Here is a 115,343-nt window from a genome sequence, read left to right as displayed (position 1 = left end):
GCTTTGCCATGATCACCTTTTCCGCCCGGCCATGAAACGGTCTGCTTCCATAACTGCTGACCACCGTCATCACTGCGGGAGGAAACCTGATACAACCCATTGTGTGACGAAACCAGAGTCAGCTGGTTGCCGGCATGGGCCAGATAAAGAACGACCTGAGGGTCCATCGGATCCAGCGGCTTAACCCAATTCAACGATCCGGATTCGGCATCGATTGCGACCAGCCGAAGGCTCTTCCACAGCCGCGAATCACCAATACGGCGTTCCCCCGATGCAATCACATCTGGATCACGCGATTCGACAAGATACACCACTCCGTTGCTGATCGTGATGGTGGAATTCAGGATCACCCCGCCGCGGTATTCCCATTGAACATCGGAGGTTTCAGTATCGCGGCAAGTCAATAAATCGCTGCAGACAGGAAATGTCACTTCCCCGGATCGTGCATCGTACCAGCCTGCGTCTGCATCTCCCCAGAACGTTGTCCACGCAGTGCCCGGTTTTACAGAAGTGCCGAATAACTGGTCATCGGCAGTCGCAATGTACCCCCATTCCATTGCATTTTCTCCGACCGCCGGCGCGGGAATGTGTCGTACGATTTCTCCGGTCGCTGCATCGATCTGCCAGCACTCGCCCTGCACAGCCAGGAACAAGTACTTATCGCTTGCGCACCAGTTGCTGCAGTCACGCGGCATGTTGAACCGTTCGAGTCCCGGAATTTCCAGCGACCAGATGACCGTACCGTTGAAAACATCCAGCGCCAGCACTCGATGAAGCCCCTGCAGGAACAGTCTCCCCCCAGCGGACAATGGTGAAGGCTTTCGGCCACTGCGATCTGCCTGATATCGTGGCCCTGGCCGCCCAATCCACTGAACACCCAGATCCTGTGTACTCCTGGCATTGCCCAACTGTTCTCCGGCGAATCCAGAATTATCGGGGGTGCCGTAGAGATGGGACCAGTCGGCAGATCCGGTCAGCGGCGGACGGAGATACCTTTTCCATCCGACGCCGACATCCTCCAGAGCCATCTCAGCCGCGGCCCGGGAACGGACATCAGCCTGAGAACGAACATCAGACCGGGCCCCTTCCCCTGTCTTTGTCAGGATCAGGACGCCCCCGTTCGGTCTCACCAGCCGCTGGCATTCCCGCAACAGGGACTCGTCGGCTGGCTGATCAACCAGCACGATATTCGCCCAGCCGTCTACGAATGGCAGCCTGGAAAGGTCTTCCACCTGATGGATTGTGACCTGAGAACCGTACAGCCCCACTCGCCGGAGTTTCGCAACATCCCGCCTGGTGCGGTCGCTGTCTGTTTCAGCAATCACGAACCGGAACCGGGTCGCACGGCACAACTCGATCAACCGGTCCGTTTCACAACGCCCCACGATCAGGCATAAACCTGTCCTGGTTGTGGCAAGTGACTGGATCCTTTCCACAAATTCTTTCGTTTTGTCATCCGAGGAAAGTGGGAGGCTTCTGCCCGGGGACTGCAGTGTGTAGTTGAAGAAATTGTCACATTCAAACGGCGCGCTGAACAGGACATCGCCTGCCTGTGGCTGCCCGATTCGATATTGATAGAAGCCCTTGTGTCTCAAACCAGTCAATGTCACCTCGTGGTTGCACACAAGTTCCTCATCGTGCCAAGTCGTATTGAACTGATCCATCCCCCATTCGACGATGGTTGGTTCCGGCTCCTGTGTCCGCCATTGAACAATCGCTGTCGAGGGATCGATGAACTTCAAACAGGGACTCGTCGCCAGTTCAAGCATTTTCTTATGGGCAGGGATTCGTATCGAACACTCGTCGTACAGGACGGCAACTTCTTCCGCGGTCAATGCGCGATCATAAATCCGCATTTCGTGAAGCGCTCCCACCATGCGAAAATACTCGTCCTTATCATGGTAGGCACCAATCTCGAACCATGCTCGATCCGGGTAATGAATGTCCCCGGCCTGCTGAGTCCCTTCTGCCTTCAATTGACCGTCAACATACAGGCGCATCGTCTGGCCGTCGTAGCTGCCGACCACGTAATACCACCGTTCTCTCTCAAACGGCTGAATGTCAGAAAGATAGGTCAGTCGCTGCGGACCATCCTGAGCGCAGAGTCCAACGCAAAATCGATCCTTTCGATAGCCAAGCAACCATCCGCGTTCCAGATCGCCATCATCCTGAATCACTCCAACAATTCCGCCCCATTCCTGATACTGATCCAGCCGCACCATGGCTGCCGCTGTGAAAGATCGCTGTGGAACGGTTGCGTTGCGGAAGTCAGCATTGACCATCAACGTCTGCTCACGACCATCCAGTTCGATTGACTGGTGATCACCCAGCCTGGAAATCCACGGCGTTTTCGCGAATACGATGTCCGCTCCTTTCAACGCGTCAATTGTCTGGTTCTTCACCGACGATGACTGAAATGCCCAATGATGAATCAGCCCCGGTTCATCAATCATTTTCAGGTCACTTGTGTCGCCAACGGGCGATAAGACGTTCTGCTGTCGTTCTGACAGAGACGGATCGGTCTGATCGGGTTTCTTCTGACCAGCAGCGAAACACTGAACGGTCCCGGAATCACTGCTGCAGAACAACCGCCCATTGGCCGCTGCCAGACCAAAGATGCGACCTTCAGTTGCGGATCGCCAAAGCAATCTGCCGTCCGTGGCCGACCAGCCACTGACTCGTTGGTCGCCTCCCGTGAACAGAACATCGCCCGCTTTGATCATGGCGAATGGGCAGTCACAAGAGGCACGCCAGAGTACTTTCTGGTCGGTCAGTCGAGAACAGACGATTTCGTCGTCGGTCAGCATCCACGATGTCGAACCATCCACAACGATGGCATTTCCACGACCCAACCCCGCAACCATTTCGCGAGTCTGCTCACTGGATTGGCGAAATCCACCTTTGCGAGAATCCGTACCCGGACCGTGAAACACCGTTTCATCCAGTGATACGACAACAATGGAGCCTCCTCCACTTTTCTGCATCTCACCAAGGTCCTCACCGGTTTCTTTTGAAAAGACTCGCGGCGCGACTCGTCCCTGCGGTAGAATTAATGCCGAAGAAGAAACCGCAGGAGCGCCTTCGATAGTGAGACCGGGCAATTCGCGAACGTAGTGATCCTCCGAACTCTGCTGCCCGGATTCCGCATCAACAGCGCACAGGAATGATGCTTCCCAGGGAAGCATGGAACAGCCAAACCAGGCAGTGCCTCCTTCGACGACAACACCAGTGCGACACGGATGCAATGGAATGAATCGACCGTTGTTCAGAATGAGATCGCTGCTCGGTGATGGTTTCAGTTTCCACAACAATTCGCCTGTCGCAGCATCGACACATCGAGCGTGTCCATCGTCTGATCCGAAGTACACGCGACCGTTCGACCAGGTTGCCGCAAGACGCACTGGGCCACCGGTCGTCACAGCCCAGTGTTCAGTTCCATCGTCTGCATTCAGACAATACAACGTATCGTCCACCGACGAACCGAACCAGACCCGATCTCCCACTGAAATCACCTGAAAGACCGAATCATAATTCCGCATCGACGGGAGGTTTCGGTGGTATGCATATGCGTCATACTTCGCCGGGCCATGCCACGCGGTTTGAGGTGGAGATGCCGAACGCCAGGACCAGCGAAGCTGGAGCGTCTCCAGGTCCGGCTGATCTCTGGTTGCCCCTGTCCGGCGAATGTCGTGCTGCCAGACAGGCCAGTCTTCTGCCGATGACGGCAATTGATCTGAGCCGACCAGCAGAATCGCATCAAGTGTGCACAACAAGACCCGGAGAGACGTGTTCATTTGCGATTCCAGCAGGAGAAGCATCATCAGATGCCTGAAGCATACTGAAACTCTGTTTCACTTCGTAGTACAACGCCTTCAACGGGCCCTGCGAAACCTGCAAACCCAATTCTGCAAACTGGCAGACGCGGCATCAATGAGGACATTGGGACATTGGCACTTCGGGGACCAACCTGAGAGCTCTCTGGCTGTCCGTTGAAAAATCGGGACAGGCACACGCAGGATGGCTGTAAACCATCGTGTTTTGGTATCTCCTGCTCGAGCCAGTCCCATTTTTCAACAGGCTGCCAGGCTAGAGGTCGGCCGTTTCCCAGAAATCACAGGGTGGCTGCGTCTGGAATTCCATCCACTGATGCAGGATCGGGTGCAGAAAAGCGAGCTTGGCAGCATGCAGTGAGTGACGCTGCTCTGCAGGTTCATCGCCATCGAATCGTGGAGCTTTTTTTATGGCACCAAACGCGGCGTAGTATTCGTCTCCGCAAATCGGATGACCAATCTCACTCAGATGAACACGAATCTGATGATTGCGGCCTGTGTATAAAACACATTCCACGAGGGCATGCGCAGAATACCGTTGGAGGACTGTCACCTTTGTTCGAGCGGGCCGTGCAGCCCGGGCTCCTGGACGAGCGGACATCAGCACGCTGTTTGAGCCCGGTCTCTGCCCGATTGGAAGATCAACCAATCGAGATTCGAAACTCGGATTCCCTTCAACGATCGCGAGATAAGATTTGGACATCCGGCCCTGCTGGAAATCGATCGATAACAGCCTGTGAGACAGATGCTCCTTCGCAGTCACAATCAGGCCGCTTGTCATTCGGTCCAGCCGATGAACAACTCCCGGACGCAGGAGTCCCGGCAGAGGAGTTTGGCGATCGAGGTACAACTGCAGCGCATTCGACAACGTCCCTTCCTGAAAATCGCCAACCGGATGAGCGACTAATCCGGCTTGTTTATCGATAACGACAATCCAGGGATCCTCATACACAACCTTCAATTCACAGGAATACGGTGAAAGCAGCTTATCCGGGGGTTCCACCAGCCGAATTCCAATCACCTGGTCAGCAAAAACCCGGGCAATGGGCTCAGCGGGCAATTCATTGATCGTCGCCAGGCCGGCAGCAACCATCTGATGCAATCGCCAGGTGGTGTAATTGCGAAGATGCTTACTGAGAAACGAGTCGATTCGTACCCCGGAAAGATACGGCTCCACCGTAAAAGAAACAGTCAACGGGTACGCGTTCTGCGTCATGATCCGGTCGGTCGCTGAAGCTTAACCCGGCAATTCTTCATTCGAACCACTATCGAACAGCTTCTTCTGGCGGTCGTCTCTTGCGGTCAGTTCCCGATAAAGCAAACTGGGCTGGATATCAGAGTTGTTCTGATACTTGCCACTCTTGTATTCGGTCACGTCGCCTTCGAGAGTGTGATAGAACACCTGACAAACCTGAACGCCGGGATAGATCCGGACCGGCTGAATCGCGAACATTTCCAGTGTCCAGTATCCGCAAAACCCAACGTCTCCAAAACCTGCAGTCACATGCACAAACAGACCGAGACGACCAATTGACGATCGTCCCTCCAGCATGGGCACCAGATTGCGGGTCTCGGTGTACTCGATGGTTCGACCCAGATACAGCTGATTTGGCTGCAGAATCAATCCTTCGGGGGGAATATGAATTCGCCGGAAGCGATTCGGCCGCTTCATGTCGAGCACAATTTCCTCGTACACCAGCAATTCATCGTGCAGACGCAGGTTGTAACTGTTGGGATTCAGCTGATCGTCGCTGAAGGGCTCAATGCTGATATTTCTGCCCAGCTGCGCTCTGATTTCACTGCCACTGAGGATCATTGATAACCTGCTGACGAACGACCGAGGGGAAAAACGGGCGAAGACTGCGATTCAAACGGCCATCCGTGAATTCTGGGCAGCGTAGGCTGGAATCGATGCAGAATCAACCAGTGCCGCAGGCTAAGCAAGTTGGTCACCAACAATTCTGGACTGTCAGATACGGTTCCACGCTATGGCTGGAGCACTTCAAGAACTGTGATTGGCGTTTCCGGCAGAATTTCAACCGACGCACAGGAGGCGGGCAACAACACTGTCTGCCCCGGGTTCAGCAGTAATTCCGTTCTGGTCGTCTGCAAAACCCCCTTCCCCTCCAGCACCATGACCACCCGAAAGCGGTTGTCGCACCGAACCGCAAACGGATTCGCCGACTGATGCCGCCGGATAACGAAATAGGGGCATCGGACGAGTTCTTCAAAAACATGAGTCGTCCCTGCAAGCTGAACAGGCTTGACCGGGTCAACCGGCCCCCGATTAAAGTCTGTGCACGCCAGTGATTCGTCCAGATGAAGGGGCCGTGGTTTTCCATCCGCCCCCACCCGTCCCCAATCGTGCAAGCGAAACGTCAGGTTGCTTTGTTGCTGAATTTCCGCCAGCACGATGCCCGGCCCGAGCGCGTGGACAGTGCCGGCTGGTACGTAAATACAATCGCCGGGCTTGACCGGGTAAATATGAAGGCAGGATTCCACATGGCCTGATTCCACAGCCCGACGGAGCTGCCTGGCATCAACCCCCGGCTTTAATCCCGCACAAATTCTGCTGTCCTGCGCTGCGTCGATGATAACCCAGGCCTCTGTTTTTCCGTTTTCCCGCGCATTGAATTGCCTGGCAAGTACGTCATCGGGATGAACCTGCAACGACAGCCAGTCGTTCGCATCCAGAAATTTCATCAGCAGTGGAAACTGACTCACCCCGGCATGTCGGCCAAAAAGTTCCTCTGGCTGTTGTGAGATTAATTCGGTGAGTGCCATGCCGGAATAATCGCCGCTGCAGACGTAACTCTGCCCATCCGCATGATCCGCAATCTCCCAGCTTTCGGCGTAATCGGATTCTGTCCCCACCGGCTTCTTCAGCAGTGTGCCAAGGCGAGACCCTCCCCAGCGGATGCGTTTCAGGATGGGAGTAAAAGTCAGTGGCTCCATGGGATGGATCACTCCTGTGAATTCTTCCGCCGCGGCTGTTGAGGAATTGGCGCCTGTCCGAACAATCGTCATTCTGTATTGCGTTCCCTTCAGAATACTGCTTATTCCGGCATATTCGTCAGGGAACATGTCGATGTTTGTCACACTTTCTAGTGTGCGCGGGTTACTTCTGAGCCTGCCAAAAGGGCCTCGTCAAAGTCATTGTAGATCATCCGTCAATTGAAAGACCAAGGCAGATGCGGTTACTGATTACTGGTGGTGCTGGATTTATCGGAAGTAACATTGCGGATCGCGCGCTGGAAAAGGGATGGGAAGTCGCTGTTCTCGATAACCTTGTGTCCGGACGACGCGAGAACATTCCTGCTGCTGCCACATTCTTCGAAACAGACATCTGCGATCCTTCAGGCGTTCAGAATGCGTTTGACCAGTTCAAACCCACCATCGTGACACATCAGGCAGCACAGGCAAGCGTAGCCATTAGTGTGCGCGAACCACAGATGGACGCCCAGGTGAATATCATTGGTTCAATCAACATCATGCAGGCATGCGTGAACCACAAAGTGGAACGGCTGGTCTTTGCCAGCACAGGTGGCGCGATTTACGGTGAGGTCCCCGATGGCACTTCCGCGGGGGTTGACACCATTCCAATGCCCGTCAGCCCCTACGCTTGCAGTAAATTCGCAGTCGAAAAATACCTCGCCTGTTTCAAGTTCGAACACGGCCTGAACTACACTGTTCTTCGTTACGCCAATGTCTACGGACCACGACAAGACCCACATGGCGAAGCAGGAGTGGTCGCCATATTCTGCAATCGCATGCTGGCCAACGAATCGATCCGAATCAATGCTCGAAAAACCACGGGCGACGATGGCTGCGTACGTGACTATGTTTACGTAGACGATGTTGTGAACGCCAACATCGCTGCGTTCGAAGGGCGGATCCCTGACGCAATTCTGAATGTCGGCACCGGACAGGAAACCACCACGCGTCAGCTGGCTGAACGTCTTCAAAGTGTCATCGGCTCGGACATCGAAATGGCGCCGGCAGATCGGCGTCCGGGTGACGTGGAACGAAGTCTGCTGAACGCTGATCGACTGGTCGAATTACTCGGCCCTGCCGTACCTGTGGCCGATGGACTCACAAAGACCGCGCTCTGGTTCAAGGATCGCAGGCTTCAAGCAAACTGATGCCGGAACAAACTATCTGTGAGGGGTGCAATGCCTGACAACACATGGTCAGGCATTTCCCGTCTTCGCTGCTATTGGACGTGCCAATTGCCGCCCTCTGCATTCAATCCGGGTGAGATTCATTTGCCAACGGCAGTCAGGTACCGGTCGCCCCGAAAGAAAATCTGCCCATCGGAAATGGCCGGGGAAGCATAGGTAAACTCTCCCAGTGGATTACGATGCAGCACATCAAGTTTGTCTCCCGGCTTCACGACTGCAGTGGTGCCGTCATCGGCGGTGAAATACACGAGTCCGCCGGCCGTCACCAGTGACGCGCTGTAGTGGTTGCCCAGTCGATCCTGCCAGATTCGATCGCCGGATTCCTTATCGAAACAATTGACTGTACCACGATCATCTGCCACAAACAGGTAACGTCCCTGCAGCACTGGTGAGGGCACATAGCATTTGGCCGCTTCACTATGCCATGCCACATGCGAAGATGTGACGTCGCCCTGCCCTGATGGACGCACCGCCATCACATGATGAGTCGGAAACCCAGCCGTCAGATAGAACTTCTCTCCATCGTAGACCATCGATGAAACGAACTGCTCCGTTGGCCCTTCTATCAGCCAGTTCAGTGCGCCTGACCGTGGATCCATACTGACAACACGTTTACTACCCGTCAGAACCATCTGGTCGCGACCTTCGATCGTGCGAATGATCGGCGTACAGTAACTACGCGTTTTGTGCTCACGCGGAGTCTTCCAAACAACTTCTCCGTTCGAACGATCCAGAGCGGCAACATACGAATCGCCATCGTGATCGCCATTGATGATCAAAAGATTGCCATAGATTACCGGCGAACTACAGAACCCATGGACGCTTGTAAAACCGCCGGGGGACACACTCCAGAGGGCCTTACCCTCGAAATCAAAGGCTGCGACCAGAATTTCACCGGGTGTTACCGGACGTGGCGAACCAACATTAGGAGCTGGGACCTCACGACCATCGGTCACGAGAAATGTGGCGTAAACATGTTTGCCATCTGTCGCGGGTGTCCCCGAAGCATAGCTGTTGAGCTTGTGTCGCTTTTCCAGTGTGGAAGTCGTGACGACACTCTGCCACAGTAGCTTGCCGTCTGAACGCTGAAAACACATCAACACACGCTGCTGAGTTTCTTCAATGCAGCCTGTGACGAAGACAAATTGCCCAAAAACAATTGGGGACGAATGTCCGTGAGCCGGCAATTCTGTTTTCCAGGCAATATTGTGGCCAGTCTGACCGTTCCATTCGACAGGAACGTCTGTTTCAATTGATGTGCCATCTCCACGCGGACCGCGCCAACATGGCCACTCCTCCGATGGAGCGGCCGACATGCATGCTCCGAAGATGGACAGGACGAACAAACAGCCGATCGATTGATGCATACAGGGCCTGCGAATTCCTGGGTGATCGTGAAATGAGCAAACCAGATCTCAGACAGGTGAATTCAGGTCGGTGATCTTCCCTGAATTCACCCTGAGAAGGATCGCTACATGTTGATCTCGTATCCTTTTCGATTCTCTCTCGCAAGGAATGAATTTGCCTGATCGTCACCAATGACTTCGCGATGAACGGGGTCCCAGGCGAGAGAACGATTCAATCGCATGGCGATGTTGCTCAGGTGACAAATCTCCAGCATCCGGTTGTGAGACCACACATCAGAAATCGGCTGTTTCCGGGACCGCATACCTTCGATGAAATTCGCGGTGTGATTTGCACTCACCGGGCCACCGTAAACTTCTTCAATCGCTCCGGCAGGCAATGGATTCGACTTGAGCGCCTCAACCGGCGCACCAACAATCTTGCCACGATTGACAAAGAAGCGGCCTTCTGTGCCTTCGAAGAGGATGCCGTTATCGCCTTCACTCGTGATGATCATTTCGACATCGTCAGGCATGTCGACTTTGATTCGAAAGCTTGTGGCGGCATTATACTGATCATCAACTACCGGAAAACCATCCTTGTATTCAACAGGCAGGTTGAACTCCAGCGGTGTGATGCGGCTTGGCCCGGTCTCAGTCGCACCTAATGCCCAGCAGGCAATATCGACGTGGTGAGCACCCCAATCAGTCAACTTACCGCCACTGTACTCGTGCCAATTACGAAATGCGTAGTGACAATTGCTGAACAGGGGCACGCCACCCCCATATCCTTCGCGAAGCTGCGGTAAGGCTCGATAATCAACTTTGGGAGCCGGACCAAGCCAGGATTCCCAGTCGAGCCCTTCCGGTACAGCTGTCACCGGAATCACCGGCGAAGACTCCATTCCGTTAATACCGCAGGTGACGCGTTTTACTTTGCCAATGCGTCCTGCCTTAACCAGCGCCACGGCCTGCAGAAATCGCTGTTCCGATTCTGTTCTCTGCATCGTTCCGACCTGAAACACTCGCCCGGTCTGTTTCACCATCTTTTCAATGAGTTTGCCTTCAGCGATTGTCAGCGTAAGCGGCTTTTCACAATAAACATCCTTGCCGGCCAGCATCGCTTCCACAGCGATCTTGGTGTGCCAGTGATCGGGCGTCGCAATCATAACGGCATCGATATCCTGACGATCCAGAACCTTTCGATAGTCGCTGTAGGCGTCCGGTTTCTTTGTTTGCCTTTTCTCCGTCTTTTCAACATTGGCTCCCAACACATTCGCATCGACATCCGCCAACGCGGCAAAGTCTGCAAACTGAAAAGATTTGCTCGTAATTGCCCAACCCTGATTTCGAAGTCCAATGGTGGCAAATACGGGCCGGTCATTCGGCGACAGATAACCGGTGGCACGACTGGAATTCGGGCATAAAACGGCCGCAGCTCCCAGAGCAGCAACATTCTGCAGGAAGCGACGACGTGATGGGGTATTCGATACAGTCATGGGATCACAACTTTCAAGGATGGGCAGATATTTGACTCGGTCAATGAACGTCAGTTTCAGCGCTCCTGCCTGAACACTGCAGAAACGAATGTGCTGGTCTTTATAGGCTATTCAAAAGACTGCTGGAAATGTACGCAAACAGCAGCAAAGTTCCCTCAGCAAACAGAATTCAGGTCCATGAACTCTAAACTGTCCGTTGAAAACGGGACTGGCTCGAACAAGGGACCTTAAGATACGACGGTTTACCGCCGTCCAGCGTGCCTGTCCCAATTTTCAACGGACAGCTAAGCTAAGATCGCCATAAACAAACAAAACGGTTCAAGGCTGAAGACATCGTTGTGAGACCACCGGGCCGGGTTCACACCATTCTCATGGCTCGTCCACAGGTACAATCTCGATCCAGTTCAGACAGGTGTTCGTTGTCGAGCCCGCTAATCCAATCTCCAGTGTGAGCATGCCGTCGCTCACAGACACGATCATGGAACGTTCGAGCCATTCTCCGGCGGCTGTTGTCTCATTCCGGACCAGAGGCTGACCTTCCACCGTCACATTCTGACCTGATTGTTCATGGCCGGAATCGCCGACGCAAACCGTAACCCTCCATCGGGTATTTCTGGCAGCGAAGTCCCAGGTATCATGACTACGTGTAAACAGAAATGTATCACGATAATCGCCGCTGATCTGCTCACGCTTTCGGTGATTTGAAGAAATGTCTCGCCGCCATCCAAAACCAGATTCCGTTTCAAATTTGCGACCGCTTTCCTTCCGGAAGCCATCAATATCAGTCACACCCGGCCCGGCAAAATTGAACCGAATGACTCCGTCAACCGGCTTACCAGCCAACGAATCCGGCACACCATCCCGATCCGCAGGGACCGAAATATGGGACCAGCTGTTTGGAGCGGGATCGAACGGAAGAGCATCTTCAATGTCATCAATACCGTCTCCATCTGAGTCGGCAGGAGACGTGACTTTACCTGACCTGCTGTGAAAAGATTTCATCGACAAAGATTCAATGGCCTTCCACCATTTGATGAGAAACTCGCCACGTGTCATACCTTCAATCAACGGGATATCGATGTCCCCCACGGTATTGCGCTGAGCCAGGGAGATTTGCTTTACTTCATTGCACCAGTCGATCGTGGCTGGCACATCAGGATTCAGCTCCGGCCGACGCGGGTCAAGCGGAAGACTGCCCGTTACAGCCAGTAGATTGGCGGCAACAAAGGCAGCGTGATCAGGCTTTAAATCAGGAAATGGCCACAGGATATGCCGACAAGATTCATCACACTCTTCAACCAGTGAACGCTGAAGCGCCACGAGTCGCTCACGATTCACCGGAATGGCCCGGGCATCCATCTGATGTCTGATGCAGAATGCGGCAGTTGCCCCAGCCGCAGTACCGATCGCCATGCTCTGGTCATGCAGACGCAGCGCCGAACTGACGATGCTGCTGTATCCCAGGTTCTTCTGACATCCCAGAAGCCCATCCAGCTTCGCCGGGATCAAGCTGCGCAGCGGAAAAGTACTAAGCCCACTGTAGGGCGGTCCCCATGTTCGGCCGGGACGAAAATCGCATTTCCAGGGACCGGTCGGGTTATCGTCGTCCAGAAACACTCGCCGTGTCGGATGGAAGTCATATTCGAACTGCCATGCCCCCAACGCGTCATGATACATCACCTGCGAATACCTTCTGGCATTCCCCCGATACCCCATTGTGTCCTGCTGTCGCATCATGTACATGGCTCGCAGTCGCAGTGATTCGCGGATATATGGCTTTGGTGGCAGTCGATCTGAGGTCTTGAATTCGTCTGTAAGTTCAAACCGACGAAAACTGTGTTCCTGATCCGGCATCGCGGAGTGAACTTCTGTCTGCAGGTAGTGCAGGAATCCCAGCGAGTATAGTTTTGCATCACGAAATATAATCTCCCGCTGGGTGCGACTGAGCTGAACAATATTCTTTGCGGAAGCCCCCTGCTCTGTTGCCTCCAAAGCAGCGGCCACACCAGCAGGCAGAACGTCCAGCGGGTAGTCGATCGCCGGAAAACACAGCAGGAGAACATCCGGGTGCGTGACATCCGGGAGATTGTAGTGATCGATGATCCGTCGGCTTTCATACAACCACAATGGATCCCGCGGCCAGTTGTGATGTCGGTAGTTTTCCGGATTATAGTTTTCAGGAGCAGGAATGGGCTCGTATCGATCTGTTTCATGGATCACTAAATTGTATGTCACTGGATTCATATCCGTGACGGGGTACGAGCTGCGATCGATCGGAGCGAGCGGTTCTCCATACTTGTCATGCAAATCGGGCCCGAATTCATAATCCGCGCCAGCCAGTTTGATCGCGTCGCCCCAGTCAGAGGCATCAATGGTAATTGCAGCTCGAACAATAAGCTTGCTCTTCACCTGATCTCCGTTGTCATTATCAGTAACCATGGCCGGTTCAAACATCATTCCATTCAACCGATCCCCTGTTCTGAATGCAGCAATCGGAAACTGGTTGTCGACGATTTTAAGCTGACCAGACGCTACATAGGGCTGCAGCCATTCCTGAAAAACTTCGGCGGCATCCGCGGGTCGACAGGTCGTAATCACGCGTGTATTCCCCGGGCGAGATGCTCCGTACTTGCGGTTATTCAGCTGCTCGATGAGGTCAATGATCTCCAGAAACGAACCGTTCCGCGGAAAGGGAACCGTGTGATCGTAGCCGGCCGGTCCCCGGTTCTCGTCGATTGCAACCAGGGCCTCCGACGAAAACTGTCCGCCAAGCCAGGACGTATCATTGACCAGTACAATAGACTTTACTCCCATTCTGGCTGCCTGCACCGCCGCCGCACATCCAGATTCGGTTCCGCCAACAATCAGAACATCAGCAGATACCTCGGTAACATCAATTTGATGATCTTCGCCAGGGCACACAGACTCCCCCAGGCAGTAAAGCAAGACAATCAGGCAACGCACGAACATATAACAGCCCTAACAAGAACACGATCTGAGCGCGAAACAGGGTACGCAAAAAAACGCTTCGACGAAACATCGAAGCGTTTCAAGATTCAATGGACGGCCCGAGCCACATTCCTGAACACTGATCACAGTTGATTAACGGAACCTCACGTGGTAACGAATTCTCTTCCCGGAGCCACAGCGCTCAGGTAAAGCGGTTGTGGGCGAGCAGCAGCAGGCTGTGGAACAGGAAAGAATCTCTGCACGGCCCTCAGCAGATCGCTTCGACTGATTTGTCCCAGCAGGGATCCATCGTCCACAACCGGCAATTGCCGGACTGACGATTCGATAAAGTTCTGCGCGATGGACAAGACGTTCAACGCTGGCGAAACAACCGGAACTTCATGCTGCATCCAGAAGGATACGGTTGCCTTGTATGCAAGGCCATTCATGTCCGCCCTGTCCTGTGATTCGACTAGCGGAGTTCTGATGGCCGTGACTGCGGCAGACAGCGCATCTCGCCTCGTAATTTCGCCTATCAAACGTCCCTGGCGAGTCACAAGCAGACGCCGAAAAGAGGTCTGATGAAAACGTTCGAGAATCTCGGGCAATGTCGTTTGCTCATTGATCATTCGTCCGGGCTCGTCATCCATCCATGCAGTCACCGCTGCGCATGGCGATTGTTCCCAGCACAGTCGAATAAACACCTGCATTGCGGATTTTTCGGAGAAGACGCCCAGTACAGTACCATCAGAAGCCAGTACCGGAGCGCCCGATACTCCCTTGCGTATCAACTGGTCGGTACACGACATCACGTCGGAATGGCTGTGGAGTACCAGAGACGGGGGTTTCATGACGTCCGCAGCAATCAACAGGTTCAGGCAACTTCGACTATTCAAAGAAGACGGTTTGTCGCTGAGTCCCGCTAAATCCAGAGCGGCAATTGCAGATTGTTCCGTGAAACGTCCTATCAGAACATGAGTCTCGGTCACAACAGGCAAACCGGAAACACGTTGAGCGATCAGCTTGTCCACGGCATTCAGCACGTGAACATTGGGGGTGGTTGTTGCCAGATTGCGGGTCATGATCTGGAGCGCAGAAACGGGAGACAAATCCATGGCACACCCTTTCTTGAAGAGAATACTGCATGCGTGCGAAATCATCAGTCCTGAATGACTGATGCGGCGATTCAGAAATCGCAGAAACACCCACGCGACGGGAGAGGGAATCAGCGTCGTCTATGTTGTCTGTGCAATCGCTGGCAGACAATGCGAATTCGGGGTCGAAACGGGCAGTTGGAAATCTTGCCGGATTTCGGTGAATTTCATCTTGCGGAAGAAATCGGGCACAAGGCTAAACAGCCTGTTGAAAATCGGGACTGGCTCGAGCAGGAGAGCTGAATACACGACGTTTCCATTCTTCTGGCGTGCCTGTCCCGGTTTTTCAACGGACAGCTAAACAGCAACCTTCCGCCGAACACGGACTCCATCCAGATGTCCGTAGGTTAATAACAACGCACCGGCAGAAGCATAGGCTTCGAACAGATCTGCGATCAGATCCTCTTCTCCTGGCCATGGAAATGCGTAAACAACGTCGAAGTCTCGAATGGTCAAGCCCATTTCTGCATAAGCATCATCAGCGTCCGTGTACAACCACATCACGTCACTCTGATTTGCGCCTTCGACCATTGATTGCGCGCCCTCAGGGACGAAACTCCCATGGATGAACTCTGCAGGCAAATCAAAGTCTTTCGACATTTCCATGGCCGCATCGACCAGGCTCGCCTCAATCTCCAGCCCCCACGACTCAAATCCGAAATGTGCGGCCAGCAACGTCACAATCCCGAAGCCGCTGCCCCATTCGCAAAACATATCACCGTTTGCCAGATCGCTATCGACCATCGTATTCAGGGCGTGGTACACGGCTACGAAATCGCTGGGGACAAAGCCGCTGATCCGAACCCTGCGTTCAGAAATGAACTCTTCGATGCGTTCATCCGCTTCACGCAGGAAATCAGAGATCCTTCGAGGAATTCGCTCTTCAATTATCGACAGCCGAACATCTTTGAGCGGCATCCGGAACAGCTCCGACGCAACATGGAAACAGGACAATCAGTGGCCCCGTGGATTGAAAAAAATGCACAACAGATTTGTTTCGCGCGAAGTATGGCGAGCCTCAATGGATTCCGCCACCTCGGCTATAAATATTTGCCACCACCCGGGTTTCCTCATCCCGCAGCGGGACTCACCGTACCGGAATGACTTAACAAAGCCGCTGTAAATCCAGATGTTGTCAGCTCAATCCATTGGAGTAATCAAGAGCTTTTTCAGACGCTCTGTTCCTGGAAGCTCTTCGACGGGTCGCGGCGGCAATAGTGGAAAGACAGGAGGAATTCTGATGGAAATGGACAGACGACGTCATGCGATCTCTGATTCCTGGAGGCGACATTCAGGCAGCGCGTCAGAAGGCCGTCAGTCCGCATCAGGAATCGCATGAATGGTCATCCAGATCGTTTCGGCATAGCGACGTCCGCCAGCCGATTTCAGGTTCATCTTCAGCTGCATTTGATCACAGACCTGCAGGCCGGGCATGGTTATTTCGACCGTTCGAGAATCCAGAACCCTGGCATCCGTCACTTCAACTTGATCATGATGTCGTTCTTCCGGTCGACGCACCGAAAATTGATCGCTTCCGTAGCGCTTTGACCACAGATAGTTCCACATCTCAGCCTGCCATGAATCGGCATTCTTCAGCGACTGTTCGTCCAGATCAAAACTGAACGTGATACGAAGTCCGTTCTTTGTCACCTCGGTCTGTTCAACCATCAGGACTGGATCTGCCGTATAGCGAAGACGCTGAAAACACCCATCCTTACCATCACGAGGCCCCTGCCAGCCTGAAAGACCAACACCGTAGAGTTGTCCATCGGCGGGATGAACTCGCAAACGCATCACGCCGGCATCCCACTGATGCGGAAGCGGGACGACGCTCGCCTGAGTCATTCCGTCGACGTCCTGCAAGGCCAGGTAATACAGCCACCCCTTCCCGTATGATGAATGAATAAGCCGATTTGCAAGGGGGCCAAAACGTCCGTCGTCCACCCAGATCTGCCCGCCACAGGAATTGTCGACATCCTGCGGAAGCCAGATCATCGGTTCATCGAAGGCATCGGGCAAACTCCCGCCATGCTGAGCCTTGAGCCACTGCTCCTGTTCGTCGTTAATTGGCATATTGCCGTAGAATCCACGATCTTTGATCAAAGAGATCTTCCCTGCCGGCATCCACGGCCCCTGATTATCAGACACAGTGAAACGATCGTCGGACAGTTTTCCCATGCCATTGGGTGTGCGAAGTCCCCAGGCCACAACTTCTGCGGTACCTCCCTGCGGTGGAATCTTCATGATGCTGCCCGGGCGATGGTGATTCGTGTATTGCCCTGCCTTCGCAAACCAGAAATTTCCCCGCGAATCTGTCTGCAGATCAAAGTTGTATGCATGGAACTGGCATGAAACGTCATCGTCATTCCAGAATGCTTCCACAAAATCCGCTTCGCCATTGTCATCAAAATCGTGCAGCCGCTTGAGCCCGTCACGGCAGGTCACGTAAATCGTGTCATTGACAACGCGCACTCCAAACGGTTCAAAAAGGCCGGCAGCAAAGCGTTTCCACCGGACCTGCCGCAGAGAGGCATCGATCCCCGAAATGATGAACACATCACCGCCGTGAGTCGTTACGACGGCACGCCCATCAGAAAAGAAATCCAGAGCGCTGGTTCGGAGCCAGGAATTCCAGGGATTCTCAAATGGGACAGGGATCGAATCCAGCGCGTAGCCGTTGATGGATTCGCCCAACTGTCCCCTGACCGTCAGCAACTGCGGCCAGCGCGTGGGACCACCCTGCAGGAGTTGCCCCAGATCTTCGACGGAGCCCTGGGGTTCCTCTTTCGCCGACCACAGCGGCAACGAAATCTCCCCGCCTCTCCAGGCCTCAATGTTCTGTTCCGTCGTCTCAAACGATGCTCGACTGATCTGAATCAGTTGCACTTTGTCGCTGGCAGGAATGCCCAGGACGATGCGATCCTCAAAGCTCGAAATCCATTGAAGTCCTTCAACATCGCCCGCCACCTGAGCCGCGTTGACAACCCGCGGAGTGCCCGCTGTGGTCCCGGAACCTGACTGTGCTGGATGGTTGTGTGGTGGAACCCAGACAAATAATGCCTTTCGCGGTGGCCGTTCGGCGACATTGCCCTGAGAGGCCAGAGCTTCGTCGCTCATCGCCGAATCAATCACGGTCACCCATTCCAGTTCGCCTGAGAAATCGCCTCCAAAATTGGTAGCGGTGGCCCCAATTTTCAGCACATGCCCCGCCACGGGATCTCGACGAAAACCCTTCCGAACCCCATCAAGCTTCCCATCCACATAAAGCCGGGTTTCATCAGCTGTCACGACCAGCGCGGCGGTGTGCCATTTCCCGTCACTGACCGGAATCCTGCCAACCAGGGCGCCCACCCAGCCAATGTCGAACACTAGACGGCCGCCTCGCACAAACAAGGTTTTCCCATCCGGCTTCCATTCGCCTCGATCCGGAGTCGAGGCAACCAAAGTTCCGTCATTCTCAGTTCGAAAGCGGACAATCACGGTGCGATCGGTAGTGCCCAGATCCAGTTTGCGAGCCTCTTCTGCTCGCACAACATGCATGGCTTCATTCGACATACGTGGTCCGCGACTGCTCCTGTCCGGGGGCGCGGTCAGCATGGCCGTCCGATCAGAAACAGGAACCGGCGTCCCAACTCGAGATGGTTCGGGATGGCCAACGAGGGATTGCCCAATCCGTGATTCTGAAACCAAATCTGTCGGAACGACAACGGCAGATCCATCCAGACTATTCGGCAACTCTGCGACCGTCAGCATTAGCGGCTCTGTCCCGGGTTCGATACGGAGCGTATGACGAAGTGTCACCACTGAACCGGAAAAGATGCGTTCATTTACGTTTGGCTCATCTGACGACGCCTGCACTGTTTCAAGAATGCGCCGCCCCTGAATCGCATAGCTCATCACGGCACGGTCACCATGGAGGTAATGACCAAAATACTGCATGCGTTCCGGGTTCACGGGGCCCCGCGGTGGTTTGGCATCGGCAGGGATATCAAACGAACCCCTGAACGCCCACTGCCAGGTATTCAATCCCGGAATCCGATCTCCATCAACACGAGGCATTCTCTCACCCCGCTGGCGGTAGTGCTGAGTCTCTGAGAGATTCAGAAAACCGCCCGCCCAGGCATCAGCAATCTGCATCCGGTGCAGGTCGTAGCTGACAGTAATGTCATCAGGAAGACGATAAGTCAGAGCGTTGTTCACGGCGTTTCCGAGCTGAGAACCAAGGACAGGACCAAAGTCACGTTCACCGGTCTGCTGTTCATCGCCTGTGCCTGTTCCTTTCGGAAGACTCTGCAGGTATTCCTCGTCGATCGCCACATAAGAGGGATTCGCCGGCTTCATTAATTCTTCACGAATGAAGTGAATCACCTGATACCGTTCTCGCGGTGAGAGATGCTGCATCGGCGACATCAAACCATTGCCCCGAGTCAAAGTCAGCAACATCTGGTAGGGATCTGCTCCGAACTTCAGCGGCTGTTTCCCAAAGGCTCGGGCAGAAGGAAGGGTGGGTGTGTCGCCGGCGGTGCCATGACAATTTCTGCAGTGCCCCTGGAAGATCTCGCGCCCACGCTGAAGATCGCGACTTCCGAGCGATAGAAGAATACCTGCATGATTAAGCCCAACGGAGTCGTCCTTCACGATCAATTCATCGTCGGATGGCTGCAGCAGACGTTGTCGATCAATACCACCCTCTATGACTTCCGACAGATATTTCACAAGACAGTAAAATTCGCCTTCGTCAAACAAAGCACCGGCAAGTCCCTCCGGCATCATGGATGTTCTGGAAACTGTCATCTCGTCAATGTTTGACCGTGCGATGGTGATTTCCTTCTGGAGATCAGCAGCGTCACGCAAAACAATTTCGCCGTCAGCCTGGCGAGCAACCACGCCACTTTGAGTTTGGCCATCCAGTGTCAGCACAGTGACAGTTTCAAAACCTTTGCGAATCGAGTGCGACGGTCGCAAAACGGAATCCACGATATGCTCCGTCACCGGGCGACCGTCAATCATTCCATCTTTGACATTCGCAGACAACGTTGCAAAGTCCGGGCCCAAAGGCGAAGAGTTCCTTCCAACGCCGTGGCAACGAACACACCCCGCTGCGGATTTAAAGAACACCACAGCGCCGCGCTTTGGATCACCTCGCAAATGCACCTTCGCCGCAAGAACTTCGGGCGACTGCTGCATTAACGACTGAAGAAGTTGTTCGTCGGCATAACCCCGCAGGGGTAATGCAGTGCAGACGACCATCAGGAGGACAACAGGCGACAGAGATATTCGACGATCAGAAACAGGTGTAGAACTTTTTGACACGATGGATTCCTGTGCACTGTTCTGAAGAAGACGAGGTTTGAAGATTCACACAAGGTCTCAGAATGTCGAATCAGAACAATCTCAGCTGCCCGGATCTGTCTGCAGGAGGTCTGAACAAATCGCAATTCAATGGTGGCAGTCGAGCTTCAAGCAAGTTCCGTTGTCGAAAAAGATGAAACATGTTTCTGATTTGCTCGGCAATGATTCCGGTACCGCGCATTCTTTCACCAAATGCAGCGCTGTTCATCTGACCGTCACGTGTTTCACGAATTCGACCAAGAATCATATCTGCTTTCGCCGGAAGGACCCGTTGCAGCCATTCGATAAAGACAGGTTCCACGGTCAGCGGGAGCCGCAGCAGGATGTAACTGGCAGAGATCGCCCCGGCTTCCTTTGCCGCCGACAGAAGTCCGGGAATTTCAGAATCATTGAGTCCGGGGATAACAGGGGCCGTCATCACGCCGACAGGCACCCCCGACTCTGACAGCATTCGTACGGCCCGCAGGCGAGCTGCCGGGATACTTGTTCGGGGTTCCATGTCACGGGCAAGCTCTGGATTGAGGCTGGTGATGGAAAGAAAAACGTGAACAAGGTTCCTGGCTGCGAGTTGCTTGAGTATCTCCAGATCTCGGAGAACCAGGGCGTTCTTTGTGATGATGTTCACCGGTTGGCGACACTCCAAAGCGACTTCAAGACATTGCCGTGTGATACGTAATTCTCGTTCCACCGGTTGGTAGCAGTCTGTAACTCCCGAAAAAGTGATCGGTTCGGGTTTCCACTTCCTGTTGGACAAGAAGTCACGGAACAACTGAGCAGCGTTATGCTTGACGACAATCCTCGTTTCGAAGTCGAGCCCGGCATCGAGCCCCAGGTATTCATGGCTCGGACGAGCATAGCAATAGGAACAGGCGTGGGCACATCCACGGTACGGGTTAATGCTGTATCGGAAGGGAATATCAGGGGAAGTATTCTCCGAAATGATGCTCCTGGACGCATCGTCGATGTACTCAACCCTGCGATGGGAAAGTTCACGCAAATATTCCTGGTCCCATTCAAAATGCTCCAGGTCTGCTTCCCGATGAATCGACTCAAATCGATTCGGCGGGTTGAGATTGGAACCGTGACGCATTCTTGTGTCGCTTTCATATTGGGTGTGAGGCAGGAACAGCCTGATCTTGTGTGATTGTACGGGAGACCGTCCGCGAAATCGAAGAAGCCTGCACTTTGCCATCTGCCTGACCAGTGCCTGGCGTCGCCACCAGGCAGAGGCGATGTCGTCATTGATCGCTCGTTCGCGTCAGGACCCCCACTCATGCCGTTGATCCGCCCTGCCCCAGCCGATACCGAAGTTCGACCAACCCGCTGGGAAAGGACTGGATTCCCTCAAACTTGAGATTCGTTCGTTCAGAGTGACAAAGAAACAGTGGGATGCCCTCTCCCAGGATGATCGGATGCACGAACAGACGGAATTCATCAATCAAGCGACGCGAGATAAACTGGCGAATCAGATCGCCTCCGCCAACCAGCCAAATGTCTTGTTGAAGATTCTGCCGTATCGCAGCCACGACGCTCCCGACTTCCCCATGAACATGGTGAACACGTTTGTCGCTCGAAGCTGGAAGCGTCCGCGAAAAGACAAACACCTGTTTTCGGACAAACGGAACTTCCTCGAAAGTCTTCGCTTGTTCCCACGTCGTCCGTCCCATCACCACGGCATCCAACGCCCCCATGAACTCGGTATAACCATAGTCAGCATCGTGAAACAGCCAGTCCACGGTTCCATCAGATCTGGCGATGTAGCCATCGAGGCTCGTGGCGATGAACAAGACAACTTTAGGCATGATCTATTTCCACAATTCTGAACTCTTTCAACAAAATACCGGCTTTTGGTTTTGCGAAACACTGCAACTGCAGGGGGCGAACCAGATCCCATCCGCTTGATGAATTCGGGGTCGACACCTGCCAATTTACAGACCGCCTATCGGTTCTGCATCAGAGACCTTGTCATTGAGCAACGCAGGATGATTCCGGAGACCAACTTCTCCAATACCATTCGCGAGTTCCTGATGTTGTTTCTCCCCGGACAATGGAATGAGCTTGCAGGCGGGGGTGATGCCTTTCGTTTCTTCGCCATGTGCGATTTCAATCAGCGACTGACAGGAGCTTTGGTTGTCAGGTTGGCTCAATAATCTGCCGGTATGTCAGGTTAATTCGTTCTCCAACATTCTTCCTGGTCTTTGGGATCTCGTGCTTCCAAAACTGTTGCATAGTTCCGGCCATGATCAGAAGCGAACCGTGAGCCAGTGAGAATGTCATCGTCTCTTTGGACTTGTTATGTTTGATACGAAATTTCCGAGTCGCCCCCAACGACACGGAGCCAATCACATTTCCCATTTCAGGCTCATTATCGGCGTGCATCCCCATACTATCCTGGCCAGAACGATAGCGGTTCAGCAGACAGTAATTGTACTGTCCATGAATGGCCTCAATCTTCTCTTTGATCTCCAGCAATGTCCTGGTCCAGGGAAGAGCAATGTTGGTTGTTCCTGAATATCGATAGGTAACGCCTTCATCACCGAAGGAAGCAATCAGCCGTGGCTGCATATGTCCGAAGATCCCAGGCTTCTGCTCCCAGAGGCACTCACCCCTGACCGTGACGAAGTAGCGATCAGCCAGTTCAGCAGGCAGAAACATCTCGTCGTACAGCAGGACGCCACCGTCCCTGAGTTCAATTGTTTGCACCTGCGCCACCATGTCCGTGCTGCAGTCTCCGAATACCATCCCCGAAATAACGCCGAATACATCCGCTCCGGAAATGTACCAGAAGCTTTTGCAACGGATCACCGAACAAGATCGCTATTGTTCGGGGAGATCTGTTCAATCAGCGAGTAGAAGTAATCATCACCGTCTGGAAACACAACATCACTCTGGGTTGGCTGCTGCCGCAAGGCGTGCCAGATGTATTCAGGAAGCATGTCAGAGCGGCTCCATCAAGGAGATCCGCAGGTATGGGTTGGCTCTGGTGGCTTCAATCACGAAGATACGAACACACTGATGGTCGAAGAACTCAGTACGCTCAATGTTTCCGTCCAAGTGAAAATCGTGGTTTTCAGTAAGGCATACAAGTGAATCGTGTCTGGATCATCACCACCGTTGTCGGCCTCTTCTCGTGCATAGACATGGCCGCTGACGAACCCAAAGTCCCCACTACAGTCAAGGAACTCTTTGCCGACTTCGATCCCCGAACAGACCCGCTCGATACCAGAGTTGTGCGGGAATGGGAAAAGGACGCTGTCGTCTACCGCTACATCACGTTCCACATCGGGAGTTTCAAGGGCCAACCGGCTCGTATGGCAGCGTTCTTCGCTTTTCCAGAAGGCGCAGAGAAGCGGCCGGGGTTGTTACACCTGCATGGCGGTGGTCAGCGAGCTTTTCTGCACGAAGTTGAGTTCTATGCGAAGCGTGGTTACGCCTGCCTGTCGATCAACTGGGGCGGTCGAGAGATGGAAGAGGCGAAGGAAGGCGACCCGAACACAGACTGGGGGGCCGTTGATCCGACCCAGCAGAACGTCCCCGGCTATTTCAACCTGAAAACCGGTAAGAACTATCTTGATCCGGTCGATTCTCCTCGCAACAACAACTGGTACCTGCTGACGCTGGGCGCCAGACGAGGACTGACGTTCCTGGAGCAGCAAACCGAAGTTGATCCCGACAAGCTTGGGGTTTACGGCCATTCGATGGGCGGCAATCTGACCATCTATGTCGCTGGAACAGATGATCGCGTAAAAGCCGCGGTCCCGTCCGTCGGCGGATCAGGCTTTCGCACTCAGCCGTGGCCACTTCTGCCCAAACAGCGAAAGCAAACGCCCAACGGAGATGTGGGCCTGTACAATGCAACCATCGGCTTCGAATCGTATGCATCGCTGATCAGGGCTCCGCTGCTCTGGCTGGGGGCGACGAACGACTTCCATGGCATCATGGACGACACGTATCGCACGGGGGAGCTCATTCCGCACGAGAATGTCCGCTACGCCTTCACACCGCACATGAATCATCGGTTCACACCAGAGTTCGCAGTGGCGAGGCCGCTCTGGATCGATCAGTTCCTCAAAGAGACTTTCAAGTTTCCGAAGACGCCGGAATCGAATCTGATGCTGACGACCGATGATGGTATTCCAGTCCTCCGGATCTCACCCGACACCTCCCTGCCGATTGACCGAGTTCAACTCTTGTATTCCCTTGATCCTGATCCGCAGGCACGGTTCTGGCGAACGGCTGAAGCGACGAATGACGAAAGCGTATGGACCGCAAAGTTGCCCATCCTGAGCGTCAAACAACCACTTTTTGCCTATGCGAATATCTACTACAGGATTCCGGTGAGTCCGGCTGCTCCTCAATCAGAGCCGACCGACAGATTGGCGATCAGCTCAATGCTGCATACGGCGACTCCAGACGATCTGCGCCGGGCTGAAACGAAAGCCACGGACACCAGAAGTTCCCTGATTGACGACTTCTCACATGGTTGGCAGGACTGGTACAAGCTCTCCGCGAACAATAGGCATCACTGGGAATACTCGACACGCAAGCTCAGCGATCCCAGGTGGCAGGGTCAGTCCAATCAAAAGCTTGTTCTTGAAGCGCAGGCAGAGTACGAAAACGAGCTGGTCATTGTCCTGACGGAGAACTTCTTCCGCTCGTATCGAGGTAACTCACAGGAGTTCGTGGCAGTCATAAGACTCCGAGGCGGCAAGCCGGAAACTCTCTCCCTTCTGCCGGATGCTTTCACCGCGACAACCGGCCAGAAGCTGTCGTCGTGGAAGAATATCGATCTGCTGAGCCTGCGGGCCTACTTCGAAAAAGATGGCAAGTTGTTTGGGAGTAAAAGCTGGAAAGGGCAGCAGCCAAAGGTACAAAGGTTGTACTTGCAGGAAAGTGAAAACAGATGATGAACGACACCTTCTTACCGGGCTGCTTAGTGAAATCCTTGCTGTGGCTAACCGTTGCGTTTTGTGCCGTCTCATCGTCAGTAGCGATAGAGCCAGATAAGTCGTTTCTTAAGAACGGCGTAACGGCGCACCGAGGTAATTCGGGTGAATTCCCCGAGAATACCCTGCCGGCCTTCGAAAGTGGTGTCGAAGTCGGAGCCGACTGGATCGAACTGGACATTTTTCGCACGGTCGATCGCAAACTGGTCGTCATACATGACAACACGACCGTGCGTGTGGGCGACAGGAACCTCGACGTCGCCGCTTCCACTTATGCCGAATTACTTGGCGTCGATGTTGGCACCGACTTCCGCCGTCGTACCGGCAAATCGTTCGAGGAATGCCCCGTTCAAAAGATTCCGCTGCTGGAAGATGTATTGCGGCTGGTCATGAAGCAGGAACGCACTCGGGTTTCCATCCAGCCCAAGATGGACTGCGTTTCTGACGCTATCGCTCTCGTCAAAGCAATGAATGCCGAACGATGGGTGGGCTTCAATGACGGAAATCTGAACTACATGAAAGAGGTGAAGAGGCTGGCAATTGACATCCCCGTATTCTGGGACCGGGGGGCCGATACAGATATCGACGAAGATATACGGATAGCCAAACAATATGGATTCGAGTCTCTAGTGCTTCACCACAGCGGCGTCACACCTGAAAAAGTCCGGAAGATCCAAGCTGCAGGGATAGAAACTGGAGCATGGACGGTTAATGACCGGGCATTGGTGGTCAAGCTGCTCGGCATGGGAGTTGAACGACTCTACACCGATCATCCCGGAATGCTTCTCAGAACATCTGTAAGAGACTGAACAGACCGCGACGTTTGTACTTGTGTTTCAGGCCGGTAACGAGAAGGAAGCAGGAGAAAGCCGTCCAGGGTGCAGTAGAGATTGGTTTTCCGAAAGAACAAGTTATCGTCCCGGGAGAGTTTGCTGATGGAATTCAGCAGAACGACATTCACGAGTACGGTGGTCAATTCAAGTTCGGAGGTTAGCACGCTACCATAAGCGGACACTCGCGTTCGGGAATGCAGACTGCAACTTTGTCAACGACTGCTGTCGGTTCGGCTGCTATCGTGATCCAAAGGTTCTTCTCATCACCGACGCCGAATTTCAAATGATTGGCCGCAACCAGATCGATTGTCCTCAGGGGGCGGACGTTTGCGAACGCTCAGTCACTTTGAACCAGCGGCCTTGCGAGAAAGAGAAGGTCTGCACTGGAAAAACTTGTCAGGTCGTGCCAGACGATAAGTCGAGTTAGCAGCCTGTTGAAAACGGAACTGGCTCGAGCGGGAGACCTGACAACACGATGGTTTCCAGTCGTCCTGCCTGCCCCGGTTTTTGAGCGGACAGTGAAATGAAGACTCCTTCATCAGCCTTGACATTGGATAGACAACGATGAGCCGACTAATACTTCTGCTCGCCTTACTTCTTCAAAGTCAGATGCTCGCTGCCGAGCGTCCAAACGTTCTGTTCATCGCCGTCGATGATCTGCGTCCGGAGTTAGGTTGCTATGGCAAGCAGCACATCCAGTCCCCGAATATCGACAGGCTGGCGGCATCAGGTGTCCTGTTCGAGCGGGCCTACTGCATGGTGCCGACGTGTGGAGCGTCACGTGCGAGTTTGATGACCGGCATCCGGCCCACACCCAGCCGCTTCGTAAGTTACCTGACATCGGCCGAAAAGGATGCGCCGGGGGTGACGACATTCAATACCCAGTTCAGGCAAAACGGATACTACACCGTTTCGCTCGGCAAAGTGTTTCATCACCCGGACGACAACTCCGAAGGCTGGTCGGAACCGGCATGGCGACCGAAAGGAATCCCGTGGTATCGGCGGCCTGAGAACCGTGAATACGAGAAACAACAAAAGCAGGGAAACAGCAAACGAGGCCCGGCATGGGAGTCAGCAGATGTGCCGGATAATGCTTATGCCGATGGTGTTCTCGCCGAGCGAGCCGTTGCCGATCTCCGCAGGCTGAAAGAGAAGGATCAGCCATTCTTTCTTGCCGTCGGCTTCTTCAAGCCACACCTCCCATTCATCGCCCCCGAAAAATACTGGGAAATGTATGATCACGAGAAGATTCTTCTCCCCGACAACTACTACGCCCCCAAAGATGCACCGCAAGCATCGATTCACTCGTCAGGCGAACTCCGGGCTTATGCCGGAATTCCGGAAACAGGTCCGGTTTCGGATGAAACAGCCCGCAATCTGATCCACGGCTACTATGCCTGCGTCAGTTACACCGATGCTCAGATCGGAAAACTGCTGGATGAACTAGACCGGCTCGAACTGGCCAGCAATACGATTGTCGTCCTGTGGGGCGATCATGGCTGGAACCTTGGTGAACATACACTGTGGTGCAAACACAGTTGCTATGAAACCTCAATGCAAATTCCGGTGATCGTGCGGGCTCCGAAAATTCAGGGCGGTCAAAGGAGGGCGGGGCTGGTCGAGTCTATCGACCTGTACCCGACACTTTGCGAACTAACGGACATCCCTTTGCCGGATCACCTGCAAGGCCGCAGCCTCGCTCCGCTGATGAAAGACCCCGAGGCTGAATGGAAGTCAGCCGCCGTAGGACGGTTTCAGAACGGTGACTCTATCCGCACTGAGAAATTCCGCTTTACGGAATACACCGACAAGACAGGCAAGCAGACTTCGCAGATGTTGTATGACCACCAGGCTGATCCCGGAGAAAACGTCAATGTCGTTGAGAGTCACCAGAAGGCTGTCCAGGATTTGACGGACGCACTTCACCAACTGAAGGGATATGATAGAGAATGAGAAGAAATGAAGCCCCAACGACGGTGACGCTGGACCGACGTACATTCCTGAAGAACGGCATGCTGATCCTGACCGCCGTCAACACGGATGCGTCATCAGTCTTTGCGGATGAACACAAACCAGCATTGAAGATCGGGCTTATTACAGACCTGCACTATGCCGACAAAGCACCGGTCGGCTCTCGCTTCTATCGTGAGACACTCGACAAGCTCGCCGAGGCTGCCGAACAGTTTGAGAAACACGAACCGACATTTATCGTCGAACTGGGCGACTTTATCGACGCAGCCGACAGTGTGGATACGGAGCTTGGCTACCTGAAACGGATCAACCGGGACTTTTCCGCCATCTGCAAACAGCGGCACTATGTACTCGGCAACCACTGCGTCCACACACTCACCAAAGACGAGTTTCTTAGTGGCGTTGAACAACCGAAATCGTACTATTCATTTGATTCCGGTGACTTCCATTTTATCGTTCTTGACTCATGCTTTCGCAGCGATAGCCGACCGTATGGTCGAAAGAACTTTGAGTGGACTGACCCAAACATTCCCGCCGCCGAAGTCGAATGGCTCAAAGCCGACCTGAAAAACACAGACAGAAAAACGGTCGTGTTTGCCCATCAGCGACTGGATGTCAGTAATCACTATGGCGTCAAGAACTGTGCTGAAGTACGAGAAGTATTCGAGGAATCGGGCAAGGTACTGGCCGTGTTTCAGGGCCATAGCCACAAGAACGATCTCACCAGTATTGGCGGAATCCGCTACTGCACGATGGTCGCTATGGTCGAAGGATCAGGAGCTGAAAATAACGGGTATTCTGTCATGAGTCTTGACGTTGACGGCACGATCTGTGTCACTGGATTTCGGATGCAGACGAGCCACCGATGGGAGTCGCAGGCGTGACGATACAGACCGGCCGTTACCGGCACTACAAAGGCAATGAGTACATCGTCATCGGCCTCGCTCACCATAGTGAAACCGGCGAGGAACTGGTCGTGTATCAACCGGATTACGGTGAACGTGGACTCTGGGTCCGCCCGAAGGCGATGTTTGAGGAAACCGTCAAAGTGAATGGCAGGACCCAGCCACGCTTCGAATTCATCGGGTCAGATGATGAAGGAACGTGACAGAAAACCGACTCCGCATGTCGTTCGCATCCCACTTTGCTGCTGACAATTCAGCGACAGCAGGATGGCCGTGCATGAAGGGACATTCGGAACCATAGAACACACGGCTCAATTTATCAGTTGCGGTAGTCAGGGGCTCTGGAAGCTGGTAATCGTCCCTCTTCTTTCTGGACTGGATTCCGGTCAGACTGGTGTTGAGAAAGTCTGCCTGAATTCCTTCATTCGAGTTGTATCTGTGACATTTCATACAAATGGGATATACGACCTCGTGATTTGCGACATCGACGGTTGCCTGTCGCCCGAGTCACACGCCCCGATCAATGTGCGTGCGCTATCGCAGATTGCCGAGTACAATCGTCATGCCATCGCGAAGCATGACCGCCCCGTCGTGACTCTTTGCAGCGGCAGACCCATTGGCTTTGTCGAGTGCCTGTGTCGTCTGCTGCACAATACACTGATCCCGTGCATCGGCGAAAACGGTGTCTGGCTGTGGCGTCCGACAAACAACACATTTGAATGCGAGCCAGCTATTACGGACGAACATCTGGAGGTCGTCCATGAAGCCCGAAGACTTCTGAGATCGCGGTATCATTCGCATGGCGTCATCCAGCAACCGGGAAAGACGGCATCGGTGGCTCTGTATCATCCCGATACGAGCTATCTGCGGTCTATTGCTCCAGAGATTGCTGACGAGTTTCGGAAACGGGACTGGCCGATTCGAGTTTCTATGACATGGCTCTACATCAACTGCGATCTCCAGCACGTCAATAAAGGCACGGCCATAGATCGATTGCTGGCCGAGATCGGTATTGATCCCGCACGAACAGTTGGAATTGGTGATACGATGGGCGACCGGTTCATCGCTGAACGAGTCGCATGGTTCGGCTGTCCCGCCAATGCTGAACCACAGATTAGTGAAAAGGCCGACTACGTTTCTCCACATAACGAGATCGAAGGCGTTCTGGACATTCTTAATCAGCTCCACTGATAAAGGCAGGGGTTCACGATCTAAACTGACCGGACAAACAGCGGCGCCCCTTGAATCGAACCCGATGCTGAAATCCTGAATCGCTGGATTGCTCATCAAAAAAGCGAAGTTCACAGATGCTGGGCATCCGCAAACTTCGCTTCTGAGGAGGGGAATCCTGAGTATATTCGGGTCTACAGATTCAGCTGCAATGGAGCGCTGATATCGTAGATAGCCTGAGTCACTTCACGAGCCAGTTGAGCCAGATGTGTGCGGTCTTCTGTCCGACATTGGCTGAGATAACGATAAATCACAAGCCAATCCTGATAGACACCATCTGCTTCCTTCTGCAGTGTCGACATTTTTTCCTGAGCTTCCACCATCAGGTGAAGCCGACGACATCGAGAAGCAAAATTCTGTGACGCCCGAAGAGCCTCGGCACGGAAACTTTGGCGGTCTTTGTTCAGCCAGTCTTTTACGTCATAGTCCATATGATCCGCCAGATTCTCAAGTGATGCTGCCAGCTGAATCAGTGAACGATAGTCAATCTGAGTGACTGTTCCGCTTAGATTCAACTCTGTGCGAAGTGTGTGGATACCATCTTCGATCTCTCGCAACACAATTCGAGCGGCCTGACTATTCAATCCGTCGAAGCGTTTAATGAAGGTATAGCCATATTCTTCCACGTATTGATAGGCATCAACAATGTTGGCATCGCTTTCGTTTCGATCAATCAGGTCCTTGATATTTTCAACTGTTCCATAGAAGTCATTGGCAGTCTGCAGGGCCGCCGCAGGTTCACGAACATTCAGCAGCAACTTTAATGCAGTCCGGTTATAGAACTCATCAACGTCGCGCATCAGTGCGACTGCGGTCTGCTTTAACTGAGCGCGGTTTGATTTGTTCTCCATCCACAGAAGCTGCTGAATCTTATTCTCAGAGTCGACGAGGTATCGCACCTGACGCTCAATATATCGGTTGCTTCCCAGTGGACGTAGACGCTCCAGAGTGGTGCTCCACATCAAACTGAATCGAGTGTATTCATCCACCAGCATCTTGTGGGAAATATTGTCCCAAACCATCGATTCAATACGACTCGTCTGCTGCTGCAGTTTTCGCACGTCCACGATCAGTTGCTGGGTAGTGCGATCTGTGTTCGGATCGTATTCAAGTTCATCGACCAGTACACGAAGTGCGTTGTTCATGGTCGAAAGCTCGGACAACAACGCACCGCGATCCAGCGTGGGCTCCACGCTGAACAGTTTTCCAACTTCCTGGTCAATTCGGTTGATTCGATCCACGCTCTCGCGGGTCTGCGCACTCAAACCAGCTGTCTGCGAAAGCTGGTGTGACAGGTTTCGCCAGTCACTGTCCAGCATTCGAAAGTTAACGAGTACATCCTGAAGCGGAACGCGGTTTGCAAGATCCTGATTCAGTCGTTTCGCCTGAGACTGCAGTTTGAACAAATCCTGAAACAGAGGGCGAAGCGAAGGGTTTCGTCGATAATCGGCATCCAGCGCTGTGTAAAGCCGATCAGATTCGACAACAGCTTCCTTCAAAAGATTCGCGACGACACGCTGATCCACCTTTGAAAGATCGACCTGCGGAGGTGAATTCAGGTAGCCAGGTCCCCGAATGCTTTGCCCCGGAGTGGTCATACCCGGGTCCGTCAACATGCGACCCAGACTGTCGAAATTGGTATCCGCTCGTCCAATGCGAGGGTCCGTCTGTCCCAAAGCGGCCGATCCAATAGTTACGGTAAGCATTGCAGCCAGAACAACGCGGCCAAGTTCTGCCGCGGCCGCCGGTCTGAGTTGAGTTGTGCGAGGCATTGCGGGTTCCTTTCCCTCCTGAAAACTGCCCTTGCCGAAGACAGTACTCCGTCCAATCCATAATTGTGCGGTAACTCACAGTCACCACACAGGTCGAAACAACGCAGGAAAACCACCTGTCCCGACCAGGTTTCCTGCAGTTTACGACAAGACCCGGAAATCATGGAACAGCAATTTCTGCCTGACGTTCATGATCACAGCCACTGATGCCGACATTTCCATCAATAAGCGGAGAAATCAATGCCGGCCCGGGCAGCAGTTCTGGCGTCAGACCTCTGCGTAGCCTTTCGAGGTTTTCTCATCAATCAGCTTCGTCTGGTGCTTCCGGGCAGCTTCGGCGTCGGCAAAATCCTTGCGGTTCGTGGTTCCCTTGCTTCCGATCCGACCATACCTGACCGTCACAGCATTGCCGTCCACTGAAATCTCCCAGAACTTATGCGATTTGCCGTCGCTGAATTCAAAGTAGCGGCGATTTGCATCATCGGAAGAAGCAGCGGCACCTGCGGTCGGAACATCTGCCGCCGGAGCCATTTTCTTTTTCGAGGACGTTTTCGTCGCCCGACCTGCTTTCGAACCAGACGACGGCTTCCATTCTGCCCGCCGCGCAGCAGGATCTGCATTGGAGGACGAATTCACGGCAGCGTCTTCCCGCACAAAGGAAGGAAATCGGGGTACGCCAGCGTCTGTGAATTCCTGGTATCGGAACGTGACAACAGAACCTACCGCAGGAGGCTGCTCGCGTTGTTTGTCGGTGAAGCCAGTGCCCACCGAAAATTCGGTCCCGTCAGCCAGTCTGACGACGAGTGCTCCCAAACGACCTTTGTGCTTGCCCCTTCCATTCTGATGGCCGATCACGGTTGCCTCAGCATCGTGGAACGTCTTGACTTTCAACAGCGATGCCGACCGACCAATCTCGTATCTCGAACCTGGCTGGCGAAGCATTAGTCCTTCGCCTCCAAGCGATTCCACCCGCTGCAACTCCCGCCGCAAATGGCTGACGTTCCGACAAAGTGTATGATCCAGCAGTCTTGTGTAAGGTTGCTGTCGTGTTGCAAAATGATCTTTCAGAAACTCAATCCGTTCTTCGAATACGGATTTTTCCGCAGGCGCATCGAAGACAATGTAGCGTATTTGTTTCCAGTGCTCGCTCCGATCCTGCCGACGAACAATGCTTATTGTTTTCTGAAACGCCTTTCGATCCAGCCACAATTCGCCATCCAGTGGCGTTAAGGGCAGCCCGTCCACAAACCAGTTCGGAGCCATGAATTCATTGCCTTGCCGGGACAGAAATCTGCTTCCATCCCAATAGGCTCTTACACCATCCAGTTTCTCGCTGATCCACCAACCCGAAAGATCCTGAGTGTTGTCCCATGCATGAGCCAACAGCATGGGCGGGCCTTTCACATCAGAACTGGACTTCACGGCTCTTGTTGGCAACTCTCCGCCCAGACGTTCTTCTTCCTCTTTCTCACCCCGATATTTCCGCAAATGCTTACAGGTTCGCTTTTCGATTGCGGTCGACTGGTTTCGCCACGCCGGACAGGAGCAGGAATACACACCACCGACATTCGTCAGCACATAGGGCTTTGCAGCCGATCCCTGAACCTCAACAGTTTCACCGTCCGGAATATCGGGCATCGTTTTCTCCCGTTAACAAGTCGTTATGAATCCGCAATCACAGGACCAGAGATAAAAACGTTCAGCTAAGGGTCATTCAGGAACTCTGCGCACAACGGTGAGACTTCCGGACAACCCGGGATGACGGCAAATTCAGCAACGGGTGGCACAACCAAATCAGGTTTCAAGTCACCTTTGCCGTACTGCCCTGCCGTGCAAAAAGAACTTCGAAGGTTTCGGGCATCAGGCAATGATGTCTTCAACAACCACGCCTGCAACGTCGGTGAGCCGCATATCGCGGCCACTGAATCGATACGTGAGTTTCAGGTGGTCCATGCCAAGAAGGTGAAGCATCGTCGCGTGTAAATCATGGATTTCAACCTTGTTTTCCACGGCCTTGTACCCAAACTCATCGGTTGCACCATAGGTCACGCCACCGCGAATTCCCCCACCCGCCATCCAGATTGAAAATCCGTACTGATTGTGGTCACGTCCGTCTTTTCCCTGCGCGAATGGAGTCCGGCCAAATTCACCAGCCCACACAACGAGCGTTTTTTCGAGCAGACCACGTTGCTTGAGATCCGTCAACAGGGCACTAATCGGCTGATCCACCGATCGAGCATTCTTGGTGTGCCCATCGAACAGGTTGTTGTGCTGATCCCAGCGGTCTCCGTTTCCACCCGGGCAGGTCAGTTCGATGAAACGAACACCTCGTTCCACAAGCCGACGAGCGACCAGACACTGACGACCGAATGTTGTGGTATTCCTGAACTCATCAAACATGCCGTACATTTCCTGAGTCGCGCGAGTCTCCTGACTCAGATCCGTCAACTCAGGTACGGCCAGCTGCATACGTGCTGCCAATTCGTAGTTGGCGATCGCCGATTCGACCTGATCGTCGCGGCCATATCTGTCCAGCGATGCAAGATCCATCCGACGAATTACATCCAGCTTCTTCCGCTGCAGCTCGGCGGATGATTCCCGCGGCTTGATATCCGAAACCGGTGGATCGCCGTTCGCGAAGACTGATGCCTGATAGCTGGCGGGCAGGAACCCGCTTCCAAAATTGTCAATGCCACCCGGCGGAATCAAACCGCCGTTCAACACGACAAAATGGGGCAAATCCTGACACTCAGTCCCCAGTCCGTACCCAAACCAGGCCCCCATTGACGGACGCCCCTGCTGACCATTGCCGGTATGCAGAAAGTAATTGGCATTCGTGTGCTCCGGAAAATTTGAAACCATCGAACGAACCACAGCCATTTCATCGACGTGCTTCGCGGTTTGCCGGAACAAGTCGCTGACCGGAATTCCACTTTCGCCGTATTGCCTGAATTGCCATGGGCTTGGAAGCGTGTTGCCAATATTGTTGAACTGCGTCGGCTCCATCTTTGACGGAAATGGCCGACCCTCAAAATCTTTGAGTCTGGGTTTGGGATCGAACGAGTCCACTTGTGACACGCCACCATCCATGTAAAGAAAAATCACACTTGTCGCACGAGGATCGTGGTGGGTCGGCTTTGGAGCCAGCCCGCTACCGGAACGATTCTCATTTTGGCCATACACCAAGCCGTCGGAATGACCGAACAGGTGGCTCAACGCCACCGCACCAAACCCGCAGGCGGCGTTGTTCAGGAACGCCCTGCGATTATCCGGCTGAAAGAACTGACGACAATGGCCCCGCGAACGATTCATTGGACATCTCAACAGTCAAACAATACGAATTAGCCAGTCCCGTGATTTCATCGTTGCCGACGCGCCTGCAGAAATTCGGCTAACGCAAGCTCCAGCGGCTGGTCTGTTGTCAACTGCACGAATGAAGCGCCAACCGACTCGCACGCCAACCGAACCTGACGGTTGTGTTCCTGAATCTTATCAACAAACTCCGAGCGAACGAGAGCCGGATCTGCAAATACCTGTTGCCCGGTTTCGAGATCTTCAAACAAGTGAGGATTCGGAATGTCCAGAGTCAGCTCTGCCGGATCCAGTACCTGAAACACAATGAGGTCGTGACGACAACCCCGCAAAAGCTTCAGACCTTCTTCAATCTGACTTATGTCGGCAAGCAGATCCGAAACCAGCACCACCAACCCCTGCTTGTTCAAACGACGGGCGGCTGTCTCTAAAGCCAGTTCCGGATTCGTTTCTTTCCCCGAAGTCGGTTCTTCCAACGCTACCAGCAATCGCCGCAGCTGCCCCGGTCGATATCGAGCCGGCACCAGCAGCCGAACAGCTTCATCGAATAATGTCAGCCCGACCGCGTCCCCCTGGCGATTCAACATCCAGGCAATACTCGCCGCAATCGTCCGGCCATAGTCGAACTTGGTGTACCCCGGTGTCCCGAAGTCCATCGATCGACTCGCGTCCATGACAACGTAACACCGCAGATTCGTTTCATCTTCAAACAATCGGATGTAGCTGCGATCTGTCCGCGCAAACAGTTTCCAGTCCAGAAATCTGGGGTCGTCTCCCTGTGTGTATTGTCTGTATTCGGAAAACTCGACCGAAAATCCATGTCGAGGGCTTCGATTCTGACCCGTTCGGAAACCGTCCATCACAATCTTTGCTCGAAGTTCAAGCGATTTGATCGCCATCACGACTTGCGGATCCATGGGAGACTGATACCGGGACGTGTTCAGGTGGACCGCCGACGATGGCTCTGAAAGATCCTCTCCCGGCTCCCCAGGTCGTTCTTTCTGATTCGCTTTCACAGCCATACGCATTCACTCGCCGGAGAGAGGTCCATGGAAGAATACCGCGAAACAGGCACCGCGCTGAATTCAGCCTGCCTCCAGTCATTGTGATGGTTCACGCTCCACAGCACAAATGCACACCCGATTTCCATTGTCTCCAACTACCTCCAACCGCCTGGAGTCGCTTCTCATTTGCGACTCCGCGAAGGAATCGGCGTACTTTTGCTTGTTGAGAAGCGAAACAATAATCACGATCCTTCCAATGCGACAATTGTTGACCATCCTCCTGGCGTTGAATTACGCCATCACGTCGATCGGCCTGCCACAGGACTTGAGTGGACGGTCGCCCGGCTGTCGCTGCGCGAACGACGCATCATCCTCCGGCACCTGCTGCTGTTCGAAAAATCCCGGCCTCACATCCGACAAGAACACCACCGCACCGGCTACCCCGGCCAGACGGACCTGCTGCTCAGCCGCGAAAACGTCAACCCCTGAACAAAAGTCATTGCCCGCCTGCTGCGCAAAACGCCTTGCCAGCAAATCCGGAATGGAGTGCCGCAGTAGCTGTTCTTCCTGCAAGTCAAAGCCATGCGGGGAACCCTCATCAGCTGCAATCCTCACTGGAAGATGCTCTTGTGGAGCGGATCCAGCGGCTGGAATTCTGACCATCACGGAACCACGGCTAAAGCCGGACGTGTGCCACATTCAAAGCGGGTACTCTGCATTCGAGGTGATCGAATCTTCGAATGACTGCCTGCCCCTCATCTGCTCGCGCGTGGAAACGCCGCCGCCGAAGACCTGCTGCTGAGATCCCGACTGTCGTCGACCTCATATCGACGTTCATCTGATGATTTCTGTACAGGAGCTTTCCATGCCTAAACACACTTCCTGCGTGCGCGCATCGCGCGGATTCACTTTGATCGAACTGTTAGTCGTCATTGCTATTATTGCTATTCTGATCGCACTGTTACTTCCGGCCGTTCAGCAGGCGCGCGAAGCAGCGCGAAGAACACAATGCAAAAACAATCTCAAACAAATTGGTCTGGCGCTACATAACTACCACGACATCTTCAACACTTTTCCACCGGGATACACGTCCAGAAACGTGACTGCTTCACAACCTGCTTCTGCAGACGCTGGTCCAAGCTATGCGTGGTCTTTCGCCATCATGCCGCAAATTGAACAATCCAATCTCTCAAACAGCGTGAACACGCTGCTTGATGCGTCCAACCCGGCAAATATGTCCATCGTCAGCCGGCAGGTTCTGACCTCCTTCCTTTGCCCGACAGACCCGGCCCCGGAAACCTTCGACGTCGTCGATGGAAATGGCACGACACAGTCGCTGCCCAGCTCGAATTACGTTGGAATTGTTGGCTACGCAAATATCACGAGTCAGCCGGGAATGGGAACAGGCATCTTCTTCCGCAACAGCCGTGTACGGTTTCGTGATATTACGGATGGTACTGCAAACACAATTTGCGTTGGTGAACGAAAGGCAGAACATAAATTTATGGGAGTCTCAACACCCGTGAAAGCAAACAGTACCTGGTACGCCGCTATTCCCGGTGTCATGCGCCCGGCCGGCATGATGACCATGCCCATGATGCAGGAAGGCCCTGGCTCCATGATCCTCGGTCACGTTGGTCAACCGCCGATGATGGGAATGCCCGCCATGCAGAGAACTCCCAACACGACCAACCACATCGTTCACTTCAGCAGTTCACACGTCGGTGGTGTCCAGTTCCTGCTCTGCGATGGCTCGACACACTTCATCAGCGAAAATATCGACTACGGCACATTCCGAAGTCTCGGTGAGCGTGCCGACGGTAATGTCCTGGGTGAATGGTAGCCCGCTGGAACCCGCTGGGAAGAAGTGCTAGCATTTCGCTATCACTTCTTCCCAGGGACCTGATGATGCCCAATTTGCTCATTCGCGACGTACCAACGGCAGTCAATGAACACATTCGCAGAGAATCGAAACGTCGTCTGATGAGCCAGAACTCCTACATCGTTTCGATTCTGTCTGAGACGATGGAAAAACACCTGCCGCCAACCCTGTTCGATTCTTTGGAAGAAGATCCAGCCGACTCACTGCCAGACGACTCAAATTCTTCAGGTTACCAGCCGCCGTCCGTACCATTTACGTTTGTCGATCTGTTCTCCGGCGTTGGAGGAATGCGAATCGGACTGGAAGCAGTCGGCGGTCAGTGCCTGCGTTCCTGTGAACGCGACAAACACGCACAGAAAACATACCTTGCCTGGTTCGGTGAGAACCCTGCGGGAGATGTTGTGGATCTGGCAGCAGCCAAAGACCTGCCACCGCACGACGTACTGGCAGCCGGATTTCCCTGTCAGCCATTTTCTCTCGCAGGAGTCTCCAAGAAGAACAGCCTCGGACGCGCGCACGGTTTTAAGGATCAAACTCAGGGGACGCTCTTCTTCCATCTGGCAACAATTATTGAGCACCATCGCCCGCCTGTGCTGCTGCTTGAGAATGTCAAGAACCTCCGTTCACACGACAAAGGAAACACCTGGAAGACAATTGAGGGAACGCTGCATGACTTGAACTACACCGTCTTCAACAAAATCATCGACGCGGCATCATGGGTTCCCCAGCATCGCGAACGGGTCATCATTGTGTGCTTTGACAGGGATGTGTTTGGTGACAATCCCCCGTTCCAGTATCCCGAGCCCCCGGATCAGCCCCCCCCGCGTCTCAAAGATATTCTCGAACCAAAAGCAGACGGCAAGTTCACTCTTTCCGACAAACTCTGGCAATATCTTCAGGACTACGCGGAACGCCATCGGGCCAAAGGTAACGGATTTGGCTGCAGCGTTGCAGATCCGAATGGAATCACAAGAACTCTCAGCGCACGTTACCACAAAGATGGTTCTGAGATTCTGGTCCCGCAGGGTCGCGGCAGGAATCCCAGACGCCTCACACCTCGAGAAGCCGGGCGTCTCATGGGATTTCCGGAGCACCTTCTCCAGCAACAAGTTGTCTCGGACACGCAGTCATATCGGCAATTTGGAAACGCTGTTGTCCCCGCAGTGATCGAAGCTGTGGCTGGGCAGATTGTCAGGGTGATGCAGTGGCAACTGCTGCGAAACAATGGATGCCTGCTGAAGCGATAGATCAGCCGAATACGGGAACCGGCTGGAACCTGCCGCGCAGGACTTCCTGACTGCTGCATTGCAACCAGTCCTCAAGCACTGCAGCATAGACCTGACGAAAATCGGTGTGATGCTTCAAATCGCCTTCCTGCAGATCCTGCAGCGAAGGCAGATCACCGATTAGTCCGGCTTTCACTTTCGTCCCGGCAATAAACATCGGGCCTGCGGTTCCGTGATCCGTACCCTCACTCGCATTCTCAGCCACTCGTCGGCCAAATTCACTAAAGCACATAATGGCAACCTCGTCGCCATGACCCTGCGCAACCATGTCGCTCACGAATGAATGAACGGCATCCCCTACCTGTCGCAAAAGGCCTGCATGAGCGTTCGGCTGCTGCGAATGTGTGTCAAAACCGTCAATCTGCACGTAGAACACTTTCGTGGAAAGTCCCGATGCGATCAGCCCTGCCACTGTTTTCAGTTTTTCACCAAGTCCCGTCGCGGGATAGGACTTTGCTGGTGTGTAGCCTTGACCCGTGGTCTCGATCCGTTTGCTGGCCGCAATTGCCGAACTGGTACTCGACTGCACGAATCCCAGCAGATCATTCGTACCGCTGCTCCTTGCATCTGTCAGCTCCTGCACTGCAATCCGAAACTGCTCACGGTCAATGCCGTTGAGCCGAAACTGCTCAAGTGATCGAATCGAAGGGACGCGCACTTCGCGCGACATCAATGCAAAAGGCTGCTTGTCAGCGCCCAGATGAAGAGCCAGAGGATCGACGTTCTCTGACGGGGCAGCCGACTCCAGAAACCGTCCCAGCCACCCATCGTTACGAGTCTCATTTTTTCGCAGGCACGTGTGCCAGATGTCCATCGATTCGAAATGGGATCGATTCGGATTGTCGTAACCGACACCCTGAACGACCGCTAACTGATTTTGCTCCAGTAAGTCGGCGAATCCGCGCAACGAAGGGTGAAACCCGAGCTGATCATTCACCCTGATCACCTCCATTTCCGTCAGTGCCAGCTTGGGACGCAGCTTTTGATATTCATCGTCCGCGAATGGAACAACTGAATTCAATCCATCATTACCACCGGCCATCTCCACAACGACAAGAATGCGTTCATTCTTCGATCTCGCAGCCGCGGACTGAAGAAAATCCGGGGCAAATCCCCCCAGCGTAAGAACCGCAGCGCCAGCACCAGCCTGATTCAGAAATCGACGACGTGAAACAGAATGCATAAGGAAACTCCTTCAGGCCAGTTGAAATTCAGGCAACGTGCACAATGCGTGAATCCCTTCGATGAGATTCCTCCGACGATCACCCGCCGCGTCAATCAAATTGATAACCCGCTGGCGAGCCCCGTCAGGCAAAGGTACAGCAAACAGAAGAATCTCGAGATGTTCCAGAAGCTGTCCGCTCGTCCCCGCACCTATCGAAAGCAGGTACTCATTGACAGGCCGGCGATCAAAACGAGTCTTTTCATCTTCCAGCAGGTCGCGAATCAGATTGGACCGTCCAAGCAATGTAGAAGAGTTAATCCAGGTTCGGCCACCATCCCATCCTTTGACGCTTGGCGGGTAAAGCAAGCCCTGCCCCAATATCTCAATCTGATCCGCCAGTTCAAAAGTATTAACAGATGCCTGCATTGATCGCAGAAATCCGATGGCCAGCTCGACCGGCGACCGAATCTTTCTGGCACGGGAATGTGAAGAGAAAAACAGCTGACTGCAGAGCATCGTCCTGACGACGGGAGCAATCTGCATGTCCGAATCGCGCATCAGTCTTGCAAGTGGAGCAATCAGTTCAGGCGAAGCAGCCGGCTCATCAAACAGGAAGAACCGAATCAACTTCGACACGATGAATTCTGCCGCACCGGGTTGCGAGACCACAATGCGAACCCCATCTTCTCCGGAAAAATCACCGGTCTCACCAAGGACTGTCTTAGAACCATTGTCATGCTGATATTGATTGACTCGAAATTTGCCGCGACGAACTTCCCAGCCGGTAAAGCATCGAGCCAGTTCACGAATATCGTTTTCTGTATAGTTGCCTTCGCCAAGACAAAACAGCTCCATGATCTCGCGGGCAAAGTTTTCGTTGGGATGCGCCTTTCGATTTGTGGCGGAATCCAGGTACAACAACATTGCGGGATCGCGCGCTATCTCCTGAACTATGAAAGAAAAACTGCCCGTCGCAGATTCCCGCAACAGCTGATTCTGGTGCAGCATGAGCTCCCCATCCTGCACTTTTTCTGCACTTGTCGCAAAGTGCCCGTGCCAGAACAGAGTCAGCTTCTCAATCAGTTGCACCGGAGTCGAAAGCATGCGGTAAGCCCACCATGCCGATAACTGTCTGACATTTCCCGTCGCCAGTGCAGCACTGGCCAGTGACTGCATCTGCTGAACAAACACAGCAGGCTCAGCAGTGGACAACATCTGCTGGACAACATCTGCAGGCGAAAGTCGCACTGCTTCAGTCAGCTCATTGAAAGTGGCCCCGAAACCGGCACGTCGAAACAGGTGAGCCGCAGCTCGCAAATCCCATGGATTCTGCGACGATGGAGTAAATGGTTCCCAGGCCCGCTGTGGGTCGATTTCAATCATCATCTGCTGTGTCATTGCTGGCTTCTCACAGAGAGATTCAGTTTCAGCTTCAACGTGTCGTTGTCTCGAACCAATTCCAGACCAGCCCCCTGAAAATACCCAAGGACTTTCAGGAGAAGATCAATGTGTACTTCGGCTTCCTCACGCGTACGACCTTCCTCAAGCATATTCTGAGAGATCAAGTGATCCCGATTGTCTGCCAGGATTTGTCGCAAAATCGGAGCGGACATCGCGATGGACGTATTAGGACGAGCGACCGCTGGTGCTGAAGGAACCGGGGCTGTCACAAGCTTTTGGGCCAGCTGCTGCGTGCTGGAGAGAACAAAACGACTTCCGACAAATCCCACGCTGGGAGAAAAGTTAAAGATGATCGGCGCAAACATGGAATCTCGATCGTCGTCTTCCGGAATGTATTCCGATACGACCAGCTCGCCACTTTCCAGTTTTCGCATGTCCATCTCAAGCTGAGGTCGACCTTCCATGGCTCCCACAACGTTGAAGAATCCGATCATGCTCTGAAACGTCCGACGCAATTCCCGCGTCATCCGCTCAGGCTCCCGCATTTCCAGCACCAAAGCGAACGACGGGAGCTTGATTGCGGGCTGCGGCCTCGCATCGCCAAATTGCTGGCGAACCACAACAAGGCCCATCTGTGGCTGAAATGAACCAAGGATTTCTTCGGCAAAATCGCGGCCTGCAAAAAGGGTCGTCAGTGTGCTCTCTGCATTTGCAATCTGATCATTCATATTCTCGTCGAACAAATCACCGGCCCGCAACCACATATCCGACACGTCGCGCCACGTACCTATACTCAACACCTGCTCCGGTATCTCGGGCAGCAGAGGAGCGTGCCCTTCCGGTTCCGTTCCAAAGAAGTGATGACGCTCCTCGGGTATCCATTCATCAGAGAAAGGTGCTGAGAAGGACAAGCTCAGTCCATCACCTGTTTTTCCATCTCCTGACTCCTTCGGTCCGGAAATCGATAAGTGTGCCGATACCCACGGCGATTTTTGAAGAGTACTCTGAATCCCTCCGGCGAGCATTTCGACCAGCGGGTTTTCTGCCTGCCCATTCAGCGCTTTCTGAACCCCGGAATCGCTGCGAATCACCTCCAGATCCAGAAATGCCACGACGGAAGAATCCACCGGACCCTGGCTTAAGGCATCGCTCAATCGAACATTCTCCGCCAGCGTCGCTCCGTCAGACACGATGCCAGCCCGATGATCCAGCAGCCGATCCAGCACAAACTTACCTGGTTCGCCTTTGTTGACAACGACAAGCCACTCACCGACGGCAGCAACTCCACCTTTCTCAATCTTGTAGATGGAGACACCACGATACTCATCGGTCGCCTCACCGGGCCCCTTGCCTGCGCGAATCAGCTCAAGTATCCCGTCTTTGAATCGAGTCACGGTGGACTCATCCTTCGCTCGCACCAACAGCACGGCCCCCTGAGACCGAGCGTCGAATGCAGCATAGATGCCACCCATCGTCAGAGACTCAACGGCCTGCCGCCATTCCATGCCCATCTGGATTTCGAAGAACTTACGCCCCGTCAGAAAATTACGATAGGGCTGACTCTGGGTGACATTCTTCCAGACATCCAGTGACTGGATCTCAGCACATAATGGGTGATCAAGAATAGCAGACATGACCTGCGAAGGTTGCGTTGCTTCCGCGTAGACGACACACGAAGGTGGCAATAGCTGGGTTGCCGGCAAGTCCTGAGCTCGGCAAGCGTCCGAAGACACCAGAACTGCAAACACCTGCACCAGCAGGATCAGACGTACCACAATACTCCGGGCTCTGTTCGCTAACACGCTGATGTCTTTCAATGAAAATCGTCCGGAACTCAAACCGTCATTCGATTCTGTTTTCCAGGTGCACAGCCACAACCTGACCGTGTTGACCTGATTCATCGCACAAGCGAAAGGTCGCCTGGCAATGCATGGCAATTCGCTGGCCGGACACAAGAATTCGCCCACAATGCCGGAAAACACCACTTTCTAACACGCGAAACTCTACCTTGTACCGGGTTTCCAGCCAAATACACCTCTTTGTTCGAACCTTTTGAGGTCGACTTCCTGTCCGAGCCACCAGGAATCGAACAAAGCACATCCCATCTGAGTGGAGCAAAGATGGAGTTGCAGCTAAACTAGGGATCGTCTTGATGAGACCACTGGCCGAGTGGCGGAATAGGCAGACGCACGGGACTTAAAATCCCGGGTCCCGTTAAGGGGCGTGCGGGTTCAAGTCCCGCCTCGGCTACTAAAAATACTGGATTCTCATTCAGTTTCGCTGACGGCTGGAAGCCCCGATTTGCCAAGTGTCACCTCAAGTGTCACCTTTTGCCCTTCTGATTGGGTTTCGGGACTACCGTTTGATGCCCGTCCTTCCATCGCTCGGTTGAATGCCTGGTCAATGTGTGAGGCTGCATCGAGTGCATCCCGGGAAGCGTAGTACCGCAAGGTGGTTGAGATAGCCGAATGTCTCATCATTTTCTGCAGGAATGGCGCTTCGACTCGTTTTGCCCACCGTTCGCCGAATGATCGTCTCAGGTCGTGGGCACTGGCAAAAGACTTCTCGCCTGACTTTGGATCCACCTTTGTGACGATCCCGGCTTTCCGCCCCAGTGTGGCAATGATCTTTCCAATCCGATGCCGACTTCGACTGTAAGGGGTGGCGCTCTTTGAGACGACTGTGAAGAATGCCCCGTGGCGCTCCTTCTCAGGGACCGCCAGAATCATCTCAGCAAACTCGGTAGCCACTGGGTAGAGTCGATCTCGGTTTCCCTTCTCCATCTCCGCAGGTATCCGCAGAAGTGGCCGTCCAGAAGACAGGTCAATTGAAATGCGATCCAGACGATCCCAGTACAGATTCAGCGATTCCTCAAGCCTCAGGCCAGACCACCACAGCCCGGTCAGCAGCTGCTTCCATCCGGCGTGCTGACAAGGCTTCATGTACGGCTCTTTGACCTGCTCAATCAGTCTGTCGAATTCCTCGGATGTGATTGGGCGTCCCTTCATTGCCTCGCTTGTGCTTGCTCGTTTCGGCTTCTTAATGACAGGCGACTTCTGCAGCAGTGCCTGCTGAACCGCCCAGTTGAATGCGGCTTTCAGGTGGCCTGTGTAACTGGCAATGGTGTGTTCGCTCTTGCCCTCTGTTCTCAGAGTCGCTTGCCACTTAACGATGTGTTGACTCGTGACGGACGCCAGACGATGTGCACCGATGATGCCTTCAAAGCTATTGAATACAACATCAATGCGAGTCTGAGTCTCTGAACTAAGGCTTTGACCATGAAGAGCTTGGTATGATTCCCGAAACTCTTCCCAGGTCAACCGGCTCCGATCCGTGGCAGTGCCTGTCTCAATTTCCTTCTGCCATTCGCCCGCCAGTTTCTGCGCCTGCCTCTTGTTCGAGGTTCCGGCCGACTTCTCGATTCGCTTGTTGGTCAGCGGGTCGGTGTATCGCAGGTAAAGAAACTTGCGTCCGCGATCCACCACAATGACGTTGATTTCGTCTGCCATGGTTTCACCTTTCTCTGCTGGGTGAATGCTCTGAAAGAAAAGAGCGGGAAGCCGGTCAGAGTGCCCGGCGTTCGGTCCGTCGACCTATCCCGCTTTGATTGGTTGGGCCCGCAGAACGAGCCCCTTTGGATCACCGGTGGGAAATTAATTTCCCGGTCCAAATCAGCGAACAATCGCGGCCCACAATGCCCGCTTCGTCAACTGGATGCCTTCCTGGCAACGTTCGCAGATTCCACGTTCAACGAGTCCGTTCAGCGCCTCAGAGATGCGGGCTCCGCAGACAACGGTTCTGTGATACCGAAGCAGAACCCGACGGATCAGATTGATTGCAACCGGCCTGCCCATCTTAAATCTCTTGTTGAGTGTCTGGGCTGCATCCAGAAAGAGCCCTTCAACTTCAGACAGCTCTTCCCCGGAATCTCTCAGGACGTTGCTCAAGATGAAGGATGATTCCGGCTGACTGGGTGCATTGAAGAGTTCGCTGATGCTCGCCAGCGTGCCTTCATCGTGACACGATTCAGCGGAGAGATACAAGGCACCGCTTGCGGATCGTCGACCAAAATAAACGTTCCGAGTTCTACGCCCGTAAATCCGTGAACTCATTGATTGCTCAAGATGCCAGCGAACGTCATCGTCGCAAAGCCCTTTAGCTCTGGTAGCCTTGAGCAGATCAGGCAGCATTACAGCCGAATCGATCGAGACTTCCGAGAAACACTCAGCGATGATGTCATCAAACGCATCTGTTCCGGGACTGGGAGACGTTTCCACATCTTCGGGGGGCGTTGTGTCGCTCTGTTCTGTGGCCTGCAGTTCATTGAATAGTTCACTGGCAGACGCCAGAGATTCAATCGTTCGGCTCGAGTCTCGGCTGAGGAACCCGACCCCTGTACCATTCCGCAGACAACGAATCTCTTCGCCGTTCGCCGTGTTGTAGGAATAGCTGAGTTCATCCTCCTGGAGAACCAGCAAGACTTCATCGTCCGGAATGCCCTGTCTTCTGGTCTCAGCGATCAGATCGGCAAAGACACAAACGGACCCGAGACCAACTGCCTTGAATGCCTCATACACTCGTTCTCGGATTGCTGTTTCAGCCTGCGGAATTGATCCTGTTTCAGACGAAGAAGATTCCGTAACGGTCTCGCATTGTGAGGGTGCAAATTTCATCGAAGGGATTCCTTCGGACCATGTGCCATCGTTCCGACGAAACAGCCGGACACGATTGACCAGTCAACCGCGCAGCATCTTCCGCAGATGCGTGCGTTTTGAATCATCACTCGCTGTCGATTGCGTCCGACTTTGCATGATAACTTGCGAGTGGCATCAGGCAGTGATTTCAATACACTACCCGGCAGCCATCGCCTTTCTGTCTTAAAGGTTGATGGTCAGTAACGCCGCGGAGGGTCCAATCTCCCGGCGTTACGCTTTTCAGTCTGACAGAATTCCATCTCTGTCGTCAAGTGAATCATTCGATTTCAGTTTCCAACCTGGGTCGGTTCTCTTGGTAGCCCCCTGTGATGAAGTCCGGTTGTGGAAAATTTTCCACCACCGGAAACCCCTGCCATGTCTTGGAGACATATCAGGGACTGCCTTCACCCTGCTTCATCTGAGCGCCAATCACTGCGATTTGCTTCTGTGGGCTTGGCCTGTTGCCTTCACGAATGGTTTGGTTCATCTCAATTGTTGCCCGCTGTAGATCCTTTAGGACTTCAAGCTGGGCTTGAATGAGTTTTCGATCCTCAGTTGAAAGTCCGATTTCACTGGCAACGTATCCCAGGGCACCACGACCAGCCTGAGTTGGATCTACTCCGGCAATAACGCTTGCATCATAGAAGGCGCGAATTGCAGCGTTCCTAGGCGAGTCCCAACCAACCTGATCGATGTTTCCAAGTGTGTCGTCAATGATCGCTCGAACCTGACCGCCGGTAGAACGCCTGCTGACAACGGCCGCAGTCTCAACGTTTGCTTTCGATTGGTTCTCGGCTCTGAGCGTCACGGTCTGTGATGCCACTGCATTCATGTTTGCTTTGTATTCGGCCACAGCGGAATCAATTGATGTGATGGCACTTTCTGCCTGCTTCATCACAGCAACAGCACGCTCAGACCCCGTGATGATTTCCTTAATTGCGATCGATGAATCAGAACTGCCGATGAATTTAATGAACTCCGCTTGGAGTCCTTTGTCTGCCGGAGAATCTCAATTCGCTTGTCGATTGTGTTTGCCTGCTTGAACTGATCACTCAACAGGCTGGAGTCATTTGCGAAACTGTCAATCTTCAGAACCAAATCCCGCAAGGCTGTTGCGGTTGTGGCTCCAGTCTGATCCTTCAACACCTGGCTGATGACGGACGCGAACTCAAACCCGCGTTCAGTCGTGAGTGCCTTCACGTTCGTCTGCTGTGCAGTGACGGCCGCTATTCCTTTGCCGATGTTCCTTGCAAATTCGTCTGGGTTGTCCGCACGTACCTGACTGATGACGAATGAAGAAGATTGCGAACGTCGAGAACTTAGCCCCCCTTGTCGGGTCATACTTGAGACTGGCTTTCCAGACGGCAATGAGGCCGATCTGTTCCAGTTCTTCGAGGTCATCTAGTTCTTCAACATGGCGGAAAATCCACCAGAGAACCAATCGACGGTGTGAGGTAACGAGGGCTTCTTCCAAGGCAACAGTCATCACGTAACTCCTGTGATGCTGCGAACCCCGGCTCTGTCGAGACTCTGCCTGGCTGTGAGCGCAAGCAAAATCCCGACTTCCAAGCATGAAGGCTTTCCAGGCTGCTACAAACAGCCCGCGCGATGGTTTCCTGGACGCGCTGCCATATACCCGGAAGCCGGGATTCTGGTTTTGTAGATTGGTTTGGATTGTAGTGCCCGAAGGCTTTGGGACCAACATCATGGCGAACCGGAAGCCTTCTGTCAAAACCAATTTCAACGACGCCCAATTCTGGGCGGATCATGAAGTCCGAATTCGGACCTCTTGAGAGGTACCAGTTCAATTGGTATCCCCAGTGTCCAGGAAGGATGTCGGTCAAACCGACACCCTTTAAGATCGCCAAGGGTATGTACACGAAACACACCCTTTTCATTTCCTGAGGTCCGCCAAAGGCCGTCACTAATGTGGACTCCCTTTGATCGTGAAGGCGGTTATGGAAAATTTTCCATCACCGGAAACCCCTGCCATGTCTCGAAGACATATCAGGGACTGCCTTCACCCTGTCGCATTTGAGCGCCGACCACTGTGATTTGTTTCTGTGGGTTTTGCCCGGTTCGTCTGCCTTTGAAACCAGTTCGATTTGGATCTGTGCCATTGGTTCAGTTCTTTAACTTCTGCAATGAGGCCAGAACCTCATCGAATGACTTAATGCCATCAATCAAATTAAAATCCATCGCTTCCTTCGCTGTGTAAGCCAAACCTGTATTAACCCTTCTGGTTGCAATCAGGCTGAGCTTGCGCCCACTTCGCAAGGCTGCGTTGAATTCATCCTGCGTAGCGTCAACGATCTTCTGCCACTCTTTCACCTGACTGTCAGTAACCTTCATGCCAGGGAACCCGCCGCCCTTGAACTCGCCGGCCTTTACCACGACCGTCTTGACACCTTCGTTTTCAAGGGCCTTAGAAACGTCGTAGACAGCCATGAACGTACCAATGGAACCAACCATTGCGATTGCGTTGTTCGCATAGACTTTGTCGCATTGTGATGCCGCCCAGTAGGCTGCCGAACAGCAAAGATCCTCGACGAACCCGACTGTTGGCTTTGTTGTTGATCGGATCTCATTGGCTAAGTCCCCAATTCCTGCAACGGTTCCTCCTGGACTGTCAAACACCAGAAGAATGGATTTCACGCGATGGTCTGATTCAGCCTGACGAACAGACCGGCGGACTTCGACGGTGCTACCACCGCCAAGACACGATCCGGCTTTCGTCAGTGTGCCGTAGACCTCAATGACAGCCACTGAATTGACTGTCGAGTATGCCTTAGAAACAACCGGACGCCGCCCAGCGAGCGAGCGAACGTCCAGAGTCTTCAGCAGTGTTAGCGAATCATTGAAGCGGGGCGGATAGATACACCAAACCCCGCTGTAATTTCCAAGGTTCACGGCTGTTACCTCACGTAGAAGTTTCGGATCTTGTCAACCTCGGCCAGGTCGCCATCACGTTGCGGTGCCTGCTCTTTGATTATTGTCTGCAGTTCTGCGGCTCGTGCTTTTGCGTCCGCACGCCACTTAGTGATCACTTCACGGTTGACTCGACGATCCGTGTCCGTTGTGTCGATCATCTGCAGTTCTTCGGCCAATGAGTACGCTGCTCGCAATGGATCCTCAGAATGGACCCTTCTCGGTACCGCTCGATTCAGAACTTCGTCTGTCAGTACTGCCAGAACCTCCATTCGACTCTGAATCGTCTTGATGTCCGCTTCAGCCTGCACCAGCGTGTCATAGCTGTTCTTCGTCATCGACTTTCGAACGTTGAACGCATCTCGCAGGAAACGCGGTAGCATCGTTGTGGCTCGCATGGCCTCAACTGCCTTCAGTCGTTCGTCCAGTTCTTTCTGTGGAACTGCCACCGCGGCTTCCAGTGCGTCAATCTTTGCCTGAAGCTTGCGAACCGTTTCTTCGAGTTCTGCCCGGAGTGTCGGCAACTGTTCGTCGCGTTTCTTTGTGGCTGCTTCTACCTTCGTCTGAAGGGCCTCTCGTTCCAGTTCTGTTCCAGCCCGCTCCTGAAATCGCTGAACTCCCTGCAGCCGTCCAATCTCTCGCTTGATCTCAGGCTGTTCTGTGAACCCAACGGCCTGGAGTAGTGTGATTTCACTCGTTGTGAAGGGTCTGGGATTCCTGGCGACTTCGTACAGAATCGCGTCCGCCACTTCATGCTGCCGACGCAGCTTGTCTGTCTCATTTTCAATGTCCACAATCGAAATCATCTCTCTTCTCCAAAATTGGTTGTCCGTGTTGACTCGCTCATTGTCAGGGAGCGGAGCACATTTCGGACAGATTCATTGCTTGCCATTCCAAGTGAATTCAGAAGCTCACCGATAGACGCAGCCAATTGACCGCTAGATATAGCGCCGGGCGACTCTGTCGCTTCCCCTACAATCCGTTCACGTGTGGTGAAACGACGGCCACAGAGTCGGCACTCGCGCCGCCGAATTACTTCGTGCGATTCCGTTGTGGTTCGAAGCACTTTGAGTTCTGTTTTGCAGTCCAGGCAACGCATAACGGCTACTCTCGCTTGTTTGACACTGGTGTCACCGGTTTTCAAAACCCGTCGTGACAAAAAAATCCGCGATGCAAAGCCTCGCTGGCTGATCTATGGCCCCAGAAGGACCCGACTCGTCCAGCCTGGCCACCTCGTTCGCCTCTCTGATCTCCCTCGACCATCGCGCAATCTGTTCTGGTGAAGGCTGCCAACCCTCGAACGGCTTCGGATCGTCCATCTCGCATTCGGCGAAGTGTTCTGTCGGTATCCGTTCGCTCATTGGTTTCTGAACTCCATTTTGACGGTCTGCATTTCCGCCCTATTCAGTTGTTCTGAAAGGTTATGGAGGTACGGCCCCTTATAGGGCCGTATCCGTCCTATCGCCCTTTCTTTTAGGACGGTTCGATTTCGCCCTATCGCCCTATCATTCCGCCCTATCATTCCGCCCTATCCTTTGACCCGTCAGGATCGACTGCACGACTTGCCACAGTGAATGTTTCGACCTCCTCACCTTTGCGTGATTGACGCGTGCCAACCTTCACAATCCGGCCGGACTCAAGTCCCAACCGAACGAGCCTATTGACTCGATCTTTACTTCCGCCGAACTCTTTCTGTAGTTCGTATCTGGTCGCAGGGGTTCGCAGTTCGTGGAGGATCTTCGTCAGCATTGAAACGCCCTGTTCGTCGTTTTGTGCCTGCCTGCTGTCGCCGCGGCTTCTCTCCACCTTTAGAACTGGCTCAACGCTCTGAGCTAGATGCCAGACCGGGAAATCAAAGGCCAGGGTTTCAGGTTCACTCGGAGCGAAAGAACGAACGCGATTTTCAAGAACCGCATAACCCGGCTCGGCGTGTTCCCTCAACACCATGTGAAGGTCAACCGCTCGAGCTTGGGCCCCGCCGCCTGCCCCAATGTCGGTAACTGATTTCGACGCCTGCGAACCCTTCGTGGAGTGATGCACAAGGAGGATTCCGCAATCCAACTGCATAGCCAGTGCATCAATTGCATTGTGGAAACGGGTCTGCGCCGCGTTGTCATTCTCGTCATCATCACCGAAGAAGCGGTATTTCGCATCAAGTATCAAGAGCGACAATTCACCAGGCCTATACACATCAACGAGAGAGAACAGATGCTCTATCGTGATTCCTTGCCCTCGCCCAGAGTGGAATTCGAAATCTGAAATGTCATGAGCCTTTTGGTCTAATTCCCTTGCTACGATGTGTATTCGATTCTCGATGGTATCTTCGTGCAGTTCGTTATCAATGAGCCGGACTTTCCCCTTCTGGACTGTACGACCCAACCATCTCTGGCCAGATGAGACACACATCGCAAGTAGCAGAATGAACCAGCTCTTTCCTACTTTCGGCGAAGCGACGATGGTTCCTACTTCACCCCGCCGCAAGAGATTCTCGATGATTGCTGGCCGCATTGGTTTTGGTGATTCGGCTGCACTCTTGGCCGATTGAAATAACCACCGCATCGGCTTGGCTTCAATCCCATGTGTTGCAACCTCAGGCTTCGTGTCAGCCTCTGGAATGTTGTATTTGCTGATTCGGTCGGGTAATGCTCTCAGCCGTTCCTGCAGCGTCTCAGCGTCCGCTGAATCATTCTGCTCTGACCAGTCGTAGACGTCGCCCTTCTCGGGTATCTCTGGCCAGTCATCCTTCAACAGTTTGATTTCAATTGTGGCCTCTGGTGCCTGCTTTCGAATGAGTGCAACAACGTTTGCCGCGAACGTATCGCCCGGTTCGTCATTGTCCGGCAGAATGAAGACTCGCTTTCCATTCAGGACGGACCAGTCAGTCTTCTGTGGGCTCTTGCTGCCTTGCGTTGGACTGGTGGCGATGATTCCAATCAATGTCGCCGCGTCCGCTGCCTTCTCGCCCTCACAGATCCAGACTTCATCAGTTGCGATAACGGACGGCAGACGGTAGAGCGGTCGAGGTTCCGGCATTGCTGAACACATCCAACCGCCGGGCGTCCAACCGTTGTCCGGTTTGAACATTACCTGACGGATTTCCTTGCGACCATCGGGCAGATTCCAGCGAAAGACCGCCCCAGCGTCAGAACCGTCTGCGTTGTGATAGTGCCAGACTGAATCAGGCTTTCGCTGTTGGGTCAGAATCCCGTTCTAAGAAACTTCAGGTAGTTCTCGTCAATCCTGTTGGGTGTCACGGGCGGCTTCTGTGAAGTCCTGGAACCATTGACCTGATTGGATCCAGTGAACTCTGCAACCCGTTTCAATGCATCAGGAAACGAGCATTCACACAACCACTGGATTGCTGCCAGCCCATCACCTGACTTTGGTGATGAATCGCCGTTGTGACACTGATTGCAGAACAACCCACCGGTTTCCGCGACGTCATCAAGTGCCCGGAAGCGATCTGTCCCGCCGCATTTGGGGCACGGACCGTGAACCGATGGATTCAGTTGAAGGGAAGTGAGTCCTCCCATTGCCTCGAGGATTTGCACCCATCGACCAGAAGCAAGCCGTTTCACATCATGAGCAGTTGTCTTCATCCGCGCGGCCCTCGCTGTTCAAGCACCGTACGGACGAAGTCGCGAATCTCTTTCGAATCCCGACGATTCATCACGACAGAACTGTGACTGCATCGCAGCACCGGTTCATCGCTTTCGATGTCGACTACACACAAACCTCTCGGTGGTGTTCCGTCGATGTGAACCGTGACGACTCCATCAACCAGATTCCACTGCCCCTGAATCCTGTTCAGAATCAAAGGGCGTTCACTGATCTTCTGGCCCGGGGTGTTCCAGTCCATCGCAATCAGTCTGGCCACTGGAAAGGTAAAGGCGCTGGGCCTGACAAGGATCTTTGTTTCCGAATGCCACTCAACCTGAGGGGAATTCGTATTGAGTTTTTGAAGCTTGCTCGCAATCATTGCATCAACTTTCTCGCACTGAACGCCTACACAACTCAGCCTGTGTGGGCGTTCTCTATTTGGTGTTCAGAGAATGCCGTCCAGCCGATCGGCCGCCCACAGATCCAGTTCCAGTTGCTTCTCCTGGCTATCAGGAATCTTCCATTCCGGCAGTCCGAGAGCTCGCTGAAGTTCGCTGACTTCAACTCCAACCCGTCCGGCGATCTGCTCAACGGGGACGCCAAATCCCAGGGCGTTGCGTGCGTCTGCAAGCGTGTCTGCGTCGAGATAGGTGGAACCGCTCATTGCGCCACCTCGCCTTCTGTGCGCTCCAGTTGTCCGAGAAATGCATTGAAGTCACTGCCTCGAACATAGGCCCGATTTCCAAGCCGAATCACCTTGAGGCCCTTAGCACGTGCCTCTCTCATAGCGTGCCGGCCAAGTCCAGCACGACGCGTGAATTCGTCCAGTGGATACGTCACACCATCTTCGATTGGTGCCAGTTCTCTTGTGCTTGCCATTTCCGTTCCCTTGCTGTTTGAGTGGCTGTCAAACGACACTCGATTGACGCATGGGAGGATATGGGCGAAATTCGCATCCAGAGGCAGAAATCGGAAACCCGGAAACCCGATTGTTTGAAATACGTAAACACGGAAACCCGGAAACCCGATTGTTTTGCGGCTGCTCAAATTGCGTTCAGCAATGGATTAACTGAAGTGTCACCTGAAGTGTCACCTCAACCGGAAACGAGGTGACACTTCGCGACTGAAAGCCCCTGAATTTGAATAGGCAAAAACCGACAATCAGACTCTGTTCAGACTATGACTGAACACACCCGTACGACTTAAAATCCCGGGTCCCGTTAAGGGGCGTGCGGGTTCAAGTCCCGCCTCGGCTACTTGAAGTTGGTGAGTATCTCCGCAAACGTGCAGTTTCCCGAGCATCAAGATTGGTCAGGAACCAGACGCCGATTCTGCGACGATCCGAAGGAAATCTCGTCTTATCGGTCCATCAAAAAGTAATCCGACGCGTCAGAGAGTGACCGATGGTCCATGAAAACGGACCTCATAACCGGGTCGGATGATCATCAACGGGTTATCAGGTTAGCGGCCGCCGACCATCAATTTGCTTTGTTGTAGAAAATTATTTGCGGCGCAACACCTGGCTGCTGCCTCCTTTACGCGGTGTGACACAAGTTTGACAGCACAGTTGTCAGATAGACCTCGTGCTACAACCGATGATAGAGTACACTAATGTCAGTTGACGTGAAGAAGTAGTACAGAAACAAGAAGACGCATTTGTTCGACACCCCTTCAGACTTCAAACCGGATCTGAAGCGCGCTTGTCGGTTCGGCCATGTGGCCGGCAGTTTTTTTGTGTTCGATATCGAACACCTCTCACCCGGTGGACAACGTCCACATTCGCGACATTCAATCCTGAATGGTCCGACGACGCCTCCGATGGCTCGTTGTTTACCCCCGTCGCGAGCGAGTGCTTTCTTTAACGCTGACAGCGTTTGCCGCCGATTTTTTATCGCCTGTGGCTTGTTGTAAGTGACTCAATGATCCATCGCTTCCGCTGGTCGGCTGCGCCGGGTCTAAGCGTCACTGGATGGCCACAAGTAAACGCGAGCTTGCGAATAATGCCTGAGTCTGACGTTCTTTGTTTGACTCCGTGATGAAACTCTCAGCTGCAGCCAATCGAATCTCGACACCAATGTGATCACTTCGAAGTGCTGCCCTGAGCGTTCTTATAGGAAATGTGTAACTGCTCTGATGAACTGCGGTCGCAACAAAGCCGGAAGAAATTCCCGCATGATTGGGTCTGTTTGCAGTCGCCAGGGTTTTCTTTGTTGACCTTGATGTTTAGGAGAATTGGATGACGAGTATTTACGTTGGAAATCTTTCTTACGAAACAACCTCAAATGATCTGCAGGATGCATTCGCAGAGTTTGGAGATGTCTCCAAGGCCAATGTGATCTCCGATCGCGAAACCGGCCGTTCGAAGGGTTTTGCCTTTGTGGAAATGCCCAGCGACAGCGACGCGAAAAAAGCGATTGACGCACTGAACGACCGAGACCTGCATGGGCGGGCTCTGAAGGTAAATATTGCCAAGCCTCGTGAAGAACGCGCTCGCAGCTGGTAATCATCGCTTGGTTGGTGGCATCACCAATCAGATCTGCTGGAATTGTTCGATGGGCGGACCTCGTCCGCCCTGAGCTCTCCCGCTTTTCGTGACTCCCGTTGAGAGCTCTCAGCGAGCATCGGGATGATTCGCGCGGCGCAAGAGCTGTCGGAACGACTCGAAGAATTTCGAAATCGCTTTCGCCATCCCGATACAACTGTTCGTGCTTCGAGTCACAACCGTTTGTGCATTGATGGTGAGAACCGGACGACGGCAGGAGTTCTCGTCAAACGCAATCATCTGCGTGCGTCACGGGAAGTCATGCGTCAGACCGCTCAAGGGTGCCCTGCCCCCACAGGATCACCCATTCGACCGCTTAACATCTGGAAAGTAAAGCATGCTCACAGTAACCGACTCGGCTTGGAATCGCCTTGCAACCATTCAAACAAAACACCCACAAATCTCAGACTTTCGTCTGACCTATGCCGATGGGAAGGTGAAATGCCGGAAGGGCGTTCGCCGGGACAAGGACAAAGTCATCGAGGCGCCAGGTCGTCCAAGCTTGTTCCTTTCCTCCACCGTTGCCAATGAACTTAATCAGCGAACGCTGGATGCCGTAAAAGTCAAACACGGCCCGCGTCTGCGTCTCAAATAGAAACCAGAACATGCCCCAAATCTTTGTCGGTAACCTACCGTTCGATGCCTCAGAGGCAGAACTCAGACGCCGATTCGAATGCTATGGCCGAGTGTCGTCGGTCCGCATGGTGGCCGATGCCGCGACAAGTCGACCGCGCGGCTTTGCCTTCGTCAACATGCCGTCCATGGATGACGCAGATGAAGCCGTCACTCGACTGGCGGGAAGCTCAATGGGGGGCCGACTGCTCACGATTAACGAATCGCGCAGCAGTCCGTCTCCTTCGACGGCCTCATCAGACGGTGATCGTAAATCTAGAGCCTGTTATTGACTTAACTTGAAACATATGTTGAAGTTAAGTGATGAGTAAGACACGGAAGTCGTATCCCAGCGACGTCAAGGATGACGAATGGGAATTTGTTGTGCCGTATCTGACGTTGATGACGGAAGACGCACCGCAGCGGGAATATCCTCTGCGAGCCGTATTCAATGCATTGCGGTATGTTGTTAAGACTGGCTGTCCGTGGCGATACCTGCCCAATGATTTTCCGCCATGGACTGTGGTGTACCAGCAAGCTCGACGCTGGGTTGATGCGAAAGTCTTCCAATCCATTGTTCATGATCTTCGAATGGTGGCTCGACTGAATACGGAGCGTGCTGAAGATCCTTCAGCAGTGATTTTGGATGCGCGGACATTACAGTCGACCCCGGAGAGTGGATCCCGGGCCGGTTACGATGGAGCAAAGAGACGCAAAGGATCGAAGGTTCATGCGGCGGTAGACACACTTGGGCATTTACTTGCCACTGTTGTAACACCAGCAAACGAACAGGACCGTGCGCAGGTCGGTGAGCTGGCGAAACAAGTTCAGGAAGTGACGGATCAGTCGGTAGAGTTGGCGTATGTCGATCAGGGTTACACCGGAGAATCTGCTGTTGAACAGGCGAACGCTGAGTCGATTCGTTTGGAAGTAGTTAAGCACACGGAAGCGAAGCGTGGATTTGTACTATTACCTCGCCGGTGGGTTGTGGAACGAACCTTTGCCTGGCTGGCGAGATTCCGAAGACTGGCCAGAGACTACGAACGGCTGAGTGTGACGCTTGACGGCTGGCACTGGCTCGCATTCGTCACCATTATGCTCGCAAGACTCCACCCTCAAAGTTCATAACAGGCTCTACGCGGGACAGCATCCTCCAGATGTTCGAAACTCTTCGCGGCGAATAGCGGTCGAATTGACTGAGCCAACGCCGGGAACCGGATCAGAGCCTCATTCGTTCCAGGAGTCCGGCAACTGAAGAGACCAGACTTCATTGCTGAGCGGCTGTGCATGACCCGCCCCGAGAAATAGTCGATCCCCATGCACCCAGACAGAATGCTCATGTCGCTCCTTCCATCGGTTCGATGATTCGAGCTGCTTCCAGGTGAGGCCGTCCTTCGAAAACCAAACATCGTTTCTGTTCACCGATGGATGGTTTGACCACCCGCCGATCACCCACAGGTGACCTTTCCAGGAAACAGCAGAAAACCATAACCGCGGCTCCCACGGAGCGTTCGCGGTTACCTGCTGCCAGTGCCTGCCGTCGGACGAACACCAGACATCATTGGTCGCGTGATACTCCGGAACGTAGTTTCCGCCACCGATCACCCAGAGTTTCCCGTCATGGCTGACCAACTGGTGATATGCGCGAGCCGACCAGGGCGCACTGTCGGTTTCCAGTTGCCATGTCGCACCGTCACTGGTGGACCAGACGTCATTTTTCAAACTGGAGGCATCGCCAAAGTAGTAGTTCTCTGTTCCACCAGCGATCCACATGCGTCCGTTGTGAGATGCAATTCCAGCCGCCAATCGAGGTGACCATCCGGCTGATGAGGTTTCCAACCTCCAGTCGGCACCATCTTGCGACGACCAGACCTCACTTGTCGCCCCATGCCCTTCCAGCCGTCCGTTTCGCCAGCCTCCCATCAACCACATTCGTTCACTGAAGACAGTTGTCATTGGGAGATCACTGAACGTCCATGGGGCTTCATCGGTGACTTTATGCCACTTCCTGCCATCCGATGATCGCCAGACATCGCGTGGTGGAGCGGAATATGAATCGAACCATCCCCCCATCAGCCAGAGCTGATCGCGATAGACAACTTCGCCGCTGGAATCTCTTGGTTTCCAGTCGGCCTGATCAGTTTCCAACACCCACTCGGCGCGTTCCGCATGCGGCCGGGCTGTTTGGTCCGGATCGTTCACACTGGCGACCATTGCATGCACTTCATCTGCTATTCGATCTTCGATCTCACCCGACCATCGAAATGCAGGGCGGCCGTATTCAAACAAATTGGAACCGCCTTCATAGCCTCCTTCTTCCCACACCCGACGAGATGGAATGTAGGCGATCATGTCGTCCACATAACCAAGCACCCACGTGCTGCCTTCGAATTCGGCCTTGAAACGCAGGGCATAGTCGACAACGGTCTCAGCCCCCATTCCGATGAGCAATGTGCTTTCCCCAAGCCGCCAGACATGCAGCGGATAAGGATAAGATTCCCCAAAAACCTCTCCCGCGTCCATGCGTCGTTTCAACCTCGACGCCCATCGGGATTTGATTCGATTCGAATCCTGTTCTGCGACTTCGAGGTCATTCCTGTCGACAGTTTTCAGATACGGCAGATCGAGGTATCGAAATCGCGTTCGCAACCGCGGCTCAATCACAGACATTCTTCCGGCGATTGCGGCGTTCACTGATTCCGCAAGCATCGTGCCATAGCGTTCACAGAGTTCAACGGATCGCCTGGGAAGAGGGTTCTGATCGCCTCCACATGTGTTCACAAACATTGCGACCGCGCCCGGATACTGGTGCTCGATCTGCAGCTGAGCAAACCCCGGAAAGTCCCCACACCATTGAGTGAAACTCAGGGTTGTCGGATGACACGCATAACCAAACAGGATCGCTTTAACCAGCCCGTCGTCTCCGGTCACTGACAGCACCGGAACGGAATGATCAACCGGACCAGCGAGTGGAACACCTTTGGCGATCAGCCCAGGAATGTCGGCCTCCCGGTTGTTGCGTCGGTTCACAGCAAACGATGTCGAAGCCCTTCCCTCTCTCACCACAACGGGCTTACGGTCTGCCAGCGATGCACGAATTGTCTGGACGGTCAGTTCAACCATTTCCGATGTGTACTGATCGATCAACACTTCCTGAGCGGATTCAACGGGATAGTAATCCTGCAGGTCATCCCCAAGACGAGGTCCGCAATGATTGTGGGAGAAAGTCAACATGACCTGTGATCGGTCCAGTTTCAGCTCCGACCTCAGGCGGTTGAAAACTCGATCGCTGAATGATTTGGGAATCCCCTGAAAGTCGCTCGTCACCAACACGACCAGTCCGCCATCGGCATCCTCCAACGCGAGCGACTTTAGCCAGAGATCATGGATCTTTCCCTCTGGAACTCGGCGGGTCCCGTAGCCAGCCAACCAAACTTCCGTTTTCGGAGTAATGATGGCTCGAGCGACTCCTGCCTTCCAGCCAGGTTCGTGAGACGCAGGCTGAGTCCCCGCAACAGCGATTGCAGGTATCGCGAAGAGGACAAGGCAGAATTTGACAAGCAACTGTCGAAACTCAGTCTGAAGGCAGCGTCCCGTCAGGGCACTCGAACCAGTAGCAATCTTCATCTTCGTTAATCCCCGATGATCTGCAGCAACCCGCGCAGAGTGCAAAGACCTGCCTCGGCTCAATCCAGAACGAGACCGCGTTCTTCCGGCTTCGGCAGTCGGCAGGTCTCATGCTTCCCAAAGACCCGATACCGAATCCGAGACACCAGACGATAACAGGCGTCCCGAATGGGTAAAGGAATAAGCCAGAGCAGGATTCCAGCCACCCGCCAAACACCACCAATCACACACAGAATCCGTACGACCGCAGCCGACCGCACATAGAGTCGCCCCTCCGTCAAGAACACCAGTGTGTCCAGATTCTGTTGCAGCTCGGCCGGCAGACACTGCGAAGCTGTGCTTCCCTGGAGTGGGGCAAATCGAAGGCGATTGTGACGGTCGATCCCCATCAGAAAATTCACCGAGCGATTGCAGAATCCACAGATTCCATCGAAAAACACGACATGCGAGAGTTTTGAGTCTGAGTTCGCCGACATCGCTGCAATCCTTTTGGGGCTTCCTGGCAACTCGATCATTGTGATGTGTTCTTATTCGTTCTGCGAAGCGTAAACTGTTCCGGGGTCAACGCAAATCTGCATGGTCTTGCGGCAATAACTGCCAGACCACATCCACATGTCACGTCATTCCTCATCCAGCATGGCTTTGGGAGGAGCAGTTCTGTTTGTATTCCCGAAGGCACACACGATGATCAGACCGCAAATACAACAGAGTCGTCACTAATGAAATCGTCCGGATACCTACTTTCGATTTTTCGCAGCCGAACACTCGGCCAGGTTGCACTGATGGCTGCGGCCGTAGGAGTCTATTCCATTCTGCCAGTCTGGAAAGAAGAATCGCAATACCATGGAATCGCCGATGCGCCGTCACAGATTCATGCTGCCCTGACGCTGGTCCTTGGCTGGCTGCTGGTATTCCGAACCAATACCGCCTATGCCCGATGGTGGGAAGCACGAACACTCTGGGGAGCACTGGTCAACGCAAGTCGTAATCTCGCAGCCAAGTTTTCAATGCTCGTGAAACTGCCGGATCACCATCTCGCCGCAGCCAGACGCGACATCATTTCGTTTCCGTATGTCCTTCGCGATCACCTGCGTGAGGGCGCCGAACTTGGCACGCTCGAAGGCTATGAAGATTCAGAGCAAACCAGTGGACACGTGCCAGGGTTCCTGGTTGCGCAGCGATATCGGGCGATGAGAATCTGGAAGTCCAATCACTGGATTGACGGAGACGAAATGCGCGTCATTGATCACGATCTTTCGCGACTCCTTGACATCTGTGGCGGTTGTGAACGAATCCGGAATACTCGGATCGTTGGATCCTACCGGATGTTCGCCCGACAGTGTGTTCTGCTTTTTCTGCTGACACTCCCATGGGGCATCGTGAACGATTTCGGATGGTGGACCATACCTCTGACGACCATCACGGCCTACTTTATGCTGGGCCTTGAGGTGGTTGCAGAACACGTAGAAGAACCGTTCGGATGCGATGAAGATGACCTTGACCTCGACGGACTCTGCGACACAATCGCACGAACAGTTCAGGAGATCATGGACGTCAAACCCGGAATGACGGAACCACCAACCGCGGGCCACGAAACGCCGCCTGCGTTTCGATCCTGAAATGCTGCAACCTGACAGGTAAGACCGCAGGTGACAGGTGAGACGCACCGTGAAACGCCTTTTTCCGTAAGTTGACTGCCGTGTCACGGGGTGGTGATGACTGCCGGGGCTGTCGGTCGGCAGCGGTTTTCGAAAACTGGCTTCCTGGTTCCTCGGCAAAGGCCGTCGAAGTATGCATTCGGCAGCAGAGCGCCTAGAATGCTCAGCCACGCGGCTCGGCGACAGCGAATCCAATCACGGGCGTCCGACTTCTCGCGTACCAGCTTTGATTCCGGTCCCCGGAACCTGGACTCCGAAACTTAAACTCCGAAATCCTGTTCTCCCCCATGTTTCAACCCGTACCTGACAGCAATTTCGTACCCGGTGAACACTCCGTCCTGAAGTTTTGGGCGGATCAGCAGATTTTCAGCCAGCTGCGGCGTAAAAACGCCGGGCGTCGGCGATGGAGCTTTCTGGACGGGCCCATCACAGCGAATAACCCCATGGGCGTTCATCACGCATGGGGGCGAACCTATAAAGACACGTACCAACGTTTCTTTGCTATGACGGGGCACGATCAGCGGTACCAAAACGGTTTTGACTGCCAGGGACTCTGGGTGGAAGTCGAAGTCGAAAAGCAACTGGGGCTGGGCACCAAAACCGCCGTGCACGAATACGGCATCGACAACTTCGTTAACGAATGCAAACGGCGAGTGCTCCGCTTTGCAGCAAGGCAAACCGAACAATCTCAACGTCTTGGTTACTGGATGGACTGGGACGATCCTGGTCAGCTGCGCGAACTCGCCGAACACCTGGGAACCGACACACCTGTGACAATCACCGCACCCAGCGGAAAAACAGAAACGGCAAAGGCTCACCAGCTGGTCGAAAAGCTGGGCAATCCGGAATGGGGCGGCAGCTATTTCACGTTCAGCACAGAGAATAACGAAACGATCTGGACCTTCCTGAAAAAATGCTTTAACCGTGGCAAGATCTATCAGGGCCACGACGTGATGCCATGGTCAGGGCGCGGGGGCAGTGCCTACAGCCAGATGGAAATCGCCGAAGGCCGAAAGCTGACGACTCACAAAAGCGTGTTTGTGCGATTCCCTTTGCGCGACCGAAACAACGAATATCTTCTTGTCTGGACGACAACACCCTGGACGCTGACCAGCAACGTTGCCTGCGCTGTGAATCCGGATCTGGACTACATCAGGATCCAAACCAAACGAGACAACGCTGTTTACTATTTCGCAAAAGAGAACCTGAACTTCCAGCGTCTGGCCACTGAATTCAAAGACGGCTTTGGACGCCCCGAATGGAAGTGGCCCGAAGGTGTCCCAAAGCTCAAAACACTGGCGCAGATTTTCAAGGAACAGGGCGGCTTTGAAGAATCAGGCACAATCAAGGGTGCTGAGATGGTCGGCTGGGCCTACGAAGGTCCTTTCGACGAATTGCCTGCACAGCAAATGGATGGTGGATGCCCGACTGATGAAAAGAACGCCGGCAAGTCCGGGGCGTCCTGGCACAAGGTCATCGACGGTGGACGCGACTCGCGTGGCAACGCAAACGTTGTGGCGGGAGAAGGAACCGGCATCGTTCACATGGCACCTGGCTGCGGTGATATCGACCACAGGATCGGCGTATCCGTGGGTATGCCGGTGATCGCGCCTTTGAAGGATGACGGCACCTACAGCGAAGGCTTCGGAGATTTCACCGGTCTGGAAGCCATCGCCCCGGAAACCGCCGAACTTGTCTTCGAAAAACTCAAAAGCAAAGGAATGCTGGTCGCCGTCGAAACATATCCCCACATCTATCCTCACTGCTGGCGAACGGGTGATGAGCTGGTCTTTCGGCTGGTTGATGAATGGTTCATCAACATGGACTGGCGCGATGAAATCAAGGATGTCACCAAAGCCATTCGCTGGCTGCCGGACAGCATCGACGGGCAGGAACGCGAAATCGAATGGTTGTCCAACATGAGCGACTGGATGATCAGCAAGAAGCGTTTCTGGGGACTCGCCCTGCCCATCTGGGTTGACGAAGAAACCGGAGACTTCGAAGTCATGGGCTCGCTCGCAGAACTCAAAGAAAGGGCCGTCGAAGGATGGGACGGTTTTGAAGGCAACACGCCGCATCGTCCGTGGATCGACAAAGTCAGAATCCGCAATCCAAAGAATGGTAACCTGATGAGCCGCATTCCGGACGTGGGCAACCCATGGCTGGACGCAGGCATCGTTCCGTTCAGCACCATGGGTTACAACCACAACCACGAAGAATGGCAAAAGTGGTATCCGGCAGATCTGGTCACCGAATGCTTCCCTGGTCAATTCCGCAACTGGTTCTATTCCATGTTGTCCCTGTCGACCATGATGCGCTACGACGAGGCCGATAACGCGGAAGAAAAGAAACCATTCCGCACACTGCTTGGACATCGACTTGTCCAGAACGAACAAGGCAAGCCAATGCACAAATCAGACGGCACCGCCATCTGGTTTGAGGAAGCGGCCGAACAACTGGGTGTGGACACGATGCGATGGATGTACCTGGCGCAGAATCCGGCTCAGGATTTGCGGTTCGGAACGCGCCATCCCGACGAGCCCGTCACACTGCAAACCCCCGAAGGACCGATCTCCACAACAAAAGAAGGAATCCCCACTGCGAAAGTCACCAGCGGCCCCGCGGATGAGACGCGTCGCCAGATCCTGATCCCATTGTGGAACTGCTACAAGTTCTTTGTGGACTACGCAATCGCCGACGGCTTTGTGCCGAGCGATGAACTTCGCCAGCGAGTCACAGGACAAGCCAATGATTCTGCAAACCACACGCCCGGCAATACACAGGAGATCGATCGCTGGATCTTGTCCAACCTGCAATCGCTGGTTCAGCTGGCTCAGAAGGAATTCCGCGACTATAACGCGCCAGCATTCTGCGAAGCGGCCGCTGACTTCATCGACGACCTCAGTAACTGGTACATCCGCCGAAACCGTCGTCGCTTCTGGCGTTCAAAAGACGCAAGTGACACTGACAAGAATGCCGCCTACGAAACGCTCTACGAAGTACTGGTCACTCTCAGCCGCCTCCTGGCGCCGTGTATCCCGTTTCTGACAGAACGAATGTATCAGAATCTGGTGCTGGGGCGCGAGTGCGTAAATGCTTCGGCCAGTGCAACGTCTTTGCCCGCAAGTGTTCATCTTTGCGACTACCCGGAAGCAGATGAATCCCTGCTGGACGAAGATCTGAACAAACGAATGGCAGCGGCTCAGTTGGTTGTCAGACTTGGTCACAAGCTTCGAGAAGAAAGTAACCTGCGGGTTCGGCAGCCTCTGGCAGAATTACAGTTCGCGGCCACTGACGCTTCAACGGCGAACGCGATCGCCAAACTAACCGACGTCATTGGCGAAGAACTCAACATCAAGCTGGTCACTGCACAGGCCAATCTGGATTCACTCGTTGGATACGCCTACAAACCCAATCTGAAAACGCTGGGACCGAAATACGGCAAACTCCTGAATCTTCTGCGAACCAAACTCCCGGAACTCGGAGACACCGTTCTGTCGCCACTGCGTCGAGGAGAAAACCTGACAATCGAACTGGACGGTAACCAGATCGACCTGAGCCCGGACGATGTTCTCATCAGCACGGAACAGGCTGCCGACTGGGTCTGCGCCGATGAATCCGGCATTCAAATCGCCATCAGCGCGGTGCTGACGCCTGATTTGATCCGGGAAGGTATGTCACGAGACTTCGTCCGCCAGGTGCAACAACTCCGCAAAGACGCCAACTTGAATATCCAGGACCGAATCCGGATCGAATACCACGCAGCAGACTCGATCGTTCAGGCCATGGTCGCCGACTGGGGTGACTACATCCAGGGCGAGACCCTGGCGGACTCGATCACCTTTCAGTCATCATCACCTGAAGGAACCAGATCCGTACACATTGGCGACGTGTCAGCAACAATCTGGATCACAATCCGGTCATAGTTGTCGATGATCCTTCGTAAACGGCATTGCGCCTCCTGTCGCAGCCGAATACCTTCCGAAGTCACTGAACAAGTAGTTCGGAAGTCAGTCGACTCTCAGAGGGTACGACGCAGCCCTGATTCACGCAGGCCACGGACAATCGTCCACTCGTGGTGCCAATTTTTCTGAGTTTCTCGATCAGGGACCCCGAAGACTCTGGCTTTGTCATCGATGGATCATAGTACAAGGCGGCAAAAGCACACGGACTCGTGCTTTCGTGTTCGCGTGCGAAGTCGCGAGCCATTCGGCGTTGAATCTGATCAGTCAGAAGCGGCAACATATCGACATTGACGTCGTACATCGAAATCAGAAACTCGTTCTGGCCGAATCGCACGACAGCGTCTGACAAACGTACGGACTGTCGAAGGATATCCGCAACACGACGCAGACGAGATTTCTCGCCGTTGTCATCAATGCCGTCATTGCCGCCTTCAGATGCCTCAACAAGAATCAACCCCAGCGGAACATTCTGCTCATGAGACTGACTGATGGTCGCGGTCAGTGCCTGATCCAGGTAGGTGCGATTAAAGGTCCGTGTGGCGGGATCGTGCCAACACTTGACGGGTTCGGATGAGGCCGCTTTTTTCTCCGCTTCGATTCGGGACGCAGCCACTTCATCTTCAAAATCGACACACGCGTTGACAAGTCGCAACTGGCCGGCCACCGCGATTCGAGACAACACTTCCTGTGCATCAGCCAGTATGGCTTCAAGAGAAGGCGTATTTCCGATGTCGACATTAAACGTGGCAGCAACCTCTCCCACGCGAGCATCAACATCGGCCAGAACCCGGAAGACATCATTGGGGCGCAGAGCGAAAACCTGCATCAGCATGCGTTCAATCTGTTCCCTGCTGCAGCTTAAGTTTCGGCTCACTTCCTCAAGGTAGTCAGCGAAATAGGATGCTGTGATCAAACCGGCGGCGAGCGACGTGCTGGAAACAAATCGAAGCGGTACGACCCGATGAGCGACTCGATGATGCACCCGAATGGCATCCACAATATCGTCGTCCAGGTTCCACCGCTGACACAATGCGACGCTGACATCAACATGCGAAAAACCGTAGTACGAAATCTCCCGATCGATCTGCGCACGATCATCTTCCAGTTCCAGTACGTTGTCGACATATTCTTCCTGGCAGGTAGTCAGCAATGCCAGGCGTCCAATATCCTGCAGCAAACCTGCCAGGAACCATGTCCCCGGATCGACTCGCCCGCCCTGCCTTTCCGCAAGGACTTCCGCGGCCGCAGCCTGAATCAGTGACTCACGCCAGATTTGCTGGTACCAGGCCCTCAAAACAGGCGATCGGCTCTTGTGAGCGTCCGCAAGAGTGAAACCCAGAACCAGAGCACGGACCATCGTCGTGCCGAGTCGCGGTACAGCGGTTTCGATCGAAGAGGCACGCGTTTTCATCCCGAGCAGCGCGGAATTGGCCGTCTTCAGAATTCGCCCGGCAATTGCGGGATCCAGACGGATCGACTCCACGAGTTCCGTAAAGTCAGGATCCGGCTGACGAGCAATCTGAACAACCTTCAATGCAACTTCAGGCAAGCTGGGAAGCCGGTCCGAGGACAGAATCTTTTCGACGGATAAAGACACGGGGAACACTCCGGCATTCGGGATGACTGGGGAAACAGGGCTCCAGTTTGAGCCTGGCACAAATTCAGATCCGGATAAGCCGCCGGTCTCATATCAAATCCGACTTTTGCACATCGCAACAACGCAGATGGCGAATTCTCCGATTGCTCATAGGGAGATTTGCCCACACCCATCCTGCCGTTAACATGGATGGAATCCCCAATCGACACTTCCCAGGAATACCGATTTCATGATTTGCAGACAACGACTTGCGTGTTGCCGGATACTGACACTCGTGTGCTTGCTGCTTGCGATAATGGCCTCTGCGCCCACCCAGGCCATTGAAGAAAAGAACGATGGATTTTTTCCCGGGAAGAAAACGCAATGGAACGGCTTCGACCGTTTTGACTTTGAGGTGAGCGGGAAACCAGTCATGGTTATCGTCCCGCAATCCCCCGTCCCGGGTCGACCATGGGTATGGCATGGAGAGTTCTTTGGGCACAAGCCCGAACCGGATATCGCACTTCTGAAGAAGGGCTTTCACGTTGTCGACATGCGTGCGCCGGATCTGCTGGGATGCCCTGCCGCTGTGAAGTTCTGGAACAGTTGTTACGAGACACTGACAACAAAATATCAGCTGTCGGCAAAGCCCGCGCTGGTTGGGCTAAGCCGAGGAGGGCTGTATTGTTTTAATTGGGCGATTGCCAACCCCGACCGGGTTTCATGCATCTATGCTGACGCTGCCGTCTGTGACCTGAAGAGTTGGCCCGGCGGAAAAGGTTCGGGGAAAGGCAGCGTTCGTGACTGGCAACTGGCATGAAGGCTTATGGATTTCAGGATGAAGCCGAAGCGATGGAGTTTCAGGGCAATCCAATCGATAACCTCGCTCCACTGGCCGAATCCAATGTCCCGCTGCTCCACGTTTACGGCGATGCAGACGACGTTGTCCCCTGGAATGAAAACACAGGAATCGTCGCCGAACGATACAGACAGCTGGGGGGCCGGATTACTCTCATTTGCAAACCTGGCGTAAACCATCATCCGCACGGGTTGAGCGATCCAACACCAATTATTGACTTCATCTATAAGCATGCCACAGCAACGGCAGAACCGCGCCAGTAGCATCAATGACCTTTCCCCAATACGGCGAAACGACACGACCAGCGACATGGATTCAGGAAATCCGACCGGCGGCAGCCCGGGGATTTCCAAAGACTTGAATCGTTCGGGTATCCGGCAGCGTTGCGCGCCCTCTCTCTGGTATGCCCTGACGCGGCCACGGCTGGAAGAATCATTCTGATGGCACTTGAACTTCCTGGAACAGGGTCTTGAAATCGTCTCACCCATTTAGCACCGAGAACTTTTCATTCTGCAGGGGGTGATTCCGGATCGCCCGACTTCAGATACCCGAGTTCATACGACTTCGGAAGTGCAGCGACAGCCTGAGATTGGATTTCTTCAACAACCTCGGCCTCCTTTTCAGTCGGCAGGTTTGCGGCGTCAGCCGCCGATCTGGATGCGGATGTGAAAACTCCTGACGCATCGAATCAGATCAGATCATGCCACTCGTGCTCGACAGCGATACATCATCGAGCGCTGCCAATGTTGCCTCTTCGTGCCGCTCGCGCGCGTGCCATGCGGAGTTGTGCCGCTGTGCTTGCATTCGCGTGATCGATCGCATCCACGGCGTGGTCCTTCTGATTCAGACCTCCAAACGCGTCGGACCTGTCCCGCATTTCATCAGAAACGAAAACCTGAACCAGGTGGAACAGGCAGTTCAGACGCAGGTCGTTGGCGCTGTTACTTCTTCTTGGCCGTCTTCTTAACGGTCTTGGCAGCTTTTGAAGCCGTTTTCGCGGCTGGTGCTTCTTTGGTCGGCGATGGTTTCTTCTTCGCGGTCTTTTTTACCGGGGCGGTAGCTTTCGCCGCCGACTCCTTTGTCGAAGATTTACCGACTGAGCTCTTCGTGGCGGTGGATTTCTTCGTGACGGCTTTGGACTTGCCAGCGACTTCGACCTTTTTGTCTGCCACAGGACGAGTCGGCTTCTTTCGGGGTGGATTCTGAAGTTCCACCAACCTCGCTGGAGCGTCGGCCATGTCCAGCGGTTCATCAGGCATATCGTCAAATCGCTCGATGAATTTGGGGTCTGTCGCGACACAGCGGAGCAAGTGGCAGAATTCACCCACCTCTGATTTCTTCAAGCCAGCTTTCAGATGTTCACCAGCCTCGGTGACATCCATGGCGGTCGGTACGAGCGCCAGCCAGTGCGAGGCCTTCAACATCGACTCGTCGAGGCAAACGACGTGACTGGAGAGCAAATGCTGGAGACTGAAGTCGCGAACGAATGGCGACATGTCGCCGATCTTCTTAAATGTCTTGACGGCAACTTCCTGCGTCATTCGCCGCAGCTTCTCGACCTCAAATGTGTAGCCTGACTCAAAAACATATCGGAGCAAAGACCGAATTCGTAATCCTTTCCAGTCGGCGAAACGCAGGGGTTGCAGCGTCTGTTCCAGCTCTGAGACGGATGTTACCCGGATCTCATTCAGATCGAAATATTCTTCGAGCAACCTCTTATAGGCGGCTTCGGCATCAGCCCAGGAATTGTCTTCCAGACAGATCGCGAACATGATGGTTTCAAGTGCGGGCTGATCCAGCTTTGGGAGTGACTTCCCGTAGATCTTTTGCAGGGCTGTAACAACCTTCTTACAGATCATGGACTTGTCGCTGGCCTTAGTTGCCTTGCCTGTAGGCATTTTCGTTTCCCAGTTGTATGAGTTCTACTCGTTGTGAATACCCGGCTCGTCCAGCGGGACTGCCGAAACATCCGTCGCAGGTAGTTCTTCGTGTTCCGGCAGGACTTCACGCAGAATTCGCGTGGCCTCTGCCGACTTCTTTAACCCGGTATCCAGAATAAATCGCAATTCAGGGGTGTAACGACTCTTGATGCGCTCCCCCACTTTGGATTGCAGGAAGCCCCGGGCCGAATTAAGCCCGTGCATTGTCAGGGCGGCCACTTTTTCGTCGCCCATCACGGAGATTTTTACGCTTGCGTACCTCAGATCCGGACTGACCTCGGCACCAAGAACGGTCACGTTCCTGATGCGAGGGTCGCGCAATTCCTGAAGGATCGCAGTGCTGACCACTTCACGAACCACTGAGGCCACTCTTGCTGTGCGGCGCGTTGACATGGGTAAATGCTTTCCGAAAGATCAGGCCATTCGAACGGCGACTGGAGTCAATCCGTTGCAATCGCGACGGTCTCACCATCTCTGATGAGCACAAACTCACGCCTACAACGTCCTCTTGACCTCCTCAATTCGATAGGCTTCCAGCAAGTCACCCTCTTTGACGTCGTTGAATCCTTCCAAACGAATTCCGCACTCCATGCCGTCGCGAACTTCACGAGCATCGTCCTTCTCCCTCTTCAGAGATCCGATTCGATAATCGTTGAGAACCTTCTGATCCCGGATCACGTGAATTCGATTATCACGTGCAATCGTCCCGTTCAGCACGCGACAACCGGCAATTGTTCCAAAGCGACTGATCTGAAACGTCCTCAGGACGATCGCCCGACCAGTGGCCACTTCCACGCGTTCCGGACGCAACAATCCCTGAAGTGCCAGCTTGATGTGCTCTGTAACCTCATAAATGATGTTGTACCGCCGAATTTCAACCGCTTCGCGTTCGGCCAGCGTTTCTGCCCGATCTTCTGCAATCACATGGAACGCAATAATGATGGCATCGGCTGCACTTGCCAGGTAGACGTCACTTTCGTTGACGCCGCCAATTCCCTCGTGAATGATCGACACACTCACTTCAGGATGTTCAAACTTGTTAATCTCACCGCGAAGCGCCTCAAGCGATCCCGGCGTATCAGCCTTCAGGATCAGTGGCAACTCCTGATTGCCTTCACCTTCGCGTGCAGAAGACAGAATATCGTCAAGTGTCCTCGGCTTACCACGACGCGACAGCACCTCGGTTCGACCTTCGTGAATACGATTGTCGGCAGTCTCTCGGGCTTCCTCGATATCCTTCATGACGAAGAAATGATCTCCAGCCCCGGGGACATCGTTCAGGCCAGCCACTTTAACCGGCGAGGATGGTCCGGCTTCGTCCAGCTCCTCATCGCGGTCATTGTAAATTGCACGGATGCGACCATAAGTGCTTCCGCACAGTACAACATCGCCAACCCGCAACGTTCCTTTCTGCACGATCATCCAGGCGATCGCACCACGACCTTCATCACGAAATGCTTCGAGACAGACACCCAATGCTTCACGTTCCGGATTTGCCTGAAACTCATGCAACTCAGAAGTCAGCAGGATGGTTTCGAGAAGTTTGTCGACACCCTGGCCTGTCGCACCGGATGTTCGAACAACTTCAACTTCTCCACCCCATTCCGCTGGAAGCAGTTCATGCTGGGCTAACTGCTGAAGTACCCGTTGCTCATCGATTTCCGGAAGGTCAACCTTATTCAAGGCAACGATGATAGGTACGCCAGCATTCTTCGCATGACTGATGCACTCCACCGTCTGAGGCATGACGCCATCATCTGCCGCGATCACCAGAACAATGATGTCGGTTACGTTTGCCCCGCGTGATCGCATTTCACCGAAAGCGGCGTGGCCCGGCGTATCCACAAAGGTCACTGCATGACCCTCGTAGTTCACCTGATAGGCAGCGATATGCTGCGTGATACCACCGGCTTCTCCGGCAGCGACATTCGCACTTCGGATGTAGTCAACCAGGGTCGTCTTACCATGGTCGACGTGTCCCAGAATCGTGACAATCGGAGGTCGGCTCGCCATCGACTCAGCAGGATCCTCATGATCCAGCGACGCAACAAGTTCTGCCTCAATATCCCGACCGCGTTTGACCTCAAGATCGACTCCCAAATCCATCGCGACTTCCATCGCAACTTCTTCTGAAAGTTCGTCGTTGATCGTGAACATCTTCCCGTCTTTAAACAGGATGCTCAGAATCGATTTCGCGGGACGCCCGATCGCCTCTGACAAGGCACGAACGGTAATCGGGAATGAAATCTGAGCGTTGGTCTTCAGCTCAACACTGCCCGACTTCCGCTTCCGCTTGATCTTCTTGTTTTCACGTTCCTTCTGTCGTGACTCACGAAAGTCATTCAGCAGTGACCCGCGGCGTGCTCCTGGCCGTTGCTGTCTTGCCGTATCGACGGCTGGCGTCTCCTGTTCAGCACGGGCCTGCTTCAGCTGACGCAACTGATCCGCCAGTGGACTCCGCCGATCAACGATGTCGGAGAGAGCCATGTCCGGCTTTTGCGCCTTCTCTTTTTCAACTTTTTGCTTCTTGATGACCGGCGGCGTGTAATCCGGAGGAGCCGCGACGATCGGACGCGAAATGGGCTTCCCGCGCGCAACAGATCCCTTCGCTGCCTGCTCACGATCCTTCACAGACCCGATAGGACGCATCTCCCGCATTTGCTGCATTCGCGGTCGACGCGGCGCTTCCTGCGAAGGAGTGACTACGGGGGCAGCTTCAACTGCGGGAGGTACGTCAGCAATCGCCTCGACTGGTGCCACTTCTGCGGGAGCCTCTTCTGTCTGTGTTTTCTCTGCAACTACCTCGACAGGAGCCTCTGACTCTGCCGGACTCTCAACGATCTTTTCTGTAGTTTCAGGCACTTCCACAGCAACGACGGGAGCGGGAGGAGCAACAACCTCCTCAACCTCAACCACCGATTCTTCAGCAGAAGACTCCTCGGGCTCCTGAGTCTCCTCCGATCCAATGACCTCACCCTCCGACCGAGACGCATGCTGAGGGCGCGGCGACATTGCCTTGATGTCGCGAACCTTGCCCATGTCAACAACTGGCTCGCGGGTCGGAGCGAGGTCTACTGCATCGGCCTCGGACGCAGGACCAGCCTCACGACTCTTGATAAAAGCAACGATCTGGTCGCGTTCCTCTTCGGAAATCGTCGCAAGTGCGTTGCGCAGTTTAACACCGGCTTCTTCGCAAATTTCGATCAATACCTTACTGTCGAGACCTAAGTCCCTCGCAAGGGCAAAGATACGTATCTTCAAAACTGAACCCCTTAGACTCGCCGAAAACTGACACTTCCATGAATTCGTATCAGAGCGAGCACCGAAAACCGGTTGCGGCCATCAAATCACAGGCCGACAAAAGGCAGCTGACCACAATGATTGTCAACAACAATCAATCAACTACCAGCAAACTGGCACCCGCTTCTGCGCGAATGCGACGGAACATCTTAAAAACAATTGCTAACGAAAAGTGAAAGCGACTCTCCTCTAACAGAACTAACCCTCTTCAGGTTGCACATCTGCAACCTCTTCAGCCACGACCGGAACACCCTCAACCGAATCACCCGGGGCACCATCGACAGCAACTTCAGGCCTGGTTTCCTCCCCGGATTCCCCATCCGATTCCGCCCCTGCCTCAACCACCACCTCAGCGGCAACACCCTCGGCGGGCTGAACCGGCGACTCGACACTCACAGAAGCGACAGCTTTGCCTGCAGGGGCCGCCGGTGCGTGCTCACGTTGAGACGCGTCACGTTTTTTCTGCTCAGCCGCCAGCCGCTCCTGCTCCTCGTTCTTCAAGCTCTCCACGTCTGCAAACTCGATAATTGCGTCGCAATCCTCCTGACTGAGGCCGCCAATCTCCATCAACTGATCAGGTTCAATCACAGAAAGGTCATCAAAGGTGAAGAACCCTTGTGACACAAGATTCTCTGACAAGTCCGGCGTCATCTGAGGGATAACAGAGAATGCTTCAATGGAGATATCCAGCTGCTCATCAAGAGACACCTGGGTCATCACATTGATATCCCAACCAACCAGTTTTGATGCCAGCCGAACGTTCTGCCCCCGGCGGCCAATTGCCAAAGACAACTGATCATCCCGAACAAGAACAATCACTTTCCCCAGCATTGGGCAAAGAATCACATCCTCGACTTCTGCCGGCTGCAAAGCATTGGGAACCAGCACCTGCAGCGAGTCGTTCCAGCGAACGATATCAATTCGCTCACCACTTAGTTCTTCAACGATCCCGCGAATTCGAGCCCCTCGCACACCCACACAGGCTCCCACGCAATCAATCGTCGAATCCGCACAAGAAACGGCAACCTTTGAGCGATGCCCTGCCTCTCGCGAGATAGAACGAACCTCAATCACACGGTCATTGATCTCGGGAATTTCGACCTCAAAAAGTCGACGCACGAAATCCGCGTGCGTACGCGAAAGAATCACCCGCACCCGCGAGCCTGCCTTGCGAACATCAAGCACAATCGCCCGAACCCGATCACCGACGCGGTAATTCTCTTTCGCAATCTGCTCACTGCGAGGCAGAATAGCTTCCACCTTACCCAAATTGACAATCACAGTCCCGCGATCAATCCTGGTCACTAATCCGGACACCAACTGACTGCGCAGATCCAGAAACTCGTCGTACAGCGTATCCCGCTCAGCTTCACGAATCTTCTGTATCATCACCTGCTTGGCAGTCTGGGCCGAAATCCGCCCCAGCAAGTCTCCAAGCAATTCCGGCTCCAGCATCCGACCATCACAAATCAAAGCTGGTTCACCAGATTTGCGATCAATCTGCACCTCAACATTCTCGTCCTCTGAGAAGTGTTTTCGGGCGGCAGACAAGATTGCCTGCTCGATCCCCTCAAACACGATCTCCATGTCGATAGCCTTATCACGATGAATGGCATCAACAATTCTGAGGATTTCTGGTCCATTCATGTCAGATCATTCAATTGCGCGGAAGTATCTATAAAAAAAAGCGGGAACAAGTCCCACTTTTCGCAACTGGCAACCAAAAACTGCCAGAAACCAGAATTCGCCACCGTACCCCACCACGTCAGGCCACCAAAGCGACCTGCACGGATGATTTACGACAGAGAAATGGAGGAAGACCTAAATCTTGCCCATTTCAGGTTCCCCGAACGTGTTTCTGATAGTGCCAAATGTGGACAGGAAAACCACGAACTCTCCGTGACGATCCTGAGCGGAAAATACTGGCCAAATTGCAGCCTGTCAAGGACCCTGCAATTGATCCATACTCAATTCGACCGCGAAGGCACCACTTGTACGGCCCATCTGGCAGAAACACGAGGAATTCGAGTGATCAGGATTGGCCTGAAGCGCCCTGAATGCACTCGCGTGCCACAGAACGGGCTGCCTTGTAGGCGTGCCGAATCGTGAACAAACGAGACTCAATCTGCTCTGCGGTGAAATACTTGCCGTGATCGCTCGGAGGAAGACCTGCAAGTGACAATGTCAGTGGAAGCAAATCCAGGAATTCCCGATACTTCCTTTGTACATCCGACGGATCAGCCATTTCTGACGGCCTTCACGGAACAAGAACTAGGCACCCGGACGTCGACCTGACATCTGTTTCAGAATGGCATCCGCTGCCCCGGTCGGCTTGGCAGTATCAGATCGATCGGATCCCCCACTCCCCTTTGCAGCCTCCTCCTTTGCTCCTGTCTCAGATGGATCCGGGAGCGAAACTTCCATCTGCTGTGCACCAGAAGGAGCTGCGGCCTGCTGCTCCGGAGCAGCTGCATAACCCTGAGGCATCATGGGAGGATACATCTGGCCGTAATTAGGCATCATATGCTGATACGGATAACCACCGTACATCCCGCCTGGATAACCCATCGGCTGCATCATTTGTGGCGGATACGGATACTGCCCCGGCATCATCTGTGCGGAAGGCATCACGGCCGTGTCACTCCCGGGAACAGGAGCCTGCTGAACGGCAGGCGGCGCCGCGGGAGCCTGAGTCGTAACAGGCTCAGCTGCAGCAGGTTCCGCAGGTGCGGCATCCTGACGAGCAACCGGTATCTCCAGAACTGTCTGAGAAGTGACCTGAGTATCTTCTGGCTTCGTCTTCAAATCGAAACCTGAACTGCTCGCAGACGGATCGATGGAAGCACCTGGAGTGACAACCAGCTTGAATTCCAGGTTGCCAATGACAATGTGATCCCCACTCGAAAGGACTGTTTCCTTCGCAATTCGGTTGCCATTCACAAACGTGCCATTGGTACTGCCGAGATCACGCAGCCGCACTGCGAAGTCATCGAGGCTGAACACGCAATGATGGCGACTAACCATCTCGCTATTGGGGCGCAGCTGGCAATCCTGCTCGCGGCCAATCAAAAACTTCCGCCGATTCAGCGGAATAATCTGCCCGGCATGCTTTCCACCAACAACTGACAATTCGGCCACGATCATAGGTGAATAACTCCAAACCGCTGTCTTGTCGGCCCAACTACGTCTTCCATAAATGAGAATCGGAAGCTCCGCCCGATTTTGTCACAAACATTCCACAACTCTAACCGCTGCCACGGATTGGTTCCAGTATGAGATGCACAAATGCACCACTGAAACAACAAGTTTTCGGGTTCTGCCCAATCTCCCTCGGACAAAAGTGACTCAAACGACAAACATTCGATGCAGGCAAACGTGCAACACCCAATTTCAACAGTACCTCATCCCCGAGACGCCGGTGACGCGTATTGCGGGTTTTTGGAGATCTCCACGTTTGCCGCAACATGGCCAGCAATGATTCCCGGCAATGCCTGACGAAACTCAACCAGATTAAACTCAGGAAAGAGGTCAGTAATTCCCGGAATCTCAACAGCCGCCTTTGAACGCTGCAACAGGATGCTTCCATGTTGCAGTACGGCCCCCCGACGTCTGCGTTGAGCGCTTCCAACGAGTTTCACGACCCCTGCAGGCGAATCACAAACGATGTCGTTCGGATCATGTCTCATGAAACATAGAAACGGTTCAGAAGCTGAATGTTCCGCGACGAAATGTGGGGCTGGCTCATTTTCTGAATCACCTCGAAGTCTCGCAGAACAGCCGCAATCACTCAGAAGCTGTATAATACCCCGATGGATTCGGGGGTAAATTTCACTGGGGCGACGGCTCAAGTCATGGTGGGGAGGCAGCGCCACAGAATACGTCAACTCCTGATCATGCAGAATCGCTCCACCACCACTCAATCGCCTTACGCTGGGCAGCCCCGAGAATGAACCCACTAATCCGGAACCATCTTTCTGGAAATACCCCAGCGTAACAGTTGGCTCACTCCAGGAGTAGATCCTCGCAAAGCAACGCCCTTCAGTAAGCGCTAACTCCAGCAGACGTTCATCGATCCACATGTTCTCCTCGCCGCATTGCGGTGTTGGCTGAATGATTAATTCGCAGGAAATGTCACGCTGTTCCTGATTTGCCTGACTTTCGCTCATCACTTAATCCGCCGAACAGAATCATTCTTAGGTCAACAGCCCGGCGACCAGCAAAGCACCGGCTTTCTGGCAGCTCCCACTTCATCCGGACGACAAACAGCGGTTGTGTGCGGCGCCGCCTTGACCGTTTCCGGTGGCTCATTGCAAATTGCGCGGAGGGCCGAAGCAAATGCATCCAGTGTTTCCAGTGACTCCGTCTCTGTTGGTTCCATCATCATGGCTTCCTCCACCACCAGCGGGAAGTACACAGTGGGAGCATGATAGCCGTAATCGAGCAGCCGCTTCGCAATGTCCATTGCGGTAACACCTGTTGCAGACTTTTGTCGCCTTGCACTTGCAACAAACTCATGCATGCAGCGGTCGCCATGAGGCACGTCCAGAAAATCCTTCACCTGGCTGAGGAGATAATTCGCATTCAGCACAGCCTGCTCGGAAACCTCTCTTAACCCCCTGCCCCCCAACGTTCGCAGGTAGAAATAACCACGAAGCAGAATACCGACGTTGCCAAAGAATGTTCGCACCTGACCAATGGATCGGGCAGGCGAAGACAGAGAGTACAGTCCGGATTGTGCGTCAAATGTTACAACCGGGGACGGCAGAAAATCTGCGAGAAAATCCCTCACAGCGATCGGCCCGGCGCCCGGCCCGCCCGCACCATGAGGCCCCGTGAAGGTCTTGTGCACGTTGTAGTGCATCATGTCACCACCAAAGTCACCGGGTCGAGTCTTGCCGAGAATGGCATTCATATTTGCGCCGTCGATATACACGAGTCCGCCGGCATCATGCAGCACTTTCGAAATGGCAGAGATATCCCGTTCGAACAGACCGAGCGTGTTGGGATTCGTGATCATGAATACGGCGGTGCGTCCATCCACCGTTTTCTTCAGTTCGTCCAGATCAACAAAACCACCAGCTCCACCGTTCAACTGGACACACTCAAACCCTGCCAGAGCCGCGCTGGCCGGATTGGTTCCGTGAGCACTGGCCGGAAACAGCACTCGAGTCCGCTTTTCGCCCCGGCTTCGGAAGTAGGCGGCTGCGGTTAACAGTGCCGCAAGCTCTCCCTGCGCGCCAGCGGCCGGATGAAGTGAAACGGCGGGCAATCCTGAAATCTCCGCCAGCATGGTCTGCAGTTCGAACAGCACCTGCAGGAGCCCCTGAATTTGTTTCACAGGCTGATATGGATGACTGTTCGCTGCAAGCGGAAGGCGCGCCAGACGTTCATGCCTCTTGGGGTTGTACTTCATGGTACAACTGCCCAACGGATAGAAGTGTGAATCGACGCTCATGTTCCGAGTCGACAGATTCACGAAATGCCGTACAACATCGCCCTCGGCCAACTCCGGCAATTCTGCTGGTCGAGAGGAAATGTAATCCGCTCCAATTTCCGGAACGTCGTCGACCGGCGGCACATCCGATCCCGGATAGACCCTGGTTCCCCGTCCAGCTTTCGAAAGATCGAACAAGAGTCGGGTGAAATCATTGTTTCTCATTGCACAGCCTTCCGAACTTCAAGGCACTGACCAACAGCATGCACGAGGTCATCAATCTCCTGGCGTGTTCGCTTCTCAGTGAGCGCAACGAGCAGGCATCTCTCCGGGGCATCAACACCCGGGATGTCAAAACGGGAAAGCTCGGGACCCACGTTGTAACCACGCTCGGCCAGGTCCTGGATCAGATCACTGGCAGCAACCGGAAGTCGCAATGCGAATTCACGGAAGAATGGGCGCTGGAAACAGAGTTCAACACCATCGAGCGAACATAATCCCGAAGCCGCGTAACGAGCTTTCTGATGGCACAGTCGGGCAGCATCGATCAGGCCATTTTTGCCTATAACGGAAAGGAATATTGTCGCTCGCAGAGCGATTAACCCCTGATTCGTACAGATATTGCTGGTCGCCTTGTCGCGACGGATATGCTGTTCACGAGCCTGCAGATTTAGTACGAAGCAGTCCTTACCATTCCGATCTGTCGTGCGTCCAATCAGACGACCGGGCATTTTCCGGACGTATTCATTTCGGCACGTGAAGACACCCAAAAGCGGCCCACCATATTGAAGGGGGGTACCGAGAGGCTGACCTTCTGCGACAGCAACGTCGACTCCGTAGTCAGCTGGTCGTTTCAGTAGACCCGGACTGAAGGGATCAAAGGAGAGGATCGCCAATGCACCCCCGGTGTGCGCCACTTCAGTGATTGCACTGATATCCTCAATACAGCCGAAGAAATTCGGCTGCTGCATCACAACGGCACAAGTCTGATCATCAACCAGTCTCGCCACATCTTCCGGCGAAATTACTCCATCCCTGCAGGGGACGGTGACAATTCTGGTCTCCGTCTCTGCCAGGTATGTCTCCAGAACGGCCCTGTATTCCGGATGGAGCGAGCCGGCGACGACGACTTTTCCATGTCGACCATTCACCCGCATCGCCATGAAGACCGCTTCGCTTACCGCGGTACCGCCCTCATACAGGCTGGCATTCGAGACTTCCATTCCCGTCAATTGACAAATCAATGTCTGATATTCATAGAACGCCTGCAAAGTCCCCTGGCTTGCCTCCGCCTGATACGGAGTGTAGGCAGTGTAGAATTCGCCGCGAGACGCGATTTCATCCACCACTGCGGGGATGAAGTGATCATAAACGCCTCCGCCGAGAAAACAGACGGGAGTTCTTACCGACGGAGTCAGCAATTGCTCCATCTGCTGCTGAAGCGCCAACTCCGAAAGAGGCTCCGGCAGATCCAGCTCTCGTTTCAGCTGAAGCGTTTCGGGAATCTGACGAAACAACTCATCAATGCTCGCAACCCCTATGGCAGCCAGCATTTTCTCCCGCTGCTCGGGAGTGTCAAACAGATAAGCCACGGCTGAAATCCTGTGGAAGATAGAAAGACGGCCCCGGAGATTGGCAACAAGAGAGGCCTCAAACGAGAAGCAGAGCCTCACGCGCTGTCTGCCGGAAAACGCTGCGGAGACGTAACTCTAAGACCAACGCCCGAGATCCGGGAGCAGCAGATGATAGGGACCCGGCACGCAAAATCCGCTAGTGACCTTCAGATTCGCAATGTTGAACATACGCCGCACGGTTCATCAGACTTGCGACTTCCGCAGGTGATGACATTCTGATCTTCGCAATCCATGCTCGCTCAAATGGACTGTCGCTCAGCAGAGCCAGGTTATCGGGCAGGTCCGAATTCACCTCAATCACTTCACCACTGACAGGAGCGTACAGGTCACTCACTGCTTTCACACTCTCAATTTCGCCCATGGTTTGAGATTGAGACACCGATTTCCCGACAGACGGCAACTCCATGAAGACAATGTCGGTCAGCAATTTGACTGCGAAGTCAGTAATTCCAATCGTGGCAACGTCACCTTCGACAGCGACCCATTCGTGAGTCTTCGCAAAATGGAGATCTTCAGGCTTCATCTTCTGGGCTCGTGAATCGAAAGACAGGGAAAGACAGGTTCAACAACAGGAATTACCAGTTTCGCCACTAACGCTGGCGTTTTGCTTTTCAATTTCAGTGATCTTCAGCAATCGCCGGGCGTGACGACCTTCTTCAAATTCGGTCCGAAGCCAAATGCGGACAATCTGATCCGCAAGCTGATCGCTGAGCTGGTCCGCCGAAAGGCAAAGCACGTTGGTATCGTTGTGGAGCCGACTATACTCAGCCGTTACGATGTCGTGACATGTGGCTGCCCGTACTTTGCAGAATTTGTTTGCGGTGATGCACATCCCTATCCCGGTGCCGCAAATCAAAATACCGCGATCCACCTCACCCGTCGAAACCGCGCTCGCAACGCGCGATGCGTAGTCCGGGTAGTCGACGCTGACGGTGTCGTCCGGACCAAAATCTCTGGTCTCGGTGACCTCTTCGATTGTGCCCAGCAACTGCAAAAGTCGGTTCTTCATTTGAAGACCACGATGGTCACTGGCGATTCCAATTTTCATTTTTCGCTGAGCTCTTTCTGGAACAATTCATCAACCCAGATTCTTATACTGTCCGAGATTTCGTCGATGCAGTCTTTGTACTGCGGCAACCCCTGCCCTATTGGATCGGAGACATCACAACCGGCCTTACTTAACAGGAACATGCGATCCGCCCGAGCCGGACAACCCCTGCGGACCGCATCCAGATGGCGGCTGGTCATTGTCAGCACCAGCGAACATTTCTCAAGCATCTCGACAGTGACCGGCTGGCTGAGGTGCTGCGACAGATCGAGATTGTAGTCCTTCACGGCTTCAATTGCTTCACGAGACGCCGGGAAGTTCTCAGCTGCGGCAACTCCTGCAGAAAACACATCCACGCCCCGATCACGCAATTCCCATTCCCGACATCCAATTTTCTCGGCAGCAAGTTTCCGAAACACGGCTTCAGCCATCGGACTGCGACACGTATTGCCCGTACAAACGAACAACACACGCAACACGGCGTCTTTTCCCTGGCTACCGACGCTCACGAATCTGGACTTTCTGAAGATTTCAGGCGAATCTGCCCGACATTTCGGCACCAACCATCGCTTTCCGCGGGCAGTGAACCTGAAAAGGGGGATTTTTGCACGCAGATCATGGCGTGAACTATGCCGATTCGCAAGCCGCGTAACCGCTTTCCTCCTGCCAATTCGACTGATCGACAACCGAATTCCCTCGTTCGACTCGCTCATTCCTGGCTAAAACCCGATATGCGATAAGAGGTCAGGGCCAACCCTTGTACGCTTGAAAATCCTGGTTGGTTGCGTCAAGTTCACTCGTCCCACCAGTGAACCCAGCGGAACCGTCATCACTTTCAGGAGCCTACTGCAACTTGAAAAACGCTGTCACGAAACTTCGCCATCGCGCGAAGAAACACGTCCGGCGTCTCGCCGAATTTCGAGGAATTCGGCGTCAGTCGCTCACGCAGTACCAGTCATCTGTCCGGCGGCTCTATGACGGCCCTCGAGGAGCTGTCCTTAAGTTCAGCAGCATTATTTCGCTGCATGAACCGCTCATGGGCTCGCTCTTCCGTTCCGGTCGGTTTGATGCCAGACCGTTCAGAAGAATCCTCGACGTTGGCTCCGGCGCCGGGCAAATCATTCGACATCTGCTCGACACCAGTCATCCTGATGCCGAAATCGTGGGATTTGACTTATCCGCAGAAATGCTGCGCCGCGCCCGAGAGCGACTTGGCTCACCACGGCCCTCCTTCGTGGCCGCAGACATGATGCAGATGCCTTTCCGCGACAATTCCTTTGACTGCATCACCTGTGGTTACGTCCTGGAACACATTCCGGACCCGTTACCCGGGCTTGCAGAATTCGCTCGTGTACTTCGGCCGGGCGGGGTAATTTTGCTGCTGGCCACAGAAGACTCCTTCTCCGGAATCCTCACAAGCCATACATGGAAGTGCAGAACATTCAGCCGCGAAGAGCTGAAGAATGCATGCGAACTTACCGGACTTGTCTGGGACCGTGAGCTCTGGTTTACGCGGATTCATCAACTGCTGCGACTTGGCGGAATTCTGGTGGAATTACGAAAACCAGTATCCTCCAGCACCTGAACTATGCCGCGCAACTCACTTCCGCACTGACGATGCAAAACATCCCTGGACCCGGCGCCTCACCAGTATGCTCTATCCTATTCAACGGTGAAGTCCACCGGGCGGCTCCACCAGCTGAGCTCTCCCGTGCCACTCACCGCGCGAACCCAGACTCGCCAGACTCCGGATGCCAGCGTCGTGGTGGAATGCTGAGTGCCCGAGAGATTGTTCAGCGTGATCGAATCATGGCCACCTCCCATTGAATGAATGACCAGTGTGTAGTGCTGGGCGAGCTCAACGGGTTTCCAGCTGAAGAGTGGCGTTGACGGGACCGTCCCGGCTGGCATCGTCAACACCGGCGATCCGGCGACCGAGAATCGTGCAGCGTAGCTCCACCATCCGGCAATGCCATCAAGCGTGACACCTCGCACCCACCAGTCGTATTCGCCACGAGGCAAATCCACCGTGGACGTCCATACGCCGTTGGCAGAGACCGGCTGATTCAAGATCACTTCCTTTGTGAATGTGTTTCGTACGAAGATCTGACTGGAGGCTGCTCCATCCAGAACAGTCCACTCGAATTGAGGTCGATGATTAAACGTCACGACTGCAGATGGCGCGGTCAGCGTCGGCCAGTAGGCTGCCACAAAATCCACAGGGTCGGACCATGCCCCGGGCCGTTGTCCTTCATCCGTAGCGCGTACCCAGACCCGATACTGCCCGAATGGCAAATCCTGTTCAGGCTCGAATGTGGTTGAAGTGAGCCCGGATTTGTAAACCACCGCGGATGCGTGGTTAGAAAGATTGTTGATCCAGATCTCATAGGTCGATGCTCCCGGAACAACTTCCCATTCGATGAGCGGACGAGCGGTCTTTTGCAATCTTTGAAGCGGCGTTATTTCCGCAGGAGCGTTGATCCGAAACGTAAACGGAGTACTCCAGCTGGATCGATCATTCTGAGCAGAAATTGCCCGCACCCAGACGCGATACAATCCCATCGCCATTGGCTGTGACGGAGTGAAAATTGTTTCGCCAACAAACGCGTGTATCACGCGCGCGGTCTCACCTGTCAGTCGATTGACCCAGATCTCGTATTGCTCAGTCCCTTGCGACTCGCTCCATCTGAATTCCGGGGTAAACGTGCGCAAGTCATAAGTGCCCGGCGTGGTAATCGATGGAGCAACGGGGCGAGGATCATAGAACCGGACGCTCCGATGGCTCGCAACAAAGACGGAACTCGATCCATTAAACGACGACAAGAGTGTCGTCGACAGTGGATCACCGGATCGGAGCCCCGCTGTCGCAGACAGGCCTTCATTGTGGCCTGCGTCACCACCATCCAAATCCAGATAATTCATCTGGATGCTGTTATCCGAAGAATCGAGCACCACCTGAAACGTTATGTTCCCACCTGCATGCAGATACTCCACCTGATCCCACTGCAGGATGAGTCTGCGCGCGCCTGGAGGTCCCAGCAGTTGCCAGTAAACAGCAGCATTCGGACCATAGGAGGATAAATCGTCCCATAACACCGCAATAGCCGACTGTCCGGAAAACGTCGAGAGGTCTGTATTTGCAGCAGAAGCGACCGGCGAAGAAAAGGTCAACAATCCGTTTGTGCTCACAAAGAGTTCATGCCAGGTCGCCCCGTAAAAAGAGAACGAAAAATCACCCAGCGCGTGATCTGTCAGAAGATGTGTCGCATCATCCAGGCCCTGAAGAATGGGAACTCCGGTTTCGCTGATATCTTCAAAGTTGAATGTTACCGGAGAAGCAACATAACCAAAACTGTCCGGCCCTATCCGTTGGACAATCTGCGTGTTAAAGAGACCAATTTGCCCCCCCTCGATCGTGTTGCCCAGTTCATCTTCGACGACCCCATCGTTCAGAAAAACACGGTACAACCCATCATCGGTAGAGTCCCAGGTTCCGCCGGGAGCAGACATGACAAATACGGCAGTGACGAAAGGATCATAAGTCTGGTTCGAATCGACTGACTGCAGAGTCAGATAATGAACAGCATCACTGGCATCCTTCACGTACACAGCGGAACTCAAAATCGTATTCGTATTGATACCCGTGTCATCCAGAAACTGCACCGAGATCAACTGATCCTGCGGGCCCTGCAAAAAGACATCTTCCGCAGTCGCATGAGCAACAGGCGCACCACCATCCACGAGTCCGGTTGTTGTCCAGGACAAACCAAAGGTCTCCGTATTCACATCGTTGTTGAGATCCCAGATTTCTCCTGACCAGCGTACCCGAAGCAGATAGGTCCCAGTCTCAGGAACCGCAAAACTCAGGTGTTCAACATTGTTATACAAACTGCGAGACTCAGCTACTTTTCTGGCAGCCACACCATTGTCAGTCAGCCATAACTCCAGATCCAGATTGTCCAAACTCGACTCAGTCGTCACTCCCCCGTCAGTAATGATGCGATCGACAAACCAGTTCAGCGTAGCGATAAGTGGTGTACCGGCTTCCAGGACATTCTGAATGGGGTAGTCCGAAACAGCGGCTTCACTGACCCTCCCCAAATCCCAGCCATTGGCCTGAACAGGACCCGATGAATCACCAGGCAGATCTGTGGTTCCGTCCAGAAGCAATTCTTTCGCTCTTGCAAGGTTTAACCTCCCAGCCCCCGAATCTTCGTCCAGTGATTGAGTGGTTGTATGAATTCCATTGATCAATGTCGGACGATTTGACCAGCCGGGTATCTTGTCTGCAGACGTCTGGAGAATGGACTTGATAATCCGGCCATCCATGGCAGTGGAAGAACTTCCGAAGATCGTCTTCGCGGCATCGACCATCAAGGCTGCACCACCGGCAACTAAAGGTGCAGCAAAACTGCTTCCCTGAAGGTTGCCCGTGTAAGCGTCAGCCTTGCCCGGTGTCGAATCACCTCCACCAATGTTTCCTCCGGTGGCCCCCGTGTACAGCGCAGATGTGATTCCAATACCGGGGGCGACGATGTCTATCACAGAACGTACTTCAGGCAGAATGGTTCCCTGAGCAGCGTCGTGTATATTGGCTGGAGCAGAGACGTCAGGAATAAACAGGTCATTGAATCCACGACTGCTGAGACCTGCAACTGACTGCCATGGTGGCAGATCCGTGTCATTGCCAAGGGCACCAACTGTAATAACGTTGTACCCGGCTGCTGGCCCCCCGACAGAGTTTGGCCCGGCCCCAGTATTACCCGCGGAAAATACAACGGTCTTGCCGGTGTCATTCACAAGGGCGTCAATTGCCCTCGAATAGATGCCTGATGCGGATGCCGTGGGATCATTACTGTTCCAGCTGCTGTTAATCACATCGGCAGTCACAGCGTCGCCGCCAACGCCCTTCGACATCAGATCTTCATATGGTGTCAGAAATGTGTTGCTGTTGAAGTTGAATGCGGTAGTAAACGATTCACCGGACCAAGTTGTGGCAATTGCCCCGGAATAAAGTCGGGCATCCGGCACAACTCCCTCCTGATAGTTGAAGGCCACTCCAGCAGACTTCCCGGCCAGCAACATCCCGACCCACGTGGCGTGGCGATCAAAATCTCCCGTCTGCGAGCCTGGATTCGCGGAATCCTGAACAAACCCATCCACATGCGTCAGTGATTCGTGCCCGTTCCAAATGTGGCCGCCTTCGATATTCGCAACCACCGCATTCGTCCCGGTGAAGCCGGCCTCACGGAACGCATCAACCCCGATAAACTGATTGATATCAATTCCATTTAGAATGGTTGTGCCCGTGTTGCTCGAAACAGAAGCACCGTCACCTGAAACCGAGCGTGCACCCCATTCCGATGCCGACAACAGAACGCGAACTTCCAGGGGTTCCGAGACGAAAGCAGACTTTGATCGCAGTCGCCGCGTTCGACCTGAAGAAACGGCGCACAGCTTCGACAGCAAGCAACTCAATGTTCGCACTGTTAAGCTCATTTTGCCGGATTTCTGCACATGGCGGCCTGTGGATGGACCTGAGCGACCAGAAGTAAGACGATGGCCAACCGGCAATCCAACAACACCGAAGAATTCGCCTATGCCGCGTCTCGCTCTCCATCTCGGCTGGCCAGCAACTGGTCGATTTGTGCGATCATGACCTTTGTGTCCACGGGCTTGGCCACCGTAAGGTCAAAACCTTCAGTCGCGGCCGGGACCGCGTTGCCGGATAATGACACCAGCAGAACTCCTCGGCAAACCGGGCTGGTTCGAGCAACTCGCGACAATTCCCAACCTGAACAACTGGGCATCGATAAGTCTGTAATGATGACATCAGGCTGAGCCGCACTGTAAAGATACTCAATTGCTCCGTTGCCGTTATCAGCTTCAGCAACGAAATAACCTGATTCCCGAAACGCCTCAGCTATCATCCTGCGTTGGATGCTGTCGTCTTCCACAACGAGCACTCGTTTCAAGTCGTGCCCTGCTTCCAGATCGTGCATCTGGCTGAGCGTTGACTGCAACCCTGCGGTGGCCAACTGAACCTGTTCTGCCACTTCCATTGCCCGCACGATTTCATGCGATGCTACGAGATCCGCGATATGGCGAGATGCGAGTGAAATCAAATTGAGTTGATTGCGAATTCGATGCACCATTTGACCTCCCTGTGTTACAACCAGCCTCTGCGGGAACATTCACCAACTTTACGCAGTCCTCGAGGGTAACCGCAACCCCGGACCTCCCGTAGCCCCATTTACAGTCTGCAAGCAGGACAATACCCCAGACATAGCCAGTCGAATGTACAGGAACGGAAACCTCCAATTCTTCGCAAGTTATCTCAACAATCTCGCCCCCGGTGTCACAAGGTCGTTGAATCGGTCGACGGGCTCGCCGGCACTCCACGCGATTCCTCTTAGCATCAGGATTCGGAAGAGCGGGTCATCAAACGTCCAGCTGTAATGACCAGGTATGCTCACAAAAACTCGCCCCGGATTATGATCGCGTACCCAAATCTGGGGCGTTGCCATGCCGTCTTCTGTGCTGGTTGCCAATAAAGTGACATCCTCTGGTTTCCCGGTCAGCTTCCAGTAGCTCTCATCATACAACTGAAGCTGTTCGAAGTTCCGAACCACAGGATGGTCCGTATTATGAATATCCAGCGTCAAGGGACCATGACGATATGAGATCCGGCCTCCCCAGGAAGCGTAACCGATGCGTCTGGAAAACTCGCTGACCTGATCGTTTCCATTGACCGCCCAGTGGATATAAACAGCCCCGCCACCTCTTTTCAGAAACGCATCCAGCTTCTCTGGGCGCGTGTCGCCAAAGCTGCCTTTCTGAAAAAACAAAACAACATCGGCAGATGCCAGTTGTTCTTCATTCGGAAATTCCCACGCCACATCGACAGTGACCCCCTCTGCCCCTGTCAGTAATTCTTCCCACTGTTGCTGCCATGCGGGGTAGTCATGCTCGCCAGGCCCATGATCCTTCGGGCCCGCGACCAGAACCATCTTCAGTGGTCGGTACACCCCGGGAGGACCCGCAGATCCGGCTAGCGCAGCCGCTACTTCAGCCTGTGTCCTCAATGGTGGGGCGTTCAATGGCGACTGCAGAGGCATTGCCGGCGGTGGGGTCAGAAGATACGTCAGCAGATCCTTCAGTTCCTGCTGCGAAAGCTTCTTCGTTAAATCCGGCGGCATCACCGAAACTCGAGACGGGTACATGGCTTCAATTTCTTTGTTTGTCAACACTGTCGTTTTGCCCTGTGCATCCCCGAGAAGCAGCTGATTGCCGACCGTTCGAAGCACCCCTGTCAGGACCAGACCATCCTTCAGCTCGATCGTATGCCCAATATAATCGGGATTGATCGCATAGCTGGGATTTGCAATATCACGAATGACCGAAGCGTAATCGCGATGGACAAGATTGCGCAGATCAGGACCGATTGATGATAAAGCCGTCCCCCCTACTTCATGGCATTTGAAGCAACCAGCAGCCTCACTCCGAAACACTCGCCTCCCCCTGCCCCAGCTCCCCCCCTGAAGTTCCGCCAGGTCTGAGTTCGAAAAAAACGTTTCATCAGTATCGCGTCCTCGAGCAGGATTCACCCAGGGAAGAATATATCGATGCAGCGGAAACGGGCGAGGACTGGAATCTTCATTCGTGTGCCAGTACATCGTCAGTCCGGGAATCGGTGCTTCGTCCCCGCGAGCAGCAGTGGTCATTTCAACGGTCAGTCTGATCGGCTCTTTGACATTTGCCGGAGACTCAAAAACGGCCGTATAAATTCCATCTGGTGTCGTTCCGCATCGAACCGCCAGATCCGTGGGCTGTGCACCTGATGTCGTGGCCTGAACCACAATCTGTTGCGTGGAAGTGACAGTCACCGTTACGATTTCATCGGGCCATGCATAGTCAATAGATGCACCGGGCTGGATCGCCGGACGCAGCATATCATACAGGTTAAGCTGAGTTTCCAGAGTCAGAATGCCCGGTCTTGAAATTGCCCTGACCAGGGTTTCAGACTCAGCCGATGCCGCCAGCATTTGTAGACTCACGTTCAGATCTGCGTGCGGCAGCGTCCAGGATTCGACAATCTCCCCGGAGTGAATCATTCCGGTGTGATTTCCAGCCTGTCCCTCGTCAGACGGAGTCTCTGATTTCTGAGGCCCATGTTCGTCGTCGATCCCCTTCCATGATGCATGGACACCACGCAGCGCCAGGTCGACGTCGATCTGTTTGTGTTGAGGAAACTGTCCGTGATCCCGCCATGAGCCGGATTCTTGCTCCTCCAGACCAATCACCGACGGTAAAGTCACAGAATAGTGAACATCACTGTTCATCGGTGATGTATGCAGAATCACAGTCTTCAAATCTGCTGTCAGGGTTACGCCTGCCACCGGCAACTCAAATCGAGGCTTTAGCTGCTGCGCACGGACAACAGCATAAGGCGGGACCAGAGTTTCGAAGCGATCACCGGCTCGAACATGTTCGCCGTATTGCACGACAATCTGATCCAGCGCGCCCCTCAGCGATGACGGTGCAATCGGATGGTCGAATGCAATCCGGATTTCCTGCAGCCCGGCGGCCCAGGTTCGAACGGGACGCGGAGCTTTCTTCCGAACCTGTCGGACACGAAACAGTTTTCCCGTCCCGGTAGGTCCGGTTCCCCAGTCGGGCGGACCACTGTGACAGGCAATAACAAGGCTGCCATCCGGTGACACACACGCATCAACGGTCAGCATCTGCAAACAAGCAATCAACTGCGAATCTGCAACATAACCAACCGGCGTCCTGACGGTCTGAGTGCGCCAGATCTTGCCTCGTGATTCGCCGCACACAATCGCATCATGCTGCCACCATTCAGCGCCAAAAACGGGGCCACCGTTGACAGGTTCATTAAACACCATTCCACATGTGGACTGATGCTGTGGGCCAAAATCAAACGTTGATGGCTCGTCAACAATACCCGGGTTGTAGTCCGGATGTCGCGGGGGAAATCCAAAATGGCGTTTCCCGTTTGGATTAGGAGTCGCATCTGAAGACTCATTCAGACGAATGTGAAGCAGCTCATCCAGAGGGTTGCCATTAGCCAGCCAGGTCGCCCCTTCCTGTTCCGTACAGAATAAATCACCCAGATGATTAAACGCCAGAGCGACGGGAAAACGGATCCCGGTACAAACCGATTCACGTTTGGTGAAATCAGCCGACACTCTCTGAATTGTCCCGTTATCGGCCCTGATGTTGTATTGTGATTTCCCATCGTCACCAACCTGATAAGCGTTGGCAAAATTGGCGACACCCAGACCAAAATACAGATTCCCGTCCCTGTCCATTGCCGGACCTAACGCATCGACGTTCTGGGGAATTTCATTCCAGCCCGATGCGACAACAATTTCCTGATCCGCCTTGTCGTCCCCGTCCGTATCGACAATCAAAGAAACCTTCCCCTTCGACGGAACGAAAACGCCACGACCTTTCTTATACCCTGGTGGCGTCAGCAACATTCCAATCGGGCCGCGAATGCTGCCCTCATTCTTCCAGAAGACTTCCGCGGCATCCTCCAGACCATCTCCGTTTGTATCCGTCAACAGATGGATATCTCCGTTGTAACCAAGCGCCACAAGTTTTCCGTCTTCCCGGTATCGGACGTTATTACAGTTCGTGAGCTGCAGTGGTAACTCGTCAACTTCAAATCCTGGCACCAGGACTTGTACTGCGGGAGGCTTCTCCACTTTCACGAGCTCCACTCCCAGGGCAGGATCTCGTGTGATGGTCTTTGGCAACGCGCTGGCCACCGCGGCATACTTCAACTTCAGATACCCGCGAACTGCCTGAGCTTCTGCTTCGGGAAGAGCTCGACCGTAAAGCAGCACTTCAGCAATATCACCCTCAAATGGTGCCCGTACCTGCTGAGCCCCCGGACCGTTGGTGTAGTATCGAGCTCCCAGTGTGAGTTCATCCAGCGACAATTCCGATCCGTCACACGGTCGTGTACCTTCGAGCCTGCCATCGATAAGACTGCGAACCACTTTTGTTTCCGCATCGATCACGACTTCAAAGGTATGCAACGTTCCGAAATTCAGCGAAGACTCCATGAGATCCCGAGCCCCTCCAAATCCCCGGCCTTCAATATTGATCATATCAAGAGCGCGCCCCGGACCCGGCCCCAGATCGATATTCAGACCTGAAACGTAATCCCTCTCACCTGAAGCATTCGCTGCGAAGAGTCCACGGAAATCCCCCGCGTTGGAGTGCGGAGCTGCGACGACAAACAAACTGACAGAGGCGGACTTCATTCCGGTGGCATCCACGCGCAGATAGTCATCCAACCCATCAAAACGAGCGATGCGCCTTCCTTCGATCTGCAATGATTTCGGTTGAAATTTCTCGTTTGGCTGCGAGAACCGAAGGGGACTTCCTGCACTGGAATCCCACGCGGAAACACGGTCCGCTGGATCTGTGACTTCAGACGTCTTCGCAAACTCAAGTCGAACGAGCAGGCCTTCTGTGACCGGAAGATCGTCAGCTCGGACCAGCCACGCCTGAGAACACGGAAGAAACAAATACGCACAAACAATTCCGATGACGAATGGAGAACGAATCTTCATCGAATGTCTTTCAGAAAGATGACTGTTCACAGGCAAGGACAACTTCTCTAACGGTTTGCCCATGCACCATGGGTGCAGATCAGGCCGCTGGCGAATCGTGCATCATTCGACACCAATGGTCAAATGGCAACGCCCCCGGCGCACTGGCCCGTTGAATCTGTGAAGGATGGGTCGAACGTATTCGGAAAGGAGAGCGTCAGTAATTCAAGTCCTGCAGACCTGCCTCCGGATCGACAACGTGAGAGACCTGCCGAAAATTCGTCGCGTCCCTGCAAACGAAATCACTTTCAACGTCGATCTGCAATGCCCAGTCAGGCAAGGTATGGCCCCACCGAATTCTCTACCACTTTCATCGCGAGATCACACAGCGAGACAGCATCATCTGTTTCGGGCGCTTCCGCAATCACACGAACGATGGGCTCTGTGTTACTGGCACGCACCTGGACCCAGCGGTCCGGCCAGTCCAGCCGCAATCCGTCTCCGTCACGGGCTTCAGCATCACCGAACGCTTTTCGGAGCGCATCGCAGGCCGCAGGTACTGCTTCCGGAGGGCAAGTGATCTTGTCTTTCACGATGGTGTAAAAAGGCAATGAGTCAGCCCACTTCTCCAGGCTTTTCTTCTTCTCTGTCATCCCAGCAAGCACATAGGCCATAGAGACCAGACTGTCGCGGACATAGCCGACGGCTGGCTCGATGACGCCGCCATTGCCTTCACCACCAAGCACCGCCTGCACGGAACGCATCTTTGCGCAAACGTGTGCCTCACCAACAAAGCTACGGTGGAACTGACAGCCATGTTTGGCGGCAATGTCCGCCGTCACTCGACTTGTCGACCCGTTTACAACAAAAGGTCCCTTTCGACGTTCCAGAACGTAATCGGCAGCCAGCGCAAGCGTCAGTTCTTCACCGATGTAGTGCCCCGTATTGTCAACAATTGCCAGTCGGTCCGCATCCGGGTCCTGTGCGAAGCCGGCATCCGCTTTGTGTTCAACAACAGCCCGGCAGAGTTCCCCCAGGTTCTTCTCAACGGGTTCCGGAATGTGTTCAAACCGGCCGTCCGGAGTGCCCCCCAGCACAATAACTTCACAACCAAGTTCCTGCAGGAGTCGTGGCCCACACGTAGCGCCAGAGCCATGATTGCAGTCAAGAACAACGCGGAATTTTTTCCTGCGAATCGCCTCGACATCGACCAGCTTCAAGACTTTGTCAATATGTGGTGATGCCGGGTCAGCCAACGTCGTGACCTGTCCAAGGCCAGCCCAGTCCTTCCATGCGATGTCGCCGGTCTCCAGAATCTGTAGTAATTGCTGCCCCAGTTCACGGTTAAAAACCGACCCGTCTGGTGCGAAGGGCTTCAATCCGTTCCATTCGATAGGATTATGACTGGCGGTAATCTGCAAGCCCCCGGCGGCATTGCAATGCTTCACCAGAACTCCACATGTCGGCGTGGTGCAAATCCCGGCATCCACAACTTCGCATCCGGTCGCAAGCAGTCCTGACACGACGGAGTGGTAGAGCATTGGACCCGTCGATCGCCCATCGCGAGCAACAACAACTTTGCCGCCGCAAAAAATGGTTCCCAGCGCTGCAGCAAACTGCGATGCATAGACCGGATCCAGTCCGTCACCAATGATTCCACGCAAACCGGAAATACTCAAGATGCGAGTCGACACTCCGTTTTCCTCCATAGCCGAAGTCATTCGGCTGAATACAAGGGGACAACCCCTTGAATGTCTTCGAGCTACCGCCGCAAGGCATTCGCAGCCCATGGGGGTAACTTCACTTCCAACGCACACAGCGCACGCAGGAAATACAGTTTCACAGTGATCATCCTTCGCAATTTAGTGGCATGCGACAGAAGCCAGTTGGCCCGTACCTGGTAGAGTAGCGAATGGACAAGAATTGAGCGAATGCCACTTGCCTGGAGTTTTCCCGGGTTTTCAGGGAAGGTATCACGTGGTGGCCCGCAAACTTCACAATAGGCAGATCCAGCAACTTACAATGGGCCCCAGCCCGCCAGACCATTGAATCAATGTGCGACACCGGGACTCTGAGTTTTCTTACTCTGACGCAACTCTCCAAAAATGATTGAACGACTGAGCTCGCTGGACGACCCCAGACTGAATTCGTATCGCAGCCTGAAGAAGCAGAATGCCATTCGCGACGCGGATACCTTTGTGGCAGAAGGGGCAACGGTTGTAGAACGACTGCTTCGAAGTCCGTTCCAAATTTGCAGTGTTCTGATCAGCGATCGAAAATGGGAATCATTCCACGAGAAACTCCCCACCGGGATCCCCATCTATCGTATGGCAAACGATCTGGCACAACAGCTGGTTGGATTCCCGTTTCACTGCGGCGTCATGGCTTGTGCTAAGAGACGGGCAACCCCCGATTTACGGGAGATTGTCCGATCCAGGGGAGACAGCCTGATTATTGCCGGAGACCGAATCGTCGATCCTGAGAACGTTGGAGCCATTATCCGTATTGCCAGCGCTTTTGGCGCGGATGCAGTCCTGCTTGGGGCTGGCTCAGCCGACCCTTTTTCCCGGCGAGTCCTCAGAGTTTCTATGGGAAATGTGCTGTTCCTTCCCATCGTCGAATCCGACGACCTCGAAATCCATCTGAACCAGCTAAAACACGCCGATTGTTATCATATCGCGGCGGCAGTGCTGGATAGAGACTGCATCAACCTTGCAAAGTTTCGGTTTCCCGGCAGGACAGTGATCGTTGTCGGCAACGAATTCGACGGCGTTTCACCAGCGGTCGCTCGGATGGCGGACACCCGACTGGCCATCCCGATGTCCAATGGCACCGATTCGTTGAATGTGGCCATCGCGACAGGCATTTTTGCATGGCAATTCCGATCGGATTTTCCGGAGCCGAAAACATGATCCAAACGACCCGAATCGTATTCCATGGCCGGGTACAGGGCGTCGGCTTCCGGTGGACAACCCACGGACTGGCTCGCTCGATGCCAATTTGTGGTTATGTTTGCAATCTTTCGGACGGCACTGTGGAAGTTGTCGCAAAAGCAACCGACACAACGGTCCGGAGTCTCGTGAATCGCCTGAAAGCACATTTCGGAGACGGAATTACCGCAATCGAGCTCCAGGCCATTGATCCTGCGGAGGACTTTGACGATTTTCAGATCCGTCGTTAAGTGCTTTAGGAATTTTGCAGTCGAATTTGGTTCAGGGCGCCTGCCTGGTTGATTAGATTGGGTGCCTTCGCGCGAGATTTCCGGGAACGGACCATTTCCGTATCTTGATGCTGTATCTGCACTTACACCCAGATCACAGTGAATAATTGACTTGGACCGGTTTCTGGCATTCTTTCCAACGCGCGAGCCCAGTTCGGCGTAACTCACGTAATATCGCTGCGTTGCGCTGTCTTGGGACTTCAAAATTCATTCCGAATCGGGGAATGCCGACGTGCTGGAAGCTGTTTACCGTTTACCTCAGATCAATTTACTCGCTCAATCGCACAAGCTGGAATCCACCACCGACTACAACTGGTTGATGGTTTGGATTTGTGTCGCCGCCATCATGGCTGCCCTGGTTTCATTTTCCTATGGAACCCGGGCGGGCGTTATTGCCCGAGCAACGACAAAGGAAGCCATTCGTCAACCGTTGTTCTTCCTGCTGTTGCTCATCTGTGGAGCAGTTCTCGGGCTGAATACAATCATGCCGTTCTTCACGCTGGAAGACGACGTAAAGATGCTCAAGGAGTGTGGCCTTGCCACTTTGCTGATCGCGGGTGCGCTCCTTGCCGTGTGGACAGCGGGGACAAGTATCACCAACGAAATTGATGGCAAAACTGCAATGACGTTGCTTTCGAAGCCCATCAATCGCCGTCAGTTCATCCTCGGAAAGTTCATCGGGATCCTTCAGGCTGTGATCTGGCTGTTCTTGCCACTCACGCTCCTTTTCGCAACGCTCATCTATTACAAAGTTGGCTACGACCAGAAGGAAAGATCTGAAGAGGTCACGCCAAGCGTGCAGTGGACCCAGATTTCAGAAGGTGTTGAAATCCCGATGCCGCACCCGGATCGACTGAAGGTTGTCAATCAGGTGTTACCGGGAATTGCACTTTCATTTCTCCAGGTGGTCGTTCTTGCGGCCATTAGCGTGACAGTTGCGACTCGGCTCCCGATGGTTGTCAATCTGGTCGTTTGCTTTGCCATCTTCGTTATTGGAAATCTAACCCCCCTGATGGTGCAGCAAAGTGAAACGGTTATTCAAAACGAAGCGGTAACTTTCATCGCTCGAATGTTCGCCACTGTCCTGCCATCACTCGAATCTTTCAATGTGTCGGCAGCGATCTCAACGGGCTCAGTCGTCCCGCCAAAGTATCTTGGTTTCGCCTTTCTGTACGCCACTGCCTACGCAACCGCTGTCGTATTGCTCGGTTTTATTCTGTTCGAGGACCGGGATCTCGCGTAACAACGACTTCAGGAAGACCCGGGATGTCGCCGAGCCGGGCGAAAAAATCACGATATCCGCTAAAAGGCACGTTGTGAAACGTGCCTTTTTTCGTTTAATGACAATGATGGCCTGTGATTTGCGGTGCAAACAGTCTTGTCACAGAAAGAACCACTTTCCGTGCCCAGCCGTCAGAACATCTGGCTGCTCTGGATTGTGCTGACGCAGGTGTTCTTGTTGGAGGATGTTCAATGACCGAGTCATCATCTCCGGTTGTCCAGAAGCTTGTTTCGGCAAATGCATTCACGCAACCCCGATTGCTCATCGCACTGCTCTTATCTGTTGGCGGCAGTGTGTTGCTTTCAGTATCCATTCTCTGCTCTGCCGCCATCGTTTCACTCGTGGCGAATAGCGGGACGAGCGGCGCATTTGGTTTAATGCCATTGGCAGACGCAATGGCAGAAGTCCCCGCAGCGCGCGGCATCTCCGTAATCATCCAGTCGATACCGTTGCTGCATAACAGCCCCACCGCACTGACAACGCTGATGCTGACCATTATCGTCTGCATCGCAGGACGGTGGATGTTAAGAGCAGCCGCTTGTTCGGCTGTAACAGCGAACTCCCTGTCTGTCGTTCAAAGACTCCGACAACACATTCATCGCAAAGCGATCCGGCTGGAACCCGCTGACCTTTCGAGAGAACAGTCTCAGGCAACCGATCGACTGTTCCGTGAAGCGACCCGCTCACTGGAATCATCCGCAACTCGATGGGGACATCGATGGCTTCTTTCAGGTCCGGACATCACGATCGCTCTTCTGACGGCACTGTGTATCCATTGGCGTCTTTCAATCGAAGTCATCGTGCCAGTGATCCTGGGATGGTATGCCATCGGAATGGAGAGGCAGCGGTCATCAAATTCATCCGGGCTGCTGGCGGAACAAAGTGAACGAGGTCTCCAGCGACTTTCAGAAGGTCTCAGGAAGACCCGGATTGTGACGGGCTTCGCGATGGAACAACTGGAGCAACAACAATTCGAGAAGAACCTGGCGATCTATAAAGACCGATGCATGCAGTTTCATCGGCAGGAGTCACGTGGTCGATTGATCTGCCGGTTTCTCACGGGCCTGTTAGTGCTGTTGCCGACATGGCTGCTTTGTCGATTCCTGCTGAATGTCGGACTTTCCGCACTGCCCGCCGTGATTGCTGTTTCCATGTGCGCAACCGTTGTCTTTCAGGCGCTGACTCGATTGAGACCCGCCAGAGCCGAAGCTGAAGATGCCCGTGTGCGAGCTGACGAAATTAACAGTTATATTGGACGTGTTCCACTGGTCGGACAGACCGTCGGGGCGCAGTTCTTCGAACCAATGACACGCAGTCTGACCTTCGATCAGGTCACACTGACAACGTCACAACACCCGAGACTGCTGAACAATCTGGACCTGCGAATCAACGCTGGTGAAACCGTCGCCCTGCTTTCGCTGAATCCACTGCCTGCGTACGCTCTCGCCAGCATGATCCCGCGGTTTGTAGATCCGGACGTCGGGCAGGTACTGATCGATGGACGCGATGTTCGGCAGGCAACCCTTGAGTCGCTTCGGGCCGAAGTGATTTATGTTGGAGGAACCGACCCAGTCTTCAATGCCTCGATCTTCGAGAACGTGACCTGCGGGCAAGCCGATATCACCCGACATCAGGTGCAGGAAGCCTGCAAACTGGTTCATGCGGACAGTTTCATACGAACGTTGCCGAAGGGATACGATACGCTTGTAGGCGAACACGGCGTGGCACTGGATCCGGGACAGACATTCCGCCTGAGTCTCGCCAGGGCCATCGTTCGCAAGCCAGCGATTCTGATTATCGAAGAACCGCCCGTGATGCTGGATTCTGAATCGAAGACGCTGCTGGACGATGCTTATCAGCGAGTCACACTGGGACGGACCGTGATCTTCCTTCCATCACGATTATCGACGGTCAAGAAATGCGACCGCATCATCCTGATCCACAACGGCAAAGTGGCGGCGGATGACGCACACGAGCAACTGGTGCGGCATCATGAACTGTATCGCCACTGGGAATACACGCGGTTCAATAACTTCAGAGAAGAAGCCGAACCTGCTGTCGCCCATTACTGATCCAGTGGAGTGAATGCATCCGTCAGCCGCTGCACAGCCGCATCGGGAGTGAGGTTGAACAGAACCCGGCCCCCCGTTCCCCATCTGCCATCGCGGTAATGGAAAACAGCGCTGGCCGATCGAACGTCACTAACCGCTTCGACCTCTTCCATATCGCCGCCCTCCACGGCTTCGAAGGAGATGCTGACACCGACCAAAAGTGTGGTCAGCTTCGATTCTGTCTCCCGCACCAGGCGACGTTCTTCCTGCCATTCGCACTTCAACCACCGAAGATCCCTGGGTTTTCCTGAACGAGAAGCGATTGTAAAGAAGTCAGCCTGTAGTTGATCCCGGTAACGATCGAACCGCCGCAGTGCAAGTTGTGGACTGTCCGCCAGGAGACCAGTCAGGCTTTTGAGATACTTAAGCGGATTGAAAAACAGCATGCAGACATCCCTGGACAGTTTCTAAAGCAAACCCACAGGATTACCCCGTGAAAAACGGTCGACCAGGAACCAGTCAAACTGTTACCGGCCAAATTCGCAGGCGACGAACCGCACGAACCAGAAAACAATCAAACTTTACCTGAACGGTTCAAACCTTAACACCCGATAATCAACTACAGCCGGTACTTCCGACCGGGGGGTGTGCGCGAGGCTGTTCTCAAAGGCAACTTTGGAGAGCGTCCTGGCGGCAAAATGTGCTGCAGTCGGTGTCTGAGGGTGATTGGCCCCTTCGGACACATTCGCAGTGGTCGGAGTGTACCTTTGGGGGATTTTCGAAAGCCTGCATTTTCGAAGGATCACTGCGGTGAGACGTCACGGCTTTCTTGCAGCAGCGCTGCTAGGGACGGCGGCAACCACAGTATGGTTGCTCAATCTGAAATCAGACCTTGGAGCATCGGAGGAATCCGCTCGCTCGTTTCGCGAAACCACGACACGTGGAACTGCGTACGAGAACGCGCAGGAGGATCCGAATGGAGTTCGTCTGAACTTTTTCGATACAACCTGGGAACGCGTTTTACGAAACGTGGCCGACCAGCAAAATCTGACCCTCGTGATGGATCAGATTCCGCCAGGTCGGTTCGCGTGGCGGGAACGTCGGACGTATGAACTGGGTTCTGCCATTCGAATCCTGAACAGCCATCTCGAGCGTCAGGGTTATCGTTTGCTACTGCAGAACGAATTCCTGATTGTGCTGAACCTTGATAAAGCACGAACAGAATATGCGCGGCCTCAATTGTCAGACCCCTCAGCAGCCCGGCTCATCAGCCAGCCCGACGATGGCGGTATGCAGCGGCAGAACGCATCCATCGAAGAACGTCTGGCGTCATCGAACGAGCGATTCCCACTGCAGCGGACTACGATTCCGAATGCTGCTGCGTCCGATGATCAATCATCTGGCCGAGGCTCCTCACTTCAACAGCGTTCAGACAGTGTGACGGGCAACCGACCACCGTTCGGCACACCGATCCGCGCAGCTTCATTTGGTCGTGATTACGAAGACGAACCAGCGCAGGAAACGGCCGATGAACGAAAGCTGACTCAGTCGTTTGAATGCCAGCACACAAAGGCCGCCGATCTTGCGCGAACGCTGTATCTGGTTTTTGAAAAACGTGCCGAACTTCAGCGCGACGGTGTTCAGGGGTATCCTTCATTCGCGGTGTTCGCACCGGCCAATTCACCCGCAGAGGCCGCCGCGGCCAAACAAAGCGCACCGGTCTTCCGCGTCGGTATTGATCAGGAACGCAATCAGCTTTTGATTGAGGCCTCTTCCGAACGTATCACGCACCTGCAGGCACTGGCCACCGAGCTGGATAAGCCGGCGAATCCAGCCGCCCCTGGCGAAGCCGTGAAACTTGTACCCAACAACGGTATCGCTGCGAAAACAGCGCAGGAACTGAATCAACAACTTCATCAGCTTGTTTCAATGCAGGATGACGCAGGAACCCCCGCACAGAACAACCCGTTCAATGCGGGCAACGTTGAACAACCCGCGAATGGCGGAGAGGGTGATTCACTGAATCTGCGAGGAGATGTGAACATTCAGGCGATGACGGACCTGAGCATTCTGATTCTGAAAGGGAATCAGGCAGATGTAGATAAGGTGGCAGAGATTATCGCTCGCCTTGAGCAGATGAGCATTGGATCTGTCCCCGACATTCACATCCTGACGCTGAAGAACGTCAATTCTGAAGCCATGGCCGACCTTCTCACGTCCGTCTATGAACGGTTGTCAGAGCTGCGACGCCGGGGCAACACCAATCGCGAGACGACAGCTATCATTCCCGTCGTTCAACCAAACGCAATTCTGATACTGGCACCAAAAATTGAGCTGGATGCAATTCTGCAACTGGCTGACGAGCTGGATAAACCACTGGAACCGGACTTCGAATTCAAAGTCTTCCCGTTGAAGAATGCCATCGCGTCACAGGTCGTGACTTCGCTGGAAACTTTTTACAACGAACCCACTGGTCTGCGAGCACGCCCGCGTGTCGTCGCCGATGTCCGAACAAACTCGGTTATCGTTCAGGGTCGTGCCAATGATCTGAATGAAGTAGCAAAACTGATCGAACGCATCGACAAAGATGAGTCCGGTGCCGTGCATCGCGTTCAGATTTTTCCACTGAAGAACGCAGTCGCGGAGGAACTTCAGGCGACAATCAGCTCTGCGATTCAGTCAGTCATCAATCCTCCACAACAATCAACACAGGGTGGATTCGGTGGCTTTGGAGGATTCGGAGGAACACAGGGCGCACAGGAATTGCGTGACAGCAAGTCAGTTGCGCTGGAATTTCTAGCCAGCGACGGAGCGACACGCGAACTTGTGCGATCCGGCATCCTGGCGGATGTTCGTATCAATGCTGATGCCAGAACAAACAGCCTGATCGTATCATCTCCGGAAGCCAGCATGAGCCTTTTGGCGGCCCTGATACGGGAACTGGATCAATCACCCTCCGCTATTGCAGAGATCAAAGTCTTCACTCTGAAGAATGCCGACGCGGAACAGTCAGTCACGCTGCTGGAATCGGTGTTCGAGAATCAGAATCAACAGGACCAGCTGGGAATTCAGATTGCGGGCACTGAAGATGCCGCCAGCAGTCTGATTCCTGCAAGGTTCAGTGCAGACATCCGAACGAACTCTGTGCTGGCCGTCGGAAGTGCAGAAGCGTTGAGTGTCGTCGAAGCGGTTCTTCTTCGGTTGGACACAGCCGACGTGCGTCAGCGAACGACAGAAGTGTTGCCGCTTCGAAATGCACCTGCCGAAGTCGTGGCGGCGGCATTGCTCTCGTTTCTCGAGCAACAGGCGTCGCTGCAGGACAGCAGTGCCGATCTGGTGAGTAATATCGAGCGACTTCGTCAGGAAGTTCTGGTCGCAGAAGATACGAACAGCAACTCGCTGATTATCAGTGCATCGCCGCAGTATTTCACGCAGATCACAAAGATTGTCGAGACGCTGGATGCGACGCCTCCGGAAGTCGTCATTCAGGGGTTGATTGTCGAAGTTACGCTGGATGCAACGGATGAATTTGGTATCGAGCTTGGATTTCAGGATCCATTGCTTCTGAGCCGAAGTCTGTCCGCGATTACGACGCCGGCTCCCGGTATGAATTTCAACAACACGCTGGTGGCGCTTGGAAATGGTACCACCAACAGCAATGCTGTCGGAACTCAGGGCCTGAGCAACTTTTCTTTGGGCCGTCAGAATGCGGACCTTGGTTTTGGAGGATTCGTCTTTTCTGCTCAGTCTGATGCTGTGAGCGTACTGCTCCGTGCTCTGGCATCACGTCGAACAGTTCAGATTCTCAGTCGACCGCAGATCCGCACCACGCACAACAGTCTGGGGATTGTCAGTGTCGGTCAAAGCGTTCCTGTTGTAAACGGTGTGAACATCACCACACTGGGAACTGCCAATCCGACCGTGGTCCGTGAGAATACCGGTATCTCCCTGGAAGTGACGCCTCGGATCACCCCGGACGGAATCATCGCGATGTCCGTCTATGCTAACAAGAGCTCACTGGCTGCCAATGGAGTTCCCATCTACGTTGACGGCAACAGTGGCAACTCTATCGAATCACCAATCATCAATCAGTCAATTGCGGACACCACTGTCAATGTTCCGAATGGTCAAACTATTGTGATTGGTGGAATGATTACGAAAAGCGATTCGACTCTGGAACGCAAGGTGCCCTGGCTTGGCGATCTGCCCATCGTTGGAAAAGCATTCCGGTACGACGGAACAACCACCAGCCGAACCGAACTGCTGATCTTCCTGACACCCCGAATCATTCTCAATGATCTCGATTCTGAACTCATCAAACAGGTCGAATCAGAACGCCTTCACTTTATCGAATCCGAAGCTGAAGAGTTACATGGGCCGCTTTACAGCATCCCTTCGGTCAATCAGAACTTCGAAGACCCATATCGTGACTTCGATCCTCAATTCTACTCTCCTTCTGCAGACCCGGGGATTGAACGACAGGTTGATCATCTCGTACCTGCAGAGCCGGTGCTACCCGGTCAGGCTCGTCGAGACGGCAGCTCGGATCAGAAATCCAAACCGGGGGCTGACGAAGGCACATCATGGGGAGAAATGGAGATTCAACCAGTGAGTGCACGCGGGAATCGTGAATCACTTAGATCCGCAAAGCGAGCAGTTTCCCAGTCAGGCTCATGATGATGGGCAGACGACGAACATCGCGATTTCCGGGTGACCGGTCATCGCGAAGTTCGTCTCAATAGACACTGCCAGTTATTCGTTGACAGAACTTCACGTCCTTCTCATGGCAACCCGACACAGGCGACGGATCCTGCGGAACTGCATCCGTCGTATACATCGCGAGTTACCATTCCGCCGACTATGGCGTTGTCCGGCTAAACATGAAAATCGTTTAGGTGTACATGCTGAGGATCAATCATGAATAGACTTGCTTTGTCACTTCTTATGATGTCGATGGTTGGCTGTGCTTCGACGTCTCTGTTACGGGAACCTGGAAAGCTTGTTGGCCTGAACAAGGGCCAGCAGAACGTCGCTCGGATTCTCTGCCTCTGGGAACCCAGCCATGGCAACAATGTCGAAGGAAAGCCCGCCCGGGGGTTTGCCGGGCAAATTCTATTCTTCGGCGGAAAGGATGATGCGGCTGTTCGAGTGGATGGTCAGGTACGGGTTGTGGAATATGACAACTACTCGGTCGATGACGATGAACCAAAACCCCTCCATGCATTCACTTTTGAGCCAGACGCCTGGGACGTACACCGAACAGAAGGTTCGCTCGGGCAGTCATACAGCGTATTTATTCCTTACATGCAGAAGCATAAGGATACCGTAAATTGCGGGCTGAAAGTTGAATTCACCAACAAAGACGGTCGCGTCGTGTCGTCTGATATCACAGAAGTCATGCTGCCGGGACACACATCCATCGCGTCGACAAGTTCTTTCCGTCGCAGCGTGACCAGAACTGCAAGTCGACGTGTGGGAGAAGCGGAAGCTGCGAAGGAATCGTCAAAAAAGGATCAACTTGAAACAACAACAATCGCCCTGCCCCGAAAATGACCGCTCCGGTTCAGTCAGGACCAGCGACGATTCAGCAATGGGCATTCTTCTGCAGAGAGATGAGACCGCACAATCCATCACTCAACATCCCTCTTTGTGGTCTTTTGTCACAGACGGAGACACAGAATAGAATCACACAATGAAATTGAACGAGAAGCGGGCGATTGACCTTGTGATGCAGCTGATCGCCATCCCGGGTGGTAGTGGTCACGAAGCGGATGTTGCGGCGTTTATTCGTGAACAGCTCTTAAACGCAGGCGTAGCCGAATCCGGAATCTCATTTGACACGGCGCACAGGAAGAGCCCTGCCGGCGGCAACACGGGCAACATGTATGTGAAGCTGAAGGGATCCCGAAAAGGTGTTCGCCGTCTGCTGATGGCACACATGGATACCGTTCCAATAGCAGTAGGTTGTGTGCCGGTACGAGAAGGCGAATGGATTCGACCAAAGTCACCGGCGACGGCATTGGGTGGTGACAACAGAGCAGGTTGCGCGGTGGTACTCGTCAGCATCATCGAGGCACTGGAACAGGGTTTAGAGCACCCACCACTCACCTTGTTGTTTTCGGTTCAGGAAGAAATCGGACTACGCGGCGTCCGGTACATGACACCGGCAAAATGCGGCAATCCTGGCCTGTGCTTCAACTGGGATGGTCGCATTCCGGAATTGCTGATCACAGGTGCGGTCGGGGCATCCAACTTAACGATCACAATCCATGGCATTCCAAGCCATGCAGGTGTCCATCCCGAACAGGGAGTGAACGCGATGGTGGCTGCTTCCACAGCGGTCGCCGACCTGCAGTCGAACGGATGGCACGGCCTGGTCATCAAAGGAAAGAAACAGGGAACCAGCAACTTTGGTATCGTGAATGGTGGCGATGCAACGAATGTCGTCATGCCCCGGATTGTGATTGAAGCCGAGGCACGCAGTCACGACGCCGCGTTTCGTGATCGCATCGTGGCAGAATTCGAGAAGGCATTTTCCAGGGCTGTGCGATCGGTCAGGACAACCGAGGGAAGAACCGGCGAGCTGGTGTTTGAAGTCGATCAGCGCTACCAGGCTTTTCATATCGCGGAAAGCGAAAGCTGCGTTCGAATAGCAAAGCAGGCAGCTGCATCCCTTGGGCTGACAGCCTCCGCCCAATCCAGCAATGGAGGTCTGGATGCTAACTGGATGAGCGAGCATGGAATGCCGACGGTCACGATGGGATGCGGGCAGCACCAGATCCACACCGTTAGCGAACGGCTTAACATCCCGGAATTTCTGATGGGGTGTCGGATGGGGCTGACAATCGCCACAGGACGAGAAGCCGGCACATTCTGAATTAGCCGCTTTGTCCGGCTCGCAGTCGATCCGTGCAGCGGCAAGCAGAGTTTGCTGCGGTATTTTCCTGCTCCACGATGGTGTGATTCGCCGCCTTCGAATTTCGCATACCGTCCACCCTCGCGCTCAAATCCCACTCAACCGCTCCCTCAACCCAGGATTTACAGCGTGCAATATCGTGCAGGCCGCTGGATTCAATAGTCCAGGCGTTGCTGGAAAGTCCGCCAACAGTCAGCGAAAAGTGGTTCCAATCGAACCAAAACTTTGATTCAATTCAGGACTTAGGTGTGTGCAGCCGATGCCTTGGCAGGAGATGACAGGCGATTTCCCAACACACCTGATCATGGAGTGAAGGAAGTATCGGAATAAGGGAGGTTCCGGCGACTTTAGCGATCGAAGCGAAGTCAAAACGATTGGCCAGGGTGGGTCAGAATTGCATGACACCAGATTACACCCACTATTCTGCCGGGGGCCAATTCATGAAACCGTTGAGTCAGCGCATCCACAGTTTTCTCTCCGCCTTGTTTATTGCCGGACTGCTGATTTGCACCACAGACTCGGTGGTCGCTCAGACCAGCACACCGTTCCGCGAATCATCACTATCACTCATTCCAGCCGATGCTGCGTTTTTCTCCAGTTCACTGCGGATGAAAGAACAGCTGGACATCTTTCTGAACAGTAACGCGTTTCAGAAGATTCAAAGTCAGCCACTGGTCATGATGGGAATGGCACAGGCTCAGGCCATGTGGCAGGGTGATGACGATTTTCAGGAGTTCCGTGAAATTGTGGAACAACCCGAGAATCAGGAACTCATCGCCCTGCTCGCGGACGCATTTTCCAACGACATCTTTGTATATGGTGATGCGAATGTCACCAGCACTATCAGCGAAGTGTCCGATTTCTACGGCTTTGTTTATTCAGTGGCCTTCAAAGACGGGGCGATGAATCGCCGTCGCGGTCCCGCCTCGATGGATGAAGAAACTCAGTTGCTGCTGATTCGGGAAGGCAAAGAACGCCTGAAACGCCTGAAGTTCCCCGGTATTGCGATGGGTGCACGCGTGAGCGACGCAGATCGCGTCAATCGACAGATCCAACGGCTCGAGGTTCTGCTCCGACAACTGGCAGCTCGAATTTCTGCTGAAGAAGACCTGCCCTTTGATCCGGCATCTTTGATCAGCAGGCGGAACATCAACGGTGAGAGCCACCTGACAATCTCCTTTCATGGCAATCTCATTCCGTGGGACGAAATCCAGCGCGAAATGAACGACATTCCGGCAGCCGCTGTGGCGGATGTGGAAGAGATCTTGGGTAACCTGAAAGAAAGATCTATTCAGGTAACACTGGGCGTTCGCAAAGATTACCTTCTGTTGACAATCTCCGCCGATGACAGCCTGTTGAATTCCCTGGGCGAAGGCTCACTCCTGATGGATACAGACGTATTCGCGCCGGTCAATCAACATGCCGAAGAACGGATCGTGAGTGTTCAGTATGTCAGCGAAGAACTAGCCAGCATCTTTGGTGATTCGGGTAAGTCAATCGAGCAGATGTTTGACAACTTTGCTCAAATGCTTCCCGCTCTGGAAATTCCGGAAAAATATACACAGCTGCTCAGTCGTGACCTGCCTGAGTTGGGTGATGATCTGGCAGAATTACTGCCGGTATTTGGACGCCAGCTTGGTTGTTCCTGGCTCACAGAACGGGGATACGAAGGCTACTTCTATCAACGCGTCGATCGCAGTGGACTGGACAGCAGTGCTCCACTTGAGTTAATGCACCATATTGGAAATGCACCTTTGTTTGCGTATGTCACGCGAGCCGTGACACCGGCGAATTCCAGTGAGCTGATGGACAAATGGTGCAGTAGAACCAACGAGTACATCGAACTGGGAGTAGCGGATCTGGAGGAGGAAGAAGGACCACAGGTAAGGAAGTTGTGGAATCAAATTCAACCCCTGTTTCCGCGCCTTGGCGATGCCATCAGAAACGACCTCACCCCGGCATTCAAAGAATCACAGTCGGCACTGGTGCTTGATGGCACGTTCCAGCGAAAACAGTTCCATCCGATGATGCCGCCGTCTTCAGAACTGCTCACATTGCCCACTCCTGTCGTAATACAGTCAGTTACGAGTCGCAGTCACGTGGAATCCGGCATGTCGAAAGTGATGTCAGTGCTGGACGATCTGCTGACAATCATTCGGGATTCGAGCCCGAATGCTGCTCGAGACATTCCGTTTGAGACGATTCCTCGCCCCGTACAGGTCGAAGTTGATGGAGGCACTCTGTACAAGTACGAGCTTCCTCCCCAACTGGAAGTTGACAGCGGAATCGCTCCAAACGCAGGGCTGAATGATCAAGTTCTGGTCATGAGCCTGTTGCCTGAAGTGACGGAACGAATGTTTGCGGAATCAGCCCCAAAAATTCCGGGTCCCGCCGGAGATCTGTCTCAGCCCCTTGGCAGTGCATTGTGGCTGGACTTCGAAGGCTGCGTGGATGCATCCCTGCCCTGGATTCGCTACGGCTTCAGTGTGGCCAAGACAAACTATCGCGACAATATGATGGTGATTGTGATGGCAGAACAACAAACACTAAGCATCGTCGACCTGCTCAAGTGTTTCCGGGGATACTCCTCGGCTAGCTGGATTCAGGAAGGAGACGTAGTCACTCACTTCGAACTACTGATGCAGGATTCTCGTTAGTAAGTCTCTGCCGGACCGATCGTGAAAATACGAATGGCGTCAGATTCTTTCCGGCGCCATTGCGTATTTCATGATTCCTCTTCAGGGTTCAAACCCGCTCTACGCTGTGTCAACGAGCGAATCAGGCCGTTTTTACGGTGCCTTGTGAGGTGACATTGGTCGCTCTAGAATTGTCGATGCCGAACTCGAAATCCGTGGGGAACGCAAAGTCATTTCCCGAGTTGTCTCAGACGACAGTAGACATCCGGAAGTGTTCTTCAGTCTCACGGATTTCGCTTCAAAGACTCCGCAGACACTCGTCTGAATGACCTGCCCTTCGCCCGCATTCCGCTCCTCTGGTTTTGTCCCAACAGCAATCGCCGAAAGAATTGTAATGGCTCGAGTATTTGTGAAGGAATTGAAGGACGGCGATTCCGTCAACGAAGTTTTTCTGCTTGCGGACAAGCAATTACGAGCGAACCGAAACGCCAACCTCTACCTTCTCGCTTCACTTCGAGATCGGACCGGAATCATCAGCGGTCTTATGTGGAATGTTACGGAAGACGCCGTACAGCATCTGGCGACCGGGGATATGGTTCGGGTGAAAGGCAAAGTGCAGGTCTACCAGGGCGGCCTGCAGATGATTGTTGCGCAAATCGATGCCGCTCATGCATCCTCATACAATGCGGAAGATTTTCAATTGCAGTCACAGGCAAACGTGGCCCCGCTTCTGGCAAGACTCAAAGAGTTGATGTCGGGGCTCACCTGCCCAACTCTGCAATTGCTCGCAGACTGCTTTTTTGATGACGAAGACCTGGTGGATGCCCTGTGTGCTGCACCTGCCGGAGTCAAAGCGCACCACGCCTATATGGGAGGGCTGATTGAACACATCGTGGGCATGGCGGAGGTTGCCGATCGAATTTGCGGCTACTACACCACGCTGAACCGTGACTTATTGATGCTCGGCGTCCTGTTGCACGACCTCGGAAAAATTCGCGAATTATCCTGGGATCCCGCTCTCGTATATACCGACGAGGGCCAGTTGCTGGGCCACATGAACATTGCGATCGAAATCCTGAATGAGAAACTTCAGGAAACCAGAAATCGCCAGAATGGCCAGGCCGTCGAAACAGAAGATATTCTGCGGCTGAAGCATATGATCCTGAGCCACCATGGGGCACTGGAATTCGGAAGTGCCCGCGTTCCGATGACGCCGGAGGCCATTGCATTGCATCAGATAGACAATCTTGATGCGAAACTGCATGAGTTCACCCGCGCCATAGACGACGACCTGAATGGCGACTCTGCCTGGACACCCTACAGCCCTCGAATTGAGCGGCGACTGTTCAAAGGCTACGCACGTAAGACCTGATTCCCGGGTTTTCGCAGGTATTTAGCCTGGTTCGGATCGCAATTGACACTGCAGGGCTGGTCGCCGTAGAACGATCGCGTAGACTCACGATGCAGTCCCGTGAAAACTCACTGCGCAGTCCGGTGGAAAAAGGTGACCCCTATGCAGCGAAGACCCTGCTACGTACCCTCCCATACATCCCGCCTGATGTCCGCATCGCATACGCGCTTTGCTTGCGGGATGCTGTTTGCGATCAGCTGCATGGCCCTGGCCGGACAGCGGAATAGTTTTGCTCAGGAATCTGCGCAACCACCAGCCACAGAACAGCAATTGCGGGATCAGCAGCTTTCGGTCAGCGGACGATATTCGCGATTCGAAAGACTACTGTCTCAGATGGCCGATATCCTCGGACGCGAAGATCCGGAACGCGCGGATCTGCTGCGACGGGCCATCAGCAAAGGCAGAGAGCAACGGGTTGGTGATCGTATTGATGGAATTGTGGAGTTACTGCAGTCCAAAGAGTTCGGTACCGCCATTGAAGAACAACAACAAGTCACGGAAAGTCTGACGACGCTTCTGAAATTACTGCAAAGTGAAGACCGGCGCAGCAGTGTGGAAAAAGAACGCGAACGGCTGAACAACCTTTTGAAAGACGTTCGCAATCTGATGAACGAACAACGGGCTGCGCGGGCTGCGGCACAAAGCTCCCCCGCCCCGTCCAACGCTGCTCCTCAGCAGCAGAAAGCCATCGATCACGCACAGTCAATGCTGGAACAAATTGACCAGGACGACAAGAGCCGGGATACAGAACAGCAGGAGGCCAGCGAAGGCGAAGGCAAGAACTCAAAGAACGAAAGCAACAACGCCGACCAGAAGCAGGGTGACGCTGGCAAGGGAGAAAAAAAGGACGGCGAATCGGGGGACCCCGAGAATCCTGATGTAAAAGATCCAGTTGAACCGGACGGCAATCGCGAGACGTCAGAGGAAAAGGAACCCGGCAACAAGGGTGATAACGAACCATCGGGCAAGAACATGCCGGACGGTAAACAAGAGTCCGATCAACAGAATTCGGAGAATGGTGAACCAACAGAATCATCGTCCGGCGAATCAAAGCCGGGCGGGCAGCCTCAATCGGATCCACAGGAAAAAGAATCCGGGAAGACGCCCGGAAGCGAGCAGATTCAGGAAGCCAGAAAATGGATGAACGAAGCACTGGAGCAGCTTCGACAGCAGCAGAAACAGAAAGCTCTTGAAAACCAGGACGAGGCTCTGGCAGAACTGCAGGAAGCAGCTGAAAAACTCGAAGAAATGCTGCGTCAACTTCGTGAGGAAGAAAAAGAGATGCTGCTGGCGTCCCTGGAGGCTCGCTTTCAGCGCATGCTGGTTCTGGAAACGCAGATTCACGAAGGCACCAGCGAACTGGCGGCAACCCCCAAAGCAAACTGGCTGGATCAGTACTTTGGACGCTGCAGAGAACTGGCTCAGCAACAACAGGATCTGACTTCTGAATGTTCGCAGACGGTGAACATGCTCCGGGAAGACGGCACCTCGGTCTCAATCCTCCTTGCGATGGAGGATATCGAAGCGGACATGGCAACGGTGTCAGACTACCTCCGTGAAACGCAGGTCGATGGCCTGACCCCGGCCCTTCAGCAGGACATTATCGAAGGGCTGAAAGAACTGATTGAAGCGGCGCAGAAAGAGATGCAGGAGATGAAATCTGAGGAGCGTCAGCAACAGCAGCAGCAGTCTCAAAGTGATAAAAAACCACCTCTCGTGGAAATGATGGCCGAAATCAAAGTGCTGCGATCGCTCCAGCTGCGAGTGAATCGTCGAACCAAACAAGTGGATGAATTGCTTCAAAAAGCGAAGTCAAACGACAATCCCCGACTGGTGGAGCAAATTGTCGAACTTGCAGAGCGGCAACAAAGGCTAATCGAATCTGCGGCAGAACTGGCTCGACAATCTGAACGCTGAATTTGTCCGGTGTTGACGCTACGTTCGTGGGAAGCGAGAAGTTGTGAAAGAGATTTCCAAGGGAAACGAAACCAATGAATCGTAACTATCAGCCACTTCCCAGGTACCACAGTGCTGAAACAGCCCCGGACTCTGGCGACAAACGCAACGCTCGAACCGCGTTCGCCATCAGCTTTCTTTTCATGCTGCTGTTTTTACGACCACCCATTTCAACGGCGAATGACATCGCCGCCGGCACGCCCACCGCACTGAATTGGGATGAATCCACCATGCCAGCGGGGCAAACAACACCTCCTTCTGCGGCAGAAGATGTCAGCGCTTTTGCACCGATGGCGATCGATCAGGCCCGCACACAGGTCCTGAGCTGGATTGCGATGGCCAACATCGACTCTTCGGTGGCAAGACAAGTGACCGCTTTGTGGGCAGATAAGGATGAGGCACTGCTTGCAGCAGATGAGTTGCTGGATCGGGTGATTCAGTCGTTCGCCCTGGCTGACACAGCAACTCTGCGGCTCTCTGAAGAATGGAATTCCGGCACGCCTGGCCAGTTACCGCTTGCCGACGGCATTCGAAAGGACGAGTTTTTTCAGAATGCGGTTCGGCTTTTTCACGCCCGATGTCTGACTCAACACCGCCTTTACGATGAAGCACTGCTCATCCTTGAAGACCTCAATCCGGATGCGTCCATTGATCCTGCAGGATTATTCTTCTACCGGGCCGTTTGCCAGCAGAAGTTGCTGAAGCTTTCCGATGCAGCTTCAAGCGTCGCGCTGCTGCTGAACAATACTCTTGATGTGCCCGTTCGATTTCGGGTTGTTGCCGAAATGATGCGTGACGAATTGAAATCCGCGGAAGAAGGTGGTCTCCCGGAAGTCGCTCGGGTGATGTCTGATGTGCAGCGTCGTCTGGATCTCGGCCGCTCGGGCGAACGTGTTCAGCAACAGGAAGACCGAGTGATTTCACTTCTGGACAAGCTGCTGGAAGATATGCAAAAGCAGCAACAGAATGGAGGAGGCGGAGGAGCCGATGGAAGCAATCAGCAGAACGCCGGCACCCAGGGGGCCGCACAAAGTACGATCAAGGGATCCGCAGCCGAGGGGGAAGCTGATCGAAAGGAGCTGACCGAGAACGGAGCCTGGGGCATGCTGGATCAGCAATCAGAGACGAAAGCACGTGAACTCATTCGTCAGCAGTTCCCATCGAATTACCTTGACGTGATCAGTCGCTATACTCAGAAAATTGCTGAACGAAAATAGTATTGCTGTGAGCTCCCAATGACTGTCCATCGAATTCTTGCTACTGCCATCGCTGCCCTTTTAAGTAACCCGCATGCATTCACCGAAGGCAGCGTTCTCAGAACGACTCCGGAAGCTGAGGTTCGGCTACAGGTCACACAACTCGACGGCCAGTCATACCCCGGCTCACTCACAAGAATCACGGAACAATTCGTGGTTGTGGAGTCTGATGGCGATACGCGTGAAGTCCCTGTTGACTCGGTGATGATGCTGGAATTCCCGGAATTCAGCCGTCCTCAGAATCCAGACGAATCCAGCAGCCAACCTGAAACAATGGAGGTGTCGCTGCATGATGGCAGTGTCCTTCACAGCTCCGGCGTCATCCGAACGCCGCAAAGTGTGGAACTTGTGGGGACGACTCTGGGAAGCTGCCAGATCCCGGTATCAGCAGTCAGAGCGGTGCAGTTTCAGTCGACGGACGCCACCACCGCTGCACAATGGTCCGCGTTTCTGAAGCGTGATGGACCAAAGGATTTGCTCATCATTCCAAAACGTGATGGCACTGGCCTGGACTTTCTGGCTGGCATAGTTGCATCGATCAGCGAGGACAACGTCTCATTTCTGCTCGATGGTGATACCATTCCGGTTCCCCGGGAACGGGTGTTTGGCATTGTCTTTGCGAAAGCGAAGGATACAGGCCTCAATGGCTCCGCGGTGCTTTACGCAGGCAACAAGCAGCGGGTCGGTGTTTCGGAAGTTCGATATTCTGAAAAAGCATTTCATGTGATGACATCGTGGGGGCAGCGACTTTCATTCGATGCAGATCAGGTCGCACGGATAGATTTTAGTACCGGGCGAATTCAATACCTCTCGGATTTGGATCCACTGCAGGTTCAATTCGATGGAATTGATCCGGATGGCGAGCTGTTCGCCGGACTCATTGATGACGCGACAGCAGAAAAGCTTTATGGTTTGCGGCGAGATTCGACGCTCGATCCTCGTCGGAAAATACGTCTGCGAGGACGACGTTTCGACAAAGGTCTCTGCCTGCATTCCCGGACAACTGTCAGCTACGCACTGGATCAGAAATACCAATCGTTTGAAGCGACAGTAGGTGTCGACGATGAAGTCGCATTCAACCAGATCAGCCAGGTGTTGTTGAAGATTTCAGCGGACGGCAAGGTCCTGTTCGAAAAGCAGATGATAACCAGTGACGAACCTGTCTCAGTAAGCCTTCCAGTCAGCAATATGACCACTCTCGTTATTCTGGTCGACTACGGTGACAGCGACAGCAGTTGCGACTGGGTGGATCTTGCGGACGCGAAACTGATTCTTGCCACGGAAGGTAAGTGATGCATTCACGTTCAAATTCTGCAGCCGCCTGCGCACTGGCGTTCATAATCATTTGCTTCAATTGGCCGGTGTCTGCTCAGCTGGTCCGCCAGCGAGAGGCAGATCGCATCGCGATGCTCGAACGCATCAGCCCTTCCGTCGTCTGTGTAATGTCTCCGGATGGTCAGGGGGGTGGATCAGGCGTGCTGATTTCATCCGATGGTTTTGCCATCAGTAATTTTCACGTTACGGACGGAGCAGGTCCGTTCATGAAGTGCGGACTCAACGATGGCAAGCTGTACGATGCAGTGATTGTCGGGATCGACCCAACAGGGGATATAGCGTTGATCAAGCTGACAGGCAGAGATGACTTCCCCGCTGCGATTCAGGGAAACAGCGATCAGGTTCAAATTGGTGACGAAGTGGTCGCACTGGGAAACCCGTTTCTTCTTGCCGACGACTTCACTCCAACAGTTACCTATGGCATCGTGAGTGGCATCCATCGATATCAGTATCCCGCCGGAACGTTTCTCGAATACACCGATTGCATTCAGATTGATGCTTCCATCAATCCCGGAAATTCCGGAGGGCCATTATTCGATATCAGGGGAAACTGGATCGGCATCAACGGACGTGCGTCCTTCGAAAAACGAGGGCGAGTGAATTCCGGTGCGGCATACGCTATTTCGATACGTCAGGTGCAGCTGTTTATTGAGCATCTGAAATGCGGCCTGATCGCTGACCATGGCATTGCCGACTTCACTGTTGAAACATTGCCGGATGGACGAGTTGTTGTCAGTCAGGTTTCTGAAGTCTCGGAAGCGTGGCGACGCGGACTAAGGCCGCAGAACGAAGTGGTAACATTTGCAGATCGTCTACTGACCAGCGCAAATGACTTCCAGAATATCCTTGGGATTTTCCCGGAAGGAACGCGGTTACCGATGACATGGCGGGGCCGAGATGGAATGCATGAGGCAACCATTCGATTGCGACCATTGCACGCATTCGACAAAGCGCCACCAACGCGAGGAAAACGACGCCCGTCGGACCCCAACGACCCGGAATCACCACCTGACCATCCCGAAGCAGATGGCGAGCCTGTTGTTAGTGTACCTGATTCGTTGAAAGCGATGTTTGAAGACAAGGACGGTTACGCAAACTACTACTTTAACCGGATCCGCCGGGAAGCCATGCTGGATAAGATCAGGAAAGCCAGAATCCCCGAATCCCATTCCGGAACATGGGTACTGAATGGTGACACTGGAAGTGGGCCAGGGGCCAGACAGTTTGAATTGGTTGTTGGAGATGCGGGAGCAGGATTC

85 protein-coding genes and 1 tRNA gene (1 of these 86 running past the window's edge) are annotated in these 115,343 nt (G+C 53.8%); 33 read left to right on the top strand and 53 right to left on the bottom strand.

The annotated features are described in order from the left end of the window. The 4 genes from R3C20_00430 to R3C20_00415 form a co-directional block, all read right to left on the bottom strand. On the bottom strand, nt 1–3,794 hold the 5' portion of the coding sequence (locus R3C20_00430) for a PQQ-binding-like beta-propeller repeat protein (GenBank protein MEZ6038937.1). The gene continues 367 nt to the left of window position 1, outside the view; 3,794 of the gene's 4,161 nt are visible here — the first part of the coding sequence; its start codon is at nt 3,792–3,794; the stop codon falls past the left edge of the window. Nucleotides 3,795–4,086: 292 nt separating this feature from the next. Continuing rightward, complete coding sequence (locus tag R3C20_00425; GenBank protein MEZ6038936.1) at nt 4,087–5,046, bottom strand: RluA family pseudouridine synthase; 960 nt, start codon at nt 5,044–5,046, stop codon at nt 4,087–4,089. 21 nt (nt 5,047–5,067) lie between these two features. Beyond that, on the bottom strand, nt 5,068–5,646 hold the full coding sequence (gene dcd, locus R3C20_00420) for a dCTP deaminase (protein ID MEZ6038935.1): 579 nt from the start codon (nt 5,644–5,646) through the stop codon (nt 5,068–5,070). A gap of 170 nt (nt 5,647–5,816) precedes the next feature. Then, the gene (locus tag R3C20_00415; protein ID MEZ6038934.1) at nt 5,817–6,857 is read right to left on the bottom strand and encodes a type I phosphomannose isomerase catalytic subunit; all 1,041 of its coding nucleotides are present in this window, start codon (nt 6,855–6,857) and stop codon (nt 5,817–5,819) included. Between the two features lie 164 nt (nt 6,858–7,021). On the opposite strand from R3C20_00415, the gene R3C20_00410 reads away from it, so the two are divergent. After that, nucleotides 7,022–7,972: an SDR family NAD(P)-dependent oxidoreductase gene (locus tag R3C20_00410; GenBank protein ID MEZ6038933.1), complete on the top strand. Its 951-nt coding sequence runs from the start codon at nt 7,022–7,024 to the stop codon at nt 7,970–7,972. A gap of 119 nt (nt 7,973–8,091) precedes the next feature. On the opposite strand, the gene R3C20_00405 is transcribed toward R3C20_00410, so the two are convergent. The 8 genes from R3C20_00405 to R3C20_00370 form a co-directional block, all read right to left on the bottom strand. Then, nucleotides 8,092–9,378, bottom strand: coding sequence for a PQQ-binding-like beta-propeller repeat protein (locus R3C20_00405; GenBank protein ID MEZ6038932.1), 1,287 nt, complete (start codon nt 9,376–9,378; stop codon nt 8,092–8,094). Between the two features lie 104 nt (nt 9,379–9,482). Next, nucleotides 9,483–10,853, bottom strand: coding sequence for a Gfo/Idh/MocA family oxidoreductase (locus R3C20_00400; GenBank protein MEZ6038931.1), 1,371 nt, complete (start codon nt 10,851–10,853; stop codon nt 9,483–9,485). A gap of 369 nt (nt 10,854–11,222) precedes the next feature. Further along, on the bottom strand, nt 11,223–13,823 hold the full coding sequence (locus R3C20_00395; protein ID MEZ6038930.1) for an FAD-dependent oxidoreductase: 2,601 nt from the start codon (nt 13,821–13,823) through the stop codon (nt 11,223–11,225). A gap of 143 nt (nt 13,824–13,966) precedes the next feature. Next, nucleotides 13,967–14,917 (bottom strand): CBS domain-containing protein, encoded by a 951-nt coding sequence (locus R3C20_00390; protein ID MEZ6038929.1) that lies wholly within the window; start codon nt 14,915–14,917, stop codon nt 13,967–13,969. Between the two features lie 336 nt (nt 14,918–15,253). Next, a complete protein-coding gene (locus R3C20_00385; protein ID MEZ6038928.1) occupies nt 15,254–15,874 on the bottom strand; it encodes a hypothetical protein in 621 nt (206 codons plus the stop codon). A gap of 396 nt (nt 15,875–16,270) precedes the next feature. After that, a complete protein-coding gene (locus tag R3C20_00380; protein ID MEZ6038927.1) occupies nt 16,271–20,269 on the bottom strand; it encodes a DUF6797 domain-containing protein in 3,999 nt (1,332 codons plus the stop codon). 70 nt (nt 20,270–20,339) lie between these two features. Next, nucleotides 20,340–21,398: a PA0069 family radical SAM protein gene (locus R3C20_00375; GenBank protein MEZ6038926.1), complete on the bottom strand. Its 1,059-nt coding sequence runs from the start codon at nt 21,396–21,398 to the stop codon at nt 20,340–20,342. 181 nt (nt 21,399–21,579) lie between these two features. Then, complete coding sequence (locus tag R3C20_00370; GenBank protein MEZ6038925.1) at nt 21,580–22,110, bottom strand: dihydrofolate reductase family protein; 531 nt, start codon at nt 22,108–22,110, stop codon at nt 21,580–21,582. 99 nt (nt 22,111–22,209) lie between these two features. Here R3C20_00370 and R3C20_00365 point away from each other — a divergent pair, with 99 nt between their 5' ends. Next, the gene (locus R3C20_00365) at nt 22,210–22,458 is read left to right on the top strand and encodes a hypothetical protein (GenBank protein ID MEZ6038924.1); all 249 of its coding nucleotides are present in this window, start codon (nt 22,210–22,212) and stop codon (nt 22,456–22,458) included. Here the strand turns inward: R3C20_00365 and R3C20_00360 are convergent. Further along, nucleotides 22,442–23,113: an alpha-ketoglutarate-dependent dioxygenase AlkB gene (locus R3C20_00360; GenBank protein ID MEZ6038923.1), complete on the bottom strand. Its 672-nt coding sequence runs from the start codon at nt 23,111–23,113 to the stop codon at nt 22,442–22,444. The genes R3C20_00365 and R3C20_00360 overlap by 17 nt on opposite strands. Further along, entirely contained in the window at nt 23,110–23,244 is a 135-nt protein-coding gene (locus R3C20_00355; GenBank protein ID MEZ6038922.1) for a hypothetical protein, read from the bottom strand. The genes R3C20_00360 and R3C20_00355 overlap by 4 nt, the downstream gene beginning before the upstream one ends. Before the next feature lie 150 nt (nt 23,245–23,394). Between R3C20_00355 and R3C20_00350 the strand changes: the two genes are divergently transcribed. The 6 genes from R3C20_00350 to R3C20_00325 all read left to right on the top strand — a co-directional run bounded on the left by R3C20_00350 (nt 23,395) and on the right by R3C20_00325 (nt 30,154). Further along, on the top strand, nt 23,395–25,215 hold the full coding sequence (locus R3C20_00350) for an acetylxylan esterase (protein MEZ6038921.1): 1,821 nt from the start codon (nt 23,395–23,397) through the stop codon (nt 25,213–25,215). Further along, a complete protein-coding gene (locus tag R3C20_00345; protein ID MEZ6038920.1) occupies nt 25,212–26,063 on the top strand; it encodes a glycerophosphodiester phosphodiesterase family protein in 852 nt (283 codons plus the stop codon). Before R3C20_00350 ends, R3C20_00345 begins: the two co-directional genes overlap by 4 nt. Nucleotides 26,064–26,651: 588 nt before the next feature. Then, on the top strand, nt 26,652–28,040 hold the full coding sequence (locus R3C20_00340; GenBank protein ID MEZ6038919.1) for a sulfatase: 1,389 nt from the start codon (nt 26,652–26,654) through the stop codon (nt 28,038–28,040). Further along, nucleotides 28,037–28,942, top strand: coding sequence for a metallophosphoesterase (locus tag R3C20_00335; protein MEZ6038918.1), 906 nt, complete (start codon nt 28,037–28,039; stop codon nt 28,940–28,942). Before R3C20_00340 ends, R3C20_00335 begins: the two co-directional genes overlap by 4 nt. Beyond that, the gene (locus R3C20_00330) at nt 28,939–29,166 is read left to right on the top strand and encodes a DUF1653 domain-containing protein (GenBank protein ID MEZ6038917.1); all 228 of its coding nucleotides are present in this window, start codon (nt 28,939–28,941) and stop codon (nt 29,164–29,166) included. Before R3C20_00335 ends, R3C20_00330 begins: the two co-directional genes overlap by 4 nt. A 64-nt stretch (nt 29,167–29,230) precedes the next feature. After that, on the top strand, nt 29,231–30,154 hold the full coding sequence (locus R3C20_00325; protein MEZ6038916.1) for an HAD family hydrolase: 924 nt from the start codon (nt 29,231–29,233) through the stop codon (nt 30,152–30,154). A gap of 173 nt (nt 30,155–30,327) precedes the next feature. Here R3C20_00325 and R3C20_00320 read toward each other — a convergent pair whose 3' ends face one another. The 5 genes from R3C20_00320 to R3C20_00300 form a co-directional block, all read right to left on the bottom strand. Further along, complete coding sequence (locus tag R3C20_00320; GenBank protein MEZ6038915.1) at nt 30,328–31,965, bottom strand: hypothetical protein; 1,638 nt, start codon at nt 31,963–31,965, stop codon at nt 30,328–30,330. A gap of 267 nt (nt 31,966–32,232) precedes the next feature. Beyond that, nucleotides 32,233–33,603, bottom strand: a complete 1,371-nt coding sequence (locus R3C20_00315; protein MEZ6038914.1) for a DNA ligase — start codon at nt 33,601–33,603, stop codon at nt 32,233–32,235. Nucleotides 33,604–33,825: 222 nt separating this feature from the next. Next, on the bottom strand, nt 33,826–35,277 hold the full coding sequence (locus R3C20_00310) for a DUF1501 domain-containing protein (GenBank protein MEZ6038913.1): 1,452 nt from the start codon (nt 35,275–35,277) through the stop codon (nt 33,826–33,828). A gap of 47 nt (nt 35,278–35,324) precedes the next feature. Then, nucleotides 35,325–36,299, bottom strand: a complete 975-nt coding sequence (locus R3C20_00305; protein ID MEZ6038912.1) for a DUF58 domain-containing protein — start codon at nt 36,297–36,299, stop codon at nt 35,325–35,327. Nucleotides 36,300–36,572: 273 nt separating this feature from the next. Further along, nucleotides 36,573–36,854 (bottom strand): hypothetical protein, encoded by a 282-nt coding sequence (locus R3C20_00300; protein MEZ6038911.1) that lies wholly within the window; start codon nt 36,852–36,854, stop codon nt 36,573–36,575. A 292-nt stretch (nt 36,855–37,146) separates the two neighbouring features. On the opposite strand from R3C20_00300, the gene R3C20_00295 reads away from it, so the two are divergent. Beyond that, nucleotides 37,147–38,124, top strand: a complete 978-nt coding sequence (locus R3C20_00295; GenBank protein MEZ6038910.1) for a DUF1559 domain-containing protein — start codon at nt 37,147–37,149, stop codon at nt 38,122–38,124. A 65-nt stretch (nt 38,125–38,189) separates the two neighbouring features. Beyond that, nucleotides 38,190–39,410 carry a DNA (cytosine-5-)-methyltransferase gene (gene dcm, locus R3C20_00290; GenBank protein MEZ6038909.1) on the top strand — a complete coding sequence of 407 codons (1,221 nt, stop codon included), beginning with the start codon at nt 38,190–38,192 and terminating at the stop codon, nt 39,408–39,410. A gap of 1 nt (nt 39,411) precedes the next feature. Here the strand turns inward: dcm and R3C20_00285 are convergent, their stop codons facing one another. Genes R3C20_00285 through R3C20_00275 form a run of 3 tightly spaced genes read right to left on the bottom strand, consistent with a single transcriptional unit; the run spans nt 39,412 to nt 43,817 of the window. Continuing rightward, nucleotides 39,412–40,632: a DUF1501 domain-containing protein gene (locus R3C20_00285; GenBank protein MEZ6038908.1), complete on the bottom strand. Its 1,221-nt coding sequence runs from the start codon at nt 40,630–40,632 to the stop codon at nt 39,412–39,414. 12 nt (nt 40,633–40,644) lie between these two features. Continuing rightward, on the bottom strand, nt 40,645–42,012 hold the full coding sequence (locus R3C20_00280; GenBank protein ID MEZ6038907.1) for a DUF1800 domain-containing protein: 1,368 nt from the start codon (nt 42,010–42,012) through the stop codon (nt 40,645–40,647). Continuing rightward, on the bottom strand, nt 42,009–43,817 hold the full coding sequence (locus R3C20_00275; GenBank protein MEZ6038906.1) for a hypothetical protein: 1,809 nt from the start codon (nt 43,815–43,817) through the stop codon (nt 42,009–42,011). Before R3C20_00275 ends, R3C20_00280 begins: the two co-directional genes overlap by 4 nt. 361 nt (nt 43,818–44,178) lie before the next feature. Here R3C20_00275 and R3C20_00270 point away from each other — a divergent pair. Beyond that, nucleotides 44,179–44,265 (top strand) — tRNA-Leu (locus R3C20_00270). A gap of 17 nt (nt 44,266–44,282) precedes the next feature. On the opposite strand, the gene R3C20_00265 is transcribed toward R3C20_00270, so the two are convergent. The 11 genes from R3C20_00265 to R3C20_00215 form a co-directional block, all read right to left on the bottom strand. Further along, on the bottom strand, nt 44,283–45,524 hold the full coding sequence (locus R3C20_00265; GenBank protein ID MEZ6038905.1) for a tyrosine-type recombinase/integrase: 1,242 nt from the start codon (nt 45,522–45,524) through the stop codon (nt 44,283–44,285). 162 nt (nt 45,525–45,686) lie between these two features. After that, on the bottom strand, nt 45,687–46,688 hold the full coding sequence (locus R3C20_00260; GenBank protein MEZ6038904.1) for a hypothetical protein: 1,002 nt from the start codon (nt 46,686–46,688) through the stop codon (nt 45,687–45,689). A gap of 412 nt (nt 46,689–47,100) precedes the next feature. After that, nucleotides 47,101–47,604, bottom strand: coding sequence for a hypothetical protein (locus R3C20_00255; protein ID MEZ6038903.1), 504 nt, complete (start codon nt 47,602–47,604; stop codon nt 47,101–47,103). Further along, entirely contained in the window at nt 47,604–48,050 is a 447-nt protein-coding gene (locus R3C20_00250; GenBank protein MEZ6038902.1) for a hypothetical protein, read from the bottom strand. The genes R3C20_00255 and R3C20_00250 overlap by 1 nt, the downstream gene beginning before the upstream one ends. Nucleotides 48,051–48,833: 783 nt before the next feature. Further along, on the bottom strand, nt 48,834–49,619 hold the full coding sequence (locus R3C20_00245; protein ID MEZ6038901.1) for a S49 family peptidase: 786 nt from the start codon (nt 49,617–49,619) through the stop codon (nt 48,834–48,836). 5 nt (nt 49,620–49,624) lie between these two features. Continuing rightward, nucleotides 49,625–50,443 (bottom strand): hypothetical protein, encoded by an 819-nt coding sequence (locus tag R3C20_00240; protein MEZ6038900.1) that lies wholly within the window; start codon nt 50,441–50,443, stop codon nt 49,625–49,627. Nucleotides 50,444–51,155: 712 nt separating this feature from the next. After that, the gene (locus R3C20_00235) at nt 51,156–52,670 is read right to left on the bottom strand and encodes an AAA family ATPase (GenBank protein MEZ6038899.1); all 1,515 of its coding nucleotides are present in this window, start codon (nt 52,668–52,670) and stop codon (nt 51,156–51,158) included. 164 nt (nt 52,671–52,834) lie between these two features. Continuing rightward, entirely contained in the window at nt 52,835–53,236 is a 402-nt protein-coding gene (locus R3C20_00230) for a primase-helicase zinc-binding domain-containing protein (GenBank protein MEZ6038898.1), read from the bottom strand. Continuing rightward, nucleotides 53,233–53,616: a hypothetical protein gene (locus R3C20_00225; GenBank protein MEZ6038897.1), complete on the bottom strand. Its 384-nt coding sequence runs from the start codon at nt 53,614–53,616 to the stop codon at nt 53,233–53,235. The genes R3C20_00230 and R3C20_00225 overlap by 4 nt, the downstream gene beginning before the upstream one ends. Nucleotides 53,617–53,682: 66 nt before the next feature. Beyond that, nucleotides 53,683–53,901, bottom strand: a complete 219-nt coding sequence (locus tag R3C20_00220) for a hypothetical protein (GenBank protein MEZ6038896.1) — start codon at nt 53,899–53,901, stop codon at nt 53,683–53,685. Beyond that, complete coding sequence (locus tag R3C20_00215; GenBank protein ID MEZ6038895.1) at nt 53,898–54,116, bottom strand: hypothetical protein; 219 nt, start codon at nt 54,114–54,116, stop codon at nt 53,898–53,900. Before R3C20_00215 ends, R3C20_00220 begins: the two co-directional genes overlap by 4 nt. A 1,357-nt stretch (nt 54,117–55,473) precedes the next feature. Between R3C20_00215 and R3C20_00210 the strand changes: the two genes are divergently transcribed. The 4 genes from R3C20_00210 to R3C20_00195 all read left to right on the top strand — a co-directional run bounded on the left by R3C20_00210 (nt 55,474) and on the right by R3C20_00195 (nt 57,519). Continuing rightward, nucleotides 55,474–55,740: an RNA-binding protein gene (locus tag R3C20_00210; protein ID MEZ6038894.1), complete on the top strand. Its 267-nt coding sequence runs from the start codon at nt 55,474–55,476 to the stop codon at nt 55,738–55,740. A 376-nt stretch (nt 55,741–56,116) separates the two neighbouring features. Then, nucleotides 56,117–56,374, top strand: a complete 258-nt coding sequence (locus tag R3C20_00205; protein MEZ6038893.1) for a hypothetical protein — start codon at nt 56,117–56,119, stop codon at nt 56,372–56,374. Between the two features lie 10 nt (nt 56,375–56,384). Then, nucleotides 56,385–56,684 carry an RNA-binding protein gene (locus R3C20_00200; protein MEZ6038892.1) on the top strand — a complete coding sequence of 100 codons (300 nt, stop codon included), beginning with the start codon at nt 56,385–56,387 and terminating at the stop codon, nt 56,682–56,684. 31 nt (nt 56,685–56,715) lie between these two features. Beyond that, nucleotides 56,716–57,519, top strand: a complete 804-nt coding sequence (locus tag R3C20_00195; GenBank protein MEZ6038891.1) for an IS5 family transposase — start codon at nt 56,716–56,718, stop codon at nt 57,517–57,519. 99 nt (nt 57,520–57,618) lie between these two features. On the opposite strand, the gene R3C20_00190 is transcribed toward R3C20_00195, so the two are convergent. Next, the gene (locus tag R3C20_00190) at nt 57,619–60,018 is read right to left on the bottom strand and encodes a hypothetical protein (GenBank protein ID MEZ6038890.1); all 2,400 of its coding nucleotides are present in this window, start codon (nt 60,016–60,018) and stop codon (nt 57,619–57,621) included. A gap of 59 nt (nt 60,019–60,077) precedes the next feature. Beyond that, complete coding sequence (locus R3C20_00185; protein MEZ6038889.1) at nt 60,078–60,494, bottom strand: DCC1-like thiol-disulfide oxidoreductase family protein; 417 nt, start codon at nt 60,492–60,494, stop codon at nt 60,078–60,080. Between the two features lie 243 nt (nt 60,495–60,737). Here R3C20_00185 and R3C20_00180 point away from each other — a divergent pair, with 243 nt between their 5' ends. Continuing rightward, nucleotides 60,738–61,637 carry a bestrophin family ion channel gene (locus R3C20_00180; GenBank protein ID MEZ6038888.1) on the top strand — a complete coding sequence of 300 codons (900 nt, stop codon included), beginning with the start codon at nt 60,738–60,740 and terminating at the stop codon, nt 61,635–61,637. Nucleotides 61,638–61,963: 326 nt separating this feature from the next. Then, nucleotides 61,964–65,602, top strand: coding sequence for a class I tRNA ligase family protein (locus tag R3C20_00175; protein MEZ6038887.1), 3,639 nt, complete (start codon nt 61,964–61,966; stop codon nt 65,600–65,602). Between the two features lie 61 nt (nt 65,603–65,663). On the opposite strand, the gene R3C20_00170 is transcribed toward R3C20_00175, so the two are convergent. Further along, nucleotides 65,664–67,238 (bottom strand): HDOD domain-containing protein, encoded by a 1,575-nt coding sequence (locus R3C20_00170; GenBank protein MEZ6038886.1) that lies wholly within the window; start codon nt 67,236–67,238, stop codon nt 65,664–65,666. A gap of 295 nt (nt 67,239–67,533) precedes the next feature. Here R3C20_00170 and R3C20_00165 point away from each other — a divergent pair, with 295 nt between their 5' ends. After that, nucleotides 67,534–68,037: a hypothetical protein gene (locus R3C20_00165; GenBank protein ID MEZ6038885.1), complete on the top strand. Its 504-nt coding sequence runs from the start codon at nt 67,534–67,536 to the stop codon at nt 68,035–68,037. Further along, the gene (locus R3C20_00160; protein ID MEZ6038884.1) at nt 68,034–68,339 is read left to right on the top strand and encodes a hypothetical protein; all 306 of its coding nucleotides are present in this window, start codon (nt 68,034–68,036) and stop codon (nt 68,337–68,339) included. Before R3C20_00165 ends, R3C20_00160 begins: the two co-directional genes overlap by 4 nt. A 678-nt stretch (nt 68,340–69,017) precedes the next feature. Here R3C20_00160 and R3C20_00155 read toward each other — a convergent pair. From R3C20_00155 to R3C20_00100, 12 genes are all read right to left on the bottom strand, one after another. After that, nucleotides 69,018–69,974, bottom strand: a complete 957-nt coding sequence (locus R3C20_00155; protein ID MEZ6038883.1) for a hypothetical protein — start codon at nt 69,972–69,974, stop codon at nt 69,018–69,020. Nucleotides 69,975–69,998: 24 nt separating this feature from the next. Then, nucleotides 69,999–70,409, bottom strand: a complete 411-nt coding sequence (gene rbfA / locus R3C20_00150) for a 30S ribosome-binding factor RbfA (protein MEZ6038882.1) — start codon at nt 70,407–70,409, stop codon at nt 69,999–70,001. A gap of 102 nt (nt 70,410–70,511) precedes the next feature. Continuing rightward, the gene (gene infB / locus R3C20_00145; GenBank protein MEZ6038881.1) at nt 70,512–73,277 is read right to left on the bottom strand and encodes a translation initiation factor IF-2; all 2,766 of its coding nucleotides are present in this window, start codon (nt 73,275–73,277) and stop codon (nt 70,512–70,514) included. Nucleotides 73,278–73,514: 237 nt separating this feature from the next. Continuing rightward, nucleotides 73,515–74,963: a transcription termination factor NusA gene (nusA, locus tag R3C20_00140; protein ID MEZ6038880.1), complete on the bottom strand. Its 1,449-nt coding sequence runs from the start codon at nt 74,961–74,963 to the stop codon at nt 73,515–73,517. Between the two features lie 385 nt (nt 74,964–75,348). Then, on the bottom strand, nt 75,349–75,561 hold the full coding sequence (locus tag R3C20_00135) for a hypothetical protein (GenBank protein MEZ6038879.1): 213 nt from the start codon (nt 75,559–75,561) through the stop codon (nt 75,349–75,351). Between the two features lie 26 nt (nt 75,562–75,587). Beyond that, nucleotides 75,588–76,460, bottom strand: coding sequence for an FHA domain-containing protein (locus R3C20_00130; GenBank protein ID MEZ6038878.1), 873 nt, complete (start codon nt 76,458–76,460; stop codon nt 75,588–75,590). Between the two features lie 257 nt (nt 76,461–76,717). Then, nucleotides 76,718–77,482 (bottom strand): hypothetical protein, encoded by a 765-nt coding sequence (locus tag R3C20_00125; protein ID MEZ6038877.1) that lies wholly within the window; start codon nt 77,480–77,482, stop codon nt 76,718–76,720. Nucleotides 77,483–77,514: 32 nt separating this feature from the next. Continuing rightward, a complete protein-coding gene (gcvPB, locus tag R3C20_00120; GenBank protein MEZ6038876.1) occupies nt 77,515–78,975 on the bottom strand; it encodes an aminomethyl-transferring glycine dehydrogenase subunit GcvPB in 1,461 nt (486 codons plus the stop codon). After that, the gene (gcvPA, locus tag R3C20_00115) at nt 78,972–80,342 is read right to left on the bottom strand and encodes an aminomethyl-transferring glycine dehydrogenase subunit GcvPA (GenBank protein MEZ6038875.1); all 1,371 of its coding nucleotides are present in this window, start codon (nt 80,340–80,342) and stop codon (nt 78,972–78,974) included. Before gcvPA ends, gcvPB begins: the two co-directional genes overlap by 4 nt. A 178-nt stretch (nt 80,343–80,520) precedes the next feature. Next, a complete protein-coding gene (gcvH, locus tag R3C20_00110) occupies nt 80,521–80,907 on the bottom strand; it encodes a glycine cleavage system protein GcvH (protein MEZ6038874.1) in 387 nt (128 codons plus the stop codon). 39 nt (nt 80,908–80,946) lie between these two features. After that, nucleotides 80,947–81,432, bottom strand: coding sequence for a ribose 5-phosphate isomerase B (gene rpiB, locus R3C20_00105; protein ID MEZ6038873.1), 486 nt, complete (start codon nt 81,430–81,432; stop codon nt 80,947–80,949). Next, nucleotides 81,429–81,941: a low molecular weight protein arginine phosphatase gene (locus R3C20_00100; GenBank protein ID MEZ6038872.1), complete on the bottom strand. Its 513-nt coding sequence runs from the start codon at nt 81,939–81,941 to the stop codon at nt 81,429–81,431. Before R3C20_00100 ends, rpiB begins: the two co-directional genes overlap by 4 nt. A gap of 344 nt (nt 81,942–82,285) precedes the next feature. On the opposite strand from R3C20_00100, the gene R3C20_00095 reads away from it, so the two are divergent. Then, entirely contained in the window at nt 82,286–83,017 is a 732-nt protein-coding gene (locus R3C20_00095; protein ID MEZ6038871.1) for a class I SAM-dependent methyltransferase, read from the top strand. Nucleotides 83,018–83,094: 77 nt separating this feature from the next. Here the strand turns inward: R3C20_00095 and R3C20_00090 are convergent, their stop codons facing one another. The 4 genes from R3C20_00090 to glmM all read right to left on the bottom strand — a co-directional run bounded on the left by R3C20_00090 (nt 83,095) and on the right by glmM (nt 93,715). Next, nucleotides 83,095–86,931, bottom strand: a complete 3,837-nt coding sequence (locus R3C20_00090) for a S8 family serine peptidase (GenBank protein ID MEZ6038870.1) — start codon at nt 86,929–86,931, stop codon at nt 83,095–83,097. A 98-nt stretch (nt 86,932–87,029) separates the two neighbouring features. Further along, nucleotides 87,030–87,584, bottom strand: a complete 555-nt coding sequence (locus R3C20_00085; GenBank protein ID MEZ6038869.1) for a response regulator — start codon at nt 87,582–87,584, stop codon at nt 87,030–87,032. Nucleotides 87,585–87,764: 180 nt separating this feature from the next. Continuing rightward, the gene (locus tag R3C20_00080) at nt 87,765–92,042 is read right to left on the bottom strand and encodes a ThuA domain-containing protein (GenBank protein MEZ6038868.1); all 4,278 of its coding nucleotides are present in this window, start codon (nt 92,040–92,042) and stop codon (nt 87,765–87,767) included. 311 nt (nt 92,043–92,353) lie between these two features. Then, on the bottom strand, nt 92,354–93,715 hold the full coding sequence (gene glmM, locus R3C20_00075) for a phosphoglucosamine mutase (GenBank protein ID MEZ6038867.1): 1,362 nt from the start codon (nt 93,713–93,715) through the stop codon (nt 92,354–92,356). Between the two features lie 411 nt (nt 93,716–94,126). Here glmM and R3C20_00070 point away from each other — a divergent pair, with 411 nt between their 5' ends. The 4 genes from R3C20_00070 (at nt 94,127) to R3C20_00055 (ending at nt 98,595) form a co-directional block, all read left to right on the top strand. After that, nucleotides 94,127–94,933 carry an RNA methyltransferase gene (locus R3C20_00070; GenBank protein ID MEZ6038866.1) on the top strand — a complete coding sequence of 269 codons (807 nt, stop codon included), beginning with the start codon at nt 94,127–94,129 and terminating at the stop codon, nt 94,931–94,933. Further along, entirely contained in the window at nt 94,930–95,202 is a 273-nt protein-coding gene (locus R3C20_00065; protein MEZ6038865.1) for an acylphosphatase, read from the top strand. Before R3C20_00070 ends, R3C20_00065 begins: the two co-directional genes overlap by 4 nt. Before the next feature lie 271 nt (nt 95,203–95,473). Then, nucleotides 95,474–96,484 (top strand): ABC transporter permease subunit, encoded by a 1,011-nt coding sequence (locus tag R3C20_00060; GenBank protein MEZ6038864.1) that lies wholly within the window; start codon nt 95,474–95,476, stop codon nt 96,482–96,484. A 230-nt stretch (nt 96,485–96,714) separates the two neighbouring features. Next, nucleotides 96,715–98,595: an ABC transporter ATP-binding protein gene (locus tag R3C20_00055; protein ID MEZ6038863.1), complete on the top strand. Its 1,881-nt coding sequence runs from the start codon at nt 96,715–96,717 to the stop codon at nt 98,593–98,595. On the opposite strand, the gene R3C20_00050 is transcribed toward R3C20_00055, so the two are convergent. Further along, nucleotides 98,589–99,020: a hypothetical protein gene (locus tag R3C20_00050; GenBank protein ID MEZ6038862.1), complete on the bottom strand. Its 432-nt coding sequence runs from the start codon at nt 99,018–99,020 to the stop codon at nt 98,589–98,591. The two genes, R3C20_00055 and R3C20_00050, sit on opposite strands and share 7 nt — an antisense overlap. Nucleotides 99,021–99,384: 364 nt before the next feature. Here R3C20_00050 and R3C20_00045 point away from each other — a divergent pair, with 364 nt between their 5' ends. The 9 genes from R3C20_00045 to R3C20_00005 all read left to right on the top strand — a co-directional run. After that, nucleotides 99,385–103,251, top strand: a complete 3,867-nt coding sequence (locus R3C20_00045) for a secretin N-terminal domain-containing protein (GenBank protein ID MEZ6038861.1) — start codon at nt 99,385–99,387, stop codon at nt 103,249–103,251. Between the two features lie 240 nt (nt 103,252–103,491). Beyond that, a complete protein-coding gene (locus tag R3C20_00040) occupies nt 103,492–104,127 on the top strand; it encodes a hypothetical protein (protein MEZ6038860.1) in 636 nt (211 codons plus the stop codon). A 139-nt stretch (nt 104,128–104,266) separates the two neighbouring features. Continuing rightward, complete coding sequence (locus tag R3C20_00035) at nt 104,267–105,451, top strand: M20/M25/M40 family metallo-hydrolase (GenBank protein MEZ6038859.1); 1,185 nt, start codon at nt 104,267–104,269, stop codon at nt 105,449–105,451. Between the two features lie 479 nt (nt 105,452–105,930). Further along, nucleotides 105,931–108,147, top strand: a complete 2,217-nt coding sequence (locus R3C20_00030) for a hypothetical protein (GenBank protein MEZ6038858.1) — start codon at nt 105,931–105,933, stop codon at nt 108,145–108,147. Between the two features lie 373 nt (nt 108,148–108,520). Continuing rightward, nucleotides 108,521–109,498 (top strand): HD domain-containing protein, encoded by a 978-nt coding sequence (locus R3C20_00025; protein MEZ6038857.1) that lies wholly within the window; start codon nt 108,521–108,523, stop codon nt 109,496–109,498. A 141-nt stretch (nt 109,499–109,639) separates the two neighbouring features. Then, a complete protein-coding gene (locus R3C20_00020; protein ID MEZ6038856.1) occupies nt 109,640–111,454 on the top strand; it encodes a hypothetical protein in 1,815 nt (604 codons plus the stop codon). Between the two features lie 74 nt (nt 111,455–111,528). After that, nucleotides 111,529–112,710: a hypothetical protein gene (locus R3C20_00015; GenBank protein ID MEZ6038855.1), complete on the top strand. Its 1,182-nt coding sequence runs from the start codon at nt 111,529–111,531 to the stop codon at nt 112,708–112,710. An 18-nt stretch (nt 112,711–112,728) separates the two neighbouring features. Continuing rightward, nucleotides 112,729–114,042 (top strand): NPCBM/NEW2 domain-containing protein, encoded by a 1,314-nt coding sequence (locus R3C20_00010; protein ID MEZ6038854.1) that lies wholly within the window; start codon nt 112,729–112,731, stop codon nt 114,040–114,042. Beyond that, nucleotides 114,042–115,343: trypsin-like peptidase domain-containing protein (locus R3C20_00005; GenBank protein ID MEZ6038853.1), on the top strand; the 1,302-nt coding region annotated here is incomplete at its 3' end. The genes R3C20_00010 and R3C20_00005, both read left to right, overlap by 1 nt.

This window comes from Planctomycetaceae bacterium (assembly GCA_041398825.1).
Lineage (GTDB): Bacteria > Planctomycetota > Planctomycetia > Planctomycetales > Planctomycetaceae > F1-80-MAGs062.
The sequence above is the reverse complement of the archived record's forward strand: the minus strand, read 5'-3'. Positions and strand labels throughout refer to the sequence as shown.

Excerpts from the sequence above, each read along its gene's own strand:
- R3C20_00240 (MEZ6038900.1), bottom strand. The coding sequence starts at position 50,443 with ATGATTTCGATTGTGGACATTGAAAATGAGACAGACAAGCTGCGTCGG.
- R3C20_00310 (MEZ6038913.1), bottom strand. The coding sequence starts at position 35,277 with ATGAATCGTTCGCGGGGCCATTGTCGTCAGTTCTTTCAGCCGGATAAT.
- R3C20_00315 (MEZ6038914.1), bottom strand. The coding sequence starts at position 33,603 with ATGCCCGATATTCCGGACGGTGAAACTGTTGAGGTTCAGGGATCGGCT.
- R3C20_00405 (MEZ6038932.1), bottom strand. The coding sequence starts at position 9,378 with ATGCATCAATCGATCGGCTGTTTGTTCGTCCTGTCCATCTTCGGAGCA.
- R3C20_00195 (MEZ6038891.1), top strand. The coding sequence starts at position 56,716 with ATGAGTAAGACACGGAAGTCGTATCCCAGCGACGTCAAGGATGACGAA.
- R3C20_00375 (MEZ6038926.1), bottom strand. The coding sequence starts at position 21,398 with ATGCGTCACGGTTCCAATCTCAACCCGCCGAATCGATTTGAGTCGATT.
- R3C20_00225 (MEZ6038897.1), bottom strand. The coding sequence starts at position 53,616 with ATGATTGCGAGCAAGCTTCAAAAACTCAATACGAATTCCCCTCAGGTT.
- R3C20_00345 (MEZ6038920.1), top strand. The coding sequence starts at position 25,212 with ATGATGAACGACACCTTCTTACCGGGCTGCTTAGTGAAATCCTTGCTG.
- R3C20_00335 (MEZ6038918.1), top strand. The coding sequence starts at position 28,037 with ATGAGAAGAAATGAAGCCCCAACGACGGTGACGCTGGACCGACGTACA.
- R3C20_00025 (MEZ6038857.1), top strand. The coding sequence starts at position 108,521 with ATGGCTCGAGTATTTGTGAAGGAATTGAAGGACGGCGATTCCGTCAAC.
- R3C20_00280 (MEZ6038907.1), bottom strand. The coding sequence starts at position 42,012 with ATGACACAGCAGATGATGATTGAAATCGACCCACAGCGGGCCTGGGAA.
- R3C20_00175 (MEZ6038887.1), top strand. The coding sequence starts at position 61,964 with ATGTTTCAACCCGTACCTGACAGCAATTTCGTACCCGGTGAACACTCC.
- R3C20_00190 (MEZ6038890.1), bottom strand. The coding sequence starts at position 60,018 with ATGAAGATTGCTACTGGTTCGAGTGCCCTGACGGGACGCTGCCTTCAG.
- R3C20_00055 (MEZ6038863.1), top strand. The coding sequence starts at position 96,715 with ATGACCGAGTCATCATCTCCGGTTGTCCAGAAGCTTGTTTCGGCAAAT.
- R3C20_00260 (MEZ6038904.1), bottom strand. The coding sequence starts at position 46,688 with ATGAAATTTGCACCCTCACAATGCGAGACCGTTACGGAATCTTCTTCG.
- R3C20_00400 (MEZ6038931.1), bottom strand. The coding sequence starts at position 10,853 with ATGACTGTATCGAATACCCCATCACGTCGTCGCTTCCTGCAGAATGTT.
- R3C20_00410 (MEZ6038933.1), top strand. The coding sequence starts at position 7,022 with ATGCGGTTACTGATTACTGGTGGTGCTGGATTTATCGGAAGTAACATT.
- R3C20_00210 (MEZ6038894.1), top strand. The coding sequence starts at position 55,474 with ATGACGAGTATTTACGTTGGAAATCTTTCTTACGAAACAACCTCAAAT.
- R3C20_00065 (MEZ6038865.1), top strand. The coding sequence starts at position 94,930 with ATGATCCAAACGACCCGAATCGTATTCCATGGCCGGGTACAGGGCGTC.
- R3C20_00070 (MEZ6038866.1), top strand. The coding sequence starts at position 94,127 with ATGATTGAACGACTGAGCTCGCTGGACGACCCCAGACTGAATTCGTAT.
- R3C20_00340 (MEZ6038919.1), top strand. The coding sequence starts at position 26,652 with ATGAGCCGACTAATACTTCTGCTCGCCTTACTTCTTCAAAGTCAGATG.
- R3C20_00020 (MEZ6038856.1), top strand. The coding sequence starts at position 109,640 with ATGCAGCGAAGACCCTGCTACGTACCCTCCCATACATCCCGCCTGATG.
- R3C20_00035 (MEZ6038859.1), top strand. The coding sequence starts at position 104,267 with ATGAAATTGAACGAGAAGCGGGCGATTGACCTTGTGATGCAGCTGATC.
- R3C20_00180 (MEZ6038888.1), top strand. The coding sequence starts at position 60,738 with ATGAAATCGTCCGGATACCTACTTTCGATTTTTCGCAGCCGAACACTC.
- R3C20_00030 (MEZ6038858.1), top strand. The coding sequence starts at position 105,931 with ATGAAACCGTTGAGTCAGCGCATCCACAGTTTTCTCTCCGCCTTGTTT.
- R3C20_00390 (MEZ6038929.1), bottom strand. The coding sequence starts at position 14,917 with ATGGATTTGTCTCCCGTTTCTGCGCTCCAGATCATGACCCGCAATCTG.
- gcvH (MEZ6038874.1), bottom strand. The coding sequence starts at position 80,907 with ATGAAGCCTGAAGATCTCCATTTTGCGAAGACTCACGAATGGGTCGCT.
- R3C20_00250 (MEZ6038902.1), bottom strand. The coding sequence starts at position 48,050 with ATGACCCGACAAGGGGGGCTAAGTTCTCGACGTTCGCAATCTTCTTCA.
- dcm (MEZ6038909.1), top strand. The coding sequence starts at position 38,190 with ATGCCCAATTTGCTCATTCGCGACGTACCAACGGCAGTCAATGAACAC.
- R3C20_00220 (MEZ6038896.1), bottom strand. The coding sequence starts at position 53,901 with ATGAGCGGTTCCACCTATCTCGACGCAGACACGCTTGCAGACGCACGC.
- R3C20_00385 (MEZ6038928.1), bottom strand. The coding sequence starts at position 15,874 with ATGCCGCTCAAAGATGTTCGGCTGTCGATAATTGAAGAGCGAATTCCT.
- R3C20_00365 (MEZ6038924.1), top strand. The coding sequence starts at position 22,210 with ATGAATTCGGGGTCGACACCTGCCAATTTACAGACCGCCTATCGGTTC.
- R3C20_00090 (MEZ6038870.1), bottom strand. The coding sequence starts at position 86,931 with ATGAGCTTAACAGTGCGAACATTGAGTTGCTTGCTGTCGAAGCTGTGC.
- R3C20_00050 (MEZ6038862.1), bottom strand. The coding sequence starts at position 99,020 with ATGCTGTTTTTCAATCCGCTTAAGTATCTCAAAAGCCTGACTGGTCTC.
- R3C20_00200 (MEZ6038892.1), top strand. The coding sequence starts at position 56,385 with ATGCCCCAAATCTTTGTCGGTAACCTACCGTTCGATGCCTCAGAGGCA.
- R3C20_00325 (MEZ6038916.1), top strand. The coding sequence starts at position 29,231 with ATGGCCGTGCATGAAGGGACATTCGGAACCATAGAACACACGGCTCAA.
- R3C20_00230 (MEZ6038898.1), bottom strand. The coding sequence starts at position 53,236 with ATGAAGACAACTGCTCATGATGTGAAACGGCTTGCTTCTGGTCGATGG.
- rpiB (MEZ6038873.1), bottom strand. The coding sequence starts at position 81,432 with ATGAAAATTGGAATCGCCAGTGACCATCGTGGTCTTCAAATGAAGAAC.
- R3C20_00135 (MEZ6038879.1), bottom strand. The coding sequence starts at position 75,561 with ATGGCTGATCCGTCGGATGTACAAAGGAAGTATCGGGAATTCCTGGAT.
- R3C20_00320 (MEZ6038915.1), bottom strand. The coding sequence starts at position 31,965 with ATGCCTCGCACAACTCAACTCAGACCGGCGGCCGCGGCAGAACTTGGC.
- gcvPB (MEZ6038876.1), bottom strand. The coding sequence starts at position 78,975 with ATGAGAAACAATGATTTCACCCGACTCTTGTTCGATCTTTCGAAAGCT.
- nusA (MEZ6038880.1), bottom strand. The coding sequence starts at position 74,963 with ATGAATGGACCAGAAATCCTCAGAATTGTTGATGCCATTCATCGTGAT.
- R3C20_00160 (MEZ6038884.1), top strand. The coding sequence starts at position 68,034 with ATGAAGGCTTATGGATTTCAGGATGAAGCCGAAGCGATGGAGTTTCAG.
- R3C20_00285 (MEZ6038908.1), bottom strand. The coding sequence starts at position 40,632 with ATGCATTCTGTTTCACGTCGTCGATTTCTGAATCAGGCTGGTGCTGGC.
- rbfA (MEZ6038882.1), bottom strand. The coding sequence starts at position 70,409 with ATGTCAACGCGCCGCACAGCAAGAGTGGCCTCAGTGGTTCGTGAAGTG.
- R3C20_00415 (MEZ6038934.1), bottom strand. The coding sequence starts at position 6,857 with ATGACGATTGTTCGGACAGGCGCCAATTCCTCAACAGCCGCGGCGGAA.
- dcd (MEZ6038935.1), bottom strand. The coding sequence starts at position 5,646 with ATGATCCTCAGTGGCAGTGAAATCAGAGCGCAGCTGGGCAGAAATATC.
- R3C20_00295 (MEZ6038910.1), top strand. The coding sequence starts at position 37,147 with ATGCCTAAACACACTTCCTGCGTGCGCGCATCGCGCGGATTCACTTTG.
- R3C20_00010 (MEZ6038854.1), top strand. The coding sequence starts at position 112,729 with ATGACTGTCCATCGAATTCTTGCTACTGCCATCGCTGCCCTTTTAAGT.
- R3C20_00165 (MEZ6038885.1), top strand. The coding sequence starts at position 67,534 with ATGGCCTCTGCGCCCACCCAGGCCATTGAAGAAAAGAACGATGGATTT.
- R3C20_00425 (MEZ6038936.1), bottom strand. The coding sequence starts at position 5,046 with ATGACGCAGAACGCGTACCCGTTGACTGTTTCTTTTACGGTGGAGCCG.
- R3C20_00125 (MEZ6038877.1), bottom strand. The coding sequence starts at position 77,482 with ATGAGCGAAAGTCAGGCAAATCAGGAACAGCGTGACATTTCCTGCGAA.
- R3C20_00255 (MEZ6038903.1), bottom strand. The coding sequence starts at position 47,604 with ATGAAGCAGGCAGAAAGTGCCATCACATCAATTGATTCCGCTGTGGCC.
- R3C20_00370 (MEZ6038925.1), bottom strand. The coding sequence starts at position 22,110 with ATGCCTAAAGTTGTCTTGTTCATCGCCACGAGCCTCGATGGCTACATC.
- R3C20_00235 (MEZ6038899.1), bottom strand. The coding sequence starts at position 52,670 with ATGCCGGAACCTCGACCGCTCTACCGTCTGCCGTCCGTTATCGCAACT.
- R3C20_00265 (MEZ6038905.1), bottom strand. The coding sequence starts at position 45,524 with ATGGCAGACGAAATCAACGTCATTGTGGTGGATCGCGGACGCAAGTTT.
- R3C20_00395 (MEZ6038930.1), bottom strand. The coding sequence starts at position 13,823 with ATGTTCGTGCGTTGCCTGATTGTCTTGCTTTACTGCCTGGGGGAGTCT.
- R3C20_00040 (MEZ6038860.1), top strand. The coding sequence starts at position 103,492 with ATGAATAGACTTGCTTTGTCACTTCTTATGATGTCGATGGTTGGCTGT.
- R3C20_00305 (MEZ6038912.1), bottom strand. The coding sequence starts at position 36,299 with ATGGCTGTGAAAGCGAATCAGAAAGAACGACCTGGGGAGCCGGGAGAG.
- R3C20_00155 (MEZ6038883.1), bottom strand. The coding sequence starts at position 69,974 with ATGCCTACAGGCAAGGCAACTAAGGCCAGCGACAAGTCCATGATCTGT.
- R3C20_00205 (MEZ6038893.1), top strand. The coding sequence starts at position 56,117 with ATGCTCACAGTAACCGACTCGGCTTGGAATCGCCTTGCAACCATTCAA.
- R3C20_00185 (MEZ6038889.1), bottom strand. The coding sequence starts at position 60,494 with ATGTCGGCGAACTCAGACTCAAAACTCTCGCATGTCGTGTTTTTCGAT.
- R3C20_00130 (MEZ6038878.1), bottom strand. The coding sequence starts at position 76,460 with ATGATCGTGGCCGAATTGTCAGTTGTTGGTGGAAAGCATGCCGGGCAG.
- R3C20_00215 (MEZ6038895.1), bottom strand. The coding sequence starts at position 54,116 with ATGGCAAGCACAAGAGAACTGGCACCAATCGAAGATGGTGTGACGTAT.
- R3C20_00015 (MEZ6038855.1), top strand. The coding sequence starts at position 111,529 with ATGAATCGTAACTATCAGCCACTTCCCAGGTACCACAGTGCTGAAACA.
- R3C20_00355 (MEZ6038922.1), bottom strand. The coding sequence starts at position 23,244 with ATGCTTCCTGAATACATCTGGCACGCCTTGCGGCAGCAGCCAACCCAG.
- R3C20_00080 (MEZ6038868.1), bottom strand. The coding sequence starts at position 92,042 with ATGAAGATTCGTTCTCCATTCGTCATCGGAATTGTTTGTGCGTATTTG.